This is a genomic window from Streptomyces sp. NBC_00820, assembly GCF_036347055.1.
Taxonomy (GTDB): domain Bacteria; phylum Actinomycetota; class Actinomycetes; order Streptomycetales; family Streptomycetaceae; genus Streptomyces.
Window position 1 is genome coordinate 1660265 of sequence record NZ_CP108882.1, and the last position, 113941, is coordinate 1774205.

General features: G+C 71.6%; 104 protein-coding genes and 1 pseudogene (1 of these 105 only partly in view). 33 read left to right on the forward strand and 72 right to left on the reverse strand.

Annotated elements, in window-relative coordinates:
• Positions 1–170, forward strand: the final stretch of a protein-coding gene (locus tag OIB37_RS07615) for a hypothetical protein (RefSeq protein WP_330456757.1). 250 nt of this gene lie to the left of the window's left edge; 170 of the gene's 420 nt are visible here — the last part of the coding sequence; its start codon lies off the left edge, out of view; the stop codon is at positions 168–170.
• A gap of 36 nt (positions 171–206) precedes the next feature.
• Here OIB37_RS07615 and OIB37_RS07620 read toward each other — a convergent pair whose 3' ends face one another.
• From OIB37_RS07620 to OIB37_RS07630, 3 genes are all read right to left on the reverse strand, one after another.
• A complete protein-coding gene (locus OIB37_RS07620; protein ID WP_330461788.1) occupies positions 207–704 on the reverse strand; it encodes a GNAT family N-acetyltransferase in 498 nt (165 codons plus the stop codon).
• Positions 705–749: 45 nt separating this feature from the next.
• Positions 750–1256, reverse strand: coding sequence for an RNA polymerase sigma factor (locus OIB37_RS07625; RefSeq protein WP_330456758.1), 507 nt, complete (start codon positions 1254–1256; stop codon positions 750–752).
• A 125-nt stretch (positions 1257–1381) separates the two neighbouring features.
• Positions 1382–2557: a glycerophosphodiester phosphodiesterase gene (locus OIB37_RS07630; protein ID WP_330456759.1), complete on the reverse strand. Its 1176-nt coding sequence runs from the start codon at positions 2555–2557 to the stop codon at positions 1382–1384.
• Between the two features lie 421 nt (positions 2558–2978).
• On the opposite strand from OIB37_RS07630, the gene OIB37_RS07635 reads away from it, so the two are divergent.
• On the forward strand, positions 2979–3608 hold the full coding sequence (locus OIB37_RS07635) for a lysophospholipid acyltransferase family protein (protein WP_443058257.1): 630 nt from the start codon (positions 2979–2981) through the stop codon (positions 3606–3608).
• 108 nt (positions 3609–3716) lie between these two features.
• Here OIB37_RS07635 and OIB37_RS07640 read toward each other — a convergent pair whose 3' ends face one another.
• The 5 genes from OIB37_RS07640 to OIB37_RS07660 form a co-directional block, all read right to left on the reverse strand.
• The gene (locus tag OIB37_RS07640) at positions 3717–5306 is read right to left on the reverse strand and encodes an MFS transporter (RefSeq protein WP_330456760.1); all 1590 of its coding nucleotides are present in this window, start codon (positions 5304–5306) and stop codon (positions 3717–3719) included.
• Positions 5303–5854 (reverse strand): TetR/AcrR family transcriptional regulator, encoded by a 552-nt coding sequence (locus OIB37_RS07645; RefSeq protein ID WP_330456761.1) that lies wholly within the window; start codon positions 5852–5854, stop codon positions 5303–5305. The genes OIB37_RS07640 and OIB37_RS07645 overlap by 4 nt, the downstream gene beginning before the upstream one ends.
• Before the next feature lie 221 nt (positions 5855–6075).
• Entirely contained in the window at positions 6076–7047 is a 972-nt protein-coding gene (locus tag OIB37_RS07650) for an aldo/keto reductase (RefSeq protein WP_330456762.1), read from the reverse strand.
• Positions 7048–7194: 147 nt separating this feature from the next.
• Positions 7195–8628, reverse strand: coding sequence for an argininosuccinate lyase (argH, locus tag OIB37_RS07655; RefSeq protein WP_330456763.1), 1434 nt, complete (start codon positions 8626–8628; stop codon positions 7195–7197).
• A 100-nt stretch (positions 8629–8728) separates the two neighbouring features.
• A complete protein-coding gene (locus tag OIB37_RS07660) occupies positions 8729–9931 on the reverse strand; it encodes an argininosuccinate synthase (protein ID WP_330456764.1) in 1203 nt (400 codons plus the stop codon).
• A 157-nt stretch (positions 9932–10088) separates the two neighbouring features.
• Here OIB37_RS07660 and OIB37_RS07665 point away from each other — a divergent pair, with 157 nt between their 5' ends.
• The 5 genes from OIB37_RS07665 (at position 10089) to OIB37_RS07685 (ending at position 14530) form a co-directional block, all read left to right on the forward strand.
• A complete protein-coding gene (locus tag OIB37_RS07665) occupies positions 10089–10676 on the forward strand; it encodes a pyridoxamine 5'-phosphate oxidase family protein (RefSeq protein WP_330456765.1) in 588 nt (195 codons plus the stop codon).
• Positions 10677–10679: 3 nt separating this feature from the next.
• Entirely contained in the window at positions 10680–11387 is a 708-nt protein-coding gene (locus OIB37_RS07670; RefSeq protein ID WP_330456766.1) for a L,D-transpeptidase family protein, read from the forward strand.
• Positions 11388–11457: 70 nt separating this feature from the next.
• Positions 11458–12840, forward strand: coding sequence for a ferredoxin reductase family protein (locus OIB37_RS07675; protein ID WP_330456767.1), 1383 nt, complete (start codon positions 11458–11460; stop codon positions 12838–12840).
• 42 nt (positions 12841–12882) lie between these two features.
• Entirely contained in the window at positions 12883–13734 is an 852-nt protein-coding gene (locus OIB37_RS07680; protein WP_330456768.1) for an FMN-binding protein, read from the forward strand.
• 55 nt (positions 13735–13789) lie between these two features.
• Positions 13790–14530: an FAD:protein FMN transferase gene (locus OIB37_RS07685; RefSeq protein ID WP_330456769.1), complete on the forward strand. Its 741-nt coding sequence runs from the start codon at positions 13790–13792 to the stop codon at positions 14528–14530.
• 240 nt (positions 14531–14770) lie between these two features.
• Here OIB37_RS07685 and OIB37_RS07690 read toward each other — a convergent pair whose 3' ends face one another.
• Positions 14771–14902 (reverse strand): hypothetical protein, encoded by a 132-nt coding sequence (locus OIB37_RS07690; protein WP_330456770.1) that lies wholly within the window; start codon positions 14900–14902, stop codon positions 14771–14773.
• Between the two features lie 89 nt (positions 14903–14991).
• Here OIB37_RS07690 and OIB37_RS07695 point away from each other — a divergent pair, with 89 nt between their 5' ends.
• Together OIB37_RS07695 and OIB37_RS07700 are read left to right on the forward strand one after the other, a co-directional pair.
• A complete protein-coding gene (locus OIB37_RS07695; RefSeq protein WP_330456771.1) occupies positions 14992–16860 on the forward strand; it encodes an ABC transporter ATP-binding protein in 1869 nt (622 codons plus the stop codon).
• A complete protein-coding gene (locus OIB37_RS07700; protein WP_330456772.1) occupies positions 16857–17924 on the forward strand; it encodes a serine/threonine-protein kinase in 1068 nt (355 codons plus the stop codon). Before OIB37_RS07695 ends, OIB37_RS07700 begins: the two co-directional genes overlap by 4 nt.
• A 79-nt stretch (positions 17925–18003) precedes the next feature.
• On the opposite strand, the gene OIB37_RS07705 is transcribed toward OIB37_RS07700, so the two are convergent.
• The 7 genes from OIB37_RS07705 to argC form a co-directional block, all read right to left on the reverse strand.
• Positions 18004–18780, reverse strand: a complete 777-nt coding sequence (locus tag OIB37_RS07705) for a hypothetical protein (RefSeq protein WP_330456773.1) — start codon at positions 18778–18780, stop codon at positions 18004–18006.
• The gene (locus OIB37_RS07710; RefSeq protein ID WP_330456774.1) at positions 18770–19357 is read right to left on the reverse strand and encodes an RNA polymerase sigma factor; all 588 of its coding nucleotides are present in this window, start codon (positions 19355–19357) and stop codon (positions 18770–18772) included. The genes OIB37_RS07705 and OIB37_RS07710 overlap by 11 nt, the downstream gene beginning before the upstream one ends.
• A 150-nt stretch (positions 19358–19507) precedes the next feature.
• Entirely contained in the window at positions 19508–20053 is a 546-nt protein-coding gene (locus OIB37_RS07715; protein ID WP_330456775.1) for an arginine repressor, read from the reverse strand.
• Positions 20054–20060: 7 nt separating this feature from the next.
• Positions 20061–21269 (reverse strand): acetylornithine transaminase, encoded by a 1209-nt coding sequence (locus tag OIB37_RS07720; protein WP_330456776.1) that lies wholly within the window; start codon positions 21267–21269, stop codon positions 20061–20063.
• On the reverse strand, positions 21266–22216 hold the full coding sequence (gene argB / locus OIB37_RS07725) for an acetylglutamate kinase (protein ID WP_330456777.1): 951 nt from the start codon (positions 22214–22216) through the stop codon (positions 21266–21268). The genes OIB37_RS07720 and argB overlap by 4 nt, the downstream gene beginning before the upstream one ends.
• Positions 22213–23364: a bifunctional glutamate N-acetyltransferase/amino-acid acetyltransferase ArgJ gene (gene argJ / locus OIB37_RS07730; RefSeq protein ID WP_330456778.1), complete on the reverse strand. Its 1152-nt coding sequence runs from the start codon at positions 23362–23364 to the stop codon at positions 22213–22215. The genes argB and argJ overlap by 4 nt, the downstream gene beginning before the upstream one ends.
• A 115-nt stretch (positions 23365–23479) precedes the next feature.
• On the reverse strand, positions 23480–24508 hold the full coding sequence (gene argC, locus OIB37_RS07735) for an N-acetyl-gamma-glutamyl-phosphate reductase (RefSeq protein ID WP_330456779.1): 1029 nt from the start codon (positions 24506–24508) through the stop codon (positions 23480–23482).
• Positions 24509–25264: 756 nt separating this feature from the next.
• On the opposite strand from argC, the gene OIB37_RS07740 reads away from it, so the two are divergent.
• The gene (locus OIB37_RS07740) at positions 25265–25708 is read left to right on the forward strand and encodes a DUF6314 family protein (protein ID WP_330461789.1); all 444 of its coding nucleotides are present in this window, start codon (positions 25265–25267) and stop codon (positions 25706–25708) included.
• Here the strand turns inward: OIB37_RS07740 and OIB37_RS07745 are convergent.
• From OIB37_RS07745 to OIB37_RS07755, 3 genes are all read right to left on the reverse strand, one after another.
• Positions 25690–26283 carry a histidine phosphatase family protein gene (locus OIB37_RS07745; RefSeq protein ID WP_330456780.1) on the reverse strand — a complete coding sequence of 198 codons (594 nt, stop codon included), beginning with the start codon at positions 26281–26283 and terminating at the stop codon, positions 25690–25692. The two genes, OIB37_RS07740 and OIB37_RS07745, sit on opposite strands and share 19 nt — an antisense overlap.
• Positions 26284–26390: 107 nt before the next feature.
• Positions 26391–26828 carry a GNAT family N-acetyltransferase gene (locus OIB37_RS07750; RefSeq protein WP_330456781.1) on the reverse strand — a complete coding sequence of 146 codons (438 nt, stop codon included), beginning with the start codon at positions 26826–26828 and terminating at the stop codon, positions 26391–26393.
• Between the two features lie 184 nt (positions 26829–27012).
• Positions 27013–28458 (reverse strand): aminotransferase-like domain-containing protein, encoded by a 1446-nt coding sequence (locus OIB37_RS07755; protein WP_330456782.1) that lies wholly within the window; start codon positions 28456–28458, stop codon positions 27013–27015.
• Here OIB37_RS07755 and OIB37_RS07760 point away from each other — a divergent pair.
• Both OIB37_RS07760 and OIB37_RS07765 read left to right on the forward strand, forming a co-directional pair.
• Positions 28457–29437: a DMT family transporter gene (locus OIB37_RS07760; RefSeq protein ID WP_330456783.1), complete on the forward strand. Its 981-nt coding sequence runs from the start codon at positions 28457–28459 to the stop codon at positions 29435–29437. The two genes, OIB37_RS07755 and OIB37_RS07760, sit on opposite strands and share 2 nt — an antisense overlap.
• Before the next feature lie 20 nt (positions 29438–29457).
• A complete protein-coding gene (locus OIB37_RS07765; protein WP_330456784.1) occupies positions 29458–29664 on the forward strand; it encodes a DUF1918 domain-containing protein in 207 nt (68 codons plus the stop codon).
• A gap of 25 nt (positions 29665–29689) precedes the next feature.
• Here OIB37_RS07765 and OIB37_RS07770 read toward each other — a convergent pair whose 3' ends face one another.
• Complete coding sequence (locus OIB37_RS07770) at positions 29690–30949, reverse strand: glycoside hydrolase family 10 protein (protein WP_330456785.1); 1260 nt, start codon at positions 30947–30949, stop codon at positions 29690–29692.
• Positions 30950–31116: 167 nt separating this feature from the next.
• Here OIB37_RS07770 and OIB37_RS07775 point away from each other — a divergent pair, with 167 nt between their 5' ends.
• Positions 31117–31986: a 3-hydroxybutyryl-CoA dehydrogenase gene (locus OIB37_RS07775; RefSeq protein WP_330456786.1), complete on the forward strand. Its 870-nt coding sequence runs from the start codon at positions 31117–31119 to the stop codon at positions 31984–31986.
• A gap of 219 nt (positions 31987–32205) precedes the next feature.
• Positions 32206–32463 carry a hypothetical protein gene (locus OIB37_RS07780; RefSeq protein ID WP_330456787.1) on the forward strand — a complete coding sequence of 86 codons (258 nt, stop codon included), beginning with the start codon at positions 32206–32208 and terminating at the stop codon, positions 32461–32463.
• A 250-nt stretch (positions 32464–32713) separates the two neighbouring features.
• Here the strand turns inward: OIB37_RS07780 and OIB37_RS07785 are convergent, their stop codons facing one another.
• The 10 genes and pseudogenes from OIB37_RS07785 to infC form a co-directional block, all read right to left on the reverse strand.
• A complete protein-coding gene (locus OIB37_RS07785; RefSeq protein ID WP_330456788.1) occupies positions 32714–33268 on the reverse strand; it encodes an NUDIX hydrolase in 555 nt (184 codons plus the stop codon).
• A gap of 57 nt (positions 33269–33325) precedes the next feature.
• Positions 33326–34684 carry a transcriptional regulator gene (locus OIB37_RS07790; RefSeq protein WP_330456789.1) on the reverse strand — a complete coding sequence of 453 codons (1359 nt, stop codon included), beginning with the start codon at positions 34682–34684 and terminating at the stop codon, positions 33326–33328.
• Between the two features lie 245 nt (positions 34685–34929).
• A complete protein-coding gene (locus OIB37_RS07795) occupies positions 34930–36039 on the reverse strand; it encodes a PP2C family protein-serine/threonine phosphatase (RefSeq protein WP_330456790.1) in 1110 nt (369 codons plus the stop codon).
• A 248-nt stretch (positions 36040–36287) separates the two neighbouring features.
• Entirely contained in the window at positions 36288–38801 is a 2514-nt protein-coding gene (pheT, locus tag OIB37_RS07800) for a phenylalanine--tRNA ligase subunit beta (RefSeq protein WP_330456791.1), read from the reverse strand.
• Positions 38801–39922 carry a phenylalanine--tRNA ligase subunit alpha gene (gene pheS, locus OIB37_RS07805; protein WP_330456792.1) on the reverse strand — a complete coding sequence of 374 codons (1122 nt, stop codon included), beginning with the start codon at positions 39920–39922 and terminating at the stop codon, positions 38801–38803. Before pheS ends, pheT begins: the two co-directional genes overlap by 1 nt.
• 158 nt (positions 39923–40080) lie before the next feature.
• On the reverse strand, positions 40081–41226 hold the full coding sequence (locus OIB37_RS07810) for a sensor histidine kinase (protein WP_330456793.1): 1146 nt from the start codon (positions 41224–41226) through the stop codon (positions 40081–40083).
• Between the two features lie 50 nt (positions 41227–41276).
• Entirely contained in the window at positions 41277–42137 is an 861-nt protein-coding gene (locus OIB37_RS07815) for a TrmH family RNA methyltransferase (protein WP_330456794.1), read from the reverse strand.
• Between the two features lie 260 nt (positions 42138–42397).
• Complete coding sequence (gene rplT, locus OIB37_RS07820; RefSeq protein WP_330456795.1) at positions 42398–42781, reverse strand: 50S ribosomal protein L20; 384 nt, start codon at positions 42779–42781, stop codon at positions 42398–42400.
• A 108-nt stretch (positions 42782–42889) separates the two neighbouring features.
• Positions 42890–43084, reverse strand: coding sequence for a 50S ribosomal protein L35 (gene rpmI, locus OIB37_RS07825; RefSeq protein WP_006374321.1), 195 nt, complete (start codon positions 43082–43084; stop codon positions 42890–42892).
• Between the two features lie 112 nt (positions 43085–43196).
• Positions 43197–43923: pseudogene (gene infC / locus OIB37_RS07830) on the reverse strand (translation initiation factor IF-3).
• Between the two features lie 363 nt (positions 43924–44286).
• Here infC and OIB37_RS07835 point away from each other — a divergent pair.
• Positions 44287–44643 carry a DUF1844 domain-containing protein gene (locus tag OIB37_RS07835; RefSeq protein WP_330456796.1) on the forward strand — a complete coding sequence of 119 codons (357 nt, stop codon included), beginning with the start codon at positions 44287–44289 and terminating at the stop codon, positions 44641–44643.
• Between the two features lie 97 nt (positions 44644–44740).
• Here OIB37_RS07835 and OIB37_RS07840 read toward each other — a convergent pair whose 3' ends face one another.
• Complete coding sequence (locus OIB37_RS07840) at positions 44741–45472, reverse strand: SseB family protein (protein ID WP_330456797.1); 732 nt, start codon at positions 45470–45472, stop codon at positions 44741–44743.
• A gap of 150 nt (positions 45473–45622) precedes the next feature.
• On the opposite strand from OIB37_RS07840, the gene OIB37_RS07845 reads away from it, so the two are divergent.
• Positions 45623–46633, forward strand: coding sequence for a hypothetical protein (locus OIB37_RS07845; RefSeq protein ID WP_330456798.1), 1011 nt, complete (start codon positions 45623–45625; stop codon positions 46631–46633).
• A gap of 14 nt (positions 46634–46647) precedes the next feature.
• On the opposite strand, the gene mycP is transcribed toward OIB37_RS07845, so the two are convergent.
• Both mycP and OIB37_RS07855 read right to left on the reverse strand, forming a co-directional pair.
• Positions 46648–47835, reverse strand: coding sequence for a type VII secretion-associated serine protease mycosin (gene mycP / locus OIB37_RS07850; RefSeq protein ID WP_330456799.1), 1188 nt, complete (start codon positions 47833–47835; stop codon positions 46648–46650).
• Positions 47832–49736, reverse strand: coding sequence for a hypothetical protein (locus OIB37_RS07855; RefSeq protein ID WP_330456800.1), 1905 nt, complete (start codon positions 49734–49736; stop codon positions 47832–47834). The genes mycP and OIB37_RS07855 overlap by 4 nt, the downstream gene beginning before the upstream one ends.
• Positions 49737–50005: 269 nt before the next feature.
• Between OIB37_RS07855 and OIB37_RS07860 the strand changes: the two genes are divergently transcribed.
• Positions 50006–51208 carry an amino acid deaminase/aldolase gene (locus OIB37_RS07860; protein WP_330456801.1) on the forward strand — a complete coding sequence of 401 codons (1203 nt, stop codon included), beginning with the start codon at positions 50006–50008 and terminating at the stop codon, positions 51206–51208.
• A gap of 19 nt (positions 51209–51227) precedes the next feature.
• On the opposite strand, the gene OIB37_RS07865 is transcribed toward OIB37_RS07860, so the two are convergent.
• From OIB37_RS07865 to OIB37_RS07880, 4 genes are read right to left on the reverse strand one after another with little or no spacing between them, the layout of a single operon-like run.
• Positions 51228–52475 carry a haloacid dehalogenase-like hydrolase gene (locus OIB37_RS07865; protein WP_330456802.1) on the reverse strand — a complete coding sequence of 416 codons (1248 nt, stop codon included), beginning with the start codon at positions 52473–52475 and terminating at the stop codon, positions 51228–51230.
• Between the two features lie 26 nt (positions 52476–52501).
• On the reverse strand, positions 52502–53284 hold the full coding sequence (locus OIB37_RS07870; RefSeq protein WP_330456803.1) for a 3-oxoacyl-ACP reductase: 783 nt from the start codon (positions 53282–53284) through the stop codon (positions 52502–52504).
• Entirely contained in the window at positions 53281–54654 is a 1374-nt protein-coding gene (locus OIB37_RS07875) for an aldehyde dehydrogenase family protein (protein ID WP_330456804.1), read from the reverse strand. Before OIB37_RS07875 ends, OIB37_RS07870 begins: the two co-directional genes overlap by 4 nt.
• An 11-nt stretch (positions 54655–54665) precedes the next feature.
• Complete coding sequence (locus OIB37_RS07880; protein WP_330456805.1) at positions 54666–56030, reverse strand: glutamine synthetase family protein; 1365 nt, start codon at positions 56028–56030, stop codon at positions 54666–54668.
• A 260-nt stretch (positions 56031–56290) separates the two neighbouring features.
• Between OIB37_RS07880 and OIB37_RS07885 the strand changes: the two genes are divergently transcribed.
• Positions 56291–57028, forward strand: a complete 738-nt coding sequence (locus OIB37_RS07885; protein WP_330456806.1) for a FadR/GntR family transcriptional regulator — start codon at positions 56291–56293, stop codon at positions 57026–57028.
• A 56-nt stretch (positions 57029–57084) separates the two neighbouring features.
• Positions 57085–57783: a gamma-glutamyl-gamma-aminobutyrate hydrolase family protein gene (locus tag OIB37_RS07890; protein ID WP_330456807.1), complete on the forward strand. Its 699-nt coding sequence runs from the start codon at positions 57085–57087 to the stop codon at positions 57781–57783.
• A gap of 114 nt (positions 57784–57897) precedes the next feature.
• Here the strand turns inward: OIB37_RS07890 and OIB37_RS07895 are convergent, their stop codons facing one another.
• Complete coding sequence (locus OIB37_RS07895) at positions 57898–58290, reverse strand: VOC family protein (RefSeq protein WP_330456808.1); 393 nt, start codon at positions 58288–58290, stop codon at positions 57898–57900.
• Between the two features lie 185 nt (positions 58291–58475).
• Between OIB37_RS07895 and OIB37_RS07900 the strand changes: the two genes are divergently transcribed.
• On the forward strand, positions 58476–59933 hold the full coding sequence (locus OIB37_RS07900) for an NF041680 family putative transposase (protein ID WP_330455968.1): 1458 nt from the start codon (positions 58476–58478) through the stop codon (positions 59931–59933).
• 21 nt (positions 59934–59954) lie between these two features.
• Here OIB37_RS07900 and OIB37_RS07905 read toward each other — a convergent pair whose 3' ends face one another.
• The 4 genes from OIB37_RS07905 to OIB37_RS07920 form a co-directional block, all read right to left on the reverse strand.
• Positions 59955–60686 carry a helical backbone metal receptor gene (locus OIB37_RS07905; RefSeq protein WP_330456809.1) on the reverse strand — a complete coding sequence of 244 codons (732 nt, stop codon included), beginning with the start codon at positions 60684–60686 and terminating at the stop codon, positions 59955–59957.
• The gene (locus OIB37_RS07910; protein ID WP_330456810.1) at positions 60686–61258 is read right to left on the reverse strand and encodes a helix-turn-helix domain-containing protein; all 573 of its coding nucleotides are present in this window, start codon (positions 61256–61258) and stop codon (positions 60686–60688) included. Before OIB37_RS07910 ends, OIB37_RS07905 begins: the two co-directional genes overlap by 1 nt.
• A gap of 434 nt (positions 61259–61692) precedes the next feature.
• Positions 61693–63507 carry an ABC transporter permease/substrate binding protein gene (locus tag OIB37_RS07915; RefSeq protein WP_330456811.1) on the reverse strand — a complete coding sequence of 605 codons (1815 nt, stop codon included), beginning with the start codon at positions 63505–63507 and terminating at the stop codon, positions 61693–61695.
• On the reverse strand, positions 63500–64585 hold the full coding sequence (locus OIB37_RS07920; protein ID WP_330456812.1) for a quaternary amine ABC transporter ATP-binding protein: 1086 nt from the start codon (positions 64583–64585) through the stop codon (positions 63500–63502). Before OIB37_RS07920 ends, OIB37_RS07915 begins: the two co-directional genes overlap by 8 nt.
• 259 nt (positions 64586–64844) lie before the next feature.
• Here OIB37_RS07920 and OIB37_RS07925 point away from each other — a divergent pair, with 259 nt between their 5' ends.
• Together OIB37_RS07925 and OIB37_RS07930 are read left to right on the forward strand one after the other, a co-directional pair.
• Positions 64845–65765: a 5'-3' exonuclease gene (locus tag OIB37_RS07925; RefSeq protein WP_330456813.1), complete on the forward strand. Its 921-nt coding sequence runs from the start codon at positions 64845–64847 to the stop codon at positions 65763–65765.
• A 110-nt stretch (positions 65766–65875) separates the two neighbouring features.
• Complete coding sequence (locus tag OIB37_RS07930) at positions 65876–66718, forward strand: siderophore-interacting protein (protein WP_330456814.1); 843 nt, start codon at positions 65876–65878, stop codon at positions 66716–66718.
• A 64-nt stretch (positions 66719–66782) separates the two neighbouring features.
• Here the strand turns inward: OIB37_RS07930 and OIB37_RS07935 are convergent, their stop codons facing one another.
• A complete protein-coding gene (locus OIB37_RS07935) occupies positions 66783–67364 on the reverse strand; it encodes a GNAT family N-acetyltransferase (RefSeq protein WP_330456815.1) in 582 nt (193 codons plus the stop codon).
• 106 nt (positions 67365–67470) lie between these two features.
• On the opposite strand from OIB37_RS07935, the gene OIB37_RS07940 reads away from it, so the two are divergent.
• Positions 67471–68421: a pseudouridine synthase gene (locus tag OIB37_RS07940; protein ID WP_330456816.1), complete on the forward strand. Its 951-nt coding sequence runs from the start codon at positions 67471–67473 to the stop codon at positions 68419–68421.
• A 12-nt stretch (positions 68422–68433) separates the two neighbouring features.
• Here the strand turns inward: OIB37_RS07940 and OIB37_RS07945 are convergent, their stop codons facing one another.
• The 16 genes from OIB37_RS07945 to OIB37_RS08020 all read right to left on the reverse strand — a co-directional run bounded on the left by OIB37_RS07945 (position 68434) and on the right by OIB37_RS08020 (position 85006).
• The gene (locus tag OIB37_RS07945) at positions 68434–69942 is read right to left on the reverse strand and encodes a cytochrome P450 (RefSeq protein ID WP_330456817.1); all 1509 of its coding nucleotides are present in this window, start codon (positions 69940–69942) and stop codon (positions 68434–68436) included.
• Positions 69943–70012: 70 nt separating this feature from the next.
• Positions 70013–70633 carry a GTP-binding protein gene (locus OIB37_RS07950; RefSeq protein WP_330456818.1) on the reverse strand — a complete coding sequence of 207 codons (621 nt, stop codon included), beginning with the start codon at positions 70631–70633 and terminating at the stop codon, positions 70013–70015.
• On the reverse strand, positions 70614–71027 hold the full coding sequence (locus OIB37_RS07955; RefSeq protein ID WP_330456819.1) for a DUF742 domain-containing protein: 414 nt from the start codon (positions 71025–71027) through the stop codon (positions 70614–70616). Before OIB37_RS07955 ends, OIB37_RS07950 begins: the two co-directional genes overlap by 20 nt.
• Positions 71024–71428, reverse strand: coding sequence for a roadblock/LC7 domain-containing protein (locus OIB37_RS07960; protein WP_330456820.1), 405 nt, complete (start codon positions 71426–71428; stop codon positions 71024–71026). The genes OIB37_RS07955 and OIB37_RS07960 overlap by 4 nt, the downstream gene beginning before the upstream one ends.
• A complete protein-coding gene (locus OIB37_RS07965; protein ID WP_330456821.1) occupies positions 71425–73071 on the reverse strand; it encodes an ATP-binding protein in 1647 nt (548 codons plus the stop codon). Before OIB37_RS07965 ends, OIB37_RS07960 begins: the two co-directional genes overlap by 4 nt.
• A 288-nt stretch (positions 73072–73359) precedes the next feature.
• Positions 73360–76215 (reverse strand): DEAD/DEAH box helicase, encoded by a 2856-nt coding sequence (locus OIB37_RS07970; RefSeq protein ID WP_330456822.1) that lies wholly within the window; start codon positions 76213–76215, stop codon positions 73360–73362.
• A 111-nt stretch (positions 76216–76326) separates the two neighbouring features.
• The gene (gene tatC, locus OIB37_RS07975; protein ID WP_330456823.1) at positions 76327–77274 is read right to left on the reverse strand and encodes a twin-arginine translocase subunit TatC; all 948 of its coding nucleotides are present in this window, start codon (positions 77272–77274) and stop codon (positions 76327–76329) included.
• 47 nt (positions 77275–77321) lie between these two features.
• Positions 77322–77600 carry a Sec-independent protein translocase subunit TatA gene (tatA, locus tag OIB37_RS07980; RefSeq protein WP_330456824.1) on the reverse strand — a complete coding sequence of 93 codons (279 nt, stop codon included), beginning with the start codon at positions 77598–77600 and terminating at the stop codon, positions 77322–77324.
• A gap of 255 nt (positions 77601–77855) precedes the next feature.
• Positions 77856–78050 (reverse strand): hypothetical protein, encoded by a 195-nt coding sequence (locus OIB37_RS07985; protein WP_330456825.1) that lies wholly within the window; start codon positions 78048–78050, stop codon positions 77856–77858.
• A gap of 183 nt (positions 78051–78233) precedes the next feature.
• A complete protein-coding gene (locus OIB37_RS07990) occupies positions 78234–78503 on the reverse strand; it encodes a hypothetical protein (protein ID WP_330461791.1) in 270 nt (89 codons plus the stop codon).
• A 47-nt stretch (positions 78504–78550) separates the two neighbouring features.
• Complete coding sequence (locus OIB37_RS07995; protein WP_330456826.1) at positions 78551–79591, reverse strand: helix-turn-helix transcriptional regulator; 1041 nt, start codon at positions 79589–79591, stop codon at positions 78551–78553.
• Positions 79592–79610: 19 nt separating this feature from the next.
• Positions 79611–80588 (reverse strand): helix-turn-helix transcriptional regulator, encoded by a 978-nt coding sequence (locus OIB37_RS08000; protein WP_330456827.1) that lies wholly within the window; start codon positions 80586–80588, stop codon positions 79611–79613.
• A gap of 161 nt (positions 80589–80749) precedes the next feature.
• Positions 80750–81130, reverse strand: coding sequence for an FKBP-type peptidyl-prolyl cis-trans isomerase (locus OIB37_RS08005; protein WP_330456828.1), 381 nt, complete (start codon positions 81128–81130; stop codon positions 80750–80752).
• A gap of 97 nt (positions 81131–81227) precedes the next feature.
• Entirely contained in the window at positions 81228–82232 is a 1005-nt protein-coding gene (locus OIB37_RS08010) for an FKBP-type peptidyl-prolyl cis-trans isomerase (protein ID WP_330456829.1), read from the reverse strand.
• A gap of 143 nt (positions 82233–82375) precedes the next feature.
• Positions 82376–83737 carry a Pup--protein ligase gene (gene pafA, locus OIB37_RS08015; protein ID WP_330456830.1) on the reverse strand — a complete coding sequence of 454 codons (1362 nt, stop codon included), beginning with the start codon at positions 83735–83737 and terminating at the stop codon, positions 82376–82378.
• Positions 83738–83746: 9 nt separating this feature from the next.
• Complete coding sequence (locus OIB37_RS08020; RefSeq protein ID WP_330456831.1) at positions 83747–85006, reverse strand: MFS transporter; 1260 nt, start codon at positions 85004–85006, stop codon at positions 83747–83749.
• Between the two features lie 120 nt (positions 85007–85126).
• Here OIB37_RS08020 and OIB37_RS08025 point away from each other — a divergent pair, with 120 nt between their 5' ends.
• Positions 85127–86143 (forward strand): LacI family DNA-binding transcriptional regulator, encoded by a 1017-nt coding sequence (locus tag OIB37_RS08025; RefSeq protein ID WP_330456832.1) that lies wholly within the window; start codon positions 85127–85129, stop codon positions 86141–86143.
• Between the two features lie 279 nt (positions 86144–86422).
• Here OIB37_RS08025 and prcA read toward each other — a convergent pair whose 3' ends face one another.
• The 6 genes from prcA to arc all read right to left on the reverse strand — a co-directional run bounded on the left by prcA (position 86423) and on the right by arc (position 92432).
• Positions 86423–87163, reverse strand: a complete 741-nt coding sequence (gene prcA / locus OIB37_RS08030; RefSeq protein WP_330456833.1) for a proteasome subunit alpha — start codon at positions 87161–87163, stop codon at positions 86423–86425.
• Positions 87164–87223: 60 nt separating this feature from the next.
• Complete coding sequence (gene prcB, locus OIB37_RS08035; protein ID WP_330456834.1) at positions 87224–88066, reverse strand: proteasome subunit beta; 843 nt, start codon at positions 88064–88066, stop codon at positions 87224–87226.
• Positions 88018–88341 (reverse strand): endonuclease domain-containing protein, encoded by a 324-nt coding sequence (locus OIB37_RS08040; protein ID WP_330456835.1) that lies wholly within the window; start codon positions 88339–88341, stop codon positions 88018–88020. The genes prcB and OIB37_RS08040 overlap by 49 nt, the downstream gene beginning before the upstream one ends.
• 165 nt (positions 88342–88506) lie before the next feature.
• Entirely contained in the window at positions 88507–88725 is a 219-nt protein-coding gene (locus OIB37_RS08045; protein WP_330456836.1) for a ubiquitin-like protein Pup, read from the reverse strand.
• Positions 88726–88923: 198 nt separating this feature from the next.
• Positions 88924–90435: a depupylase/deamidase Dop gene (dop, locus tag OIB37_RS08050; protein WP_443058126.1), complete on the reverse strand. Its 1512-nt coding sequence runs from the start codon at positions 90433–90435 to the stop codon at positions 88924–88926.
• A 230-nt stretch (positions 90436–90665) separates the two neighbouring features.
• On the reverse strand, positions 90666–92432 hold the full coding sequence (arc, locus tag OIB37_RS08055; protein ID WP_330456837.1) for a proteasome ATPase: 1767 nt from the start codon (positions 92430–92432) through the stop codon (positions 90666–90668).
• Positions 92433–92952: 520 nt separating this feature from the next.
• Here arc and OIB37_RS08060 point away from each other — a divergent pair.
• Positions 92953–93255, forward strand: a complete 303-nt coding sequence (locus OIB37_RS08060) for a ferredoxin (protein WP_330456838.1) — start codon at positions 92953–92955, stop codon at positions 93253–93255.
• Positions 93256–93496: 241 nt separating this feature from the next.
• On the opposite strand, the gene OIB37_RS08065 is transcribed toward OIB37_RS08060, so the two are convergent.
• The 3 genes from OIB37_RS08065 to OIB37_RS08075 all read right to left on the reverse strand — a co-directional run bounded on the left by OIB37_RS08065 (position 93497) and on the right by OIB37_RS08075 (position 96856).
• Positions 93497–94078 carry a hypothetical protein gene (locus OIB37_RS08065; protein ID WP_330456839.1) on the reverse strand — a complete coding sequence of 194 codons (582 nt, stop codon included), beginning with the start codon at positions 94076–94078 and terminating at the stop codon, positions 93497–93499.
• A 238-nt stretch (positions 94079–94316) separates the two neighbouring features.
• Complete coding sequence (locus tag OIB37_RS08070; protein WP_330456840.1) at positions 94317–95219, reverse strand: tRNA (adenine-N1)-methyltransferase; 903 nt, start codon at positions 95217–95219, stop codon at positions 94317–94319.
• A gap of 50 nt (positions 95220–95269) precedes the next feature.
• Positions 95270–96856: a site-2 protease family protein gene (locus OIB37_RS08075; protein WP_330456841.1), complete on the reverse strand. Its 1587-nt coding sequence runs from the start codon at positions 96854–96856 to the stop codon at positions 95270–95272.
• A 214-nt stretch (positions 96857–97070) separates the two neighbouring features.
• Here OIB37_RS08075 and OIB37_RS08080 point away from each other — a divergent pair, with 214 nt between their 5' ends.
• Both OIB37_RS08080 and OIB37_RS08085 read left to right on the forward strand, forming a co-directional pair.
• The gene (locus tag OIB37_RS08080; protein WP_330461793.1) at positions 97071–97988 is read left to right on the forward strand and encodes a RecB family exonuclease; all 918 of its coding nucleotides are present in this window, start codon (positions 97071–97073) and stop codon (positions 97986–97988) included.
• Between the two features lie 14 nt (positions 97989–98002).
• A complete protein-coding gene (locus OIB37_RS08085; RefSeq protein ID WP_330456842.1) occupies positions 98003–98674 on the forward strand; it encodes a response regulator transcription factor in 672 nt (223 codons plus the stop codon).
• 114 nt (positions 98675–98788) lie between these two features.
• Here OIB37_RS08085 and OIB37_RS08090 read toward each other — a convergent pair whose 3' ends face one another.
• The 4 genes from OIB37_RS08090 to metH form a co-directional block, all read right to left on the reverse strand.
• Positions 98789–100369: an ABC transporter substrate-binding protein gene (locus OIB37_RS08090; RefSeq protein ID WP_330456843.1), complete on the reverse strand. Its 1581-nt coding sequence runs from the start codon at positions 100367–100369 to the stop codon at positions 98789–98791.
• Between the two features lie 68 nt (positions 100370–100437).
• Positions 100438–102042, reverse strand: coding sequence for an ABC transporter substrate-binding protein (locus tag OIB37_RS08095; RefSeq protein WP_330456844.1), 1605 nt, complete (start codon positions 102040–102042; stop codon positions 100438–100440).
• A 430-nt stretch (positions 102043–102472) separates the two neighbouring features.
• Positions 102473–103213, reverse strand: a complete 741-nt coding sequence (locus OIB37_RS08100) for an HAD family hydrolase (protein WP_330456845.1) — start codon at positions 103211–103213, stop codon at positions 102473–102475.
• 194 nt (positions 103214–103407) lie between these two features.
• Positions 103408–106923 (reverse strand): methionine synthase, encoded by a 3516-nt coding sequence (gene metH / locus OIB37_RS08105; RefSeq protein WP_330456846.1) that lies wholly within the window; start codon positions 106921–106923, stop codon positions 103408–103410.
• A gap of 300 nt (positions 106924–107223) precedes the next feature.
• Here metH and OIB37_RS08110 point away from each other — a divergent pair, with 300 nt between their 5' ends.
• The 6 genes from OIB37_RS08110 to OIB37_RS08135 all read left to right on the forward strand — a co-directional run bounded on the left by OIB37_RS08110 (position 107224) and on the right by OIB37_RS08135 (position 113728).
• Positions 107224–107988 carry an IclR family transcriptional regulator gene (locus OIB37_RS08110; RefSeq protein ID WP_330456847.1) on the forward strand — a complete coding sequence of 255 codons (765 nt, stop codon included), beginning with the start codon at positions 107224–107226 and terminating at the stop codon, positions 107986–107988.
• Between the two features lie 370 nt (positions 107989–108358).
• Complete coding sequence (locus OIB37_RS08115) at positions 108359–109153, forward strand: MIP/aquaporin family protein (protein WP_330456848.1); 795 nt, start codon at positions 108359–108361, stop codon at positions 109151–109153.
• Positions 109154–109222: 69 nt separating this feature from the next.
• Positions 109223–110761, forward strand: a complete 1539-nt coding sequence (gene glpK / locus OIB37_RS08120) for a glycerol kinase GlpK (protein WP_330456849.1) — start codon at positions 109223–109225, stop codon at positions 110759–110761.
• A gap of 49 nt (positions 110762–110810) precedes the next feature.
• A complete protein-coding gene (locus OIB37_RS08125) occupies positions 110811–112427 on the forward strand; it encodes a glycerol-3-phosphate dehydrogenase/oxidase (RefSeq protein ID WP_330456850.1) in 1617 nt (538 codons plus the stop codon).
• Between the two features lie 91 nt (positions 112428–112518).
• Positions 112519–113079, forward strand: coding sequence for an SMI1/KNR4 family protein (locus OIB37_RS08130; protein ID WP_330456851.1), 561 nt, complete (start codon positions 112519–112521; stop codon positions 113077–113079).
• A 196-nt stretch (positions 113080–113275) separates the two neighbouring features.
• Entirely contained in the window at positions 113276–113728 is a 453-nt protein-coding gene (locus OIB37_RS08135; protein ID WP_330456852.1) for a phospholipase, read from the forward strand.
• The last annotated feature ends 213 nt before the right edge of the window (positions 113729–113941 follow it).

Sequence of the window (113941 nt, forward strand, 5' to 3'; positions counted from 1 at the left end):
AGCTGGCGGGCGTGCTGATCGTGGGGACGTGGACCGTGGTGGACCCCTCGGCGTTCCCCGACGCGACCGTCTGGTCGTACTACGGGAGGGACTACGTCCTCATCCCCGTGCTGCTGCCGCTCTCCGCCATGTACTGGCTGCGCAAGGCGCGGGACCGGCGAAGCGCCTGAGGCACGGGGCGGGTCCGCTCCCCCGGGGGCCGGGTGTCACGCCGTGGCGACGTACGTCCCCGCCTTCTTCTCCAGGACGATCATCTCCACGCCGTCGGCACCCTTGGACCTTCCGACCGCCTCGTAGCCGACCTTGCGGTAGAGGCGGAGGTTGCCCTCGCTGCGGTGGCCGGTGTGGAGGCGGAAGAGCGTGGCACCACACTCTTCGGTGAGGGCCGTCTCAGCCGCGCGGAGCAGCCGGGCGCCGATGCCGTGGCCCTGCAGGCGGGGGTGGACGCAGAGCCTGCCGATGGCAGCCGCGCCGTCCTCGGTCGCCCTGCCGCGCACGGAACCGACCACTTCGTCGCCGAGCCGCGCCACGAAGACGCAGTCGGCGGCGACTTCCCGGCGGACCGATTCGAGGCTCTGGACGAGCGGGTCGATGCGGTAGTTGCCGTACAGTGCCGCCTCGCTCTGGAAGCACAGGTACTGGAGTTTGAAGATCTGCTCCGCGTCCTGCTCGGTCGCCGCCGAGATGGTCACGCTCATGCCCATGTGCGCACGCCTCCCGCTCACCTGATCATCTGTCGTCCCACACTCCTATCCCCGCGCTTCGAGGGCCGCAACCTCCGGCGTGAGCAATCGCCGCAGACATCCCAGACATCTGGAACGTTCGGGACCGAGACTGCCCTGTGAGATACCCAACTCCCCCGCGATCTCCCGGTATGTGAGGTCTCTCGGGGACAGCAGCGCCTCCAGCAGGCGGGGGCAGCGGCCGGGCAGCCGGCGGACGGCGGCGCGCAGGACGCGGTGCCGGGCGGCGGCGAGGGCGAGCTGCTCGGGTCCGGGGCCGGTGCGGTCGGCCGGCTCGGTGTCGTAGGGCCGCTCGATCTCGCGCGTACGGCGGCTGCGGCGCGCCTCGGCGCGCACGGCCTCGCGCAGCCAGCGCTGCGGGTCCGCGGGCGGCCCTTCGGTCTCCATGCGCTCCAGCAGACGGAGCCAGACCGCCTGCTCCAGATCGCCCGGCTCACCCCCGCAGGCATATGCCTCGGCGGAGGCCTCGGCGGCGAGCAGGGGCCGCAGGGTGGCGACGAGTTCGGGGGTCATATGCGGAACGACGCACCGTCCCGGCGCAGGGTTTCCGGGACGGCGCGGAGTCACCCGGACCGGGGGTCCTACGACGCTCTCGTTGACGAGTGGGCCGCGAGCACCCCCGGCAAGGGTGACGCGGCTCAGCCGGCCAGGAAGTCGGCGCGGGCGAGCAGGCCGGTGTCTGCGTTGTCGGTGAAGACGCCGTCGATACCGGTGGCGAAGTACGTCCTGAACGCGCCGAAGGGGTCGCCGTAGGCGTCCGCCGCGCCGCCCTTGCGGTACTCGGCCGGGAGGAACGGGTTCTCGTTGCGCATGGTGTAGGGGTGCAGGATCAGGCCCACCTTGTGCGCGTCGCGGACCAGCGTGGTCGGCCGGCCCAGGGTGCCGTCGGCGTTCTTGGGGATGACGAGGTCCAGCGTCGGGCCGATGCCCTGCGCGTAGCCGGCGATCTCCCTGAGGCCCCTGGGAGTGACCAGATCGGCGACCGTGCGCGGGTCGCCCGCCGCGACGAAGTCGTAGGGGCGGCTGTCGGCCGTGGACAGCAGGACGACGAGCGGGTTGTCGACCAGCCGGTTCAGCCTCTGGATGCTGCTCGGCTCGAAGGACTGCAGGATGACCGGTGACTTCCGCCCGTCCTTGCCGTACTTGTGCAGCAGCTTCGCCACCCGCTCCTCCAGGCCGAGGCCCAGCCCCCGGAAGTAGGTGGGATGCTTGGTCTCGGGGTAGATCCAGACCTGCCGGCCGCGCTTGCGGGTCTCCTCGTCCTGCCACTTCAGGACCTCTTCGAAGGTGGGGATCTCCCACCGCCCGTTGTAGAGCGTGTTGTGCGGACGGTTGGCCGGGATGCGCTCGACCGCGCGGAGCGTCTTCAGCTCGGCGAGCGTGAAGTCCTCGGTGAACCAGCCGGTGGTGGAGACACCGTCGAGGACCTTGGTGGTCCTGCGGGCGGCGAACTCGGGGTGCGCGGCGACGTCCGTGGTGCCGCCGATCTCCGGCTCGTGCCGGCAGACGAGGTGCCCGTCCTTGGTGGGGACCAGGTCACCGGCCTCCACGATGTCCGCGCCGAGGTCGAGGGCCAGGTTGTACGAGCCGAAGGTGTGCTCGGGGCGGTAGCCGCTGGCACCCCGGTGGCCGATGATCGTCGGCACCGGCAGGCTCTTCAGGCCCCGCGCGCCGGGTGCGGCCGTCCGGGTGCCGGCCGCCCGGGCGGCGCCGGGCAGTCCGAGGACCGCTCCGCCCGCGCCGAGCATCGCGGCGCCGAAGAGCGCCCGCCGTCCGGTCCCCCGGGTCTGGCTGTCCGTCTGGTCGCTGTCCATGAGCACCCTTCCGCCGGTCTCTCTTCGATCTCTCTTCGATGCGCGCCGATCGTAGGGGCGTGCACATGACGGAAAGAAGGCCTCGGCACGAACACCCGGGTGACGCCGTACGGCCTGTGGGAGACGAGGGGTGACGGTCCGTCGGCCGGGACGGGTGCCGGCGGGCCGGCCGGACCGCCGGCGCGGTGCGCGACATACGTCACATTGCGGCCGTCGGGTGAACCACGCGAGGCGAATGCACCGCCGCAGGTAAACCCGCGTCAACAATGAGTAAGACCTCCGTGAACCGGTCGTACCCGATGTGCACTTCTCCCGTAGCCGCGAGTAATGTCCTCACCTGCACAGACTCATATCGCTCGCCTCGACACCGGAGGACCCGTTGTCCCGCTTCGCGCTCATCAAGGCAGTGCTCGGACCGATCATGCGTCTGATGTTCCGCCCACAGGTGGAGGGCGCGGAGCTGATCCCGGGGGACGGACCGGTCATTCTGGCCGGCAACCACCTCACGTTCATCGACTCGATCGTGCTGCCGGTGGTCTGCGACCGTCAGGTCTGCTTCATCGGCAAGGACGAGTACGTCACCGGCAAGGGCTTCAAGGGCCGGCTGATGGCGTGGTTCTTCACCGGGGTCGGCATGATCCCGGTGGACCGGGACGGCGCGAACGGCGGCGTGGCCGCGCTGATGACCGGGCGGCGGATCCTGGAGGAGGGGCGGATCTTCGGGATCTACCCCGAGGGCACCCGCTCCCCCGACGGCCGGCTGTACCGGGGCCGTACCGGCATCGCGCGCCTGACGCTGATGACCGGCGCGCCGGTGGTGCCGTTCGCGATGATCGGCACGGACAAGCTCCAGCCGGGCGGGGCGGGAATGCCGCGCCCCGGCCGGGTCACCGTGCGCTTCGGCGAGCCGATGGAGTTCTCCCGGTACGAGGGGATGGACCGGGACCGCTATGTGCTGCGGGCCGTGACCGACTCCGTGATGGCCGAGGTCATGCGGCTGTCGGGACAGGAGTACGTCGACATGTACGCGACCAAGGCGAAGGCCGCGTAGCGCCTCCGGCGGTTCGGCCGGTTTTCGGGTGCGGGTGCGTTGTGGCCTCTCGCGCCCGCGCGGCGGAGCCGCATATCGATACAGCCCCGCTCCCCTGGGCGGGCCCGCTCACCTCGTGTTCTTCAGGTTCTCAGGGTTCTCCAGGCTCTCCAGCCGCTGGTTCTTCAGCAGGAACCATGCGGCCACCGCCGTAGCCAGCAAGACCGCCGCTCCCGCGCCCGAGGCCAGATGCAGGCCGTGGACGAAGGACCCACGGGCCGCGTCCAGCAGGGCCTGCGCCGCGTGCGGGGGCATGTGGGCCGATGCGTCCACCGCCGCGCCCAGTGACTCGTGGGCCGCTGCGGGGGTTCCGGCCGGGCCGGTGAAGCCGCGGTAGACGCCGGTCACGATCGATCCGAGCAGGGCGATGCCGAGGGCCGCGCCGAGTTCGTAGGCCGTCTCGGAGACCGCCGAGGCGGCGCCCGCCTGGTCCTTGGGGACGCTGGAGAGGATGACGTCGGCGGTGACCGTGAAGGAGAAGCCGGCGCCGATGCCGACCAGCAGGAGCGCGGCGCCGAGGAACGGGTAGCCGGTCGACCGGCTCACCGTCGTCAGGACGGCCAGGGCCGCGCCGATCACGGCGAGGCCGCCGGAGACCACGACGCGGACCGAGTGACGGCGGGCCGCGCGGCCCGCGGCCAGGCCGGCCACCACCGCACCGACCGCGGCGGGCAGCTCCGCCAGGCCCGCCTCGAACGGGTGCCGGCCCTGCACGAGTTGCAGGAACTGGGACAGGAAGAACACCAGGCCCGACATGCCGAGCACGGTCAGCAGGTCGGCGAGCACGGCTCCGCTGAAGCCGCGGCGCCGGAACAGCCGCATGTCCAGCAGCGGGGTCGGCAGGGTGAGCTGGCGGCGCACGAACCCGTACAGGGCCGTCGCACCGAGCAGGGCCGCGGCGAGCGTCGGCAGGAGCGGGCCGTGGGTGGCCGCCTCCTTGACCGCGTAGACCACGGCGATCATGCCGACGAGCGACAGGACGACGCTGGCCAGGTCCCAGGGGCCGGGGCTCGGGTTGCGGGACTCGGGCAGGGTGCGGATGCCGACGAGGACCAGGACGGCCATCACCGGCAGGTTGATCAGGAAGACCGAGCCCCACCAGAAGTGCTCCAGCAGGAAGCCGCCCACGACGGGGCCCACGGCGGTGCCGGCGGAGGCGGCCGCGCCCCAGACGCCGACGGCGAGGCTGCGCTCGCGCGCGTCGGGGAAGATGTTGCGGATCAGGGCCAGGGTGGCGGGCATGAGGGTCGCGCCCGCGACGCCGAGCAGCGCCCTTGCCATGATCATCAGTTCGGGTGTGGTGGCGTAGGCGTTCAGGACGGATATCGCGCCGAACGCCGTGGCACCGCAGAGCAGGATCCGCTTGCGGCCGACGCGGTCGCCGAGGCTGCCCATGGAGACCAGCAGACCGGCGATGACGAAGGAGTAGACGTCGCCGATCCACAGCAGCTGGGTGCCGGAGGGGTGGAGGTCCTCGCTGATGTAGGGGGTCGCAAGGCCCAGGACGGTGGCGTCGACGGCCACCAGCAGCACGGCCAGGACGAGGACGCTGAGCGCGAGCCACCGGCCCTGGTGCTTCCCCGTCCCCGCCGGGCGCTCCCCCGGATTCCCGACCGCGTCCGGGCAGAGGGCACCCTCGTGGCGCAGGGCGCTGGTCATGATTCCTCTCTTCGCAGAGCGCCGCCGAGCAACAGCTCGGCGACCATCGTGGGAAAGTCCCGGGAGGCCACGCGGCCGTCCAGGGTGGCCCAGGCACAGGACGCGATCAGCCCGTACAGCGCCTCGGTGAGCCAGGCGGGCGTGAGGTCGATGCGCAGTTCGCCGTCGCGCTGTCCGCGCTGGAACACCGCTCCGATCCGGGTGTCCAGCGCCGGCCAGCCCTCGTTCTGGCGGTCGCCCTCCCACAGCTGGCTCTCGCCGTACAGGAAGGCGAGCAGTCCGGCCGCGGGCTGGATCTCGCGCACCAGTCTGCGGACGGCCTCGCTCGCGGGCCCCTCGTCCAGCCGGGCGCGGTCCAGCGCGGCCTCGCACTCCGCGATGCCGAGCGCCTCCAGCGCGCGTACCAGCGCGTCGCGACCGGCGAAGTGGCGGTGCAGCGTGGCGCGGCTGATCCCGGCGGCTCTGGCGACCTCGTCCATGGTCGCGGTGGACTTGCGGGTCAGCAGGGCGGCTGCGCTGCGCAGCACGTGGTCACGGTCCAGAGCCATGAGACAAGGTTAGCTTAAGTGAGACATCATTGTCTCATCGCGGGCATGCGTGCCTCATGGCAGGCATGTGCGGCTCATCATGGACATGCACGCCTCACCGCAGGCATGCACGGCTCACCATGGACATGTGTGACGCATGGTGGCCGTGCGTGACTCGTGGCCCGTGACTCGCGCCTGTCGGGCCGGCGGGGGGCGTCCGGTGTCGCCGGGGCGGCTCCCGGTCAGTGCCAGGGGAGCTGTCCGCGCCGTTCCCAGTACGTGTCCGGGTCCTCCGCGAGTGCGGCGAGCCTGGTCAGCTGGTCGTCGTCCAGGTCCACGACGGCGGCGTGGAGATTGGAGCCGAGCTGATCGACGGTCGCCGCACCCGAGAGGACGACTCCGGCCCACGGCCGGCGCAGGATCAGGGCGAGGGCCACGGCGTCGCAGCCGAGCGAGGTCTCCTGCGCCACGGCCCGCAGCGCCTCGGGGGCCTGGGGCCCGGCGAGCCGGCCGTTGGCCATGCCCTCCTTGACGATGACGGTCAGCCCGGCGTCGTGCGCCTCGGCGAGGGCCGGGCCGGCCGAGGTCTCCAGCGCGTTGTACGTCGACTGGACGGTACGGAAGAGAGGCTCGCCGTCGACCGTCACCTCCAGCGCGGCCCGGATCGCGTCGGCCTGGGCGGGTCCGCTGGTGGAGAAGCCGACGGTCAGTCCGCCTGCGGCGGCCTCGGCGAGCCTGGCGTGCAGTTCCTTGTCGGTGAGGGCGGGGCTGTCCGGGGTCACCGAGTGGATCTGGTAGAGGTCGAGCCGGTCGCCCAGGAGTGCGTCGGTCTCGGCGCGCTGTCGCTCGTAGGTGGCGAGGCCGTGGTCCTTGACCTCGTGCCGCTCGGCGTCGGTGGTCCAGCCGGCGGTGTACGTGTACCCCCACTTGCTGCCGACGACGACGTCCTCGACGTCCGGACGGGCGGTCAGCCAGTCCGCGAGGAACTCCTCCGCACGGCCGTAGGAGCGGGCGACGTCGAAGTAGCGCACGCCCTGGGCGTAGGCGGCGTCGAGGAGTTCGTGGGTACGCGTGCGCAGCGCCTCGACGCCGCGCTCCGGCGGAAGGTCCCGCTCGCGGCCGAGGTTGATGTAGCCGGGGCGGCCGACGGCGGCGAGCCCCAGGCCGAGATGGCAGGTCGGCGTCGTGGCGTTGGCGAGACGGGCGAAGGACATCGCGGACTCCGTTCGGTCGGCTGACTCCCGACTCAACCTAACCCGCGCGACGCGAACCAATCCGGTCGGCCCGCGAGGCTTGCGCGAACGGCCGCCGGCACGGAGTCCACGGATGCACCCGTGCCAGTGGCCGTTCGCCAGTGGCGGTTACCGCTTCCGGCCCGCGTCGGCCCACGCCCGCTGGCCCGCCAGGTCCGCCTTGACCTCGGTGAGCTGGACGGCGACCGCGCTGGGCGCGGTGCCGCCGCGGCCGTCGCGGGAGGCGAGGGCGCCGGGGACGTTGAGGACGGAGCGCACCTCGGGGGTGAGGTGGGCGGAGATCTTCGCGAACTGCTCGTCCGTGAGGTCGCCCAGTTCCTTGCCCTCGGCCTCGGCGGCCTTCACGCACTCCCCCGCGACCTCGTGCGCCACCCGGAACGGCACGCCCTGCCGGACCAGCCACTCGGCGATGTCGGTGGCGAGCGAGAATCCGGCGGGGGCCAGCTCCTCCATGCGCTCGCGGTGGACGGTGAGGGTGGCGATCATGCCGGTGAAGGCGGGAAGCAGCACCTCCAGCTGGTCGCAGGAGTCGAAGACCGGCTCCTTGTCCTCCTGGAGGTCGCGGTTGTAGGCCAGGGGCAGCGCCTTGAGCGTGGCCAGCAGGCCCGTGAGGTTGCCGATCAGGCGTCCCGACTTGCCGCGCGCCAGTTCCGCGATGTCCGGGTTCTTCTTCTGGGGCATGATCGACGAGCCGGTGGAGAAGGCGTCGTGCAGGGTCACGAAGGAGAACTCCTTCGTGTTCCAGATGATGATCTCCTCGGCGATGCGGGAGAGGTTCACGCCGATCATCGCGGTGATGAACGCGAACTCGGCGGCGAAGTCCCGGGAGGCCGTGCCGTCGATGGAGTTGCCGACGCTGCCGTGCTCGAAGCCCAGGTCCCGGGCGACCGCCTCCGGGTCCAGGCCGAGGGAGGAGCCGGCGAGGGCGCCGGAGCCGTACGGCGACACGGCGGTCCGCTCGTCCCACTGGCGCAGCCGCTCGGCGTCCCGGGACAGGGACTGCACATGGGCCAGCACATGGTGGGCGAAGAGCACCGGCTGGGCGTGCTGGAGGTGGGTGCGGCCGGGCATGGCCACGTCCGGGTGGGCCTCGGCGAGGCCGACCAGCGCGTCCTGGAGGTCGGCGATCAGGCCGCCGACGATCCGGGCGTGGTCCCGCAGGTACATCCGGAAGAGGGTGGCGACCTGGTCGTTCCTCGACCGGCCCGCGCGCAGCTTGCCGCCCAGGTCCGGGCCGAGGCGCTCCAGCAGGCCGCGCTCCAGCGCGGTGTGGACGTCCTCGTCGGCGATGGTGCCGGTGAAGGAGCCGTCCGCCACGTCCGCCTCCAGCCGGTCGAGCCCGGCGATCATGCGCTGGAGTTCGTCCTCGGTGAGCAGCCCCGCCTGACGCAGCACGCGCGCGTGGGCACGCGAGCCGGCGATGTCGTAGGGCGCGAGCCGCCAGTCGAAGTGGACGGACGCGGACAGCTTGGCCAGGGCCTCGGCGGGACCGTCGGCGAAACGGCCGCCCCAGAGCCGTACGTCACCGCTGTTGCTGCTCACTGCGTTGCTCCTCAAGCTCTTGTATGTACCTCCGCCTCCCCACCCTTCCAGGTGAGGAGGCGGCCGTACCGCTGACGACGCTGCTTGGGCGAGGTCTACGTCAGGCTCCGCCTGCCAGGTCACGCCGCGCGGCGATCTTCGACGACAGGCTGTAGATGTCGATGAAGCCCTTGGCCGCGGCCTGGTCGAAGCTGTCGCCGGTGTCGTAGGTGGCGAGGTTGAAGTCGTACAGGGACGACTCCGAGCGCCGGCCGGTGACGACCGCGCGGCCGCCGTGCAGGGTCATCCGGATGTCGCCGTTGACCTGCTGGCTGGCCTCGTCGATGAAGCCGTCCAGGGCGCGCTTGAGCGGCGAGAACCACTGGCCGTCGTAGACCAGTTCGCCCCAGCGCTGCTCGACCTGCCGCTTGTAGCGGGCGAGTTCGCGCTCGACGGTGACGTTCTCCAGCTCCTGGTGGGCGGTGATCAGGGCGATCGCGCCCGGAGCCTCGTACACCTCACGGGACTTGATGCCGACGAGGCGGTCCTCGACCATGTCGATCCGGCCGATGCCCTGGGCGCCGGCGCGCTCGTTGAGCTGCTGGATGGCCTGCAGGACGCTGACGGCCTTGCCGTCGATGGCGACCGGGACGCCGTGCTTGAAGGTGATGACCACCTCGTCGGGATCACGCACGAGCGCCGGGTTCTCGGTGTACTCGTAGATGTCCTCGATCGGGGCGTTCCAGATGTCCTCCAGGAAGCCCGTCTCGACCGCGCGCCCGAAGACGTTCTGGTCGATGGAGTACGGGGACTTCTTGGTGGTGGCGATCGGGAGGTTCTTCGCCTCGCAGAAGGCGATCGCCTTGTCCCGGGTCATCGCGTAGTCGCGGACGGGGGCGATGCACTTCAGGTCGGGGGCGAGGGCGACGATGCCGGCCTCGAAGCGGACCTGGTCGTTGCCCTTGCCGGTGCAGCCGTGGGCGACGGTGGTGGCGCCGTGCTTCTTCGCGGCGGCGACGAGGTGCTTGACGATCGTCGGCCGCGAGAGCGCGGAGACCAGCGGGTAGCGGTCCATGTACAGGGCGTTGGCCTTGATCGCCGGGAGGCAGTACTCGTCGGCGAACTCGTCCTTGGCATCGGCCACTTCGGCCTCGACCGCACCGCACGCGAGGGCGCGCTTGCGGATGACGTCCAGGTCCTCGCCGCCCTGGCCGACGTCGACCGCTACGGCGATGACCTCGGCGCCCGTCTCCTCGGCGATCCAGCCGATGGCGACGGAGGTGTCCAGACCGCCTGAGTAGGCGAGTACGACGCGCTCGGTCACGGGTTTTCTCCTCACGTGCATTCGCTGATATGCATGAGTATGCAGACTGCCGCATGATTCGTCAATCCATGCAGGCCGCGACACGCGGGCGGGACACGCGGGTGGCCGGGAAATCGGCATGGACAGGACGAACGTCGCCCGTCGACAATCGGCGGACATGGGAAAGATCTACGAACGCATGGACGGCAGGCTCCGCACGTTCATCGAGGAGCAGCCCCTCTTCTTCACCGCCACCGCTCCCCTCGCGGGCGACGGCACGGTCAACCTCTCCCCCAAGGGCCTCAAGGGCTCGTTCGCCGTGCTCGACGAACTCACCCTGGCCTACCTGGACTTCGCCGGCTCCAACGCGGAGACGATCGCGCACCTGCGGGAGAACGGGCGGATCACCCTGATGTGGTGCGCCTTCCAGGGCCCGCCGAACATCGTGCGCGTGCACGGCCGGGGCGAGCCCGTCTTCCGCGACGACCCGGGCTTCCCGGACCTGCTCGCCCGCTTCCCGGACATCGACCCCACGGCCCACGGACTGCGCGCGATCATCGTCGTCCACGCCACGCTCATCCGCGACAGCTGCGGGTACGCCGTCCCCCACATGGCCTACGAGGAGGACCGCGACCTGCACCGCAGGCGCTTCGCGCGCGAGGACGACGCCTCCCTGAGCGCCTACTTCGAGAAGAAGGAGTACATCGCGAGGAGCCTGGACGGCCTACCCGGGCTGCCGCTTCCGCTGCCGCCCTCTAGCGTCTGAGCCATGCGCCCCGGTGTCCTCGTCGCCCTCCTGTCCGCCTCAGCCTGCGCCCTCGGCCTCACGCCGGGTCCCGCGCCGGCGCCGGAGCCGTTGCCCGCGCGGATGGCGGACACCGGCGGCGGCACCCAGCTGATCACCGCCGAGGCACCCGGCACCGGCTCGACGTCCGGGACGGTCACCTGGTGGGACCTGCGGGGCGGCGAGTGGGTGGCGGCCGGGACGGCGCCGGCCCGGTTCGGTTCGAACGGCCTGGTCGAGGGCACCACCCGGACCCAGGACACGAACACCACACCGACCGGCCTGTACAACCTCCCCTTCGGCTTCGGGATCAAGCCGGCGCCGCCCGGCACCCGCGTGACGTACCGCCCGGTGCACGAGGACTCGTGGTGGTGCGAGGACAACGCCTCCACGTCGTACAACCGCTGGGTGGAGCCCCTCCCGGCCGACTGCCGCGCCTCGGAGTCCGAGCACCTGATCACCTACGACACCCAGTACACGTACGGCCTGGTCGTCGGCTTCAACTACGACCGTCCGGTGCACGGCCGGGGCGCCGGAATCTTCCTGCACGTCAACGGGAAGGCGGCGACGGCCGGTTGCGTGTCGGTGCCGGAGGACGCGATGCTGCGGATCCTGGCCTGGGCGGACCCCGGCGGGAACCCGCACATGGCCATCGGCACGACGGACGGCGCCACGGCCGTCACACGCTACTGAACTGCCGCTGAACACTCACCGCGTCCGGCACGTATCTGTGGGCCAAGGGTCAAATCCCGACGGAGGAACCGTGCCCACCACGCTCGCAGGCGGTCGTGCCGCCCGCCGCCAGACGATGCGCCGCATCCGTCCGCGCCGTTCCCCGGCCGTCCCGCTGCTGCTGGGGGTCTGGGCGGGCGCGGTCGCCGTGCTGTGGCTCTGGTGGCACAACACCCCGGCCATCGCCGACGACACCGGCAGAATCCTGAACGCGGGCCGGATCACCGGTCTGCTGGCCGGGTACCTCATGGCGCTGGTCGTGCTCCAGATGGCGCGCGTGCCGGCGCTGGAGCGGCGGGTCGGCTCCGACCGGGTGGCCCGCTGGCACGCGATGAGCGGCCGGTACACGCTCAGCCTGGTCCTCGCGCACGTCTTCCTCACCATGTGGGGGTACGCGCGGCAGGCGGGCAGGTCGCTGGGCGACATCGTCCAGCAGACCGTCGACTCCGTGAACCAGCTCCCGGACATGGGCAAGGCCGCGATCGGCACCGGCCTGTTCGTGCTCATCGGCCTGACGTCCGTCGGTGTGATCCGCCGCAGGCTGCCGTACGACAGCTGGTACCACGTCCACCTGCTGACGTACGCGGCGGTGTTCCTGACGTTCTGGCACCAGATCACCACCGGCAACGACTTCGCGGTCCAGCCGTCCGCCAAGACCTTCTGGTACGTGCTGTACGGCTCGGTCACCGCGCTGGTGCTCTGGTACCGCATCCTCACCCCGGTCCGGCTCAACCTGCGTCACCGGATGCGGGTGGAGGCGGTGATCGAGGAGGCGCCGGGCATCGTGTCGGTGCTGATCGGCGGGCGGAAGCTGCACCGGATGGGCGCGGAGGCGGGCCAGTTCTTCCGCTGGCGGTTCCTCGCGCCGGGGATGCGGTTCAGCTCGCACCCGTACTCGCTGTCGGCCGCGCCCCGCCCGGGCATGCTGCGGATCACGGTGAAGGCGATCGGCGACCACAGCACCCGGCTGCGCGAACTCACGCCCGGCACCCGGGTGTGGGCGGAGGGCCCGTACGGCGCGCTGACCGCGCAGCGGCGCAGCCGGGGCAAGGTACTGCTGGTCGCGGGCGGCGTCGGCATCACGCCGATGCGGGCGCTGTTCGAGACACTGCCCGGCGCGGCGGGTGACATCACCCTGCTCTACCGCGCGAACACCACCCAGGACCTGGCCCTGTGGGACGAGCTGTCCGCGATCGCCGAGGCGCGCGGCGCCCGGCTCATGTACGCGGTCAACAGCCCGGAGGGCGAGCGTCCCGACATCTCCGCCGAGAACCTTCAGCGGAAGATCCCCGACATCGACCGGCACGACGTCTTCATGTGCGGGCCGCCCGGATTCGCGCAGTCGGTGTTCGAGGCGCTGCGTGACGCGGGGGTTCCCGCGCGCCGCATCCATCACGAGTCGTTCGAGATGTGAGCACGGCCGCTGAGAGATGCGGAGCTACGGAGAGATGGAGAGATGACGAAGAGCCACCCCATACGGCGCGTCGTGCTGGCCACCGCCGCCACCGTGTCCGGTGTCGTGCTGCTGCTGTCGCTCAAGCCCGCGTCGGATCCGGCGTCGGCGGCGGGCGCGGCCCCACAGCAGCCGGCGGCGCAGGACGCGCCGCAGGGCGGCCGGCAGGGCGGGGCTCAGGCCGCCGCCGGCTCCGGCACCGTGACCGGCGACGTGGCGCAGACGCAGTACGGGGCCGTGCAGGTACGGCTGACCGTGAACGGCGGCAAAATCACCAAGGCGGAGGCCGTGCAGGCGCCCAAGGGCGGCGTCAGCGACCAGAAGACCGCCCTCGCCGTGCCCAGGCTCAACAAGGAGGCCGTGGCGGCGGGGAACGCGGACATCGACGCGGTGTCCGGGGCGACCTACACGAGTGACGGGTACAAGAAGTCGCTCCAGTCGGCGCTGGACAAGGTGAAGACCTCTTCGTCGGGATCATCCGGGTCGGGGGCCTCGTCCGGGTCCGGTTCTTCGTCCGGGTCCGGTTCCTCGTCCGGCTCCGGTTCCGGTTCGTCCGCCGGGTCCGCCCAGGCCGACGGCGGGTCCCGTACCGTCACCGGGAAGGCCGTGCGGACGCAGTACGGCACGGTCCAGGTCCGGGTCACGGTCCGCGACGGGAAGCTCGTCCAGGCGGCGGCCGTACAGGCGCCCCAGGGCGGGATCAGCGACCAGAAGACCGCCCTCGCGGTGCCGAGGCTCAACCAGGAGGCCGTGACCGCGGGGAACGCGGACATCGACGCGGTGTCCGGGGCGACCTACACCAGCACGGGCTACAAGCAGTCGCTGCAGTCCGCGCTGGACCAGGCCGGTGGCTGACCGGGTGGCGGAGCCGGCCGAAGCCCCTGCCGCGGTGCGTCACGCGGAGGATGTCATGGGGACGGTCTTCTCCTTCGACGTCCGCGGCGGGGAGCCCTCTGCGGTGCGGCGGGCCCTGGACGACGCGGTCGCGGGCCTGCACCGCGTCGACGCCCTGTTCAGCACCTACCGCGAGGACAGCGAGGTGTCACGGCTGGCCCGGGGCGAGCTGACGCCGGAGGGGTGCGCCCCCGAGGTGGCCGAGGTGCTCGAGCTGGCGGCGGAGGCCGAGCGGGTGAGCGAGGGATGGTTCAGCACGCGGTACCGGGGCGCGCTGGACCCGACCGGGATCGTCAAGGGCTGGTCCGCCGAGCGGGCCGCGCGGTCACTGGCCCGGGTCGAGGGAGTGTGCGGGGTCAGCGTGAACGGAGGCGGGGACGTCCAGTTGCTGGGCGTACCGGAGCCGCAGCGGGCGTGGCGGGTGGGCGTGGCCGACCCCCTGCGTCCGGGCGGACTGGCGGCCGTGATCTCGGCGGCGGGGCTCGACGGGCTGTCCGTGGCCACGTCCGGCACGGCGGAGCGGGGCGACCACATCGTCGATCCGCGCACCGGCAGGTCCGCGGTGACGGACCTGGTGGCGGTGACGGTGGTCGGTCCCCGGCTGACCTGGGTGGACTGCTGGGCCACGGCCGCGTTCGCGATGGGTTCGCGGGCGGGGCTGGCCTGGCTGGAGTCGCTGCCGGACGTGGAGGCGCTGCTGATCACGGCCGGGGACGAGGTGCGGTGCACCGGGGGGCTCGCGGCGCGACTGGGCTGACCGTCGGTCCCGTGCGTGGCCCTTCGCCCGCCGCCCTTCACCTTCGACCTCCGACCTTCACCGTTCGCCCTTCCGCCGGAAGGCACGGGCTTCGCCGCGAAGTGGGGGACTTTTTCCCCGGAACGCCATCCAAGTCCGCTCCTGAGACGTATCCCAGGTACAGCGAGTTTCGGGAGGAACACAATGGCGATCTTCAGCAGTCTCTTCCCCGCGAACCATCGCGACCGCGGGGACTTCACGTCACGTGACGGCGGCCACCACGGTCACGGCCACGGACACGGCGGCCACGGAAACGGTCACGGACACGGTCACGGGCACGGCGGCCACGGACACGGTCACGGCGGCCACGGACATGGCGGCCACGGCGGCCACGGCGGCTACTGACCACCCCCTAGGACTGAGCGGACCGGGGACCGGAGGACCCGGTCCGCCCGGCCACCGCTGCACGAGGAACCGATGCCATGGTGCAGGTCCTGCGGCGCCTTCTGTCGGTGCGCGGGGCATCCGACGCCGTAGTGGCCGCCGCTCCCGCGGTTTCCCCCCGTGAGGTGTTCCGGCGGTTCTGGCCCTACACCCGCGGTGGCCGGCGCTGGCTGGTGCCCGTCGTCGTGTTCAGCCTGATCGGGCCCGTCGTCGACGGCGCCGAGATCTGGCTGTTCAAGATCGTCGTGGACGACGTGCTCGTCCCCCGGGACCTGGGGCCGTTCCTCTGGATCGCCCCGGCCTATCTGGGGCTCTTCCTCTGCTCCGGCCTGGTCGGATTCGCCGACGACGTGACCGGCACCTGGGTCGGCGAACGCTTCCTGCTCTCGCTCCGCTCCGATGTCTACCGGCACGTCCAGGGCCTGTCGCTCGGCTTCTTCGAGCGCCGCCGGCTCGGGGACGTGCTGTCCCGTGTCACGGGGGACGTGGACGCGGTCGAGACGTTCCTGCTCTCCGGGGTGGCCGACGCGCTCTACTACGTGATCCGGCTGGGCGTCTTCCTCGGCCTGCTGTTCTGGCTGCGCTGGGACCTGACCCTGCTCACGCTCGTCGTCGTGCCGCTGTTCTGGGGGGCGGCACGGCACTTCTCGGGGCTGATCAAGGAGGCGTCGCGGGAGCGCCGGCGCCGCAGCGGCTCGATCAGCGCGATCGCCGAGGAGTCGCTCGGCAATGTCGCCCTGGTGCAGGCGTACAACCGGCAGGGGTGGGAGCAGCGCCGGTTCGACGAGGAGAACACCGGCCGGTTCCGGGCGGCGATGGCCTCGGCGCGGATCGGCGCCCTGTACGCACCCGTCGTCGAGTTCATCGAGGTGGCCGGGGCTCTCGCGGTGATGGGGATGGGCACCTGGGAACTGACGCGGGGCCGGCTCACGCTCGGCGGGCTGCTGGTCTTCCTGGCGCTGATCGGCAACCTCTACGGTCCCGTCCGCGACCTGTCCCACCTCGGCACCACGTTCTACGCGGCCTCCGCCTCGGCGGAACGCATCATCGAGCTGCTGGACCAGCGGCCCTCGGTGGCCGAGACCCCGGGCGCCCGGCGGACCGGCCGGGCGCGGGGCGACGTGCGGTTCGACGGCGTCTGGTTCCGCTATCCCGGCGGGGAGCCCGCGCGGGCGAAGCCGGGTGCGGTTCAGGCGCCCTGGGCGCTGTCGGACGTGTCGTTCCATGTGGCACCCGGCCAGACACTGGCGCTGGTCGGGGCCAGCGGCGCCGGCAAGTCGACCGTCGCGAAGCTGCAGCTGCGCTTCTACGACCCCGACCGGGGGGCGATCCTCCTCGACGGGACCGACCTGCGCGAGCTGCGCCTGGCCGACGTACGGGAGAACGTCGCGGTGGTGCTCCAGGAGACCCTGGTCTTCCACGGCACCGTGCGGGAGAACATCGCCTACGGCCGGCCGGAGGCGACCCAGGCGCAGATCGTCGCGGCGGCCCGCGCGGCGGACGCGCACGCGTTCGTCGAGCGGCTCCCGGACGGTTACGACACGCTGGTCGGCCAGCGCGGCCGTACGCTCTCCGGCGGGCAGTGCCAGCGCCTCGCGATCGCCCGGGCGATGGTCCGCGACGCGCCCGTGCTCCTGCTCGACGAGCCGACCACGGGGCTGGACGTGCGGTCGGGCAGGCGGATCATGGAGCCGCTGCGGCGGCTGATGGCCGGGCGGACGACCGTCGTGATCTCGCACAACCTGCTGACCGTGCGCGAGGCCTCCCGGATCGTGGTCCTCGACCGCGGCCGGGTCGTCGAGGACGGCACCCACGACGAACTGCTGGCGCGCGACGGGACGTACGCCCGCCTCCACCGCCTGAACGGCACCCCCGGTCCGAGGGCGCCGGGAAAGGTGCCGCCATGAGCGAGGCACCGCCCCTGCCGCCGGGCGCGCGACCGGTCCGCGGGTACGAGGTCCTGGTGCATCTGACGCGGACCGGCTGGCTGGACGTGTACGACACCTGGAGCGAGGAGCGCCGCTGCCGTTGTGTGCTCAAGGTGGTGCGTCCCGGCCGGCGCGGGGAGGCGCGGCTGGGCGAGCGACTGCTGCGGGAGGGCCGGTGGCTGCGGGAGTTCACGCATCCCCATCTGGTCCGCGCGTACGAGGTGTTCGAGGTGCCCGAGCCGTCGGTGGTCCTGGAGACGCTGACCGGTGAGACGCTGGCCCGTCTGATCGGCCGGCTCCGCCGCCGCCCGGCCGCGGCCGACGTGGCACTGCTCGGGGTCCAGCTGTGCTCGGCGGTCCACTACCTGCACCGCCGGGGCCTGCTGCACCTGGACCTCAAGCCGTCCAACGTGGTGGTGGAGCGCGGGCACGCGAAGGTGCTGGACCTGAGCGTCGCGCGGCCTCCGGGACCGGCGCCCGCGGGTGTCGGCACGTGGCGTTACCGGGCGCCGGAGCAGGAACGCGGCGCGACGCTCACGGCCGCCGCCGACGTCTGGGGCATCGGCGTCACCCTCTTCGAGTTCGCCTGTGGTGACACGCCGTTCGGGCGGGGCGCGGGCACGGCGGAATCGTGCGGGGCAGACGCGGCGGAATCGTGCAGGGGAGGCACCGTGGGTTCCTGCACCGGGGGCACTGAGGGTTCCTGCTGCACCGCGGGCAGTGCGGAGTCCCGCGCCCGTGACCCGAAGGGGACAGGCGCCGGCGGTACGGAGGAGTCCTGCGAGTCGTGCGAGTCGTGCGAGTCCTGCGAGTCGTGCGAGTCGTGCGAGTCCTGCGGCGGTGATCCGGGCGGCCGGTGGCCGTGTGCGGCGCTTCCCGCCCCGCCGGTCGCCTCCCGCAGACGTCTCGCGCCCGCCCTCGCCGCCGCCGTCGACAGCTGCCTGCGCGCCGACCCGTCCGACCGGCCGGCCGTCGCCGAGCTGGCCGCCGCCCTGGACGCGGCGCTGCCGGAGCCGTACCGCGCGTCCCAGGCCCACGCCTGAGCCGTACGCGAGTGGCCGGACGGCACAGGACCCGACCCGACCCGCGTCCGGCCGTTCGCGCCCGTGCCCCTCCCCCGGCTCACGCCTCCCGGGTCTGCACCTGTCCGATCTCCAGCTCGGCGGTGGCGAGGACGGTGCCCCCGGGGGACGTCAGGCGGACTCCGGTGACCGACGACGGGGCGACGGAGACCGCGACACCCCAGCTGCCGCGCCCGTCGCGCACGGCGAAGTCACCGGCCCGGACGGCCGTGCCGTCGGAGCGTTCGAGGTAGCACCTGACCTTGCCGGTGTACGAGGAGTGGGGACCGGTGAGGCCGACGGTCACGAACATCCAGCCGGGGTTCCCGGGGTGGGCGTAGACCTCGCCGACGGCCCGGGCTCCGCCGGAGGCCGGGGCCAGCAGGTCCCCGACCAGCACGGGCTCGGTCTCCACGGCGGGGGCCGGCGAGGCCGTGATCTCCTGGACCGCGGTGCTGATCCCCCAGCCGGCCAGCCCGCAGCCGATGGCGAACGCGGCCACGACGGACGCCAGCCGCACCCGGGCCCGGCGGACCCTGCCGTACGGGCTCCGGTGGGCCGCCGGGCGCGTCTGCGCACGGCCCTCGTGCGCGGTCGCGGTCGCCGTCCTGACCAGCCGGCGGGTCACCCGGGACTCGAACCCGGGCGGTGGCTCGCGGTCCGGGAGCAGGCCGATCAGCCGGTCGCCGGCCAGGGTCAGCTGCTCGACGTACTCCCGGCAGTCCGCGCACCGCTCCAGGTGTGCGACGGCTTCGGCCCGCTCCCGCCCGGGGAGCACGCCGAGCGCCAGTTCGGCGCCGTTCTCCCGCAGCTTCGCGCAGGTGACGTCATCGGCCATGGTCGCCTCGCTTCGGAGACGTGAGCGTGGCGCGCAGCTTGGCCATCGCGGTCCTGATGCGCGTCTTGGCGGTACCGAGCGGGATGTTCTCCCGGTCGGCGATCTGCTGGGCCGTCATGCCGTAGATGCCGGCCATCACCAGGGCCCGGCCCTGTTCCCGGGGCAGCCGGGCCACGGCTGCCCGTACCCGGGCGGAGGCCTCGTCGGCCAGCGCCCACTGCTCGGGGGTGTCGCTGACGGCGTCGAGGAGCGCGTCGAGTTCCTCCGGGGCGACCGGCTCGGTCCGCCGGGAGCGGAGGGCGTCGACGGCGAGGTTGTGCGCGATGGTCGTCAGCCAGGTCGCCACCGAACCGCGGCGCGGGTCGTAGACCTGGGCATGGCGCCACGCTCGCTCGAACGTCTGCTGGGCGATGTCCTCGGCGAGCTGCGGGTCTCCGGTGACGGCGATGGCGACACCGAAGACCTTGTGCTGGAACCTCCGTACGAAGCCTGCCGCGAGTTCCGGGTCGCCGGTGGCGAGTCCGGACAGCAGAGCCTCGTCCGGGAGGCGGCCCACCGGGAACCGGATCCCCTGCATACCTTCATATACGGTGCGCCCCCGCCCAGAGATTGCCCGGTCACCGCGGCGGAAGATCACCTTCCCATTGTCCGCCCGCCCGGCCGGCACCGCCCGTCAGTGGCCGTGCCGGGCCCAGTGGCCGTACCGGGACCAGTGGCCGTGCCGGGCTCAGTGGGTGTTCTGGGCCAGTCGCAGCAGGTGGTCGGCCAGCGCCTGGCCGCCGACCGGGTCCCGGCTGATCAGCAGCAGCGTGTCGTCGCCGGCGATCGTGCCGAGGATGTCGTGCAGTTCGGCCTGGTCGATGGCCGAGGCGAGGAACTGCGCGGCCCCGGGCGGAGTGCGCAGGACCACCAGGTTGGCGGAGGCCTCCGCGGAGATCAGCAGCTCCTGGGACAGGCGCCGCATCCGCTCCTCCTTCGCCGACCCCCCGAGCGGTGCGCGGGGCGTGCGGAAGCCGCCCTCGCTCGGCACCGCGTAGATCAGGTCGCCGTCGGTGTTGCGGATCTTGACCGCGTTCAGCTCGTCGAGGTCCCGGGAGAGCGTCGCCTGGGTGACGTTCAGCCCGTCGTCGGCGAGCAGCTTCGCCAGCTGGCTCTGCGACCGCACCGGCTGCCGGTTGAGGATGTCCACGATCCGCCGGTGGCGCGCGGTGCGGGTCTGCGGCACGGCGGGCCCGGCGCCCGCGGCCTGCTCATGGTCCTGCGCCTGGCTCATCGTCGTCTCATTCTCCGGCTCGTCCGTCCCCACCGCTTGTCTCGAGGATGCCGGGCAGCGCCTGGAGGAACGCACCGGCCTCGTCGTCGCGGAGGTTGAGCGGCGGCATGAGCCGTACGACGTCGGGGGCGGGCGCGTTCACCAGGAATCCGGCCTCCTGGGCCGCCTGCTGCACCTCGGCTGCGTGCGGTCCGGTAAGCACGATACCCAGCAGCAGGCCCGCGCCCCTGACGTGGTCGATCATCGGGTGGCCCAGAGCCTCGATTCCCTCGCGCAGCCGCTCGCTCTGCCGCTTGACGTTCTCGAGCAGCTGCTCGTCCGCGAGGGTGTCGAGGACGGCGAGGCCGGCCGCGCAGGCGACCGGGTTGCCGCCGAAGGTGGTGCCGTGCTGACCGGGCTCCAGCAGCTCGGCGGCGCGGCCGAAGGCGACGGTGGCGCCGAGCGGCAGACCGCCGCCGAGCCCCTTGGCGAGGGTGACGACGTCGGGCAGCACGCCTTCGTGGGCCTGGTACTCGAACCAGTTGCCGGTGCGGCCGACGCCGGTCTGCACCTCGTCCAGGACCAGCAGGGCACCGGTCGCGGCGGTGATCGCGCGGGCCGCCTTGAGATAGCCGGGCGGGGGAACGACGACGCCGTTCTCGCCCTGGATCGGCTCGATGATCACCATGGCCGTGTCGGGGGTGACCGCTGCGGCCAGCGCCTTGGCGTCGCCGTAGGGCACGTGGGTGACGTCGCCGGGCAGCGGCCGGAACGGCTCCTGCTTGCCGGGCTGGCCGGTGAGGGCGAGCGCGCCCATGGTCCGGCCGTGGAAGCCGCCGGTGGCCGCCACCATGTGGCCGCGCCCGGTCAGCCGGCCGATCTTGAAGGCGCCCTCGTTGGCCTCGGCGCCCGAGTTGCAGAAGTAGACCTTGCCGTCGCGGCCGAAGAGCTGGAGCAGCCGTTCGGCGAGGGCGACGGGGGGTTCGGCGATGAAGAGGTTGGAGACGTGGCCGAGGGAGGCGATCTGGGTGCTGACGGCCTCGACGATCGCCGGGTGGGCGTGGCCGAGGGCGTTGACCGCGATGCCGCCGACGAAGTCCAGGTACTCGTTGCCGTCGGCGTCCCACAGCCGGGCGCCCGCGCCGCGGACGAGGGGCAGGCGCGGGGTGCCGTAGTTGTTCATGAGGGCGCCCTGCCAGCGCGCGGTCAGCTCTGCGTTGGTCGCGGTCCCCGTCATGCCACGTTCCCCTTCTGCTCGTCGGGCTTCTGCTCGTCGGACTTCTGCTCGTCGGGCACGACCATCGTGCCGATGCCTTCGTCGGTGAAGATCTCCAGCAGGATCGAGTGCTGCACCCGGCCGTCGATGACGCGGGCGGTGCGCACGCCGTTGCGCACGGCGAACAGGCAGCCCTCCATCTTCGGCACCATGCCCGAGGACAGGTCCGGCAGCAGTTTCTCCAGCTGGGAGGCGGTGAGGCGGCTGATCACCTCGTCGCTGTGCGGCCAGTCCTCGTAGAGTCCCTCGACGTCGGTGAGGACCATGAGGGTCTCGGCGCCCAGCGCAGCAGCGAGTGCCGCAGCCGCCGTATCAGCATTGACGTTGTAGACATGCCCCGAATCACCCTCGTCCTTGCTCCGGGCGACGGAGGAGACGACCGGGATGCGGCCGTCGGCGAGCAGGGCCTCGATCGCGCCCGTGTCGATCTCGGTGATCTCGCCCACCCGCCCGATGTCGACGCGTTCGCCGTCGATCTCGGGCCGGTGCCTGGTGGCGGTGATGGTGTGCGCGTCCTCGCCGGTGAGGCCGACGGCGAGCGGGCCGTGCTGGTTGAGCAGCCCGACCAGCTCCCGCTGGACCTGTCCGGCGAGCACCATCCGTACGACGTTCATGGCGTCCTCGGTGGTGACGCGCAGGCCCGCCTTGAACTCGCTGACGATGCCGTACCGGTCGAGGGCCGCGCTGATCTGCGGGCCGCCGCCGTGCACGACGACCGGCTTGAGCCCGGCGTGCCGCAGGAAGACGACGTCCTGGGCGAAGGCTGCCTTGAGGTCCTCGTCCACCATGGCGTTGCCGCCGAACTTGATGACGACGGTCTTGCCGTGGTGGCGGGTCAGCCAGGGCAGCGCCTCGACGAGGATCTGCGCCTTGGGCAGCGCGGTGTGCTTCCGCGTCGGGGTGCTCATGAGCTGTACGCGCTGTTCTCGTGGACGTAGTCCGCGGTCAGGTCGTTGGTCCAGACGGTGGCGGTCTCGGCGCCGGCCGCGAGGTCGGCGACGACGTGCACCTCGCGGTAGCGCATGTCGACGAGGTCGCGGTCCTCGCCGACGCTGCCGTCCTTGCAGACCCACACACCGTTGATGGCCACGTTGAGCCGGTCGGGCTCGAAGACGGCGGACGTGGTGCCGATCGCGGACAGCACGCGGCCCCAGTTGGGGTCCTCGCCGTGGATCGCGCACTTGAGGAGGTTGTTGCGGGCGATGGAGCGGGCGACCTCGACGGCGTCCTCCTCGCTCGCGGCGTTGATCACCTCGACCTTGATGTCCTTGCTTGCGCCCTCGGCGTCGCCGATGATCTGCCGGCCGAGGTCGGCGCAGACCTCCCGCACGGCCTCGGCGAAGTCGTCGTGGACGGGCGTGACGCCGGAGGCGCCGGAGGCGAGCAGCAGGACGGTGTCGTTGGTGGACATGCAGCCGTCGGAGTCGACCCGGTCGAAGGTGACGCGGGTGGCGGCGCGCAGGGCCTTGTCCAGGTCCGCGTCGCCGAGGTCGGCGTCGGTGGTGAGCACGACCAGCATGGTGGCGAGGCCCGGTGCGAGCATGCCGGCGCCCTTGGCCATGCCGCCGACGGTCCAGCCGTCGCGGCTCACGACGGCCGTCTTGTGCACGGTGTCGGTGGTCATGATGGCGAGGGCGGCCTTCTCGCCGCCGTGCTCGGAGAGCAGACCCGCGGCCTTCTCCACGCCGGGGAGCAGCTTGTCCATGGGGAGGGTGACGCCGATGAGGCCGGTGGAGCAGACGGCGACCTCGATGGCGCCGCGCCCGAGGGCCTCGGCGGCCTTCTCGGCGGTGGCGTGGGTGTCCTGGAAGCCCTGGGGGCCCGTACAGGCGTTGGCACCGCCGGAGTTGAGGACGACCGCCGACACCTGGCCGCTCTTGAGGACCTGCTCGGACCAGAGCACGGGAGCGGCCTTGACGCGGTTGGTCGTGAAGACGCCCGCGGCGGCACGGCGCGGTCCGTTGTTGACCACGAGGGCCAGGTCGGGATTGCCGTTCTGCTTGATCCCGGCGGCGATGCCCGCCGCCGCGAATCCCTTGGCTGCCGTGACACTCACTGCGTCTCCTCGTTCGCTTCTCCGCCCGTGCAGCGCACCGGTGCGGCTTTCATGGTTGTCTGCGGCCCGGTGGCTGCACGTGCTCCCCCAGCTACCGCTGGGCGGTGCCCCCAGCTCACGGTGCGACTCCGATCGAGGAGAGCCCCAAGGTCTCATCGAGACCCAGGGCGATGTTCATGCTCTGCACGGCACCGCCGGCGGTGCCCTTGGCCAGGTTGTCGATGGCGCTGATCGCGACGATCCGGCCCGCCGCCTCGTCGTACGCCACCTGCACCTGGACGGCGTTGGAGCCGTACACGGACCCGGTCGCGGGCCACTGCCCCTCGGGGAGGAGGTGGACGAACGGCTCGTCGGCGTAGGCCTTCTCGTAGGCGGCGCGGACCGTCTCGGCCGTCGCCCCCGCACGCGCCCTGGCACTGCACGTGGCGAGGATGCCGCGGGGCATCGGCGCGAGGGTCGGGGTGAAGGAGACGGTGACCCGCTCCCCCGCCGCCGCGCTGAGGTTCTGGATCATCTCGGGGGTGTGCCGGTGGCCGCCGACGACGCCGTACGGCGTCATGGAGCCCATGACCTCGCTGCCCAGCAGGTGCGCCTTGGGCGCCTTGCCCGCCCCGGAGGTGCCGGACGCGGCGACGATCACCGCCTCGGGTTCGGCGAGCTGGGCGGCGTAGGCCGGGAACAGGGCCAGGGAGACGGCGGTGGGGTAGCAGCCGGGCACCGCGACGCGCTTGGACCCCTCCAGCGCGGCGCGGGCGCCCGGAAGTTCGGGGAGGCCGTAGGGCCAGGTGCCGGCGTGCGGGGAGCCGTAGAAGCGCTCCCAGTCGGCCGGGTCCCTCAGCCGGAAGTCGGCGCCCATGTCGACGACGAGGACGTCCGTGCCGAGTCGCTCGGCGACGGCGGCGGACTGCCCGTGCGGCAGCGCCAGGAAGACCACGTCGTGCCCGGCGAGGGCCTCGGCCGTGGTCTCGGCCAGCACACGGTCGGCCAGCGGCAGCAGGTGCGGCTGGAGCGCACCGAGCCGCTGACCGGCGTTGGAGTTCCCGGTCAGGGTCCCGATCTCGATCTCGGGGTGTGCCAGGAGCAGGCGCAGGACCTCTCCGCCCGCATACCCACTCGCTCCGGCAACCGCCGCGCGTACCGCCATGTCCACCCTCCTTCGGATGGCATGACTATACGTAGCCATGCACGTTTATGCAATGCCTGGTTGTGTGCCGCCCTGGACCGCGCCCCACCCGCACCCGGTTCCGGGGCGCCCCGGCGTCGTCGGCGCGCATGATCCGGCGGGGCGAGACGGCTCCCGGCGTGCGGCAGTCCGATGATCACCCGCACGCCCGCAGCGAGAACAGTGGTAATTCCGCAGGGTCTGTCGGCCGCGCCCGGCAGGCGAAGTGCGCGTTCAGGAAAAGGAGCCGGTCACGCGGAACTGAAAGGCGATGACATGGGCGGCAGGAGAAGGAAACCAGTTCAGTAGCAGCAGGTAAAGGGTGCCGCGACGGGCGCGGGCGAATTGCCACCAGACGCCGGCCACTGGCCACCAGCGGCGGCCCGTCCTGCCGCCGGGACACGGCGACCGCGGCGGAGGCGCCCCTCAAGCGGTGGCGTACGGTGCGCATGTTTCTCTGCTTCCATCGACCCTGCCGAAGCGCGTCGCGTTTCCGGTTCCGGATTCTGGAATCGGGCGATCGATTTTCCCCACCTCGGGAAACCCGGCATTTCCGGTGAGCGATTTCAAGGCGAAGCACTTCGCGGTGGCGTGGCCAAGGGGCGAGGCCGACAGGAGACCGCGGCCGCCCCCGTGCGTGCGAGGCCCGGGGCAGGGCACCTGCGCGACACGGGCCCCCGTAAGCTCGACGCCATGGATGCGCCGACCCCCTTTCCGGCGGTCCGGGAAGGGGCGGTGATGGGCGAGTTCTGGCCGGTGGCCGACGTGCTGGCCCATCTGGCCGGCCGATGGCGGGTGACCCGGGAGGTACGGGACCTGGCGGGCGACGACGCGGGGCGCTTCGAGGGCGTCACCGACTTCGTCCCGCTGCCCGACGGCGGACTGCTGCACGAGGAGTCCGGGACGTTCACCTGGCAGGGCGTGTCGCGGCCCGCGACCCGGACCCTTCGGTTCCTGCCCGGGGCGACGCCCGGCACGGCGGACGTACGGTTCGCGGACGGGCGGCCCTTCCACGACCTGGACCTGACCACGGGCCACTGCCTCGCCGGCCATCCGTGCGCGGCCGACTTCTACCGGGGCGAGTTCACCGTCCGGGACGCCGACCACTGGCGTACGGTCTGGCGGGTCGGCGGCCCGGCGAAGGACCTGGTGCTGACCACCGACTACGTGCGCGAGACCTGAGGGGACATCCCGTCGAGGCGGAGGCTCCAGCGGCCCGGGCGGCCCGTCACCGTGGTCGTCGACAGCGGGAGCACGTCTATGTTCCAGTAGCTGACGGGCGGCGCCTTCAGCGCGTACACCAGTGCCGCGCGGATCACCGAGGGCTCGGCGACCGCGACGATCCGGCCGCCGTCGCCCACCGGGCGGGTGTCGAGCCAGCCGCCGACCCGGGAGATGAAGGCCAGCAGCGGTTCACCGCCGTGCGGGCTGGAGCGCGGGTCGGCGAGCCAGGCGTCCACCGCCTCCGGCTCGCGGGCCATCGCCTCACCCAGCGTCAGACCGCGCCAGCGGCCCATGTCGCAGTCCCGCAGGGCGAGTTGGAGCAGCGGGGCGTAGCCGAGCGCGTCGCCGGTGGCGCGGCTGCGTGGCGTCGGGGAGCAGTAGCGCAGTTCGGCCGCCGCCAGTGGCAGCAGATACCCGGCGACGTACTGCACCTCGTCCCAGCCCGCCTGGTCCAGCGGCCGGTCGTCCTCGAAACGTTCCGCGAGCAGCGAGGAGCCGCGTGCGGCGGCGACGAACGTCACCCGAAGTGGCATGCCGTGATGGTGTGCCCCGGATGTGGGCGGGTCAAGAGCTGTTACCGGGCAGTTACTTGGGGTGTACGGACGCTCACTGTGGGCGCCCGGTCACCATCGGCGGGCCGTCACTGGAAGAGGTGCACCATCCACTGGTCAGGCCGCTCCAGCGGTGTGAAGCCCAGCTTCTCGTACACCCCGTGCGCGTCTTCCGTGGCGAGCAGGAAGCGCCGCAGCCCGTAGGGCCGCATGTGGTCCCGGACGAGGCCGACGAACGCCGTGCCGACGCCCTTGCCGCGCACCGAGGGGTCGACGTACACGTCGGCGAGCCAGGCGAACAGCGCCTGGTCGGTCACGACGCGCGCGTACGCCACCTGCTCGCCCGAGGCGGTGGCGTACACGCCGAAGTTCAGCGAGGACTCCATCGCCCGCTCATGTGTCTCGCGAGGGCGGTCGATCGCCCAGTACGCGCTGGTCGACAGCCAGCGGTGGACGCGGTCGACGTCGACGCGGGCGGTGTCGGCGGAGAACTCGTAGCCCTCGGGCAGGGCGGGCGCATCGCTCATGACGGGATCCTCGCAGGCGGGAGGGCCGCGGTCGAACCAATTCCCCCGCCGGTCACAGGCGTTGACGCGTCACCCGGTGCTGCCCGGCACGACTCGGTGCGGCACGGCCCGGCGCTGCCCCGCGCTGCCCGGCCTTGACACGTTTCCCACTCCGCCGTGTTGCCGACGTCGCCCGCGCCGGCCGTCAGCGCAGGTCCCGGAACACCTCGCCGCAGGCCGTCCGCAGCCGTCGTACCCCCTCCGCGATCTCTCCGGTGCCCGCCACCGCCGCGAAGCTCAACCGGATGTGGGCGGCGGGGGGTTCGGCGCTGAAGTAGGGGCGGCCGGGGGTGAGGGAGACGCCCGCGCGCAGCGCCGCGGCCGTCAGGGCCGTCTCGTCGGCGCCGTCGGGCAGGCGCAGCCAGAGGTGGTAGCCGCCGGACGGGATGTGCGGCAGGGCGAGTTCGGGCAGGTGTTGCGCGAGCGCGCCGGTCATGGCATCGCGGCGGGTCTTCAACTCCGACGACAGGGACCGCAGATGGCGTGGCCAGGCCGGGGAGCCGACGAGTTCGAGGGCGGCCTCCTGGAGCGGCCGGGGCACGAAGAAGGTGTCGACGATCTGAATGGCGCGCAGGCGTTCCAGCACCGGCCCGCGCGCGGCCAGCGCGCTCACCCGGAAACTGGGCGAGGTCGCCTTGGTCAGCGAGCCGACGTACACGACGACGCCGTCGGGGTCGTCGGCGGCCAGCGGGCGGGGCAGCGGGGCCGCGTCCGCGTGCACGAGATGGCGTACGAAGTCGTCCTCGACGACGAAGGCGCCCGCCGACCGTGCGATGCGCAGCACTTCGGCGCGGCGGCCGGGGGCCAGCACGGCACCGGTCGGGTTCTGGAACAGCGGCTGGCAGACGAACACCCTGGCGCCGCTGGCCCGGAAGGCGTCGGCGAGCAGGTCCGGGCGCACGCCGTCGGGGTCCACCGGGACCGGGACCGGGCGCAGGCCCGCCGCGCGGGCGATGGCCAGCATGCCCGGATAGGTGGGCGACTCGACCAGGACCGGGGCGCCGGGCGGGGCGAGCGCGCGCAGGGAGGTGGCGAGCGCGGACTGGCCGCCGGCCGCGATCAGCACCTCGGCGGCCGTGACGGCCCCGCCGATGCCGCGCGCGAACCACTCCCGCAGCTCCGGCAGCCCCTCCAGCGGGGGCCTGCCCCAGGCGCCCGGCCGCCGGCCGGCGCGGGCGAGCGCCGCGGCCATGGCCCGCTCGGGCTGCAGGGTGGGGTGCGGATAGCCGCCGTTGAACTCCAGGACGCCGGGCGGCGGCGCGGCGAGGCAGACGGTGACTCCGGAGGCGTCGACCGTACGCGGTACGAGGTCGGCGGTTCCGTCCGCGCTGAGGGCGACCTCCTGCCAGGAGGTGTCCCCGGCGGGCTCGGCGGTGGTGCGTGGCCGGGCCCGGAAGGCACCGGCCCCGGGCCGGGTCACCACCAGCCCCTCGGCGGCCAGCTGGGCGAGCGCCCGGGAGACCGTCACCGGACTCACCCGGAACCGCTCGACCAGGGCCCTGCTCGACGGCAGCTTTCCACCTGGCGAGTAGCGGTCCAGCTCTCTCCGCAGCTGTTCCGCCAACTCACCCACGCTGCTACGCTCTTGCATGAGAGCACAGAGTAGCGCTACTACGACCAGGCCGATAGCGGTCACCGCCGTCGAGCGCCGCGGTCTCGGTACCGCGCAGGCCGCCCTCGGCGTCGCCGCCTTCTCCCTCACCTTTCCCGCCACCGCCTGGGGCCTGGAGAGTTTCGGCCCCTGGTCGCTGGTGGCCCTCCGCAGCGTGCTCGCCGCGCTGGTCGCGGGCGGCTGTCTGCTGGCCGCGGGGACGTTACCGGCGGGCGGGTGCGGCCCCGGTCGGCGGGGGACGCTCCCCCGGCGCCGCGGGGCGGGGCTCCGGTCGGTACTGCCCGCCCGCCGGCATCTGCCGGGTCTCGCCGTCGTCGCGGCCGGGGTGGTGGTCGGCTTCCCGCTGCTGACCACGCTCGCGCTCCAGACGTCCACCACCGCGCACGCCGCGGTCGTGGTGGGCCTGCTGCCGCTGACCACCGCCGCCCTGTCCGCCCTGCGCATGGGCACCCGCCCCTCGCGCCGGTTCTGGACGGCGGCTCTGGCGGGCGCGGCTGCGGTGCTCGCCTTCACCGTCGCGCAGAGCGGCGGCGCCCTCACGGCCGCCGACGGCTACCTGTTCGGCGCGCTGCTGGTGTGCGCGGCCGGCTACACCGAGGGCGGCAGGCTCGCCAAGGTGATGCCCGGCTGGCAGGTCATCGGCTGGGCACTGGTGCTGTGCCTGCCGCTGAGCGTGCCGGGTGCCGTGCTGGCGCTGTCGTACGAGCCGGTGCGTCTGACGGGGTACGGGGTGGCCGGTCTGCTGTGGGTGGCGCTCGGCTCGCAGTTCCTCGGGCTGGTCGTCTGGTACCGGGGGATGGCGGCCGTCGGCATCCCCCGGGCCAGCCAGTTGCAGTTGGCTCAGCCGCTGCTCACACTGGTGTGGTCGGCGTTGCTATTGGGTGAGCACCTCACGGCGGCCGCTCCGCTGACCGCCGTCGCCGTGCTCGTCTGCATCGCCGTCACGCAACGGTCGTGACCGTGAGGAGGGCCTGACAGATGCGCGCATCCAAGGGCGATCACCTTGTTCAGCACGGCAGGGTGGTCGGCCAACACGACCAGGTCTCTGAAGTAGTCGAAGTGATGGGCACCGAGGGCAATCCGCCGTACCGCGTCCGTTTCGAGGACGGGCACGAGGCCGTGATGTCTCCCGGACCCGACTGTGAGGTCCGGCACGAGGAACATCACCAGGAAGACCAGAAGTAACCGACGGCGGGCAACCGACAGCGGTTCAGCGCGGTGGCCTCGCCGGCCTGCGGTAGTGGTCGGCGACCACCCGCGCCATCGCGCCGACGGGGTCCCTCGCCACGTCCCCGGCGGCGAAGAACACGTGCCCGCGCACCTGTGGATACCGGGCGGCGAGGGTGAGGTGCCGGGACAGCTCGGCCGGGTCCTGCCAGGCCGGCGGCTGCCCGGCGGCTCCCGCCTTGTACAGGGCCTCGCCGGCGTACAGGTGTGTCCGGGTCCCCTTGGCCACCGCCGCCCACCAGGCGAGGAGTACGGCGTAGTCGGCGGCGGCGAAGCCGATGTTCCAGTAGATCTGCGGGACGACGTAGTCGATCCAGTGCTCGCGGACCCACTTGCGGGTGTCCGCGTACAGGTCGTCGTACGTCTGCACGCCCGCCCGCGTGTCCGAGCCGCGGGGGTCGGTGACGGCGTTGCGCCACACCCCGAAGGGGCTGATCCCGAACCGGGTGCCGGGCCGGACCCGTCCGATGCCCGCAGCCATCTCCCTGACCAGCTTGTCGATGTTGTCGCGGCGCCACGCGGCCCGGCCGGCGAAGGCGCCGCCGTAGCGGTCGTAGGCGGCGTCGTCGTCGAAGGTCTGGCCGGCGACCGGGTAGGGGTAGAAGTAGTCGTCGAAGTGGACGGCGTCGACGGGGTACCGGGCGACCGCGTCGAGCATCGCCCGCCGTACGAAGGCGCGGACCTCGGGCAGGCCGGGGTTGTAGTAGAGCTTCCCGCCGTAGGTCACCACCCAGTCCGGGTGCCTGCGCGCGGGGTGCGCGGGGGTCAGGCGGCCAGGGTCGGCGTGGTTGGCGATCCGGTACGGGTTGAACCAGGCGTGCAATTCCAGGCCCCGGGCGTGGGCCTCCTCTACCGCGGTGCCGAGCGGGTCCCAGCCGGGGTCCTTGCCCTGCGTGCCGGTGAGGTACTCGGACCAGGGCTCGTACGGCGAGGGCCACAGGGCGTCCGCCGTGGGCCGCACCTGGAGGATCACCGTGTTGAGCCGGTCCCGGACCGCTCTGTCGAGGTGGTCGGTCAGTTCCCGGCGCTGCGCGGCGGCGTCGAGGCCCGGCCGCGACGGCCAGTCCCGGTTGTCCACCGTCGCCAGCCACACGCCCCGCATCCGCGCCGCCGCGCGCGGACGCGGGCCCCGCGGACCGTCCTGCGGTGCCGCCACCGCCTCCTGGGCCGCCACCGCCCCCTGGACCATCGCCGGCGTGGACAGCGCCGCCAGCGTGAACGCCCGCCGTGACATCCGCCTCATCGCACACCCCCATACGCTCCGGATCCGCGCCGTCACGGATCGTCCCGCGCATTAGGATGCCCCCCACCCGCCCGATCGATCATCGATACTTGGCGGTAACGTGCGAGCGGAGGCGGACGCCGAACCCGGTGTCCCGCCGATGCCGGAGAACCAGCGAAGGGAACGATGTGACGGGCAGCACGGACATTGCACGCGTCGGGGTCGTCGGCTGTGGTCAGATGGGCGCGGGCATCGCCGAGGTGTGCGCTCGTGCGGGGCTGGACGTGAAGGTCGCCGAGACCACCGGCGAGGCCCTGGAGATCGGCCGTACCCGGCTGTTCAACTCCCTGGCCAAGGCCGCCGAACGCGGCAAGATCAGCGAGGAGGAGCGGGACGCCTCGCAGGCGCGGCTGAGCTTCACCACCGACCTCGGCGAGTTCGCCGACCGCGACCTGGTCATCGAGGCCGTCGTGGAGAACGAGCAGGTGAAGACCGAGATCTTCCAGGTGCTCGACCAGGTGGTGACCCGCCCGGACGCGATCCTCGCCTCCAACACCTCCTCCATCCCGCTGGTGAAGCTGGCGGTCACGACCTCGCGCCCCGACCACGTCGTCGGCATCCACTTCTTCAACCCGGCCCCGGTGCAGAACCTGGTCGAGCTGATCCCGGCCCTCACCACCTCCGAGGGCACCCTGAGCCGGGCCCAGATCTTCGCCGAGAAGGTGCTGGGCAAGCACGCCATCCGCGCCCAGGACCGCTCCGGGTTCGTCGTCAACGCGCTGCTGGTGCCCTACCTGCTGTCCGCGATCCGCATGTTCGAGTCGGGCATCGCGAGCCGCGAGGACATCGACAACGGCATGGAGATGGGCTGCGCCCACCCGATGGGCCCGCTGCGGCTGGCCGACCTGATCGGCCTGGACACCATCGTCTCCATCGCCAACTCCATGTATACGGAGTACAAGGAGCCGCTGTACGCCGCTCCCCCGCTGCTCCAGCGCATGGTCGAGGCGGGACGGCTGGGCCGCAAGTCCGGCTCCGGGTTCTACAACTACGGCTGATGACAGGCTTTCGCGATCGCGGCTGACTACCGGCTGCGACGACTGCGGGCCCGGCACCGGACTTCGGTGCCGGGCCCGTCCGTTTCACACACCGTGTGCGCGCCGGGCCCGCATATGCCCCTCGCACACGCTCCCCACGCGCCCACCAGGCGAGTTGACTCTCCATGCACATGCAAGGGATGCGGAACCCGTGCATCCGACCATGGAAAGGAGTGGACCGTGACCATCGACCCGGAGCATCCCGTGGTTCACGGAGAACTCGCAGAGTTACGCCGCCGCCTCGACGTCGCCTACGCGCGTGTCGAGGGAGGGCTGGCCCTGCTCAGCCATCGCACCGAGGAGAGCGCCAAGGAACTGGACGAGCTGAACTCCCGCATGACGTCCCTGGAGCACACACGCTGGCCGCTCCCCTCGGTCGCCGCGCTCACCGCCTTGGGAGCGCTCGCCGTGGCCGTCTGGCAGGCCCTGGCCCGCTAGGGCCTCTCTTCCGGATCTTGCCGGGGTCGCGGGGTCTGGCACGCACTCCCCCAAGCTCTGCGAGCAGGGGGTACCCCCAGCGGCGTTGTCGTCACTCTCCCCCAAGCTCTCGGCTTCGCTCGAGCAGGGAGGGACCCCCATCGCGCCGCGTCGACTCCCTCCCCCGCCTTGCAGCCGCACGCACCAGACCCCGCTCGGGCCGGCCAGAAGGCACCGCAGACCGGAGCCGGCCTGATCCGGAAGAAAGACCCTAGCCCCGCGCGGGCCTGTCCTCTTCGGCGAGCCTGAGGTGGTGCAGCAGGAGTAACGCGGCCGCCATGTTGGCGGCCGGCACCTCCCCACGGGCGATCAGGTCGGGGACGACTTTGAGCGGGACCCATTCCCGGCGGTCCGACTCGAAGTCGTCCACGGGGTGACCGACGTACTCGCCGCGGTCCGACCAGTAGATGTGGTGCCGGGCGTCGGTGAGGCCGTTGGACGGCTCCACCGTCATCAGGTGGTGCAGGGGCCCCGGCCGCCAGCCGGTCTCCTCCTCCATCTCCCTGGCGGCCGCGCTCGCGATGTCCTCGCCGTCCTCCACGACCCCCGCGGCCAGTTCCCAGCCCCAGCTGTCGGTGATGAACCGGTGGCGCCACAGGAGCAGGACCTCGTCCGACTCGTTGACCACCGTGGCGACGGCGACCGGGCGCAGCCGGATGAGGAAGTGATCCAGGTGCCGGCCGTCCGGGAGCTCGACATCCGCGAGATTGACGCTGAACCAGCGGTTTGCGTACACAGTTTGTTCGTTCTGTTTCGTCCACTGCACGGTTCTGCCACCTTCCGACGAGTAAGTGGCAATATCGCAGCAGGGACTTCTTCGGGCCTACAGGGCGCGTGGACCTTGGAGGGGTACGCGCAGTGCTCCGTCGATGAGTTCGGCGGCTTCGGCGGTGCCGGCCGAGCCGCAGCGGGCCAGGTGCTCGCGTACCGCGCGGAGTCTGTCGCGCAGCCGCTGCGACTCCATCCCCCGGGCCTGCTCGGCCATCTGTACGGCCGTGGCCACCGCGTTCTCGGCGTTGCCCTGGCGCAGTTCGATCGTGCTGAGCATGGCGAGCCGGTGCACCCGGCCGCGGTCGTGCGCGGGGTTGTCGACCGCGGCGGCCGCGTGCTCCCGGGCCGCGGCGAGCTCCCCGAGGCTGAGTAGCGCCTCGGCCACCTGGACGTTGACCAGGCCCGGTTGGACGTATCCGGTTTCGTCGGGCTCGTGTCCGCGCCGGATGCGTTCGGCGGCCGTCTCCGCACGCCGGATGCAGGACAGCGCGCTGCCCGAATCGCCTAGGTGGGCGTACGCCTTGGCCTGCATCGCGTACAGGTCGGAGGCGAGGGCCGGGGTGATGTGCCGGCCGGCGGCGCGCAGCGCGGCCTCGGCGAAGGCGACGGCCTGCCGGTACTGCCGCATGAACAGCGACTGGTTGACCAGCAGGGCGATGACGTAGGCCCCCAGTCCCCTGTCCCCGCTGGCCTTTGCCAGTCTGAGCGCCTGGTGGAAGTAGCGCTGGGCGAGTCCGTGCGCGTCGGAGTCGTAGGCGCAGATGCCCGCGATGGCGACCAACCCGCCGGTGGCACGGTGCAGTTGACGGCCCGTCGCGTCGGTGTAGCTGCCGCGCAGCAGGGGGGCCGCCTCGGTGTTGAGGAAGCCGACGATCCGGGTGCGGGTCGCTATGCCGCCGGCCTTGCGGTACATCTGCTCGTAGTGGGCGCGGGCGGCGCGCAGCATCTCGATGTCGGCCGGGGTGACCCGGTTCCGGCCGCCGCGCGAGACGTCCACGTCCTCGGGCGGGTTCTCCCACTCCCACACCGGCATCACGGCGGGCGTGCCGGTCACGGCCGGCGCGCCGAGCACATGCGGGCGCTGCTGTTCGTCGGAACGCCACAGCGCGGTGGCCCGTTCCACGAAGCCGGACAGCGAACCGGCGAGCGCGGTGGCCGGCTCGCCGGGCACCCCCAGGCCGATGTCGTCCAGGGTGACCGGTCGTTGCAGGCGCGCGGCGAGCACCTCGCAGATCAGGTCGGGCACCTGGCCACGGGGCCGCTGGCCCTTCAACCAGCGGGCCACGGCGGTGTGTTCGTACCGGAGCGCGAGGCCGCGTCTGCGGCCCGCCTGGTTGACGTGGGCCGCGAGACCGGCGTGCGAGATCCCCGCCTCGTCCAGGATCGCGTCGAGCAGAGTGTTGGGCTGCATGAGTGGCCCCCGAGTGGCTTGGTGTCGCCAGCGTAGTGACTCCGGGTTCACACGGGGTGTGAACGGAATGCGCGCATCCGGAGCGTGCGCGCGCTGTCGCGGAACGTGGTGTGCCGGTTGACTGAGGTGCCTCGCGAGAGGACGGCCAAGCCGCCGGCTCCCCCTCCTGAAGCGGCGGCTTGGCCGGGCGCGGCTGCCCGATGTGACTGCCCGACATGGCTGCCCGGCGCGGCTGCCCGATGTGGTCAGCCGCGCGTCGCGGACCGGGGACCGGTGGGAGCCGGTCGTGCCCGCGCGGCGGAGTCGTACACGTCGCCGTCCCGTGCCTCCGGGCCCGGGGCCTGCCTTCGGTCGTTGCGCAGGACCAGGACGGCGACGTCGTCCGTGGGACGGCGGCCGCCCGTATGGCCCGACAGAGCCTCGAAGACCGCCCGGAGCACCGTCTGCGGCGTCTGCGGCGTCTGCGGTGTGGCCGGCTGCCCGCTTACGATCTCGCGCAGCGCTGCGGGCAGCGAGAAGAACCGCCCCCTGGAATCCCTCGCGTCCTCCGCGCCGTCCGTGAAGAGCACCAGCGACTCGCCGGGCAGCAGGTGACCGCAGCGGTCGGGCCGCAGATCCGCCGGCAGCGGGAACGGGCCCAGGGGCGGCAGCGGTTCGGCGTCGGTGAGGGGCTCCACGCGGGTGCCACTGAGCAGGTACGGCCAGGGGTGGCCGCAGTTGAGCGCGCGCACCTCGCCGTCGTGGGCGATCTCCAGGAGCAGGAGGGTGACGAACTCCTCGGCGACCGGCGGCCCGGGGTCCCGGCCGTTCGCCGGATGGTCGGCGCGGGATCGCTCGCGCAGATGGCGGGCGTGGGCCCGCTCCAACCGCCCCAGCACGCGCCCGAGTTCGGGCTCGTCGTGGGCGGCCTCGCGGAAGCTGCCCAGCACGGCGGCGACGGTACCGAGGGCCGCGAGTCCATGGCCGCGTACGTCACCCATGATCACGCGGACGCCGTACTCGGTGGCCACGGCCTCGTACAGATCACCGCCGATGCTCGCACCCCGCTCGGCCGACAACTGGGCGGCGGCCACGTGCAGTCCGTCGAGACGGGGCGGCGGGGGCCGCAGCAGCACGCTCTGGGCGGCGCCAGCGACCCTGCGGGCCTGCCGGAGTTCCCGCAGCAGGGCGCGGCGGACCTGGCATATGAGACCCGTACCGACCACGAAGAACACGGTGCTGGTGACGACGCGCGCACCGAGCCCCTGCTGCTGGGCGAGCGGGCAGCCCACCGGATAGGCGACCGCCACACCACCCCAGACCAGGGGCAGTACGGCGCTCCGTGCGGTGGGTGTCTGTGCCGTGATGCGGATCATGCCACTGGTCCCCCATGTGGACGCCGGCAATGCAGACGGACCGGCCCCGAAAGGCCGGTCCGATTCTGTTCACACGCGTGGCCGGAAAGAGCCGGATCACGCCCGACTCCCACCCGATCGAGTGATCTCCGGCGGGCCGGACCGCATTTATGCGGCGCACGGCGGCGGCAGCCCGCCGGAGGCCGGGAAACCGTGCGGCCGGCCGCGGAGAACCCGCGGCCGGCCGACGAACGCGAACCCGGGGGCGATCAGCCCCGGAGCACGGCCCCGGTCCGCTCACCCGCGAGCGCCACGGCGGCGTCCCGGGCGGCCGACGCCTCGTCGACGGTCAGCGTCCGGTCGGCCGCGCGGAAGCGCAGCGCGTACGCCAGCGACTTCTTCCCGTCGCCCAGCTGCGCGGCGTTCTCGTACACGTCGAACAGCCGGATGGACTCCAGGAGTTCACCCGCGCCCTCACGCAGCGCGGCCTCGACCTCCACGGCCGGCACCGGCTTGTCCACCACGAGGGCGACGTCCTGCGTCGCGACCGGGAAGGAGGAGATGGACGGCGCCTGCGGGGTGCCGTCACCGGCGACCTCCAGCGCGTCCAGGTCCAGCTCCATCGCGCAGGTGCGCTCGGGCAGGCCCAGCGCCTTGACGACCCGCGGGTGCAGCTCGCCGGCATGGCCGACGACCTTCTCCGCGCCGTCGGCGACGACCGCGAACTCGGCGCAGCGGCCCGGGTGCCAGGGACCGTACTGGCCCTTGCGCACGATCAGGTCGGCACCGGCCTCACGCGCGACGGCACGCGCCGCCTCGATCGCGTCGGCCCAGTCGGCCGGGCGGCCCTTGCCCCACCAGCCGGCCTGCTCGCGGGCGCCCGCGAGGACGGCCGCGACGTGGCGCGGCTGCTCGGGCAGCGCGGCGTTCAGCTCGGCGATCTCCTCGTCGGTGGGACGCCGGTCGACCGTGAGGTGCACGCCGGCACGCTGCTCCTCGCGGGGCTGGAAGACCAGGCCCGTCTCGAACAGTGCCAGGTCGTGCGAGCCGCGGCCGTCGTTGCGCCGCAGAGCGCCGAGCAGGCCCGGCAGCAGCGTCGTACGGAGCGCGGGCTCCTCGTCGTTGAGCGGGTTGGCCAGCTTGACGACACGCCGGGCGGGGTCGTCCTTCTCCAGGCCGAGCTGGTCGAAGACCTGCTCCCCGACGAACGGGTAGCTCGGCGCCTCGATGTAGCCCGCGCCGGCCAGCGCCCGGCCCACCCGGCGGTGCAGCCGCTGGTGGCGGGTCAGGCCACGCCCCGAGGGGAGCTTGGGCAGCGTGGAGGGCAGGTTCTCGTAGCCCTCCAGCCGGATGACCTCTTCGGCGAGGTCGTTCGGCTCGGTCAGGTCGGGCCGCCAGGACGGGACGGTGACGGTGAGCTCGTCCTGCCCGATGACGTCGCAGCCGATCTCCTGGAGGCGGCGGACGACGGTCTCACGGCCGTAGACGACGCCCGCGACCTGGTCCGGGTGACCGGCCGGCATGACGATCGTGCGGGGCGCGGAGGCCGCGAGGACCTCGGTGACGCCCGCCTCGGCCGTGCCGCCCGCGAGCAGGACCAGCAGGTCCACGGTCCGCTGGGCGGCGGCCGCGGCGGCCCGCGGGTCGACGCCGCGCTCGAAGCGGCGGGACGCCTCCGAGGACAGCTTGTGACGGCGGGCCGTACGGGCGATCGAGACGGCGTCGAAGTGGGCGGCCTCGATGACCACGTCCGTGGTCGAGTGCGCCTCGTCGTCGTGGTCGGCGATCTCCGTGTCGGCGCCGCCCATGACACCGGCGAGGCCGATCGGGCCGCGCTCGTCGGTGATGACCAGGTCCTCGGCGTGCAGCTTGCGCTCGACGCCGTCGAGGGTGACGAGCTTCTCGCCCTCCGCGGCCCGGCGCACGCCGATCGTGCCCTCGACCAGCTTGCGGTCGTAGGCGTGCAGGGGCTGGCCCAGCTCCATCATCACGTAGTTCGTGACGTCGACGGCGAGCGAGACCGGGCGCATGCCGACCTTCTGCAGCCGGCGCCGGAGCCAGATCGGGGAGCGTGCCTCGGGGCTCAGACCGGTGACGGTGCGCGCGGTGAAGCGGTCGCAGCCGACGGGGTCGGAGACCTGGACCGGGTGGCCGAAGGCGTTCGGGGCCGGTACGTCGATCAGGGCAGGGTCGCGCAGCGGCAGGCCGTAGGCGATGGCGAGCTCGCGGGCGACGCCGCGCAGGGACAGGCAGTCGCCGCGGTTGGCGGTGACGGCGATGTCCAGGACCTCGTCGACCAGCTCCAGCAGCTCGATGGCGTCGCGGCCGGTCTCGGTCTCCGGCGGCAGCACGATGATGCCGTGGCTGCCGTCGTCGCCCATGCCCAGCTCGTCGCCCGAGCAGATCATGCCGTGGGAGGTCCTGCCGTACGTCTTGCGCGCGGCGATCGCGAAGCCGCCGGGCAGCTCGGCGCCGGGGAGGACCACGACGACCTTGTCGCCGACGGAGAAGTTGCGGGCGCCGCAGACGATCTCCTGGGGCTCACCGGTGCCGTTGGCGGTGCCGACGTCGACGGTGCAGAAGCGGATCGGCTTCTTGAAGCCCTCCAGCTCCTCGATGGTCAGCACCTGGCCGACGACGAGCGGCCCCTTGAGGTCGGCGCCGAGCTGCTCGACGGTCTCGACCTCGAGGCCTGACGAAATGAGCTTGGCCTGGACGTCGCGCCCGGTCTCCGTCGCCGGCAGGTCGACGTACTCCCGCAGCCAAGAAAGCGGGACCCGCATCAGATCTCCATCCCGAACGGCCGGGTGAACCGGATGTCACCCTCGACCATGTCTCGCATGTCTTCGACGTTGTGGCGGAACATCAGCATCCGCTCGATGCCGAAACCGAAGGCGAACCCGCTGTACTTCTCCGGGTCGACGCCGCAGGCGGCCAGCACCTTGGGGTTGACCATGCCGCAGCCGCCCAGCTCGATCCAGCCCTCGCTGGAGCAGGTGCGGCAGGGGCGGTCGGGGTTGCCGACGGACTCGCCCTTGCAGACGTAGCAGAGCATGTCCATCTCGGCGGACGGCTCGGTGAAGGGGAAGAAGTTCGGCCGGAGCCGGGTCTTCATGCCCTCGCCGAACAGCGCCTGGACCATGTGGTCGAGGGTGCCCTTGAGGTCGGCCATGGTCAGGCCCTCGTCGATGGCGAGCAGCTCGACCTGGTGGAAGACCGGGGTGTGCGTGGCGTCCAGCTCGTCCGTGCGGTACACGCGGCCCGGGCAGATCACGTACACCGGCAGCTCACGGCTGAGCAGGGAGCGGATCTGGACGGGAGAGGTGTGGGTGCGCAGTACGACGCCGGACTCGGTGCCGCCGCGCTCGCCGCGCACGAAGAACGTGTCGGCCTCGCCACGGGCCGGGTGGTCCGGGCCGATGTTGAGGGCGTCGAAGTTGAACCACTCGGCCTCGACCTCGGGGCCCTCGGCGACCTCGTAGCCCATGGCCACGAAGACGTCCTCGATGCGCTCCGAGAACGTGGTCAGCGGGTGCCGGGCGCCGGCCGGGACGCGGTCGTACGGCAGCGTGACGTCGACGTCCTCCTCTACCAGCACGCGGGCGTCCCGCTCCGCCTCCAGCTCGGCCTGGCGGCCGCCGAGCGCCTTGTTCACGGCGCCGCGGGCCTGCCCCACCAGCTTGCCGGCGGCGGCCTTGGCGTGCGGGGGCAGCGCGCCGATCTCGCGGTTGGCGAGAGCCAGCGGCGAGGTGCCGCCGGTGTGGGCGACCTTGGCCTCCTGGAGCGCGTCGAGGGTGCCCGCGGCGGCGAAGGCGGCGAACGCCTCGTCCCGCATGCGCTCGATCTCTTCCGGTTTCAAGGCCTCGACCTCTACAGGGTCGTACGACTTATTCGGTGCCGACATCTCTTCCCGTGCTTCCGATTGGCTGGCTGAAGGTCCCCGTCACGGCTCGTGGGCGGAACCCGTCTGGTCCGTCCGGTCCGTCCGGCGTCAGTGGGACACAAAGGTGCCAAAGGCCGAGTCTAACGGGGTTGGAGAACGCGAATGCGCCCGCGAGCGCCTCAGGCCATGAAGGCAGGGACGCTCACGGGCAACGTAAATCGGAACTCGGCACCACCGCCCGCGGCGCGGCCGACCATGATGGTGCCGCCGTGGGCCTCGACGATGCCCTTGACGATGTACAGCCCGAGGCCGGTGCCGCCGCGCTTGCTGCCCCGCCAGAAGCGGGTGAAGACGCGGTTCATGGACTCCTCCGGGATGCCGGGCCCCTCGTCGCTCACCGTGACCGACGTGCCGGTTTCCTCTCCCTCACGGGGGGAAGCCGAGGGCGTGATGCCAATGGTGACGGTTCCCTCGCCGTGCCGCACGGCATTTTCCAGCAGGTTGCTCAGCACCTGGTCGACCTTGTCGGGGTCGGCCCACAGGACGGGCAGCGGCTGCTCGATGCGCAGCAGGAAGCGGTCGGCGGGCTGTCCCGCGGCCACGTAGGCCTGGATGTGCCGGCCGACGGCCGCGCCGATGTCGACGGGCTGGCGGCGTACCTCGAGGCGGCCGGAGTCGATCCGGGAGATGTCGAGCAGTTCGGCGATGAGCCGGGTGACGCGGTCGGCGTCGGCGTCCACGGTCTCCAGCATCAGCCGCTTCTGGTCGTCGGTGAACCGCTCCCACTTGGCGAGCAGCGTGGCGGTGAAGCCCTTCACGGAGGTCAGCGGGGAGCGCAGCTCGTGGGCGACGGTGGCGATCAGCTCGGCGTGGCTGCGCTCGGTGCGGCGGCGGGCCTCGGTGTCGCGGAGGGTGACGACGACGCGCCGCACGGGTCCGAGGGGTTCGGCGCGCACGTACCGGGCGCTGGCGAGCACCTCCCGGCCGCCGGGCAGCAGCAGGTTGCGCTCGGGCTGCCGTACCCGGATGGCGAGGCCGCCGTAGGGGTCGGTGAGCTGCCACCAGCGCCGGCCCTCCAGGTCCTCCAGGGGCAGGGCCTTCTCCAGAGGTTCACCGAGGGCGTCGGCGGCGGGGACGGCGGTGATGCGCGCGGCGGCGGAGTTGAAGCAGATCACCCGGCCGTGCTCGTCGGCGACGACGAGGCCGTCGGGCAGCTGGTCGGGGTCGACGCCGAGTCCGGCTCCGGTGGGGTCGTCGGGCCGGGGCGCGGGTGTGCGGCGCACGTCCCGCCCGTCCGGCGCAGTGCTCGTGCCGACCACACTCATCCCCGTACCCCACCTCTCAGCCGGCGCAGGGCCCCGAGTTCGTCACCCTACTAGCTCGCGGTGACGGAGCGGCACCCTCCGGAGGCGCGCTGTGCACGCGCCGACGCGTAGAGACATACGGCGGCGGCCGTGGCGAGGTTCAGGCTCTCGGCCTTCCCGTGGATGGGCACGCGTACGACGGAGTCGGCGAGGACGCGGGTCTCCTCGGGCAGCCCCCAGGCCTCGTTGCCGAACACCCAGGCGGTCGGGCCGCCCATCGTGCCCCGGTCCAGCTCCTCGTCGAGGTCGCGGTCGCCGGCCCCGTCGGCGGCGAGGATGCGCACCCCGGCCTTCCTGAGCTCGTCCACGGCCTCCTCGACGGGCACGCCCACGGCGACGGGCAGGTGGAAGAGGGAGCCCACGGAGGCGCGGACGGACTTGGGGTTGTACAGGTCGACGGAGGCGTCGGTGAGGATGACGGCCTCGGCGCCGGCGGCGTCGGCGCAGCGCAGCACGGTTCCGGCGTTGCCGGGGTCGCGGACGTTGGCGAGGACCGCGACGAGCTTGGGGCGGGCGGCGAGGATGGCCTCGAACGGGGTGTCCAGGAACCGGCAGACCCCGACGAGACCCTGCGGGGTGACGGTGGTGGAGATGTCCGCGATGACCTCTTCGGAGGCGAGGTGCACCCGGGCGCCGGCCTCACGGGCCGCGCCGATGATCTCGGCGTAGCGCTCGGCGGCCTCGACGGTGGAGAACAGCTCCACGAGCGTCGCCTGCCCGTCGGACCGGTGCGCGGCGGCCTCCCGCACGGCCTGCGGCCCCTCGGCCAGGAACAGCCGGTCCTTGCCCCGGAAGTTCCGCTTGGCGAGCCGCCGTGCGGCGCTCACGCGGACGGAGCGGGGGGAAATCAGCTCGGGGCTGACGGGGGGCATCTGAAAGTCACCTCAACTTCGGAACGCGCAGCGGGTCTCGGGCTGCGACACCAGTTTCGCTCACCGGCGCTCGCCGGGTGCCGTGAAGCCGACGGCGCCGCGGCTCCGTCAGGGGCGCGGGCCGGAATCCGCCGCGTGGGAGGAGCCGGCCCCCACCGGCCCGCGGGCCGGAAGGAAAGGCGAGGCCCCAACAGCAGGACCCGCAGGCCATGACAGCCTGCGGGTCCATACAGTCACATCGGCCTGGAGCCGGTGCGGCGTCAGGCAGCCTTGGGGGCGTTGACGTCCGCCGGCAGCGCCTTCTGCGCGGCCTCGACCAGCGCCGCGAAGGCGTTGATGTCGTTGACGGCCAGCTCGGCCAGGATCTTGCGGTCGACCTCGATGTTCGCGGCCTTCAGACCCTGGATGAAGCGGTTGTAGGTGATGCCGTTGGCGCGGGCAGCGGCGTTGATGCGCTGGATCCACAGCTGACGGAAGTCGCCCTTGCGCTTCTTGCGGTCGTTGTAGTTGTAGACCAGCGAGTGGGTGACCTGCTCCTTGGCCTTGCGGTACAGGCGCGAACGCTGACCACGGTAGCCGGAGGCCGCCTCGAGGATCGCCCGGCGCTTCTTGTGGGCGTTGACTGCCCGCTTGACGCGTGCCACTTTTTAACTCCTTGTAGCGGGGCCGTGGAGTGGACTCAGACTCGCACGACCCGGAAATGTTTGGGTCCCGGTGCTGACGTACGACGCTCGGTGTGAGCGCCGCTCACGTCACTTGCCGAGAAGCTTCTTGATCTTCGCGGCGTCGCCCGGGGCCATCTCGGCGGTGCCGGTGAGGCGGCGCGTCACGCGAGACGACTTGTGCTCGAGCAGGTGGCGCTTGCCGGCGCGCTCGCGGAGCACCTTGCCGGAGCCGGTGATCTTGAAGCGCTTGCTGGCACCGCTGTGCGACTTGTTCTTCGGCATAGCGCCGTTATCTCCTCGTCGGTGGCGCTCCGGTGCCCGGTCGTGAAACCGGGCACGGTGGAGCGTCGCTCTTGTATCGGTTACATCCTCTGGGGACTCGCGTCCCCCGGGATCACGCCTCGGCGGAAGCCTCGGCGGAAGCCTCGGCAGGGGCCTCGGTGGAAACCTCGGCAGGGGCCTCGGCGACCTCGGACTCCTCGACGTCGTCGGTGTCCGCGGCGTTCTGCGAGCGGCCGGGGTTGGCCTTCGCGTCAGCCTTGCGGGCTTCCTGCGCCTGACGAGCCTCGGCCATCGCCTCGGTCTTCTTCTTGTGCGGACCGAGGACCATGATCATGTTGCGGCCGTCCTGCTTCGGGTTCGACTCCACGAAACCGAGGTCCTGGACGTCCTCCGCGAGACGCTGCAGCAGTCGGTAGCCCAGCTCGGGGCGGGACTGCTCACGACCGCGGAACATGATCGTGATCTTGACCTTGTCGCCCTGCTTGAGGAACCGGACGACGTGACCCTTCTTGGTGTCATAGTCGTGCGGGTCGATCTTCGGCCGGAGCTTCATCTCCTTGATGACCGTGTGCGCCTGGTTCTTGCGCGCCTCACGGGCCTTCATGGCCGACTCGTACTTGAACTTCCCGTAGTCCATGAGCTTGCACACGGGCGGACGGGCTGTCGCCGCCACCTCGACCAGGTCAAGGTCGTACTCCTGCGCAAGCTCCAGTGCCTTGGCCAGGGGGACGATGCCCACCTGCTCGCCACTGGGACCGACAAGTCGCACCTCGGGAACGCGAATCCGGTCGTTGATGCGGGGCTCGGCGCTGATGGATCCTCCTCGGTTAGCACCACACGGCGGTCTGGCGGACAGCCGCGTAACGTCTGTGTTCGTAAGACCTAACCGCGCCGACGCATAAAAAATGCCCCGGACGATCACAGGCGGGGTTCCTCGAACTACCGGACCACCGCCGCGATGACCGCGGGGCGTACTTTCGGACGGATCTCCATCGCCTGAGGCGACGGATCCGTCTGACCGGTGACCCGCCGCCCCGGAAGGCAGTCAGGTGGGAGTTCGAAGCCTCCACTTGTGGGCCGGATCGCTCGCCGTGAGGCATACGTGTCCGGCCGGTCGTCACACAAGGTTAGCAGCTCCGGGCGGGAACGGCTAACCGAGGCCAACTGGGGCCCGGACCCGCTCGGCGCCTATCGTGTGGGGCATGAGTGAAACCCCTCCCGAGAACGCCGATTTCGACGCGATGACCCGGGACATCGCCGAGGTCCCCGCCGTCGAGGTGATCGTCACGGTCGCCGTCAACCTGATGAGCGCCGCCGCCGTGAAGCTCGGGCTGAGCGAGGAGGGCGAGAAGTACAAGGACCTGGACGAGGCCCGCAAGCTGATCACCGCGCTCGCCGGCCTGCTGGACGCGAGCACGACGGAGATCAGCTCCTTCCACGCGGCCCCGCTGCGCGACGGCCTGAAGTCGCTCCAGCTGGCCTTCCGCGAGGCCTCCCTCGTCCCCGACGACCCGGGCCACGGCCCCGGCGAGAAGTACACCGGCCCGGTCTACGGCTAGCGGGGCCCGCCTTCCGGGCGGGCGTGCCGGACCCCGTGACCCCGGCACCGTCCGGAAGGCACACCCTCGCCGGTTCCCACGGGTCACCGCGACAGCTTCACCCTCGTACGAACAAGGGCTCGCCCGGAGGCGTGGTCCCGGCCGGCAGCAGTGCCAGGTCGAGGCCGCGCACCAGGCGGGCCCTCAGCGTTTCGTCGGCGGCCAGCCGCTCGGCGACCGCGCGGGCGGCCTCGGCGGGCACGGTGGACGGATCGAGGACGAGGGCGAGGGTGCCGTCGGCCTGGCCGGGCCCGAGGTGGGCGCGCAGTACGGCGGGCTCGGCGGCCACGGCGGCACGGACCGCGGCCAGGACGGCCGGGTCGGTGAGCGGGTCGGTGCTGGTGCGGCCCTCGGCGAGCGCGAGCAGTGCCGGACCGGTCAGCTCGAAGGGCACCGGGCCCGCGAGGTCCAGCACCACGGTGTCCGCCTTCTCGTGCGCGGCGGCCTGCAGGGCCTGGTGCAGCGGAACGGCGACGGGCCGGGCCTCCGGGTCCCAGCGGGCCAGCGACTCGGTGGAGGTGAAAGCGGGCAGCGCGACGCGGCCGGCGGCCTTCAGCGTGGGTACGGCCATGTCGCTCGTCTTCTCGCGGCGCAGTCCGTTCTCGTCCTCCTCGACCTCGCCCAGGACGGCGACGACGGGGACGAGCAGCCGTGCGCCCTTCAGCGCCTCCAGGACGGGGCCCAGGGCGCCGCGGTCCTCGGCCCAGGCGGCGAGCGCGGCGCTCAGCCGGGGGTCGGCGGAGCCGTCGTCGTCGGAGAAGCCGGGGTCTGGAATGTTCTTGTTCGCCACGGTCACCGACCCTATAGGGGGGTGGCCACCGGGCTGGTCCGGGGCCGGGAACCCGGCGCTCACCGCCCTCACGGGAATCTCAGCATTCCCTGACGCGGATCTCACGCGGGACCGACGGTACGCACAGGCGGCGCCCCGAGCATCGCGGGCATGGAGCCCTCCGAGACCCTCCCCCGGCGCCGCGCCCGTCCCCACGCCCGCCCTGCCCGGTGCCGTCCCGTCCTGCGCGCCGCGCTCGCCGTCGCCGCCATGGGCGCGGTCACGGCCGGCGGCACGGTCTGCGTGAGGGCGCGGGCGCACTCCGACGCGGGCGCCGTATCGTCGGCGGCGTCACCGGCGGCCTCCTCCTCGGCCCCGGCGCGCGAGGAGGGGACGGTGGTACCCGTGAGCGAGCCCCCGGCGGTGGACCGGAAGGCGGTGCTGCGCCAGGCGGTGCGGTCGGTGCGGGTGCCGTCCGGTGCGCAGGTGTCGGCGGCGGTGCTGGACCTGGACTCCGGTGCCGGCGCGGTGTCCGGGGACACGGCCTTCGACACGGCGAGCATCGTCAAGGTCGACATCCTGGCGGCGCTGCTGCTCCAGGCCCAGGACGCGGGCCGGCGGCTGACGGCGGCCGAGCGGTCGTACGCCGCGAAGATGATCGAGAACAGCGACAACGCCTCCGCCACGGCGCTGTGGCACACGATCGGGCGGTCGGCGGGGCTGGACGCGGCGAACGCGCGGTTCGGACTGCGGGGGACCTCCGGCGGTCAGGGCGAGCTGTGGGGGCTGACGCAGACGACCGCCGCGGACCAGCTGACGCTGCTGCGGCAGGTGTTCGGCGAGAAGGAGCGGAGCGGGGGAAAGGGGCGGAAGGCCTGGCGGCCGGAGCTGAGTGCCGCGTCGCGGAAGTATGTGCGCGCCTTGATGGCGTCCGTCGAACCCGATCAGCGGTGGGGTGTCTCGGCCGCTGCCACGGGGGGCTCCCCGGCGCTGAAGAACGGATGGCTGCCGCGGAGTACGACCGGGCTGTGGGTGGTGAACAGCATCGGGCGGGTGCCGGTGGACGGGGGCGCCTACCTGGTGGCGGTGCTGTCCCGGGGAACATCGAGCCAGGCGGAGGGGGTCGCGCTGGTGGAGGCCACCGCGAAGGCGGCGGTGTCGGGGTTCACCTCGGGGTCGTAGCGGGCGGGGTGTCCCTAGGCGCGGGTTCTGCGGTTTCTCCAGAGGATCACCGCTGCCACCAGGAGCACGCCGCCGATGCCGCCGGCCAGGGGGCCCGCCCAGGCCGAGGCGCCGGTGCCGGGCTTGGCCGTGTCAGGGCCCGGTCCGAAGTAGCGGTCGCCGTACGCCGCCGGGCGCAGGTTCTCCGGTTCGAGGCGGCCGGCCGCCTCGAGGGCGGCCGCCGGGTCGATCATGCCGAAGCCCCGGGAGTCGTCGCGGCCGCCGACGGGGGCGTCGCGGGCCGTGTCCTCCAGGAGCGTCCTGACCTGGGCCGGGGCCAGATCGGGATGGGCCGCCTTGATCAGCGCCGCCGCTCCGGAGACGAAGGCGGCGGCGGCCGAGGTGCCCCAGCCCTCGTAGTACTTGTGGTCGGGGTCGGCGATGACGACGTCCACGCCGGGCGCGCTGACCGCGGAGTACCAGCGGCGGGTGGAGAAGGCGGCGTGGGTGCCGTACTTGTCCACGGCGGCGGCCGCGATGACGCCGGGGTACGCGGCCGGGAAGGAGACGTGGTCGCCCTTGTCGCCGCCGTTGCCCGCCGAGGCCACGACGACCACGCCCTTCTTCAGGGCGTACTGCACGGCCTCGTCCTCGCTGGGCTCGGGGTGCGCGGAGTCGGAGTCGTCGCCGAGGGAGAGGTTGATGACGTCGGCGCCGTGGTCGGCGGCCCAGCGGATGCCCTCGGCGAGGGCGTTGCCGCGGGTGGTGCGGGCCTTGGAGCGGGCGGGGTCGCCGTCCTCCAGGATGACCCGCACGGGCAGGATCTTCGCCTCGGGCGCGACACCCATGACGCCGGCGGTGTCGCCGGGTCCGTGGCCGTGTCCGGCGATGACGCTCGCCATGGCGGTGCCGTGCCGGGCCCAGGTGCGGTCTCCGGGCCGGGCGCCGAAGCCGATCATGTCGTGGGTGGGCAGCACGTTCCCGGCCAGGTCCGGGTGGTCGGCCTCGACTCCGGTGTCCAGGACGGCGACGGTGACGCCGCGCCCCTTGGTGGTGCGCCAGGCCTCGGTCAGGTGGAGCGCTGACAGGCCCCACTGCTGGGCGCGGATGCCGTCGGCGTGGGCGGCGGTGGACGGCAGCAGGACGAGGGCGCCGGTGAGCAGGAGGGTCACGGCCGAGCCGGTCGCGCCCACGCGGTGGTGGCCGCGCGTCGATGGCCTCATGGGGTCTTCTCCGTGGCCGAGCTGACGGTCTTGCGCAGGCGTCGTACGAAACGGTCCGCCAGGCCCTGGGCCTCGTTGCCGAGGCCGGCCTGGGCGGGTGCGGAGGTGGCGCCGGGGCCGGCGGCCTCCGCGGCGGGCTGGGGGGTGTCGACGGTACGGCCGTCGGCCCAGCCGGAGACGGCGTAGACGACGACGGGGGCGTCCACGAGGACCCTGACCGTCCAGGCGGCGCGCTGCTCGTCGCCGAAGCCGGCCGCCGCCGTGCCCTTGGCGGCGTACGGCCGGGGCATGAGGTCCGCCCGGCGGTCCAGGTGCTCGTCCCGGAAGCGGGCGGCGAGCGCCGCCGAGGCGGTGGCGTCGGCCTTGGTGAACAGCAGGCCGACGGTGGTGACGTAGGTCTGGGTGGCGTCGGTGTAGGTGGCGCGCAGGAGCCGGCGACAGCCGACGGGGGCGAGGGCCTCGCGCAGCAGCGGGTCGAACGCGTCGGCGCAGCCGCTGTCCGGGGCCACGGCGATCCTGGTCCAGGTCCGGTCGGCACCGCCGCGTCCGGCGCCGGTCCCCTGGACGGTGGGCGGGAACAGCTGGTCGACCGGCACGTTGTGCCACATCGGGCCGGCCGCGCCGAATCCGCTCGCGGCGACGCCCTCCCCGCCGTCCCCGGTGAGCCAACTGCCGGTCACCGCACCGCCGATGAGCCCGAGTCCGAGCACGAGACACGCGGCGGCGGCACCGGTACGGCTGCGCACCCACACCGCCACCGGCCACACCCGCGCCCGCTCGCCGTACGCCTCCGGGACCCCGAAGGACGCGACGGGCCGCTCGGTGGAGACCGCGGTCCAGGAGTGGGCGGGGTCAGGGGACGGACCGGAGTCGGCGACAGGGCCGGTGCGGCCGGTGGGACCAGGGGCGCCGGTGAGGCCGGTGGGACCAGTAGGGGCGGTGGGGCCGGCGGCGTGGCCGGGCTGCCAGGCCGTGGGCGTCTCCTGGGCGCCCGGCCGGGGCGCGGGCATGGAGCGTGCGGTGCCGGCGGCCGGTCGGCCGGGGGCGGGGAAGGCCGGTCTCGCGGGCGCGGGCGCCGGGCCGCCCGCGGTGGACGCCGACGGGGCACCGGGCGCCGGCGGGATCGGGCGGAGCCGGGTCGTGGTCTCGGACGCGGATTCCGCGGGGACACCGGGACGACGGGGCGGCGAGGAGGGCCCGTCCGCGCGGGGTCCCGGTGCCGCCGGGATCGGGCGGAGCCGGGTCGTCGTCTCCGACGGCGACTCCTCCGGGACTCCGGCGCGGCGGGGCTGCGCCGGCCGGGACTCCCCCGGCGCGGCGGGCCGGCGCGGCTGCGTCACCGAGCCGGGGGCCGGGCGCGACGGCACGGCCGTGCGCGTGCCGCCGGCGTCCGCGCGGGCGGCGCGGCCCGCGTTCGGCGGGGCGTCGGGGAAGCGGGCGGAGGCGGGGGGCGGGGGCGGGCCCACGGGGTCCGCGGGAGCCGCGGGCACGGCGGAGGAGGGCGCGTGTGAGGCACGGCCCACGGGGTCCGTGGGGGCGGCGCCACCGGGCCGCTCCGTTCCCGCGCTCTCGCTCGCGGGCAGGCCTGGCTCGCCTCGGGGGGCGCGCGGGGTGAACACGGAGGGCTCGTCCTCGAGGTGGTCGTCGGCCGCCGGGACCGCCGCTCCGGGCGGGGTGCGCCGCGGTCCCGGGTCGCTCCCGTGCGCGGCCGGGCCGGCCTCGGTCCCGTGTCCCGGCGCCGACGGCGCCCCCGGCTCGCGGCCGGTGCCGGACGCCGAGCCGGGCGGTGTCGCGGGGTGCGGTGCCGTCGGACCGGACGGAGTCGCGGGATGCGGTGCCGTCGGACCGGGCGGTGTCGTGGGGCGCGGAGGGACGGGGGCGCGGCGCGCTTCCGTGCTCATGCACCCCCCGTTTCCTCGTGCCCGGGCCGACTCGTACGTGGGCCGTGCTGCTCGCCGGCCGGGCCCGGTGCGAAAGGTCTGTCCGGGCACGCATACCCGTACGGCTGGACCGGCATCCCGGTTCAGATGAGTGCCCAGGTGTCTTCCGCCGTACGTGCGCGTCACTCTACGGGTTGTCCCTGAGCGGGGGAGAACCGGTCCGCGAGGGCGCGGTATCTGCCCGGAACGTCCCCCTACCCTGCGGTAATCGCGTCTGGCAGGCTGCCGTCATGACTGCGCGCGCCGCTGACCGTGCCCGCTACGACCGGGCCACCGCCCATCTCGACGCCCCTCTCGCGATCGTGGACCTGGCCGCCTTCGACGCCAACGCGGCCGATCTGGTCCGCCGGGCCGCCGGCAAGCCGGTCCGGGTCGCCAGCAAGTCGGTCCGCTGCCGGGCCCTGTTGGAGCGGGTGCTGGCCATGGACGGTTTCCAGGGGGTGATGTCGTTCACCCTGGCCGAGTCGCTGTGGCTCGCGCGCTCGGGGTTCGACGACGTGCTGCTCGCCTATCCGTCCGCCGACCGGGCGGGGTTCGCGGAGCTGGCCGCCGATCCCAAGCTCGCCGCCGCCGTCACCGTGCTGGTCGACGACGTCGCGCAGCTCGACCTCATCGACGCGGCCCGCGGCGGCGGGCGTGAAGTGGTGCGGGTGTGCCTGGAGTTGGACACCTCGCTGAAGCTGCTGGGCGGCCGGGTGCGGGTCGGCGCGCGCCGCTCCCCGCTGCACTCCCCCGGCCAACTGGCCTCGCTGGCGCGGGTGGTGGCCGAACGGCCCGGGTTCCGGCTGGTGGGGATCATGGCGTACGAGGGTCATGTCGCCGGTGTCGGGGACGCGGTGGCCGGGCGGCCGCTGCGGTCGCGGGCGATCCGGCTGATGCAGGCCGCCGCCCGCCGGGAACTGGCCGAGCGGCGCGGTGCGGCGGTGCGGGCCGTACGGGCCGTGGCGCCCGGCCTGGAGTTCGTCAACGGCGGTGGCACGGGGAGTGTGCAGCACACGGCCGCCGAGGACGCGGTCACCGAGATCGCGGCCGGTTCGGGGTTGTACGTGCCCCGGCTCTTCGACAACTACACGTCCTTCAGCGGCCGTCCGGCCGCCCTGTTCGCGCAGCCGGTGGTGCGGCGGCCGGGCGTGGGGGTCGTCACGGTGCTGGGCGGCGGCTATCCGGCCTCGGGTGCGGCGGGCCCGGACAGGCTGCCGGTGCCGTACCTGCCGGAGGGGCTGGTGTACGACCCGCAGGAGGGCGCCGGCGAGGTGCAGACCCCGCTGCTCGGCTCGCCCGCCGACGACCTGCTGATCGGCGACCGGGTGTGGTTCCGGCACGCCAAGGCGGGCGAGCTGTGCGAGCGGTTCGACGCGCTGCACCTGGTGGAGGTGGGCACGGTCACGGCGACCGTGCCCACCTACCGGGGCGAGGGGCGCACGTTCCTCTGACGACTCCTCGGCAAAGGCTTCAGTACACGGTGTCGGCCTGGTCCGGCACCACCGAGCCGTCCGGCCGGCGCACCGGGGCGCGGCTGCCGTCGGGGGCGTTGTAGGCGGTGGTGGAGCAGGGGTACGGCTCGGGCTTGCGGGGCAGGGGCTCGATGAACATCGGGTTGATCAGCCAGCGGCCGTCCGCGTCGTCGTGGGCCCGGCACATCAGCTCGGCCTTGTTGCGGTCGAGGACCAGGTGGGCGCCGGTGGCGTCGGAGACGAAGGTGACGTCGGTGTCCGCGTCGCCGCCGCCGACGGCGATCCGATTCCTCCAGGGCTGCTTCCGCCAGGCCGCGGGGCCGCGAATCCCGTAGATGTCCTGGTTGATCCAGCACCGCTTGCCGTCGATGTACGGGATCACCTCGCCCTTGTTCTCCCCGACGCCGCCGCAGCCCTCGTTGCGGGTGGTGATGCGGCCTTGGTGGTCGAGGACCGAGCGGATGGCGATGGTGTGCGCGGCGTCGACGCCGACCCCGCGCGACCAGACCTCGGTGACCGGCTCGGAGCCGGCCGAGACGATGTAGACCCGGAATCCGGCCCGCTGGAGGGTGCGGATGAGGTCGCGCTGCTGGTCGTAGTAGCGGACGTAGGCGGGGACGGTGTGGGTGCCCAGGGTGCGGGTGGCGCCGACGGGGGCGGCCAGCGCCTCGGTGCGGGCGGCGGCCGCGTAGGAGGAGAGCCGGGCCGGGGTGCGGCCCGCGAAGAGCTGGGGCACCCAGGCGTACTGCGGGACGGTGTGCCGGTGGTTCCAGGTGCCCGCGAAGGCGGCGGCGCCGCTCGTCGTGGTGCCCTTCTCCCGGATCTCCACGATCTCGTCCGTGCAGCGGGGCCGGTCGGAGGTGCGCAGGGAGCCGCCCGCGCCGGTGCCGCCCGCGCCGGTGCCGCAGGCGGCGGTGAGCGCGCGGTCCCCGGCGTCGGTGAGCCAGGCGCTGGTGTCCTTCCAGCGGGCCGGGCGCGGGAGGACGTCGTGGCGCAGGGCCCAGGAGAGGGTCGCGTCGGTGACGTCGTTCTTGGTGACGGTGTTGTCCCAGTCGAAGGCGGCGACCGCGCCGCGGTGCCCGGAGCAGGTGCCGTAGGTGTCGATGACGTGTTGCAGGCGATCGCGGTTGTCACCGTGCCAACGGGACGTCAGCCGGGGGCAGTCGGGCTCGGTCGCCGTCGGTGCGGCGGGTGCGGCCGCCAGGGCGGCGGCCGCTGCCAGGGTCCACGCGAGAAGCTGTCGCATACGCGCGGACCGTACACCTTTCGTCCCTACAGGGGCGTGACGTACGCGCCCGAGATGCCGCCGTCCACCAGGAAGTCGGTGGCGTTGACGAAGGAGGAGTCGTCGCTGGCGAGGAAGGCGACGGCGGCGGCGATCTCGTCCGCGTCGGCGAACCGGCCCACCGGGATGTGCACGAGCCGGCGCGCGGCCCGCTCCGGGTCCTTGGCGAACAGCTCCCGCAGCAGCGGGGTGTCGACCGGGCCCGGGCACAGGGCGTTGACCCGGATCCCCTCCCGGGCGAACTGCACGCCCAGCTCACGGGACATGGCGAGCACGCCGCCCTTGGACGCGGTGTACGAGATCTGGGACGTGGCCGCTCCCATCCTCGCCACGAAGGACGCGGTGTTGATGACGGAGCCCTTGCCCTGACGGCGCATGTAGGGGATGGCGGCCTTGCAGCACAGGTAGACGGAGGTGAGGTTGACCTCCTGGACGCGCTTCCAGGCCTCCAGTCCCGTCTCCAGGATGGAGTCGTCCTCGGGCGGGGAGATGCCGGCGTTGTTGAAGGCGACGTCGACGCTGCCGTAGGTGTCGTACGCCGTCTTGAACAGCGCCTCGACCTGCTCGGGGTCGGTGACGTCGACCTTGACGAAGAGTCCGCCGACCGCGTCGGCGGCGGCCTTCCCGGCCCTCTCGTCGATGTCGGCGCAGACGACGTTCGCGCCCTCGGAGGCGAGGCGGCGCGCGGTGGCGAGGCCGATGCCGCTGCCGGCTCCGGTGACGACGGCGGTACGGCCGACCAGGCGGCGGCAAACGGTGGTGTCGGTCACTGTGCTGGGCCCTCCGTGCTGATGAAGACGTTCTTGGTCTCGGTGAAGGCGGTCAGGGCGTCGGGGCCGAGTTCACGGCCGAGGCCGGACTGCTTGAAGCCGCCGAACGGGGTCCAGTAGCGGACGCTGGAGTGGGAGTTGACGGACAGGTTGCCGGCGCGGACGGCCTGGGAGACGCGCAGGGCGCGGCCGATGTCCCGGGTCCACAGGGAGCCGGACAGGCCGTAGGGGGTGTCGTTGGCGAGGCGGATCGCGTCCGCCTCGTCGGTGAAGGGCAGCAGGACGGCGACCGGGCCGAAGATCTCCTCGCGGGCCGCCGGGCTGTCCGGCCGCTCGCCGGTGAGCACGGTCGGCGGGAACCAGAAGCCGGGCCCGTCGGGGGCGGCGCCGCTCAGGGCCTGGGCGTCCTCGGGGACGTACGACCGTACGCGGTCCAGCTGCCGGCGGGAGATCAGCGGCCCCATCTGCGTCTTCTCGTCGGCCGGGTCGCCGACCACGACGGCGGCCAGCGCGTCCGCGAGGAACGCGCGGGCCTCCTCGAACAGCGGCTCCTGGACCAGGATCCGGGTGCGGGCGCAGCAGTCCTGGCCGGCGTTGTCGAGGAAGGAGAAGGGGTCGAGGGCGGCCTTGAGGTCGGCGTCGGCGAAGACGATGTTGGGGCTCTTGCCGCCGAGTTCGAGGGTGACGGGCTTGACCTGCCGGGCGCAGCGCTCCATGACCTCGCGGCCGGTGCGGGTGGCGCCCGTGAACACGATCTTGGCGACGTCGGGATGGTCGACCAGCGCGCGGCCCGCGATGTCGCCGTAGCCGGGGAGCACCTGGAAGAGGTGCTCGGGCAGGCCGGCCTCCAGGGCGAGTTCGGCCAGGCGCAGGGCGGTGAGCGGGGTGGTCTCGGCGGGCTTGAGGACGACGGCGTTGCCCGCGGCGAGCGCCGGGAAGGAGCCCCAGGCGGCGATCGGCATGGGGAAGTTCCAGGGGGCGATCACGCCCACGACGCCCAGGGGTTCGTGGAAGGTGACGTCCCAGCCGCCGGGGACGGGGATCTGCCGGCCGAGGAGGCGTTCGGCGCCGCCGGCCGCGTAGAGGAGGAGGTCGCGGGCGTTGCCTGCCTCCCAGCGGGCGTTGCCGAGGGTGTGGCCGGCCTCGCGGACCTCCAGCAGGGCCAGTTCCTCCACGTGGGCGTCGACGGTGTCGGCGAAGCGGCGCAGCAGCCGGGCGCGGTCGGCGGGCGGGAGCGCGGCCCAGGCGGTCCGGGCCCGCGTGGCCCGTACGACGGCGGCGTCCACATCGGCCGCGTCGGCGGCGGGGACGGTGGCGACGACCTGCTCGGTGGCGGGGTTGAGGACCTTCAGCTCGTGCGGGTCGGACACGTGATGACCTTTCACAGGCGTTCGAAGGAGCGGCGCAGCTCCCAGTCGGTGACCGCGGCGTCGAAGGCCTCCAGTTCGACGCGCGCCATGTTGCGGTAGTGGGCCACCACCTCGTCGCCGAAGGCTGCCTTGGCCAGGGGGCTGTCCTCCCAGAGCGCGGCGGCCTCCCGCAGGGTGGCCGGGACGTGCGCGAAGCCCGCGGCGTAGGCGTTGCCGGGGCAGGGTTCGGGCAGTTCCAGCTTCTGCTCGATGCCGTACAGGCCGGCCGCGACCAGTCCGGCGACGGCGAGGTAGGGGTTGACGTCGCCGCCGGGCAGGCGGTTCTCGAAGCGCAGGGAGCGGCCGTGGCCGACGACGCGCAGGGCGCAGGTGCGGTTGTCGTGGCCCCAGGCGACGGCGGTGGGGGCGAAGGAGCCGGGCTGGAACCGCTTGTAGGAGTTGATGTTCGGGGCGTAGAGCAGGGAGAAGTCGCGCAGGGCCGCGAGCTGTCCGGCGAGGAAGTGCCGCATGACCTCGGACATGCCGTCCGGGCCGTCCCCGGCCATGGCGTTGGTGCCGTCCGCGTCGGCGAGCGAGAGGTGGATGTGGCAGGAGTTGCCCTCGCGCTCGTTGTACTTGGCCATGAAGGTGAGCGAGACGCCCTCCTGGGCGGCGATCTCCTTGGCGCCTGTCTTGTACAGGGCGTGCTGGTCGCAGGTGACGAGGGCCTCGTCGTAGCGGAAGGCGATCTCGTGCTGGCCGGGGTTGCACTCGCCCTTGGCGGACTCGACGGTGAGGCCGGCGCCGGCCATCTCGTTGCGGATGCGGCGCAGCAGGGGCTCGACGCGGCCGGTGCCGAGGACGGAGTAGTCGATGTTGTACTGGTTGGCCGGGGTCAGGCCCCGGTAGTTCGCGTCCCAGGCCTGCTCGTAGCTGTCCTTGAAGACGATGAACTCCAGCTCGGTGCCGACCTGGGCGGTGTAGCCGAGCGCGGCGAGGCGCTCCAGCTGGCGGCGCAGGATCTGGCGCGGGGCGGCGGCGACCGGGGAGCCGTCGTCCCAGGCGAGGTCGGCGACGAGCAGGGCGGTGCCTGGGTGCCAGGGGACGTGGCGCAGGGTGGACAGGTCGGGGCGCATGGCGAAGTCGCCGTAGCCGCGGTCCCAGGAGGACATGGCGTAGCCGTCGACGGTGTTCATCTCGGTGTCGACGGCGAGGAGGTAGTTGCAGCCCTCGGTGCCGTGCTGGAGGACCTCGTCGAGGAAGAAGCGGGCGGCGAACCGCTTGCCCTGCAGCCGCCCTTGCATGTCGGGGAAGGCCAGGACGACAGTGTCGATCTCACCGTCGGCGACGAGGGCGCGCAGTTCCTCGACGCTCAGCGGGGGCGTGCGGTCTGCCACGGGAGGGCCTCCTTCGGCGTCTTCGCTTTTTTCGGCCGGGCCGAGGGGGCGTCTCCCCGATCTTCGTGGATCAGGCCGCGGCGTCCGGTGCGGTGCCTCGGCGTGCGGCCGGATCGCCCTCGTACTGGGCGTACGTGGGCGATTCGGCCGTGCGGCGAGGTGCCGTGCCGGGCGTCGCGGACCCACGAAGATCGGGGAGACGCCCCCTAGGGCCATAAGGTATTGCGGAGAACCATTGCTTGGGAAGGGGATACGTCCGGATGTCGCGGGACGAGGGTCCGAACGGGCCGGACGAGCGGCTCACCGCGGTGTTGCGGCCGGTGCGGGCCGGCAACGGCTTCGAGGAGGCGCTGGAGCAGATCCTCCAGGTCGTACGGCTCGGCCTGGTGCCGGGCGGCGAGCGGCTGCCCGCCGAGCGGGAGCTGGCGGACCGGCTCGGGATCAGCCGGGTCACGCTGCGCGAGGTGCTGAAGGTCCTCCAGGACCAGGGCCTGGTGGAGTCGCGGCGCGGGCGGTACGGCGGAACGTTCGTGCTGGCGCGCGCGGACGCGGGCGGCGAGGACGAGCTGCGCCGGCGGGTCGCCGAGGTCGACATCGAGGACGTGCTGCGCTTCCGGGAGGTGCTGGAGGTGGGGGCGGCCGGGCTGTGCGCGGCGCACCGGCTCACGGCGGAGCAGGGCGACCGGCTGCGGGAGGCGCTGCACCGCACCCGCGAGGCCCCGCTCGCCGACTACCGGCGGCTCGACACGCTGCTTCATCTGACCCTGGCCGAGCTGTGCGGCTCGCCGTCGCTGACCGCCCAGTACGCGGCGGTGCGGGCGCGGGTCAACGACCTCCTCGACTGCATCCCGCTGCTGGTGCGCAACCTGGAGCACTCGCAGCGCCAGCACACCGCGCTGGTGGAGGCGGTGCTGGACGGGGATGCCGACGGGGCGCGGGAGATGATGCGGGAGCACTGCGCGGGCACGGCGGCGCTGCTGCGGGGCTTCCTGGCGTGAGCGCGCTCTGCAAAGGTATGCACGGACACCTTTGAGGGCACTGGGAGAGTGACGGCGTGGGCGACGGCGCGAGCGGACGACCGCTGATCGGTGTGAGCACGTACCTGGAGAGCAGCGCGCGCTGGGGCGTGTGGGACATGGCGGCGGTCCTGCTGCCCGCCGCGTATCCGCGCCATGTGCAGCGCGCGGGCGGGGTGGCCGCCCTGCTGCCGCCGGACGAGCCGGAGCGGGCCGCCGCCGCGGTGGCCCGGCTGGACGGGCTGGTCGTCGCGGGCGGACCCGACGTCGATCCGGGACGGTACGGCGCCGAGCGCTCCGCGCTGACCGGACCGCCCGCGCCGGAGCGGGACGCGTGGGAGCTGGCGCTGATCGGGGCGGCGCTGGCGGCCCGGGTGCCGCTGCTGGGGGTCTGCCGGGGGATGCAGCTGCTGAACGTCGCCCTCGGGGGGACGCTGGTGCAGCACCTGGACGGCCACGCGGAGATCGTCGGCGCGTACGGCCGGCATCCGGTGAAGCCGGTGCCGGGGACCCTGTACGCCGCGATCGCGCCGGAGGAGACGTCGGTGCCGACCTATCACCACCAGGCGGTGGAGCGGCTCGGGGAGGGACTGGTGCCGAGCGCGTACGCGGTGGACGGGACCGTGGAGGCGGTGGAGCTGCCGCCGGAGCGGGGATGGGTGCTCGGGGTGCAGTGGCATCCGGAGCTGGGTGAGGATCTGCGAGTGATGCGGGCGCTGGTCACGGCGGCGTCCTGAAACCGGGCTGCGGCCTCCTGGCTCCCCGGCTCCCCGACTCCGGCCCACCGGCTCTCCGGCCCCCGGCTACGGCTCCTCGGCCGGGCGGGGCTACGGCTCCACGGCCGGGCCGGGCTACGGCTCCTCGTGGTCGCCGTACGGCCGGGTGAGGATCTCCATGGCGTGACCGACCGGGTCCTGGAAGTACAGGCCGCGTCCTCCGTAGCGGTGGTTGATCTCTCCGGCCTGTTTCATGTGGGGATCGGCGTAGTAGGTGATCCCGTCCTGCTGGATGCGCCCGAAGGCCGCGTCGAACTCGTCGTCGGAGACGAGGAAGGCGTAGTGCTCGGAGACGATCGACTCGGCGGGGACGGTGGCGAAGTCGAGGGTGACCCCGTTGCTGGTGGCCATCGGTATGAACGGGCCCCACTCGTCCCCGGGCTCGAGCCCCAGTACGCGGCCCAGGAACTCGGCCGATTCCCGCTTGTCCCGGGCGTGGACGATGGTGTGGTTCAACTGGACGGACATGTGCGAACCCTTCCGTAAGACAACCTCACGGACATCTCCATGCTAGCTTGATCTTTAACGTGCCGCGTCGAATGGCGCGTCGAACTTGATCACTCGGTCCGGTAATCGCCGTACGTCAAAGCGGCCTTCGTCTGAACATGTGCTCCGACCAAGGAACACACACGTCCAGCACGAAGGCCGTGAAGATGAGTCTGCTGCATCGTGGTGCCCGACAAGAACCGCTGACGCAACTGTCATGCTTCCGGGGCGAGTTCTACTCCTGCCTGACCGCTCGTTCGGATGCGCTGTTCGAGCTGGCCGACGCTGTTCTGTGCGGTGACGGACCGGTGAGGTCGCTGGCCGAGCTGTCACTGGTGGGCGAACACCGCCGCGGACACGGAGGGCTCTATGCAGCAGTTTCCCGGGGAGGCATCGATGCCGACCGGCTGCGGCAGGCGCTGGCCGCGGTGCCGCTGCCGCGTGCTGCCGACGGCCGGCTCGTCCTGGCTGTCGATGTCACCTGCTGGCTGCGGCCCGATGCCCACACCTCACCGCAGCGGATCCTGTGTCACACCTATGGCCGGGGCAAGGACCAGCACATCCCGATCCCCGGCTGGCCGTACTCGATCATCTGCGCGCTCGAGCCCGGCCGCAGCTCATGGACTGCACCCCTGGACGCGTTGCGACTGGCACCCGGCGACGACACCGCCACCGTCACCGCCCGACAACTGCGTGACCTGGTCCAGCGACTGATCACAGCCGGGCAGTGGCACGCGGGCTCGCCGGACATCCTCATCGTCGCGGACGCCGGATACGACGCGCCCCGCCTGGCCTTCCTGCTGAGAGACCTGCCGGTCCAGGTGCTGGCCCGGATGCGCTCGGACCGGGTTCTGCGCCGGGCCGTCCCGCAGCGCCAGCCTCACATCCTGGGCCGCCCGCCCCGACACGGCAGCGAGTTCGTCTTCGGCCAGCCCGACACCTGGGGCACCCCGGACACCAAAACCGTCACCGACACACGCCTCTACGGCCAGGCCACCGCCCGCTCCTGGGACCGACTGCACCCCAAGCTGACTCACCGTTCCTCCTGGGCCGCAGCCGACGGCACGCTCCCCATCGTCGAGGGCAGCGTGATCCGCCTGGACATCGACCAACTGCCCAGCGGCGCAACTCCCAAGCCGGTCTGGCTCTGGTGGTCAGGCACCGACGCCACCCCGGCGGACACCGACCGTCTCTGGCAGACCTACCTGCGGCGATTCGATATCGAGCACACGTTCCGCCTGTTCAAGCAGACTCTCGGCTGGACCTGTCCGAAGATCCGCACCCCCGAGGCGGCGGACCGATGGACCTGGTTGATCCTCGCCGCCTACGCGCAACTCCGTCTCGCTCGCCCGCTCGCAGCCGACCTGCGTCGTCCCTGGGAGAAACCCAGTTCTCCAGACCGACTCACACCCGCCCGCGTCCGCCGCGACTTCCGGCACATCCGCCCACAAGCCGCCTGCCCAGCCCAAGCACCGAAATCCTCCCGACCCGGTCCCGGACGACCACCGGGCCGAAAGAACACCCGGCCCACACCCCGCCACGACGTGCACACACCCCGCAAAACACAGCCAGCGAAACGGCAAACGAAGAAGTTAACCACCCCACGACCACGCCGCACAGGTTAAAGATCAAGCTAGGGCCTGTCGTCAAAGTCCCGTCGTCCGCCCGGAGGGCCGCAGCGCCTCGCCCAGCACCCGGGGCGCTTCGGCCAGCGACGGGCCGTACCAGGTCAGGTGCCGTCCGCCGACCAGGGCGCAGGGCAGGCCGGGGAAGGCCTCCGGGCCGTCGTCGGCGGTGAAGCGGTAGGGCTCGTCGGGGAGGACGACCAGGTCCGGGGCGGCCGCGCGCAGTTCGTCCAGGGGGACGCGGGGGTAGCGGTCGGGGTGGGCGGCGTAGAGGTGGTGGACGCCGAGGCGGGCCAGGACGTCGCCCGCGAAGGTGTCCCGGCCGAGCACCATCCAGGGGCGGCGCCAGACGGGCACGACGGCCGTGACGGGTTCCGCGGGGGCCGGGAGCGCCGTCCAGGCCGCCTGCGCCTCGTCCAGCCAGCGGGGCCGTGTCCTCGCGCCGGACGCGGTCAGTACCCGGTCCAGTTCCAAGAAGGCCTGCGGGAGGGTGCGCACCTCGGTGACCAGCACCTCCAGGCCGGCGGCCCGCAGGGCGTCCAGGTCGGGGGCGCGGTTCTCCTCCTCGTTGGCGATCACCAGGTCGGGGGCGAGGGCGATGATCCGGTCGGTGTCCGGGTTCTTGGTGCCACCGACGCGGGTGACGTCGAGGCCCGCCGGATGGGTGCACCAGTCCGTGGCACCCACGAGGGCACCCGGCAGGGTGACGGCCACGGCCTCCGTCAGGGACGGGACGAGCGAGACGACCCGCACTAACGGGACCGGTCCTGGACCGCCTCGATGTGCTCGGCGACCGCGACCACGATCACCCGGGTGTCCGGGACCGTGGCCCGCCAGCGGTGGCGCACCCCGCCGGTCAGGTAGAGGGTGTCGCCCCGGCCGAGGCGGTAGGCGCGGCCCTCGGCCTCGATCTCCACCGCGCCGTCGGCGACGTACATCAGCTCGTCGTTGCGGTGACGGAACTCGCGGCCGGCGTCGTGGTCGCCGGTGAACTCGGAGGCGTGCAGCTGGTGATGGCCGCGCACCAGGGAGCGGGTGCGCGGGTCGAAGTCGCCGTCGGCGACGGGCGCGGCGCGTACGACGTCCACACTGCACGCGGGGTCGGCGGCGGCGAGGAGCTCCACGGCCGTGGTGCGCAGCGCGTCGGCCAGTTTCTCCAGGGAGGTGGGGCTCGGGCGGGCCTTGTCGTTCTCGACCTGGCTGAGGAAGGGCACGGAGAGTCCGCTGCGCTCGGCGACGACCGCGAGGGTGAGTTCCAGCGTGCGACGGCGCCGCCGCACGGCCGCGCCCACCCGCACGGACTGCTGCTCCTTGTGGTCGCCCATCGCTCCGGCTCCCTCCTTCGCGCGTTCGTGCCGCTGCTGTCCGGGTGCCCCTCGGCGGGCGCACCTCCTCTGATGAGTTGTGTGCACCCTACGCATGTTCGGCAAACCGCCGCATGCGCCTGTCACATCCCTGCCACGCCCGCGGCCCGTACCCTCACGGTTCACGCCAGGGCACCGGGCCGCCGGGTGAAGGACGTGTCTCCTGCTTCAAGGCGCGAACGTGCTCAGGTGTTCCCCCGGGGCCGCTCTCGTCGCGCTCTGTGGTTGGCCGGATCCCTCCTGTCGCGAGGAGGCCGCCGGATCCCGTCCTTCTCGGCGGCCCCGCCGGGTCCCGCTCCGACGGGGACACCACGAGGGGCGGGCGGCGGCGACGCGTCCGGTCGGACGTGCGGCCGCGGCCCGCCCCTCGTGGCGGCCGTCCGGACGGGGTCAGGTCACCCGGAAGCCTGGCTCTTTCCCTGCGTGCGGGCGACGGGCGCCCACTTGTCGGCGAGGCCCGGGTTCTCGCGCAGCCAGGCGCGGACGGCGCCCTGCTCGTTGCCCTTGCCCGCCTTCTGGATCCGCGCCTCCAGGCCGGTGAGCTGCTTCTCGGTCATGGAGAAGTTCTCGAGCCACCTGCCGACCCGGGGGTTGTCGGCGGCGAAGCCCTTGCGGGCCAGGGTGTGCACTCCGTCGCCGCTGCCCCAGGCGCCCTTGGGGTCCTTCAGCTTCTTCAGGCCGTAGTCGCTGTACGCCCAGTGCGGCGACCACAGGGTGACGACGACCGGCTGCTTCTTGGCGTAGGCGCGCTTCAGCTCGGCGAGCATGGCCGGGGTGGAGCCGTCGACGACGTCGTACGAGCCCTTGAGGCCGTACGCGTCGAGGACCTTGTCCTTGAGCAGGCCCATCATGCCGGCGCTGGGCTCGATGCCGACGATCCTGCCGTCGAACTCGGAGGCGTGGGCCTTCAGGTCCGCCAGGGAGTCGACGCCCTTGACGTACGAGGGGACGCTCAGCTCCAGGGAGGTGGGGCCGTACCACTTGCCGATGTCGTCCAGCCGGTCGCCGAACTTCTTCCAGTACTCGGCGTGCGTGGTGGGCAGCCAGGAGTCGGTCTCGAAGTCGAGCTGGCCGGTGGCGAGGCCGGTGTAGAGGGGGCCGGCGGCGTACTGGGTGACGGTCACCTTGAAGCCGCGTTCCTCCAGCAGTTCCTTCCACAGGAAGGTGGAGGCGATGCCCTCGTCCCAGGGGATGTAGCCGATCCTGATCTCCTTGCCCTTGCCGACGTCGGTGCCGGAGGCCGCGGAGGTCTCGGAGGGGGAGCCGAAGATCCCGATGCCGCCGGCGGCCAGCGCGAGGACGACCACGCCGATGACGGCGACGCGCGGGCGCGGCCGGTACGACCAGACGCTCGGCCGGGTCTTCGCGGCGGCCCTGCGGCCCAGCGGGGAGAGCTGGGTGCCGAGCGCGCTGGTCATCCGGTCCAGGTAGATGGCGAGGACGACGATGCCGACGCCGGCCTCGAAGCCGAAGCCGATGTCGAGCTGTCCGATGGCCTCGTTGACGGCGCCGCCGAGTCCGCCGGTGCCGACCATGCCGGCGATGACGACCATGGACAGGCCGAGCATGATCACCTGGTTGACGCCGGCCATGATGGTCGGCAGGGCGAGCGGCAGCTGCACCCGCAGCAGGGTGGCGCGCGGAGTGGTGCCGAACGCGTCGGCGGCCTCGACCAGTTCGGGGTCGACCTGACGGATGCCCAGCTCGGTCATGCGGACGCCGGGGGCGAGCGCGAAGATCAGGGTGGCGATGACGCCGGCCGCGGTGCCCAGCCCGAAGAAGAGGATGGCCGGGATCAGCAGGACCATCGACGGCATGGTCTGGAGCAGGTCGAGCACGGGCCGCACGGCGGCGCTGACCGCCTTGGAGCGGGCCGCCCAGATGCCGAGCGGGATCGAGATCACCAGGGCGATGACGGTGGCGACGAGGACCAGGGACAGCGTCGACATGGCCCGGTCCCACAGGTCGAGCGAGTCGACGAGGGCGAACCCGGCGAAGGCGAGGACACCCGCGACCAGGCCGCGCAGCCACCAGGCGAGCACGGCGAGGATGCCGGCCAGCAGCAGCGGCGCGGGCGCGGTGAGGACGGCGTCGATGCCGTCGTACATGCCCTCCACGACCGCGCGGATCGCGTCGAAGAGCCAGGCCAGATGGGCGACGAGCCAGTCGACGCCGGAGTCGACCCAGTCGCCGAGGTGCAGCCTAGGCACGGGCGGTCACCTTCTTCCCGCCGTCGCGGTCGTTGTCGCAGGCCCTGGGCTCGCCCGTCTCGTCGCCGAGGAAGCCGACCAGACGCCTGCGGGGTACGACGCCCACGAGCGCGCGGTCGCCGTCGAGGACGGCCACGGGGTGGCTGAGCCGGGCGCTGAGGGCGCACAGGTCGGTGAACGGCGTGTCCGGGGCCGCGGTCTCGCAGGCGCAGTCGGCCTCGTCGCCGCGCACGTCGGTGTCCATGACGGCGGCGGCGGTCAGGACGCGGGAGCGGTCGACGTCCTGGATGAAGGAGGCGACGTAGTCGTTCGCCGGGCGCAGCAGGATGTCCTCGGCGGTGCCGTTCTGGACGATGCGGCCGTCGCGCATGACGGCGATGCGGTCGCCCAGGCGCATGGCCTCGTTGAGGTCGTGGGTGATGAACACGATGGTCTTCTTCAGGGACTTCTGCAGTTCCAGGAGCTGGTCCTGCATGTCGCGGCGGATCAGCGGATCCAGGGCGCTGAAGGACTCGTCCATCAGCAGCAGCTCGGCGTCGGTGGCGAGGGCGCGGGCGAGGCCGACGCGCTGCTGCATGCCGCCGGACAGCTCGTCGGGCCAGGAGTCCTCCCAGCCGGCCAGGCCGCACAGGGCGAGCGCCTCGTCGGCGCGGCGTTCGCGCTCGGCGCGGGGCACGCCCTGCACGGCGAGGCCGTAGGCGGCGTTGTCGCGGACACTGCGGTGCGGGAAGAGCGCGAAGTGCTGGAAGACCATGCTGATCTTCCTGGCGCGGACCTCGCGCAGCTCGCGGTCGGTGAGCGCGGTCAGCTCCTGGCCGTCGAACAGCACCCGGCCGGCCGTCGGTTCCAGCAGGCCGTTGAGCATGCGCAGCAGGGTGGACTTGCCGGAGCCGGACAGGCCCATGACCACGAAGATCTGGCCCGGTTCGACGGTGAAGGACGCGTCGATCACGGCCGCGGTGCTGCCGTCGGCCCGCAGCTCGTCCCGCTCGGCCCCCTGCCGCAGCCGCTCCACCGCCTGGTCCGGTCGTCTGCCGAACACCTTGAACAGGTGCTCGGCCTCAAGGCTGGATGACACGCGTACCTCTCGTCTCGGCCGGCAGAAACGGAGCGGCGGGCCGGTGGCCCAGGAACAGTTGAACGGGCAACCGGCAGCGCTCCGAGGCCGCGTCTGCCCTCCTTCCACAAGGGCAAACGCACAAGTGGCCCGCTTCACGGCGATGCGCACACCGCAACGCGTTCCGCCACGGGAACGGGCGCTCCGGCGCGACGGCCCGGTGCCGGTGCCATGCGGCGCGACGCGACCCGGTGTCGGTGCCGTACGGCATGATGCGAGCGTGACCGGACGACTCATGCTTCTCGACACCGCCTCGCTCTACTTCCGCGCCTACTTCGGCGTGCCGGACTCGGTGCGAGCACCGGACGGCACGCCGGTGAACGCCGTGCGCGGGCTGCTGGACTTCATCGACCGGCTGGTCAAGGACCACCGGCCGGACCGGCTCGTGGCCTGTATGGACGCCGACTGGCGGCCCCAGTGGCGGGTGGACCTCATCCCGTCCTACAAGGCGCACCGGGTCGCCGAGGAGCACGAGAGCGGGCCGGACGCGGAGGAGGTCCCGGACACCCTGGCCCCGCAGGTCCCGGTCATCGAGGACGTGCTGGACGCGGTCGGCATCGCCCGGGTCGGGGTCGCGGGGTACGAGGCGGACGACGTGATCGGCACGTTCACGGCGCGCGCGGACGGCCCGGTGGACATCGTCACCGGCGACCGCGACCTGTACCAACTGGTGGACGACCGGCGCGGGATCCGCGTGCTGTACCCGCTGAAGGGCGTCGGCACGCTGCAGCTGACCGACGAGGCGGTGCTGCGCGAGAAGTACGGGGTCGGCGGGCCGGGGTACGCGGATCTGGCGCTGCTGCGCGGCGACCCGAGCGACGGTCTGCCGGGGGTGCCCGGCGTCGGCGAGAAGACGGCCGCCAAGCTGCTGGCGGAGTTCGGTGACCTGGCCGGGATCATCGCGGCCGTCGACGACCCGAAGGCGAAGCTCACGCCGACGCAGCGCAAGCGGCTCACGGAGGCGGCGCCGTATCTCGCGGTCGCGCCGAAGGTGGTCCGGGTGGCCGGTGACGTACCCCTGCCCGACGTCGACACCGCGCTGCCGCACGCCCCGCGCGACCCCGCCGGGCTGGACGCGCTGGCGGCCCGCTGGGGGCTGGGCGGCTCCCTGCACCGCCTGCTGACGACGCTCGCGCAGTGATTCCAAGGGAATTTTCCGGCAAAGGGATCACCGGCGATCCCCGGAAAGAGGTGCCACTCGGGGCAGGATGCTAACTTAGGTATACCTAACCAGTGTTGCAGGAGGTCGTCATGGCGGAGCGTCCGGCACGAAAGCCGCGCAAGCCTCATACCGCCCAGGTCGTGCGCACCGAGCGGCTCACCCCGCACATGCAGCGTGTGGTGCTCGGCGGCGACGGCCTCGCCGGCTTCACGGCGGACACCTGCACCGACCACTACGTGAAACTGCTCTTCGGCCCCGAGGGCGTGACCTACCCGGAACCCTTCGACCTGGACCGGATCCGCGCCGAGTTCCCCCGTGACCAGTGGCCGGTGACCCGGACCTACACGGTCCGCGGCTGGGATCCCCAACACCGCGAACTGACCCTGGACTTCGTCCTCCACGGCGACGCGGGCCTGGCCGGGCCCTGGGCCACCCGGGTCAGGCCCGGCGAGAGCGTGCGCTTCATGGGCCCCGGCGGCGCCTACGCGCCCGATCCGGACGCCGACTGGCATCTGCTCGTCGGCGACGAGAGCGCGCTGCCCGCGATCGCCCGCGCCCTGGAGACCCTGCCGGCCGGCGCCCGCGCGCACGCCTTCCTGGAGGTCTCCGGACCCGAGGAGGAGCAGAAGATCGACTCCGACGTGGAGGTCGTCTGGCTGCACCGCGGCGACCGTCCGGTCGGCGCGGCCCTGCTCGACGCCGTACGTTCCCTGGAGTTCCCCGAGGGCCGGCTGCACGCCTTCGTGCACGGCGAGGCGGGCTTCGTGAAGGAGCTGCGCCGCATGCTCCGCGTCGACCTCCAGATCCCGCGCGAGGACCTCTCCGTCTCCGGCTACTGGCGCCTCGGCCACGACGAGGACGGCTGGCAGGCCTCCAAGCGCGACTGGAACGCCCGTATCGAGGCCGAGCAGGAGGGCGACGCGGCCGCGTGAGGGGCCGGGGGCCCACGCGCCGAGCGTGTGGCCGCCGACCGGCTTGGCGAGTGTGCGGGGTGGTTCAGTCGCTCCGGAGGCGGGCGTGGAAGTGCATGTCGTGCCAGCCGTCCGGATGCTGCAGAGCGCTGCGCTTGGTGCCCTCCAGTGCGAAGCCGGTCTTCGCCGCGACACGGCAGGACGCCGGGTTGGCGGTGGAGTGGAAGAGTTCGAGGCGGTGCAGACCGACCTCCTCGAACGCCCACCGCGTCACGGCGGTGGTGGAACGGGCGGCGACCCCCTGACCCCGGGCGCGGGCCACCGTCCAGTACGCGACCTCGGCCACGCCCTCGCCGAGCAGCATCTCCCGCAGCGCGACCCGGCCCCGCAGCTCGTCCGTGTCCTCGTCGACCACGGCCCACTGGGCGCCCCGTTCCTCCCTCCACATCGTGTGCCATTCCTCGATCCAGCCGGCGACCTCCTCCTCGGAGTCGGCGGACTTGATGTGCCACTGAAGGATGACCGGGTCCTGGAAGGCCGCGTGGATGGCGGACGCGTCCTCGGCCCGCCAGGGGCGGAGCAGCAGACCGTCACCGGTCGGGAGGGCGGGCTGCGGGTTGCGGGCGACGGTTCCGGCGGCCACCACCGGGCGGGTGAGAACAGGCATGCCGGAATCCTGCCAAGGCATCGGCCCGCGCCCCAGCCGTTTTCCGCGAACGGCTCCCCCGCTCACCCGTCAGGGCGCCGACAGGCCGCCGTACCCTTGGGTCCTGATGAGACGCCGTACGCCACCCCCGCCCGCCCCACTCCCCCAGCGCGACGGGGTCGACCCGGTGCGGGTGCGGCTGCCGTTCGACGGGACGTGGGCCACGGTGCGCGAGCACCTCGTGGAGCGGCTGACGGGGGCGGGCCCCGGCGTGATCGAGTCGATGCTCGGCGCGGGGCTGATCGTGGACGCCGACGGGCGCGCGGTGGCACCGGATGCGCCGTACGAGCCGGGGATGTTCGTGTGGTTCCACCGGGACCCGCCGCCGGAGGTCCCGGTGCCGTTCCCGGTCGAGGTGGTGTACCGCGACGCCCACATCGTCGTCGCCGACAAACCGCACTTCCTCGCCACCACCCCGCGCGGCAGCCATGTCACCCAGACCGCGCTGGCCCGGCTGCGGCACGGACTGGACCTCCCGGAGCTGACCGCCGCGCACCGCCTGGACCGGCTCACCGCCGGACTGGTGCTGTTCATCGTGCGGCCCGGGGAACGGGGCACCTATCAGACGCTGTTCCGTGACCGCCGGGTGCGCAAGGAGTACGAGGCCCTCGCGCCGTACGACCCCACGCTCCCCCTGCCCACGACCGTACGCAGCCGGATCGTGAAGGAACGCGGGGTGCACGCCGCGCGGGAGGTCGAGGGCGAGCCGAACGCGGTGACCCGGGTGGAACTGGTCGAGCGCCGCGAGGGGCTGGGCCGGTACCGGCTGACCCCGGAGACCGGCCAGACCCATCAGCTCCGGGTGCACCTCACCACGCTCGGCATTCCCATCCTCGGTGACCCCCTGTATCCGCAGGAACTCGCGCCCGCGCCGGTGAACGACTTCCGGCGCCCGCTGCAACTACTGGCCCGGAGGCTGGAGTTCACCGACCCGGTCACCGGGGCGGAGCACGCCTTCGTCAGCGCGCGCACGCTCGAGGCGTGGTCCGCCCCGGACCGGTGGGCCGACGGGGAGTAGCCCCCTCCCGGCTCACTCCCCCCACCACCACCGCAACATCCGCCGCCACACGCTCTCCCGCGGGGACGGCTCCGGGACCTGCGAAGTCACCGGCGGCCCCCCGGCAGCCGGCGGGTACGGGGGCCGGGGCAGCGGACGGGGCTCCGCCCCGGGCGCGGGAGGCGTCCGCAGGGCGCCGGTCTGCTGCCACGTGCCGCGCGGGGGCGGGACCGGCGAGGAACTCGGCGCCAGCTTCACGTCCTGCTGGGGCTTGGGATCGAAGCGCACCGGAAGGGCCACCAGGTGCCGGGAGGCGATCGACGAACGCCAGGCCAGCTCCGACTCCGCGCAGGCCAGCTGGACATCCGGCAGCCTGGTCAGCAGGGCGTCCACACCGACGTCGGCGACGGCACGGCCGATGTCCTGACCCGGGCACTCGTGCGGGCCGCCGCCGAAGGCGAGGTGGGAGCGGTTGCCCATCATGTTGGCCCGGGGTTCGGGCCGGACGCGCGGGTCGGCGTTGCCCGGGGCGGGCGCGAAGAGCAGCCCGTCGCCCTTGCGGATGCGCTGGCCTCCCAGCTCCGCGTCCTGCTTGGCGTAGTAGCCGAGGACGGTGCTGAACGGCGGTTCGTCCCACAGGGACTGCTCGATCGCCTCCGGCACGGTCATCTGCCCGCCGTTGAGCTGGGCGCGGAAGCCCGGCTCGGTGAGCACCATGCGCAGCGCGTTGGCGAGCAGGTTGGCGGTGGCCTCGTACGCCGCGAAGAGGACGAGGCGCAGGTGTTCGCGGACCTCGTCGTCACTGAGGCCGGCCGGGTGGGTGACGAGGTGCGAGGTGAAGTCGTCCTCGGGCCGGGCGCGGCGGCGGGTGGTGAGCCGGCTCAGCGCGTCCATCACGTACGCGTGGCTCTCGATGGCGGTCTCGGTGCCCTTGAGCGCGTCGCGGGCGGCCTGCACCATCCGGTCGTTGTACTCCTCGGGCATGCCGAGGATCTCGCACATGACCGCCATCGGCAGGTGCTCGGCGAACTGGGAGACCAGATCGGCCCGGCCCTGCTCGCAGAAGCCGTTGACCAGCCCCTGGGTGTAGCGGCCGATGTGCCGGCGCAGGCCCCGGTGGTCGATGGTCGCCATGGCGGCGGTGACCGCCGCGCGCAGCCGCTGGTGCTCGTCGCCCTCGGCGTGCGAGCAGATGGGCTGCCAGGCGATGTGCGGCATCAGCGGGTGGTCGGGCTTGACCATGCCCTCCAGCAGCGGTGTCCAGACCCTGCTGTCGCGCGTGTACTGGGAGGGGCTGCGGACGAGCTGGAGGTTCTCGGCGTGCCCGAGGACGACCCACATCGGTACGTCGTCGTGCAGGAGCACGGGCGCCACCGGGCCGTACCGCTCGCGCAGCCGCTCGTAGAGGTCGCCCAGGTCCTCCGCCTCGGCGCCGTAGAGCCGGTGGAGTCCGCCGGGGCCGAGGCCGTGCGCCGGGCAGCCCGGCGGCGGTCCGGGCGCGGGGTCGTGGGTTCCGGTCAGGGAGGGAGATTCAGGCGTCACAGTGGTCGCTCCGGAACGAAGGAACGGATGGGACGGACGGGATGGACGGCATCGACGTCATGGACGGGGCTCAGGTGAGGGCGCCGGACAGCGCGAGCGAGTGCAGAAAGTGCATGAGGGTCATCAGCGCCTCCTTGCTGGAGGCGCGCCGCCGTACGTCGCACTCGACGATCGGGATCTCCGGGGCCAGGTCCAGCGCGGTACGCAGTTCCTCGACCGGGTAACGGGGCGCGTCCGGGAAGGAGTTGGTGGCGACGATGAAGGGCACGCCGCGTTCCTCCAGGCGGCCCATGACGTCGAAGCTCACCTCCAGGCGCCGGGTGTCCACCAGGACCACCGCACCGAGCGCGCCCTCGAACAGGCCGTTCCACAGGAACCAGAAGCGCTCCTGGCCCGGGGTGCCGAACAGGTAGAGCACCAGCTTGTCGGTGATGCCGATGCGGCCGAAGTCCATGGCGACGGTGGTGGCCGTCTTGGATTCGGAGCCGTAGTTGTCGTCGACCCCGATGCCGGCCTGGGTCATGGTCTCCTCGGTGGTCAGCGGTCTGATGTCGCTGACGGACCCGACCATGGTGGTCTTGCCGACGCCGAAGCCGCCCACGATCACGATCTTCACGGCGGCCTGGGCCGTGTGCGGGAGCTGGTCCTCGGTGCGTGGGCCGGGGATGGTGTCAGAGCCGTTGAAGTCCATGCATCACCGCTTCGAGGAGAGAACGGTCGGGGAGCGTCTGCCGCACGATCGGCGCGCGCGCCTGCACCAGTTCGGCCGTGATCAGCTCGGTGATCAGTACGGTCATCGCACTGAAGGGCAGGTTCAGATAGGCCGACAGCTCGGCCACGGACAGCGGGGCGGCGCAGAGCCGGAGCACGGCCGCCTGCTCGGGGGTGCCGGACGGCGGCGGCGTGGAGCGCGCCACGATCAGGGTCACCAGGTCGAGTTCCGCCCGTGCGCCGTCGGCGAGGCCCGTGATGGCGTACAGCCGCTCGGGGTTCCTGGGTTCCGGGTCGCCGTCGCCCTGCCGGAGGGCCGGTGGTGGCGGTGCCGGCTCCTTCGGCGGGCGCCGTTTGCGTCGGGGCGGGGTCATACGGTCTGCCCGTTCCGCCGGGGCGGACTGGTGAGGTGGGCGCCGATCCGGACGACGAGGTCGCGCATCATGCCGCTCATCCGGCCCGGTTCGCACGTCACGTCGGCGAGCACCGCCAGGTAGGCGTTGGCGCCGGCGGACATGAGGTAGAAGTAGCCGCCGTCGATCTCGATGACGACGAGTTTCATCTCCCCGGTGCCCGGGATCTCCTGGGCGACCGCGCCGGCCAGGCTCTGCACGCCCGCGCAGGCGGCGGCCACCCGGTCGGCGGCGTCGGGGTCGCCGCCGTAGCGGGCGATGCGCAGCCCGTCGGCGGACAGGACCACGATCATCTGGATACCCGGCACTCCGTCGTTGAGCTGCTTGAGCATCCAGTCGAAGTTGCCTCGCTGCTGGATCACTTGAGATCCCCCTCGTCGCCGGCCTCCGTGTCGGCCGAGTCGTTGATCAGGTGCAGGTACGCTGTCGGGTTGCGGGTGAAGTCGGTCGGTGAGACGTCCTCGGGCATGCCCTTCTTCAGGCCCTCCCAGAACGCGTCGACCCACAGTCCCGGCTCCCGGTCCATCAGCTTCTGGCGCTCGGGGTCGACCTCGGGCTCCGGCTCGGGTTCCGGCTTGTACTGGGACCAGACGGTCGGGTTGCCCTCGCGTTCGGCGCGCTCGATGGCGGCCTGTTCGGCGTAGCGCTGGCTGAGCGGGGTCTTCACCCGGCTGCGGCGCTGCGGCAGACCTCCGGCCGTCCACTCGGTGACCTCGGGGACGTCGTCCTCCATGGAGATCCCGGCTGGGATGCGGGGGCTGGTGGGGCGGCGCTTCTTGGGCGGGCGCTTGGGGCCTTCCACCGCGCCGAGTTCGGGGATCGGCACGGCGGTGGCACCGATGCCGTGGGCGGCGCCGACACCCGGCTCGGTGGTGGTCATGACGCGCGGCACGATGAGGATCGCGCGCACGCCGCCGTAGGCGGAGGCGCGCAGCGAGACCTCCATGTCGAAGGAGGAGCACAGCCGGCCGACGACGGCGAGGCCGAGGCGCGGGTTCTCACCGAGGTTCTGCGCGTCGTCGCCCGCCTTGGCGTCCTCGATCATCTTCTCGATGCGGGCGCGGGACTCCTCGTTGAGGCTGACGCCGGCGTCCTCGATCTCGATGGCGATGCCGGTCTGCACCTCGACGGCGGTGACGTGCACCTTGGTCGAGGGCGGGGAGTAGCGCGTGGCGTTGTCGAGGAGTTCGGCCGCCGCGTGGATGACCGGTTCGACGGCGGTGCCCTTGATGTTGATGTTGACGATGGAGCTGAGGTCGATGCGCCGGTACTCCAGGATCCGGGACATCGCGCCGCGCAGCACGCTGTACAGGGAGACGGGCAGCGGCCACTGACGGCCGGGGCGGCCGCCGCCGAGGACGGAGATGGAGTCGGCGAGGCGGCCGATCAGCGCGGTGCCGTGGTCGATGCGCAGCAGGTCGTCGAAGACCTCGGGGTTGCGCCCGTGGTCCTCCTCCATCTCGCGGAGTTCCTTGGCCTGCTGGTGGACGATGGCCTGGACGCGGCGGGCGATGCTGACGAAGGACCGCTCGGTGGCGTCGCGCATCGAGATCTCGTGGTCCACACCGCGCAGCGCGGTGCGCAGCAGGTCACGCTGGGAGTCGGGGAGATGGCACAGCTCGGGGTCCCGGTCGAGGACGTTCAGCATCACCTCTCTGAGCGATTCCCCGGCGCGCAGCCGGAACAGCGCGGTGGGCAGGATCTCGGTGCCGAGACGGACGATCTCCGCATCGTGGGCAGCGAGGCGGTGCTCCAGATACGCGGTGTGCCGGGCGTGCTCGGTCCGGACCTCGCGCAGCCGGCGGCCGCGGCGGGCGGTCTCGGCCGCCGTGACGAGGACCAGCAGCGTGGCGACGGCCCCGCAGCAGCCGACGGCGACCCGGGCGGGCCCCGCCACGAGGGCGACGGCCACCCCGGTCGCCGCGGCCATCAATATGGCAGGGGGCAACAACACACGCGCATAGGGACGTTCACGGCCACCGGGAGGCTTTTGAACACTCACCATGGATGCCTTCTGAGACGAAATCGGCTGGGTGTCGGCGGATCTTCCGCCCGTTTGGGAACAGACGCACGAATTCACCTCAACTCGGTGCGTCGCGGGCGAGCTTAGTCCGACCGGATCAACGTCATGTCACATTCGGCAACCCTCTGAAATCGCCCCAACAACAGGAGTACCCTCAACTCCATTTACACGCAGGGCACTTGCTCGAACACGTCAAGTAGCGACGAGCGGGCAGACGAAAGACCGACGGCCCTCCCCCGACAAGGAGAAGGGCCGCCGGTCCTGAAACCGTCACCCCACCGACGAGTAGGCGACAACACCCCGCAGCAACTGGGCAACAGCCTTACGGGCGTTCTTCGCCACGGTCGAACCCTCCGTGACCGGCGCCGCCGCCGCGATCTGCCCGAGTACGTCGATCACCTGCTTGGTCCACCGCACGAAGTCGCCCGCGGGCATCTCCGCCTCGCGCAGCACCTCGTCGAGCCCCTTGCCGGAGGCCCACTCGTACGCGGCCCAGGCGAACCCGAGATCCGGCTCCCGCTGACCCACGCCCTCGGTCTGGTTGATACGGAAGTCCTCCTCCAGGGCGTCGAGACGACCCCAGATCCGCACCATCTCGCCGAGCGCCGCCTTCGCGTTGCCCGAGGGCAGCTTGGGCGCCATCGCGTCGTCGCTGACCCGGGCCTCGTACACCAGCGCCGAGACACAGGCGGCGAGTTCGGCCGGGCCGAGTCCCTCCCAGACACCCTCGCGCAGGCATTCGCTGGCGAGCAGGTCGAGTTCGCCGTAGAGCCGGGCGAGCCGCTTGCCGTGCTCGGTGACCTCGTCGCCGCGCAGGTAGTCCAGCTCGGTCAGCAGGGCGACGATACGGTCGAAGGTCCGCGCGATGGTGTTGGTACGGCCCTCGATCCGCCGCTCCAGCTGCGAGGTGTCGCGCATCAGCCGGTGGTAGCGCTCGGCCCAGCGGGCGTGGTCCTCGCGGTCGTCGCAGCCGTGGCAGGGGTGGGCGCGGATCTCGGTGCGCAGCCGGGAGATCTCGCGGTCGTCGGCCGCCTGCGACCGCTTCTTGCGGGCCCGCTCGGGCGGGATGTGCCCGGCCTTGGTGCGCAGCGCGGAGGCGAGGTCCCGGCGGGACTGCGGCGAGCGCGGGTTGAAGGCCTTCGGGATCCGCATCCGGTCCAGCGGCTCGACCGGGACGGGGAAGTCGATGGCCGCCAGCCGCTTGACCTGCCGGTCGGCGGTGAGCACCAGGGGGCGCGGCCCGTCGTGGTGGTCGAAGCCGCGGTGGCCGTCGGAACGGCCGGCGGACAGCCCGGGGTCGAGGACGAGGGCGAGGCCCGCGTACTTGCCGGCCGGCACGTGGATGACGTCGCCCGGCTTGAGCTTCTCCAGCGCGACGGCGGACTCCGCGCGGCGCTCGGAGGCGCCCTGCCGGGCCAGCTCGGTCTCCCGGTCCTTCAGCTCGCGGCGCAGCCGCGCGTACTCCTCGAAATCGCCGAGGTGGCAGGTCATGGAGGCCTTGTAGCCCTCCAGGCCCTCCTCGTTGCGCTGCACCTGCCGGGAGATCCCGACGACCGACTTGTCGGCCTGGAACTGCGCGAAGGAGGTCTCCAGCAGCTCGCGCGAGCGGTGCCGCCCGAACTGCTCGGTCAGGTTGACCGCCATGTTGTACGACGGCTTGAAGCTGGAGCGCAGCGGATACGTGCGCGTACCCGCCAGTCCGGCCAGGTGCTCCGGGCTCATGCCCCGCTGCCACAGCACGACCGCGTGGCCCTCGACGTCGATGCCGCGCCGCCCCGCACGGCCGGTGAGCTGCGTGTACTCGCCGGGGGTGACGTCGGCGTGCTGCTCGCCGTTCCACTTGACGAGCTTTTCCATCACGACCGAGCGGGCGGGCATGTTGATGCCGAGCGCGAGCGTCTCGGTGGCGAAGACGGCCTTCACCAGGCCGCGCACGAACAGCTCCTCGACGACCTCCTTGAAGGTGGGGAGCATGCCGGCGTGGTGGGAGGCGATGCCGCGCTCCAGGCCCTCCAGCCACTCGTAGTAACCGAGGACGTGCAGGTCCTCGGTCGGGATGGAGGCGGTGCGCTCCTCGACCAGGGCGCGGACCTGCTCGCGCTCGTCCTCGTCGTTGAGCCGCAGGCCCGCGTACATGCACTGCTGGACGGCGGCCTCGCAGCCGGCGCGGCTGAAGATGAAGGTGATCGCGGGCAGCAGGCCCTCGGCGTCGAGGCGCTCGATGACCTCGGGCCGGCTGGGCGTCCACACGCGCGAGCGCTGCCGGCGCTCACGCTCACGGTCGGCCTCACGCATGGCGCGGCCGCGCCGGCGGTCCTGGTACGACGGCCGGGTGGCCTCCATGCGGGCGAGCCGGGCGAGGTCGGGGTTGACGGCCTTCTTGTGGCCCTCGCCCTCCTCGAACAGGTCGTACATCCGGCGCCCGGCGAGCACGTGCTGGAACAGCGGCACGGGCCGGTGCTCGGAGACGATCACCTCGGTGTCACCGCGGACGGTGTCCAGCCAGTCGCCGAACTCCTCGGCGTTGGACACGGTCGCGGACAGTGACACCAGGGTCACCGACTCGGGCAGATGGATGATCACTTCCTCCCAGACCGCGCCCCGGAAGCGGTCGGAGAGGTAGTGCACCTCGTCCATGACCACGTAGCCGAGGCCGAGGAGGGTCTGGGAACCGGCGTAGAGCATGTTCCGCAGCACCTCGGTGGTCATCACGACCACCGGGGCGTCGGCGTTCACACTGTTGTCGCCGGTGAGGAGGCCGACCTTGTCGGCGCCGTAGCGGCGGCACAGGTCGGCGTACTTCTGGTTCGACAGCGCCTTGATGGGTGTCGTGTAGAAGCACTTCTTGCCCTGTTCCAGGGCCAGGTGGACGGCGAACTCGCCCACGATCGTCTTGCCGGAACCGGTGGGGGCGGCCACCAGCACGCCCTTCCCGCCCTCGAGTGCCTTACAGGCTTCGACCTGGAAGTCGTCGAGGCCGAAGTCGTACATCTCGCGGAAGGGCGCGAGCGCCGTGGCCTGCTCGGCTGCCCGCGCACGGGACGCCGCGTACCGCTCGGCCGGTGAGAGGTCCTCTGTCATCGTGCTTTCGAGACTACCGGGCCTCGCCGACATCGGGACGATCATTATCGGGAAGTCGGCTGATCGGGGAACACGGATGCCCCCTCCCGGGCGGGAGGGGGGCATCGTGCGCTTTCGGGTGGACCGCGTGCCGACCGGGTGAACGGTCAGGCCGGGTCAGGTCACGTCGTCGAAGTCGTCGACCCGGTCCCCGCTCGCCTGCCCGGGCAGGGCCCGGCTCGCCGAGACGGGCTCGACAGCCCCGACGCCCTCGGGAGTGAGGTCAAGCTCGGAGGCCTCGTCGTCGTCCAGGGCCGCGTCGTCGCGGCGGCGCCGGCGCTTGTCGTTCAGCAGCGAGAAGGCGACCGCGCCGAAGTACAGCACCCAGATCGGTCCGGCGAGCGCCAGCATGGACAGCGGGTCCGTGCTCGGCGTGGCGACGGCCGCGAAGACCGTGATGCCGAGGATCATGCCGCGCCACCAGCCGAGCATCCGCCTGCCGGTCAGCACCCCGGTGAGATTGAGCATGACCAGGAGCAGGGGCAGCTCGAAGGAGAGGCCGAAGACGATCACCATGCGGGTGACCAGCTGGAGCAGGTCGTCGAGCGGCAGCAGGTTCTTGATGTCGCCGTTCGGCGTGAAGTCGATCAGCACCTTCGCGGTGGTGGGCAGCACCTTGTACGCGAAGAAGGCACCGGCGAAGAACAGCGGAGCGCCCGTGAAGACGAAGGCGTAGGCGTACTTCTTCTCGTGCCGGTGCAGACCGGGCGCGACGAAGGCCCACAGCTGGTACAGCCAGATCGGCGACGCGATCACGACGCCCGCCATCAGCGAGACCTGGAGAGCCAGCGTGAACGGGGCGAGGAGACCATTGATCGTGATCTCCGCGCACTGCTTCTGGTTCGATGACTTCGCCAGCTGCGCGAAGGTCTGCTGGCAACCGACCGAGTCGAGGATCGGCTTGGTCAGGAAGTTGATGATGTCGTTGTAGAAGAAGGCGGCGACGACCGTCACGACGACGATCGCCAGCATGGCCTTCGCGAGCCGGTTGCGGAGCTCACGAAGGTGATCCGCGAGGGGCATCCGCCCCTCGGGATCTCTCTCCTGGCGGGCAGGCTTCGGCAACCCACGTCCTCATCTCATGCGGCAGGCCGGGTCTTCCCGGCCCTGCGTCAGCGCTGGGTGGTGTCCGTCGGCTCGTTGACCGGCCGCGAGCTGGTCACGTCGCCGGGGGCCGCCTGGATGGTGCGCTGGGCCCCGGGCTGCTCGTTGGAGCTGGGGGGCTGGGCGGAGGAATTGCCCTCTTCCTTCATCGCCTTGGCCTCGCTCTTGAGGATGCGCGCGGACTTGCCGAGCGAGCGGGCCATGTCCGGAAGCTTCTTCGCGCCGAACAGCAGGATGATGACGACGAGGATGAGAATGATCTCGGGGGCTCCGAGCCTTCCGAACATAAGTCTTTACCTTCTCACCGAAGCGGCTGGGGTGGGGTGCTGTCCGACCAGTCGGAATGAGGTCCGCCGGTCTTGGTGACTGCGATCGTAACGCTCAGGGGTAAACGTGAGGCAATCCCCTTGCCTACTCCCGGTCTGGCACGGGCCGCATTCTCCGCGCCGACCAGCAGCGTACCTGGCCAGGCAGGCAGCATGACAGGGCGAAGTGACGCAAACCGCTTGCATCACGAACCCGCAGCGGCCGCACCCCCTCGGTCACAACGTGTCCACGGCCCGAGCCGCGCTCACCGCCGCCCGCTCCAGATCCTCGGCCGCCCTGTTGATACGGCTCGCGGAGTCCGCGACCTGCTGCCCCAGGCGCCGCGCCTCCAGGAACACCCGGACGGCGAGCACCCCCAGGACGGCGAGACCCAGAAAACCCACAGCTACCGCGAACATCGGCCAGAACATGACGCCGAGCCTAGACGGTCCCAGGGGGTGTCGTTTGGATCAGCTCGGGTCCGCGGCGTCCGGTCGGCACCTCGCCGCGTTGTCGGATCAGCCGAGTACGTCCAGTACGCGGCAGATCCTCCGCCTTGCGAGGCACCGCACCGGACGCCGCGGCCTGATCCGACCTGATCCGAACGACACCCCCTAGACCGTGGAGTGCAGCCGCAGGGTCCGGACACCGCCGCCGGTGAGCAGCTCGACCATGCGTTCCCCCGCGGGCTTGCGCACCGCGATCCCGCACGCGGGGCAGGTGAACGAGTAGAACGTCGTCCGGCTGCTGGCGCCGATGGCAAGCCGCAGCGCGCTCGCGGCGAGTTCGAAACGGCCCCGGCAGTCCGGGCAGCCCGCCCTGAACATCACGGGGACCACTCTCCGCATCCCCGCGAAGGCGGCCGCCACCGTCATCTCCCGCATCCCGGACACCGACGAACCGCTCCTCGCACCGGACACCGGACTCTCGTTCAAAGCCCTCGCTCCCGCCTGTCGTACGGCCCTTGCGGCTCACCGTGCACCGCCGCGGTGTGGCTGTCGTAGGCGGCCAGCGCCTCGCGGGCCGCCTTACGGGCGCTGTCGGCCAGCTCGGGCGGCGAGACGATCCGGCCGTCGCCGCCCAGCCGCAGCGCCAGCCGGCGCAGGGACGCCGGATCGGGGGTGCGCAGAGTGATACGCAGCCCGCCGTCGGGAAGCTCATCGGCGCTGTCGTGGGGGTAGTACTCGGCCACCCACCGACCGCCCGGACCGACCTCGATCACGACCTCCGGATCCTCGGCGGCCGGCTGAACCAGCGCCTCGGAGAGGTCGCGCAGCTCTATCTCGGGCGGCGCGGCCGGCTCGTCCAGGACCCTGATCTCGGCGACCCGGTCGAGCCGGAAGGTGCGACGGGCCTCGGAGCGGCGGCACCAGGCCTCCACATAGGTGTGCCCGACGCTGACCAGCCGGATCGGGTCGATCTCCCGCTCGGTGACCTCGTCGCGGGCCGGGGAGTAGTAGCGGATCCACAGCCGGCGGCGCTCGGAGATGGCCCGGTCGACGTCGGCGAAGACCCCGCCCTCGGACTCGAAGGTCACCGACAGCCGGGAACTCGCGCCGGCCGCCTCGCCGGCCGCGGTCTCCACCTTCGCCGTCGCCCGCAGCAGGGCCTGGCGGTCGCTCTCCCGCAGACCGGGCAGCGTCGAGACCGCGCGGGCCGCCACCAGCAGCGCGGTCGCCTCGTCCGCGGCGAGCCGCAGCGGCTCGGCCGCCTCCTCGCCGAGCGCGGCCGGGTTGTGCCACCAGATGCGCTCGCCGTCGGTGTCGATGTCCAGCAGGTCACCGCCCCGGAAGCTGGTCCCGCACATGGGCAGCAGATCGAGGTCGGCGACCAGCTCGTCCTCGGTGATCCCGAAGGCACGCGCGACGTCCGCGATCCGGGCGCCGGGGCGCTCTCGCAGATAGGTCACCAGGGAGAGCATCCGCCGGGTCTGGTCGATGGCGTTCACGGGCCTGACCGGTTTGCCTGCCATAGTCGTACTCCGCTCCCCCTCAGCCCTTGGCCACGGCACGCAGCCGGTCCACCACGTCCGCGCGCAGCTCCGCCGGCTCCAGCACCACCACGTCCGGGCCGAACTCCACCAGCCAGGCGTCCAGGCCGTGCCCGTACGGAATCTCCAACTCGTCCCAGCCGTTCCCGAGTTCCCGGACCTTGCCGGCCTTCGCCCGAAGGGGGTAACCGGCACCGGAACGCAAGCGGATCAGCGCCGACCGGTCGGCGATCTCGCCCGCCCAGCCGGCGACCGTCTCGCGCACGGTGACCACGTCCGGGACGGGCACGGTGAAGCCCGTACCGCGTGAGCGGACCCGGCCGGTGATCCGCGAAAGCCGGAAGACGCGCTCGGCGCCCCGGTCCCGGTCCCAGCCGGCCAGGTACCAGTGGCCGCGCCAGCACTCCAGCGCCCACGGCTCGACGGTGCGGGTCTCGGGGCGGGCGGCGGAGGCCTTGCGGTAGTCGAAGACGACCGGACGGCGATCGCGGCAGGCCAGCATCAGCGGCTCGAACGCGGCCTCGTGCACCGGGATGCGCGGCTCCAGCGCGCCGTGGGCCTCGTACGGGTCGACGTCCTCGGGCAGACCCGCGGCACGCAGCTTCTGCAGGGCGCCGCTGGCCGCACCGGCCAGGCGCGCCTGCTGCCACACCTTGGCGGCCAGGCCCAGGGCGGCGGCCTCCTCGGCGTCCAGGGTGATCGCGGGCAGCCGGTTGCTGTCGCGGCGCGCGAGATAGCCGACCTCGCCGTCGAGGTTCTCCACGGTCTCGATGACCAGACCCAGCTCGCGCAGGTCGTCCTTGTCGCGCTCGAACATCCGGTTGAAGGAGTCGTCCGAGCCGGCCGCGCCCTTCTCCGGCCTGGTGCTCTCGACGTACGCCTCGATGGAATCGCGCAGCTCCCGCTTGCTGAGCGGCCGCCGTGTGCCGAGCAGACACAGCGCGAGGTTCATCAGCCGCTCAGCCTTGGCAATGGCCATCGACGCCCTTCGCCTTCCGTCCGTGCTTCCGACCGTCGACCGTACCCCTCCGGAGTGTCCGGACAAAAGTCGAAGCAAGGAAGGAGGGCCCGTGCGAACAGCACAGGCCCTCCTCCGACCAGGTTCGATCAGCCCTGGCAGCGCTCCTCGACCGGGAACGGTCAGCGCTTGGTGACGCCCACCAGGTCACAGACGAAGATCAGCGTCTCGCCCGGGGCGATGGCACGACCCGCGCCACGGTCGCCGTAGGCGAGGTCCGCCGGGATGATCAGCTGGCGGCGGCCGCCGACCTTCATGCCCTGCACGCCCTGGTCCCAGCCCTTGATGACCTGGCTGACACCGAGCTGGAAGTCCAGCGGGGTACCCCGGTTCCAGGAGGCGTCGAACTCCTCGCCGCTGGAGAACGCGACACCCACGTAGTGGACCTTGACGAAGTCGCCGGCCTCGGCGACCGCGCCGTCACCCTCCCAGATGTCCTTGATCTCGAGGTCCGCCGGGGGCTCTCCGCCCGGGAAGTCGATCTCGGGCTTGTCGATGTTCACGTCAAAAGCTCCTGCTTGTGTACGACTCGAATCACGGACAGTCTTTCATCCCCGCCGGCCCGCCGCCCGAGGCGGGCCGCATCACCGCGGGAAAGCCCTACATCGCCGCGAGGATGTCCACCGTGAACACCAGCGTGGACCCCTTCTTGATGACATCGCCGCTCGGCGGGTTGTCGCCGTAGGCCAGGTCCGGCGGTACGACGACCAGGACGCGGCTGCCCACCTTCTTGCCCGTCACCCCCTGGGCCAGACCCTTCACGACCTGCTGCATCTGCTCGACCGAGAACTGGCTGAGCCGCCCCGAGCCGTAGGTCTGCTCGAACGTCTTGCCGCCGTCCCAGACGAGACCCTGGAACTGGCACAGGAGCGTCTGGTCCGCCTTGACCTCGGCGCCGTCGCCCTCCAGGACGTAGTTCGACACCAGCTGCTTCGGCGGGTCCGTCTTGGGGACGGTGACCTTGGGAGCGGCGCCGTCGGTGTTGGTGCCCACCGTCGGCAGGGCGGCGTCCGACTGCGGAACCGCCTTGCCCTTCGCGGAGCTCTTGGAGTTGAACGAGTCGATCACGTCGATGACGAACACCAGCGTGTCGGTGCCCTTGATCCCCGCCCGCGCGTTGCCCGACGTGCCGTAGCCCCACTGCGGCGGAACGGCCATCTCCACCCGGCTGCCGGTCTTCTTCCCCGTCAGGCCGTAGCGCCAGCCGTCGATGATGCTGCCCTGGGCCAGCTGCATCACCAGCGGCCGGTGCCGGTCGAAGGAGTTGTCGAAGACCTTCCCCGTGCTCCAGATCTGCCCCAGGTAGTTCGCCTGGATGAAGTCGTTCTCCGCGACGGCCCGCCCACCGCCCGCGATCACCGTCCGGACCGCGAGGTCCTTCGAGGGCTCCCCCGACCCCTTCGCCACCGTCGGCTTCTCACCGAACTTCGTCCCCGCCGTGATCGCCGGCAGCGGCCCGTCCACGATCTTCGGCGGCGGCGGGGCCGACGCCGAAGGCGACGCCGAGACGCTGGCCTTGCTGGAGGGGGACTTGTCGTCGCCGCACGCGGAGAGCGTGACCAGACCTGCGGGTACGGCGGCTAGGAGCAGTGAGCGTCGGCGCACGGAGATGCCTCGTAATCGGTCGATCTTGTGGATTGGCGTGCGCGCAACTCTACGACGTGAACAGGGCGCCGTACGGGAAACGTACGGCGCCCGTGTGGCGTTCCGGTATTCCGCGCCCAGCCGCCCGGCGCGGAAACCCCCGGCTACATTCCGGCGATCAGCTTCTCCACCCGGTCGTCCACCGAACGGAACGGGTCCTTGCACAACACCGTCCGCTGCGCCTGGTCGTTCAGCTTCAGATGGACCCAGTCCACGGTGAAGTCCCGGCGCTGCTCCTGCGCCCGCCGGATGAAGTCACCGCGCAACCGCGCCCGAGTGGTCTGCGGCGGAACCGACTTGCCTTCGAAGATCTTCAAGTCATTGCAGATCCGCGCCGCTTGCCCCTTCCTCTCCAGCAGGTAGTACAGGCCACGACGACGGTGGATGTCGTGGTAGGCGAGGTCTATCTGAGCGACCCGCGGATGCGACATCGTCATGTTGTGCTTGGCCCGGTACCGCTCGATGAGCTTGTACTTCATCACCCAGTCGATCTCGGTACCGATCCGGTCCAGCTCCTCGGTCTCGATCGCGTCCAGCGTGCGGCCCCACAGCTCCAGCACCTGCGCGACCGTGCCCGTGCGGATACCCCGGCGGTCGCAGAAGTCCACGGCCTTGTCGAAGTACTCCCGCTGAACCTCGAGCGCCGAGGCCTCACGGCCACTGGCCAGACGCACCTTGCGCCGGCCCGTGATGTCGTGGCTGACCTCGCGGATCGCCCGGATCGGGTTCTCCAGGGTCAGGTCACGCATCACCGTGCCCGCCTCGATCATGCGCAGCACCAGGTCGGTCGCGCCGACCTTGAGCAGCATCGTCGTCTCGGACATGTTCGAGTCGCCCACGATGACATGCAGCCGCCGGTACCGCTCGGCGTCCGCGTGCGGCTCGTCGCGCGTGTTGATGATGGGCCGCGAACGGGTCGTCGCCGAGGAGACGCCCTCCCAGATGTGCTCCGCGCGCTGACTGACGCAGTAGACCGCGCCACGCGGGGTCTGGAGCACCTTGCCCGCACCGCACAGCAACTGCCTCGTCACCAGGAACGGGATCAGGATGTCCGCGAGCCGCGAGAACTCCCCGTGCCGTGCCACCAGATAGTTCTCGTGGCAGCCGTAGGAGTTGCCGGCGGAATCGGTGTTGTTCTTGAAGAGGTAGACGTCGCCCGCGATTCCCTCCTCGTGCAGGCGTCGTTCCGCGTCCACCAGAAGACCCTCGAGAATGCGCTCGCCGGCCTTGTCGTGGGTGACCAGCTCGGTCACGTTGTCACATTCGGGTGTCGCGTATTCCGGATGTGAGCCCACGTCGAGATAGAGCCGGGCGCCGTTTCGCAGAAAGACATTGCTGCTGCGGCCCCATGACACGACACGGCGGAAGAGGTACCGCGCCACCTCGTCAGGAGACAGGCGCCGCTGTCCCCTGAACGTGCACGTGACGCCGTACTCGTTCTCCAGCCCGAAAATGCGGCGGTCCATGACTGAACATTACGCCCGATCCCCTGAGCTGAAACGGGGTTCGGCAGCACGATTTGGATCATTTTCCGATGAAGCCGCAACGACGCCGCCCTGCACGGGAGCTGTGAGGACCCTTCCCGTGGCCAGCAGGACCAGCAACGACACCGCTCCCGCCACCGCCGGAAGAGCGAATCCCCACAGCGCGCCACCCGTCTGGACGACAGGGCCGGCCAGGCCCGTTCCCACCGACGCACCCACGGTGAACGTGGTCACGAGCCAGGAGAAGGCCTCCGTGACCGTGCCGCTCGGCGCGTGCCGGTCCACGATGATGAAGGCGCACGCGATGCACGGCGCGAGGAACACTCCGGCGACCACCGCGAGCAGCGTCATGGCCACCGCGCCCGGCATCAGCGTCAGCGGCACGTAACACACCGCCAGAAGCGCCACCAGCACCCGCAGTCGCCGCTCCGGCGTCCCGGACCACTGCCGCGCCCCGTACACCGTGCCACCGATCAGCGCCCCGAGACCGATGGCGGCCATCAGCCAGCCGTACACCACGTCACCACCGTGCGTGTCGGCGTACGGCACCGACGCCACCGCGATGGACCCCAGCGCCATCCCCACGAACAGGAACGCGCCCAGCAGCGCCAGCAGCCCCGGCGAACGCAGCGCGCCCAGCCAGTGCGCCTCGCGCGGCGCCGAACGCCACGCGCGCGAGGGCGGCGAGACCACCACCGACAGCGCGCCCAGCACCCCCAGGACGCTCAGCACCAGCAGGGCCACCCGCTCCGACCACAGCGACGCGCACAGCGTCACCAGCAACGGGCCGACGGTGAACATGACTTCCTGCGCCACGGCGTCCATGGCGTACGCCGTGTGCACCTGTTCCTCCCGGCGCAGCACCGACGGCCACAGGGCCCGCAGGCCGCCCTCCAGGGGCGGGGTGAAGAGACCGGCGGCCGCGACCGCGCCGTACGCCAGGGGAAGCGGATCCGTGCCGCAGAAGGCGAACGACGTCATGGCGAGGGCCGACAGGACGGCCGCGGGCAGCTGGACACGCGGCTGCCCGTACAGGTCCACGAGCCGGCCCAGGACGGGCTGGCCGACCGCGTTGGCGACGCCGTACACGGCCGCGAGCGCGCCGGCCAGGCTGTACGTGCCGTCCTGCGCGCGGACGAACAGCACCAGCGCGATCGCCGCGGTGGCGTTGGGCAGCCGCCCCACCAGAGTTCCGGTGAGCAGCCTGAGCGCGTGCCGCGCCCTGAGGATCTCGAGGTAGCCCGTGGCCATGTCCTGCCTTCCAGCGGCCGCTCCGGATCGCCTCGACGTCCCGAAGTGTTACGTATAACTTCTCTTTCCATACGTACCATGTGCGCTGTTCACACGTCCAGACGAAGGAGCATGCCCGCGGTGGCACGCAGCAGCACGCGCCCGACCAGCCGTGACGTCGCCCAGGCGGCCGGCGTCTCCCAGGCGGCCGTCTCCCTCGTCCTGGGCGACAAATGGCGCGGCCGCGTCTCCGAACCCACCGCCGAACGCGTACGGCAGGCCGCACGCGAACTCGGCTACCGCCCCAACCTCGCCGCCCGCAACCTCCGCCTCGGCCGCACCCGCACCGTCCTGCTCGTCGTGCCGGCCCTCACCACGGAGTTCTTCGCCGGCGTCTACACCGGCGCCGCCCGCGTGGCCGCCCAGCACGGCTTCGGAGTCGTCCTCTACCCCTCCCCCGAAGGCGTCGGCCCCGCCCGCGACCCCTTCGCCTCCGCGCAGGCCGCCCTGGACGGCGTGATCGCCTCGTCCATGGCCGCCGACGCCCTCACCGCCATCCTCGGCGACCAGCTCCCCCTCGTCATGCTCGACAGCGACCCCGCGGGCAGCCTCGGCGCCGCCACCGTCAACCTCGACATCGCCGACGGCGTCCGCCAGGTGGCCGAACACCTGCTCGGCCTCGGCCACCGCCGCATCCTCCACCTCGCCGCCGACGTGCCCTCCTGGACCTTCCGGGTCCGCGCCCGCGAACTCACCACGCGCATGGCCGCCGTACCCGGCACCGAGATCCGCACCACCGCCGCACCGATCTCCATCGACGGAGCCCGCGCCGCCGTCGAAGCCGCCCTCGCCGTCCCGGGCCCCCGCCCCACCGCCGTCGTCTGCGACGACGACAAACTCGCCGCCGGCGCCTACAAGGCCCTGCGCCGCCTCGGGCTCAGGATCCCCGACGACATCTCCGTCACCGGCCTCGACGACCTCGCCCTGGGCACCGCCATCGACCCGGAACTCACCACCGTGCGCCTGGACGCCGAACTCTTCGGAGAGCGCGGTATGCGCGCCCTCCTCGCCGTCCTGGACGGCCGCGAACCGGAGGGCGGGGACATCCCCGTCGAACTGGTCGTCCGAGGCTCCACAGCGCCACCGCGCACGGCCTAGGGGGTGTCGTTTGGATCAGGTCGGATCAGGCCGCGGCGTCCGGTGCGGTGCCTCGCAAGGCGGAGGATCTGCCGCGTACCGGACGTACTCGGCTGATCCGACAACGCGGCGAGGTGCCGCGCCGGGCGCCGCGGACCCGAGCTGATCCAAACGACACCCCCTAGCGGCCACCGGGCCCCTTGCGGGCCCTGCTCCGGAGGCCGGCCCTGCCCCGCGGGGCAGGAACGACGGATGCCCCGGACCGGAGAACCGGCCGGGGCATCCCTGAGCGGGGAGGGATCACTCCTCGTCGTCGGAGGTCTCCGCCTCCGTCTTCGCACCGTCGGCCTCCAGCAGCCGGGACAGCTGACGCCCGACGATGCGCTTGAACTTCCGCTTCTGCGGACGCGTGCGGTCCAGCACCGCCACCTCCAGCCGCTCCGCGGGAATCTCCCGCTCACCGCCGTTGGTGTCCCGGGACAGAGCCTGAACCGCCAGCTTGAGCGCCTCCGCCAGGCTCATCCCGTCCTGGTGACGCTGGTCCAGGAAGGTGCTGATCTGCTCCGCGTTGCCGCCCACCGCCACCGAGCCGTGCTCGTCCACGATGGAACCGTCATGCGGCAGCCGGTAGATCTGGTCACCCTCCGGAGTCTCACCGACCTCCGCCACGACCAGCTCCACCTCGTACGGCTTCTCGGCCGCCGAGGAGAAGATCGTGCCCAGCGTCTGCGCGTAGACGTTCGCCAGGCCCCGGGCCGTCACATCGTCCCGGTCGTAGGTGTAACCACGCAGGTCCGCGTACCGCACACCGCCGATGCGCAGATTCTCGTACTCGTTGTACTTGCCGGCGGCCGCGAACCCGATCCGGTCGTAGATCTCACTGAACTTGTGCAGCGCGCGGGACGGGTTCTCTCCGACGAACACGATGCCGTCGGCGTACTGCATGACCGCCAGGCTGCGGCCACGCGCGATGCCCTTGCGGGCGTACTCCGCCCGGTCGGCCATCGCCTGCTGGGGTGAGACATAGAACGGCGTCGACACCGGTTATCCGTCCCTTTCTGTCATGGTCACTGGATCACCTTCAAAAAACCGGGCCCGCGCTCAGAGCAGGGCGGCCTTCGGACCGTCGGGCTCCTCCAGGCGGCGCTGCAGCACCGCCCGGGAGACCTCGGAGGCCTCCTCCTCGGTCAGCCGGCGGAAACCGTCCTCGGTGATCACGGTGATGATCGGGTAGATCCGGCGGGCGACATCGGGACCACCGGTCGCCGAGTCGTCGTCAGCCGCGTCGTACAGGGCCTGGACCAACAGGGTGGTGGCCTGCTCCTCGGTCAGGTCGTCACGGAACAGCTTCTTCATCGCACCCCGCGCGAACAGCGAGCCGGAACCCGTGGCCGCGTAGTTGTGCTCCTCGGAACGGCCGCCCGTCACGTCGTACGAGAAGATGCGCCCCTTCTCCCGGTCCACGTCGTAACCGGCGAACAGCGGCACCACGGCCAGACCCTGCATCGCCATGCCGAGGTTGGAACGGATCATGGTCGACAGGCGGTTCGCCTTGCCCTCCAGAGACAGCTGGGCGCCCTCGACCTTCTCGAAGTGCTCCAGCTCCAGCTGGAAGAGCTTGACCATCTCCACGGCGAGACCGGCGGTGCCGGCGATGCCGACGGCCGAGTACTCGTCCGCCGGGAACACCTTCTCGATGTCCCGCTGCGCGATGACGTTGCCCATGGTGGCCCGGCGGTCACCGGCGAGCACCACGCCACCGGGGAACGTGGCGGCCACGATGGTCGTGCCGTGCGGCGCCTGGACCGTCCCCTCGACGGGCAGCCGCCGCTTGCCGGGGAGCATCTCCGGCTGGTGCTCCGACAGGAAGTCGATGAACGAAGAGGACCCCGGCGTCAGGAAGGCAGCCGGTAGACGCCCGGTGCTACGAGTGTTGGCTTCCACGCGATTCCTTCCACGTATGCGGCAGCCCGCCTGATGACGTCGGGCCGATCTTTGAACTGCCCCAGAGCGGCGTTGCAGCTGAAGCACAGTACGCAACGGACCCTACCCGTCTGACGGCAGTGATCCACGTGTGCGGGCGATGCGGAAAGACTTGTGCGCCGGATCCCGCCCCGGGAGGCGGTCGACGCGTCACGCTCGGCTTCGGTGAGGCCGTACCGGCGCCGCGGACGGTCCTGCCGGGGGCGCCGGCAGTGCGCGGCGCCGTACTCCGCCACGCACTCCCGGCAGCAGGCCTGAAGGCCGTCCCGGCGATTCCCGTCCCGTGCGAATACGGAGAGGGCAGGTCACGCTCGCGTTTCCCGCACCGCTTCGCGTTCGACTCCTCAGCCACCCGATCCCCCCGTTACCTTCGACTCGAAGGTGCAGCGGCCAGGCGCTCTTTACTCTCCGCCCTTTTGCACGAATCCGCGCACGAAGTCCTCGGCGTTCTCCTCGAGCACGTCGTCGATCTCGTCCAGCACGGAGTCCACGTCGTCGCTCAGCTTCTCGTGCCGCTCCTTGAGGTCCTCGGAGCCCTGCGCCTCCTGCGCCTGCTCCTCGACTTCCTCGGTGGAACGCGTGGCCTTCTGCTGGCCGCCGCCGGTGTCCTTGGTCGCCATAAACCTCACCCCGCTCATTTCGCCCGACATGGTCGACGGGTCGGCATTCCTGCCGTTCGGTGATGATCAGACCCTACAAGCCGGGTCCGACATCGGCCCCGCAGTTTCGACAACGTACGGGAGCCATCTCGATGATTCCCGGGCGGTGGGATTTCCACCCTGCCCGCCCGGCCCGCTCCATGGACCCGCCGGCCCCGCTCAGCTGCCGGAAAGGACCCTGACCAGGTCTTCCGCGGTGCGGCAGCGGTCCAGCAGCTCCTTGACGTGATTTCGCGTTCCGCGTAGCGGTTCCAGGGTTGGAACGCGCTGGAGGGAGTCCCGGCCCGGAAGGTCGAAGATGACCGAGTCCCAGGACGCCGCGGCCACGTCGTCCGCGTACTGCTCCAGGCAGCGCCCGCGGAAGTAGGCGCGGGTGTCCTCCGGCGGCTTCGTACGGGCCCTCTCGACCTCGGTCTCGTCCAGCAGGCGCTTCATGCGGCCGCGGGCCACCAGGCGGTTGTAGAGGCCCTTCTCGGGGCGTACGTCGGCGTACTGGAGGTCGACGAGGTGCAGCCGGGCGGCGTCCCAGTCCAGGGAGTCGCGGCGGCGGTAGCCCTCCATGAGCTCCCGCTTGGCGACCCAGTCCAGCTCGCCGGCCAGGCTCATGGGGTCGTTCTCGAGGCGGTTGAGGGTGTCCTCCCAGCGCACGAGGACGTCCTTGGTCTGGTCGTCGGCGTCGGCCCCGAAGCGTTCCTCGACGTACTTGCGGGACAGCTCGAAGTACTCCATCTGCAGCTGGACGGCGGTGAGTGTCCGGCCGCTGCGCAGGGTGACCAGGCGCGTGAGGGAGGGGTCGTGGGAGACCTGGTGGAGGGTGCGTACGGGCTGGTCGACGGCGAGGTCCACGGCGATGAAGCCGTCCTCGATCATGGACAGGACCAGGGCGGTCGTGCCCAGCTTGAGGTAGGTGGAGATCTCCGACAGGTTCGCGTCGCCGATGATCACGTGCAGGCGGCGGTACTTCTCGGCGTCGGCGTGGGGTTCGTCGCGGGTGTTGATGATGGGGCGCTTGAGGGTGGTCTCCAGGCCGACCTCGACCTCGAAGTAGTCGGCGCGCTGGCTGAGCTGGAAGCCGTGCTCATGGCCGTCCTGGCCGATGCCGACGCGGCCGGCTCCGGTGAAGACCTGGCGGGAGACGAAGAAGGGCGTGAGGTGGCGCACGATGTCGGAGAAGGGGGTTTCCCGCTTCATCAGGTAGTTCTCGTGCGTGCCGTAGGAGGCGCCCTTGTTGTCGGTGTTGTTCTTGTAGAGGTGGATGGGCTGGGCGCCGGGGAGCTGGGCGGCCCGCTCGGCGGCTTCGGCCATGATGCGTTCGCCGGCCTTGTCCCACAGGACGGCGTCGCGGGGGTTGGTGACCTCGGGGGCGCTGTACTCGGGGTGGGCGTGGTCGACGTAGAGCCGGGCGCCGTTGGTGAGGATCACGTTGGCGAGGCCGATGTCCTCGTCGGTGAGCTGGCTGGAGTCGGCGGCCTCCCGGGCGAGGTCGAAGCCGCGCGCGTCCCGCAGCGGGTTCTCCTCCTCGAAGTCCCAGCGGGCCCGGCGGGCCCGGTGCATCGCCGCCGCGTAGGCGTTGACGATCTGGGATGAGGTGAGCATGGCATTGGCGTTGGGGTGGCCGGGGACGGAGATGCCGTACTCCGTCTCGATGCCCATTACTCGCCGTACGGTCATGCGGCCCTCCTTGCCCGGCGGCGCCCTCGGTCGTGGGTGCCGCTCACTACCGCTGGCGCTCCGGTGCGTGTGCGGTGCCCGTCCCCGCACTGCGCGACTCGGCGGTAGGAAAGAGCCTAGAACGCCTTTGCGCCGGTGGGGAGATCATTTGCGTCATTGCCTGTTCCGGCCTGGCCTGAAAAGCAGGCGGCTGCGGGGGCCCGCCGGGGCCACCCGCAGCCGCCCTGCGATTACAGGTACTGGCCGGTATTCGCCACCGTGTCGATGGAACGTCCGGTGTCCGCTCCCTGCTTTCCGGTGATGAGCGTACGGATGTAGACGATCCGTTCGCCCTTCTTTCCGGAGATGCGGGCCCAGTCGTCCGGGTTGGTGGTGTTGGGGAGGTCCTCGTTCTCCTTGAACTCGTCCACGCAGGCCTGGAGGAGGTGGGAGACGCGGAGGCCCTTCTGGCTCTTCTCCAGGAAGTCCTTGATCGCCATTTTCTTGGCGCGGCCCACGATGTTCTCGATCATGGCGCCGGAATTGAAGTCCTTGAAGTACAGGACTTCCTTGTCGCCATTGGCGTAGGTGACTTCCAGGAAGCGGTTCTCCTCGGATTCGGCGTACATCTGCTCGACCGCGGTCTGGATCATGCTCTGGACCGTGGTCGTCCTGTCGCCGCCGTGCTCCCCGAGGTCGTCCGCGTGCAGCGGGAGGCGTTCGGTGAGGTACTTGCCGAAGATGTCCTTGGCCGCTTCGGCGTCCGGGCGCTCGATCTTGATCTTCACGTCGAGGCGGCCGGGACGCAGGATGGCGGGGTCGATCATGTCCTCGCGGTTGGAGGCACCGATGACCACGACGTTCTGCAGGCCTTCCACACCGTCGATCTCGGCGAGGAGCTGCGGGACGATGGTGTTCTCCACGTCCGAGCTGACGCCGGATCCGCGGGTGCGGAAGAGGGACTCCATCTCGTCGAAGAAGACGATGACGGGGGTGCCCTCGCTGGCCTTCTCCCGGGCACGCTGGAAGACGAGACGGATCTGCCGCTCGGTCTCACCGACGTACTTGTTGAGGAGCTCGGGACCCTTGATGTTGAGGAAGAAGCTCTTGCCGGAGGCCTGGCCGGTGACCTCGGCGACCTTCTTGGCCAGCGAGTTGGCGACCGCCTTGGCGATGAGCGTCTTGCCGCATCCGGGGGGCCCGTAGAGCAGGACGCCCTTGGGCGGGCGCAGCTCGTGCTCCTTGAACAGGTCGGGGTAGAGGTACGGCAGCTCGACCGCGTCGCGGATGGCCTCGATCTGGTTGCCGAGGCCGCCGATCTGCTCGTAGCCGATGTCGGGGACCTCTTCGAGGACCAGTTCCTCGACCTCGCTCTTGGGCACGACCTCGTAGACGTAGCCGGAGCGGGGTTCGAGCAGGAGGGCGTCACCGGGGCGGATGGTGACGTCCAGCAGTGGTTCGGCGAGCCGTACCACCCGCTCCTCGTCGGTGTGCCCGAGCACCAGGGCTCGTTCGCCGTCCTCGAGGATCTCCTTGAGGGTGACGATGTCGCCGACGCTCTCGTACTCCATGGCGTCGACCACGTTGAGCGCTTCGTTGAGCATGACCTCCTGGCCGCGCCTGAGGTCGTCGAGTTCGACGCTGGGGCTGACGTTGACGCGGAGCTTGCGACCGCCGGTGAAGATGTCGGCGGTGCCGTCCTCGTTCGCCTGCAGGAAAACGCCGAAGCCTGCCGGGGGCTGGGCGAGCCGGTCGACCTCCTCCTTGAGGGCCACGATCTGGTCGCGGGCCTCCCGGAGGGTGTTGGCCAGTCGTTCGTTCTGCGCGGAGACGCCGGCCAGATTGGTCTGCAGCTCGACGATCCGCTCCTCGAGAATCCTCGTGTGCCGCGGAGAGTCGGCGAGCTTACGTCGCAGGACGGCGATCTCCTGCTCAAGGTAGGCGATCTGCCCGGCCGGGTCGTCGGACCCTCGTCCCGGGCGGATGCCGCGGTTCATGTCGTCGTCGTGGGCTGCCACGGTCCTCACCTCCTCCAAGGGGAGCTGGACGCTTCCAGACCCTACCTGGGTGGGTGTCGATTGAAACCCCTAGATCACAAAGACTGTCAAGGTGTGTCGTCGGTCACCCGGTGCGCTCCCTCTTGCACGGAGGGGATACCCACTCAACGTGATTCAGAAGCGGCTTGTTCCGGGCCGGGAAGAGTCAAAACCCTTCAGGAGTGGCCTGAGTTGTCTGCTCCGGGCCGGTTGGCCGGTTCGCGGGCATGCGCGAGGGCGCTCGCACGATCATCACGCAGAGCGACGGTCGAGCCGATGGATGTCACCTGCGGGGCGGCTTGAACTGTGCCCCGCGGCCTTCGGGGCTCCCTTCCCCGGTGTGCCGCCTGTACCCGAGGGGGTGCGGGAGGAAACCCCTCACCCTGTCGCACACGAGGGGAAAGCGGGCGGAGGTAGGGTCGGGATGTCCAACAGCCGCTGGAGCGGACCCGGCTGGCCTGTGCCCGCCGGACGACCGCCCGGCGAACCGACGGCAGGAGAGATGAGCGTGCAGCAGGAGGCCCCGGACAGCGAGGCGCTGGAGGTCTGGATCGACCAGGACCTGTGTACCGGTGACGGGATCTGCGTCCAGTACGCGCCGGAGGTGTTCGAGCTGGACATCGACGGGCTGGCCTATGTGAAGGGCGCGGACGACGAGCTGCTCCAGCACGCGGGGGCGACCACCCCGGTGCCGCTGCCGCTCCTGACGGACGTGGTGGACTCGGCGCGTGAGTGTCCGGGCGACTGCATCCACGTGCGCCGGGTTTCGGACAGGGTCGAGGTGTACGGGCCGGAAGCGGAGTGAGCGCCGGCCGGCGTCCGCGGGGGCGTACGCGCGAAGTCCTGTGCGCGTGTGTCCCACGGACGCCGGCCGTTGCCGTATGCGGGTGAGTCCCGTCGGGCCCGCCGTGGGCGGGCCTTCGGCCCCGCGGACCGCAGGGCCCCGGACCCGACGCCGGTGACCGCGGGCCCCGGGCCGGACGCCGGGGGCCGGCAGGCCCGTACCGGACGTCCTGGGCCGGGAGCTCCCGGGCCGGCGCCCCGGGTCAGACGCTGTGGGTCTCGGCGGGCGTGGAGCGGATGAACGCGTGGCCGTTCCACTGCCACTTGACGGGGGTCTTCACGTCGGGGCAGCAACGGGGTACGTCGACGGTCGAGTAGCCGAGCAGCGTGGCGGTGATCGTTCCCGCGCGCAGGGCGAAGTCGGTGACGGTGATCCGGTCCTTGGGATCGACGAGGGTGGCGACCACGCGGGGCTTGGCGTCGTCGGCGCCCCGGGTCACGACGTAGACGGCGTCCGGCGGGGTGCCCATGGGGGCGTCGCAGTGCACGACGGCGACGGTTTCCGCTCTGCCGTCCCCGTCCAGGTCGCCGTCGGCCTTCTTCACCACCAGCGCCTTCACGGGCCCGCACTGGAGGGGGAAGGTGACGCCGGTCGTGCCGGGGGGCGCGACGTGGGTGGGGGCGGGTCTGGCCGGAGCACCGGCGGACGGCTGGGCTGCCGTGGCCGATGCGGGTTGTATGGCGGAGGACAGGGCTATCACGCCGGCGACCGCCGTGGCGGTGCCGACCCAGTGGATGGGCCGGGTGTGCGTGTGGGCAAGCTCCGGGACGGCGGATTGCTGCACGAGGAGTGTCTCCTGTGAGGGCTGTGCCGGTGAGGGGGTGGCCTGCATGGTGCCACACGTCACAGTGCGGGGGAACGGCGGGGTCGGTCCGGGGTTCCCGAGCGGGCGGGACCGTCCGCGCGCGTGGCGCCGCACGCACCGGCACGTCGGGGCAACGCAGGGGCGCCGTGGCCGAGTTCCCGGTGGAGGTGGGGAACTCGGCCACGGCGCCCTGGCGTTGTGGCCGGTGTGGGGCCGGTCAGCGGCCGGCGCCGCCGTCGGCGTTGGGTCCGGAGTAGTCCTCGCCGTAGGCGCCCTTGGCGGGGCGGCGGCGGCGCATGGGCGGCTCGACGCCGTCCGCGAGGCGGCGGGCGGTGAGCAGGAAGCCGGTGTGGCCGATCATGCGGTGGTCGGGCCGGACGGCCAGGCCCTCGACGTGCCAGTTGCGGATCATGCTCTCCCAGGCGGTCGGCTCGTTGAAGCAGCCGATCTCCCGGATGGACTCGACGGTCCGGGCGAGCTGGGTGGTGGTGGCCACGTAGCAGCACAGGATGCCGCCGGGGACGAGGGCCTTGGAGACGGCCTCCAGGCACTCCCAGGGGGCGAGCATGTCGAGGATGACGCGGTCGACGTCGGTGTCGGACAGGTTGTCCTGGAGGTCGCCGACGGTGAGCTGCCAGGCGGGGTGGGAGCTGCCGAAGTAGCGCTCGACGTTCTGCTTGGCGATCTCGGCGAAGTCCTCGCGGCGCTCGTAGGAGTGCAGCATGCCCTCATCGCCGATGGCGCGCAGCAGGAAGCTGCTGAGCGAGCCGGAGCCGACGCCGGCCTCGACGACGCGGGCGCCGGGGAAGATGTCGGCGAAGGCGAGGATCTGCCCCGCGTCCTTCGGGTAGACGACAGCTGCCCCTCGGGGCATGGACAGGACGTAGTCGGGGAGCAGGGGGCGCAGCGCGAGGTAGGCCACGTTGCCGGTGGTGCGGACAACGCTGCCCTCGGGAGCACCGATCAGTTCGTCGTGCGGGAAGGAGCCCTTGTGGGTGTGGAAATTCTTCCCGGCTTCGAGCGTGAACGTGTAGTGGCGGCCCTTGGGGTCGGTCAGCTGAACCTGGTCCCCGACCTTGAAGGGCCCGCGCCTGCGGGCGGCACCGGTCGGTTCGGACATGTGACCAGCCTACCGGCACCCGAGGAGGGTGCCGACCACACGCGGGTGGGTCAGCTGGGGCGGGCCATGGCCTTGACGAAGGCGCGCTCGACGTCGGCGGCGGACAGGACGCCGTAGATCTCGCCGGTCTGCTCGACGACGAGGTACTCGGTGGCCGGGGTGGCCCGCAGGGTGTCGAGGAGTTCCTCGCCGGACAGTTCGGCGGAGACGCGCATGCCGTCGGTGAGGTCCTGGGCGAGGCCGCTGACGGCGACCCAGGGGCGGCGGTGTTCGGGTACGCCGACGATGGCGGCCTCGCGGACCAGGGAGAGGGGGTTGCCGTCGGCGTCGACGACGACGAGGGCGCGGGCGCCGGCGGCGTTGGCGCGGCGCAGGGCCTCGGACAGGGGGGTGTCGGTCTCGACGGGGACGGCTCGGCGGGTGAGGGTGCGGGCCCTGAGTTCCGGGAGGTGTTCGCGCAGGCGGGCCATGCGCAGGCTGTTGCCGGCGCCGGTCCAGATGATGGCGGCGAGGATGGCGGCGAGCAGGGCGTCGGTGACGGTGTCCATGCCGCTGACGTCCTCGCCGTCGCCGCCGAGGACGCCGGACTGGTTGAGCAGGGGCAGGCCGACGAGGACGGCGAGGGCGAGGGCGCGGCCGACCCAGGCGGCGGCGACGGTGCCGCTCATGGGCTTTCCGGTGATCTTCCAGACGACGGCGCGGAGCATGCGGCCGCCGTCGAGGGGGAGGCCGGGGAGCAGGTTGAAGATGGCGACGAAGAGGTTGGAGATCATCAGGCCGGCCAGCAGGACGCCGGGGACGCTGGCGGGTTCGACGGGTTTCATCGCCAGGTAGAAGATTCCGGCGAGGACGAGGGAGAGCAGTGGTCCGACGAAGGCCAGGACGAACTCCCGTCCCGGGGTCTCGGCCTCCTTCTCGATCTCGGAGACGCCGCCGAAGAACTGGAGCTGGATGCGGCGGACGGGGAGTTTGAAGCGGAGCGCGGCGACGGTGTGGGCCAGCTCGTGGACGAGGACGGAGGCGTAGAAGGCGACCGCGAAGAACAGGGAGACCAGGTAGCGGGCGGCGCCGAGCTCGGGCAGCACGCGGTCGAGCTGGCCGCCGAAGACCCAGGTGATCAGGGCGGCGACGAGGAACCAGCTGGGCGCTACGTACACGGGTACGCCGAAGAGCCGTCCCATGAGCAGGCCGCCTCCGGGTTCCTCGGGCCTGGGTCGCGGCGGCTCGCCCTTGGCGATCCCGGAGTGGGCGAGCGAGCGGTGTTCGCTCTCGACTTCACCGGTTCCGGTTCCTGTCCCGGTATGGGTCCCTGTATGGGTGCCCGTGTCCCGGGTGTCCCCGCCGGAGTCCGGCTCCGGGCTCGTCTGTGGGGTTCGCGCGTCCGTGCCGGGTTCGGGGCTCGTGGCGTCCGTGCCCGGTTCGGCGTGCGTGTCGTGCGCGTCGTGCGTCTCGTCGCCGGGTGCCGGCTTCCCGGGGGTGGCCCGGGGGTCCTCGGCCGGTTCCGGACGTTCGGGGCCGGAGCGCCGGGAGGAGTGGAGTGCGGTCTCCTCGGGTGCCGGGGTCGTAGGAGTCGCGGGGTGCTGGGTCGGCTCGTCGTTGCCGGACCGCGGCTGCCCGCTCCCGCCGCTCACGTCCACGGTGTCCCCTCGTTCGAAGCGTCTTCCGCTCCTGCCGGGCGGAAGGGTCTCGGGTCGATGGTATGCGGCCGGGGTGGCGCGTTCCGCCCCGGCACCCCCTGTCTTCGCCCCGTGGACGCGAGGCCGGTGCGGTCCGCGGCTGGGTGACTGTCAGTGGTGGGCCGTATGGTCTGTGGACATGGACAGCAGGAGCGAGGAATCGGGGGCGGCCGGCATGGGCGAAGGGACGGAGGAGCCGGTGGTGGTCGCGCGTGCCGTCGTGGCTCCGGCCTCGTTGTCTCCGTCGCGGGCCAGTGACTTCATGCAGTGCCCGCTGCTGTACCGGTTCCGGGTGATCGACCGGCTGCCGGAGAAGCCGAGCGAGGCGGCGACGCGGGGCACCCTGGTGCACGCGGTGCTGGAGCGGTTGTTCGACGCGCCCGCCGCGGAGCGGACGGCGCCGCGGGCGAAGTCGCTGATTCCGGGGCAGTGGGACCGACTGCGGGAGAGCAGGCCGGAGGTCACGGAGCTGTTCGCGGACGACGCCGAGGGCGAGCGGCTGGCGCGCTGGCTCGGTGAGGCGGAGCGGCTCGTGGAGCGCTGGTTCACGCTGGAGGACCCCACGCGGCTGGAGCCGGCCGAGCGGGAGCTGTTCGTGGAGACGGAGCTGGAGTCGGGGCTGCGGCTGCGCGGGATCATCGACCGGGTGGACGTGGCGCCGACGGGTGAGGTGCGCATCGTCGACTACAAGACGGGCAAGGCGCCGCGCGCGGAGTACGCCGAGGGCGCGCTGTTCCAGATGAAGTTCTACGCCCTGGTGGTGTGGCGGCTGAAGAACGTGATTCCGCGGCGGCTGCAGCTGGTGTACCTGGGCAGTGGGGACGTGCTGACCTACGACCCGGTGGTGGCCGACCTGGAGCGGGTGGAGCGCAAGCTGCTCGCGTTGTGGGAGGCGATCCGTGAGGCGACGGAGTCCGGGGACTGGCGGCCGCGGCCGACGAAGCTGTGCGGCTGGTGCGACCACCAGGCGCACTGTCCGGAGTTCGGGGGCACTCCCCCGCCGTATCCGCTGCCGGTCGGGGAGGCCGGGACGCCGTCGGTGAGGGCGGCCGAGTCCGGTGGCGGTGCGCAGGGCACAATGAGCGCGGACTAGCGAAGGAGTGTCACGTGGCCATCCGCGTCCTACTGGTCGACGACCAGCCGCTGCTGCGTACCGGGTTCCGGATGATTCTGGAGGCGGAGCAGGACCTCGCGGTCGTCGGCGAGGCCGGTGACGGTCTGCAGGCCCTCGATCAGGTGCGTGCGCTGCAGCCGGATGTCGTGCTGATGGACATCCGCATGCCCCGGATGGACGGGGTGGAGGCGACCCGGCAGATCACCGGGCCCGAGCGGAACGGTCCGGCGAAGGTGCTCGTGCTGACCACGTTCGATCTGGACGAGTACGTGGTGGAGGCGCTCCGCGCGGGGGCCAGCGGTTTCCTGCTGAAGGACGCCCCGGCCCATGAGCTGGTGCAGGCGATCCGGGTGGTGGCGGCCGGTGAGGCGCTGCTGGCGCCGAGCATCACGCGCCGTCTGCTGGACAAGTACGCCACGCACCTGCCGTCGGGTGAGGAGCCGGCGCCGGACACCCTGCACACTCTGACGGACCGTGAGGTGGAGGTGCTGAAGCTGGTGGCGCGCGGCCTGTCGAACGCGGAGATCGCCGCCGATCTGTTCGTCAGCGAGACCACGGTGAAGACGCATGTGGGTCATGTGCTGACCAAGCTGGGTCTCCGGGACCGGGTGCAGGCCGCGGTGTACGCGTACGAGAGCGGTCTGGTGCGTCCCGGCGGGCAGTAGCCGCCGAGGTTTCCGGGCCGGTCTCCGGGCCGGTCCGGGGTGCGACGGCGAAGGGCGCCCTCCCTGCGTGGGAGGGCGCCCTTCGCCGTCGGTGCGTCCGGGGCCGGGGGGCCGTCAGGCCTTGTTGAGTTCCCAGAAGCGGAACACGGTCGAGGCGTCCAGGCAGTACTCCAGGCCGTAGACGCCGTCACGGACGACGGCGTACTGCTTGGCCTGCCAGACCGGCAGGACGGGCAGCTCGTCGGCGACGATGTCCTGGAGCCGGCCGAATTCCCGGTCGGTGGCGGCGCGGTCGCTCTGGGCGGCGGTGCCGGGGATGAGGGTGCCGGTGATCAGACTGTTGGTGTAGTTGTTGCCCAGCACGTTGCCCCGGCCGAAGAACGGCGCGGTGAAGTTGTCGGCGTCGGGGTAGTCGGGGACCCAGCCCTTGACGTAGACGCCGTACTTGCCCTGCTCGATGTCCTTCTCGTACTGCGCGAAGGCGACGGACTTCACGTCGGCCTCGAACAGGCCGCTGGCGTTGAGCTGGGCGGCGAAGGCCCGCAGCTCGGCGTCGGTGGCGGGACCGTAGCGGGACGGGGTGGACCACAGGGTCAGCTTGACCTTGCCGGTGATGCCGTCGGCGCGGAGTGCCTCGGCGGCCTTGGCCTTGGAGGGGCGGGCGCCGTAGGTGTCGAAGAAGGCCGTGTTGTGGCCCGCTATGCCGGCGGGGACGATCGAGTAGAGCGGGGTGGCGGTGCCCTGGTAGACGTCGCTGATGAGGGCGTCGCGGTCGATGAGGTAGGCCATGGCCTTGCGGACGCCGAGCTTGCCGGCGACCGGGTCCTTCATGTTGAAGACCAGGTGCTGGACCTCGGCGCTGCTGCCCTCGACGACGTCGACGCCCTTGGTGCCGCCCTGCTGGTCGATGCCGGAGACGTCGGCGGCGGTCAGTCCTCGGTAGGCGATGTCGACGTCGCCGGCGAGGAGGGCCTTCTTCAGCGCGGCCCGGTCGCTGTGGAAGAGCTTCAGGGTGACGCCGGAGTTCCTGGTCTTGGCGGTGCCCTCGTAGTGGGGGTTGACCGAGAAGACGGCGGCGTCCTTGCCGAAGGAGTCCAGCTGGTAGGGACCGGAGCCGACGGCCTTGTCGTCCTTGCGCAGGCCGGCCGCGTCGTACTGCCGGTGGTCGACGATGGAGCCGGCACCGGAGGCGATCTTGCTGGGGAAGGTGGCGTCGGGGACCTTGAGCCGGAAGACGACGGTCCTGGCGTCCGGTGTCTCGACCTTGCCGAGCGAGGGGAACATGACCGCGGGCCCGGCGGGGTCGTTGATCTTCAGCATGCGGTCGAAGGAGAACTTGACGTCCTCGGAGGTGAGGTCGTCGCCGTTGCTGAACTTCAGGCCGGGCCGCAGCTCGCACTGGTAGACGGTGGCCCGGTCGTTGCCGAAGGAGCAGTCCTTGGCGGCTTCGGGTACGGGCTGGGTGCCGCCCCGGGGGAAGGTGAGCAGCGACTGGAAGACATTGTCGAACAACAGCCAGGAGCCGGGGTCGTAGCCGGATGCCGGGTCCGTGGCCAGGACGTCGTCGGACATCCCCACCACCACGGAGGAGCCGGTTCCCCCGGAGTCACCGGTGTCGGAGCCGCAGCCGGTCAACAGGCCGGAGGCCAGCCCCGCCACGATGGGCAGGACCGGCCACTGGTTGCGCATGTTCACAGCATGTGCCTTCTTGTCGGTTCGTCACCCCGGGGCCACGGTCCCGGGCCCCGGGCACACGAGAGACGTCAGCCGCTCACACCACGGCCGAGCTCCCACAGCTGAAGCGTCGAGGTGGAGTTGAGCGCGTAGGAGATGCCGGTGATGTCGTCCCGCGCGGCGACGTACTGCTTGCCCTGCCACAGGGGGAGGACGGGGACCTCGTCGGCGACGGTGTCCTGGATCTCCGTCAGGCTCTTGGCGGCGTCGAGCCGGTCCGCCTCACGACGGGACTCGGGGATCAGCGCGCGCTGGATGGTGCTGTTCGTGTAGGGCGACTTGAGGACGTTGTCCTTGTCGAGGAAGGGCGCGAGGAAGTTGTCCGCGTCGGGGAAGTCGGGGAACCAACCCATGCCGAAGACGTCGTACTGGCCCTTGAGCTCGGCGGGACGGAACGTCGCCCAGGGGTGGCCCTGGATGGAGACGTCGAACAGGCCGCTGCCGTTCAGCTGCTGCTGCAGGATCTGGAACTCCTGCTTGGTGGCCGAACCGTAGTGGTCGCTGGTGTAGTGCATGGTCAGCTTCACCGGGGTGGTGATGCCGGCGCGCGCCAGCAGCTCCTTGGCCTTGGCGGCGCTGGGGTTGCCGTACTTGTTGAAGAACGAGTTGGAGTGGCCGGTCAGGGTGGCCGGGACGAGCGAGTACAGGGGCTCGGCCTGGGAGCCGTAGACCTTGGAGACGAGTTCGCCGCGGTCGATCAGCTGGGCCATGGCCTGGCGGACGGCCTTGTCCTTGACGGTGGGCGCGTCGGTGTTGAAGGCCAGGTAGCGGATTTCCATACCCGGCATGTCGACGATCTCGGCGTTCTTGTCGGAGCCGGAGTCGAGCTTCTGGATCTGCGTCGGCGACATGTTGCGGGTCATGACGTCGATGTCGCCCTTGTCGATCGCGGCGCCCATCTCGTCCGCGTCCTTGTAGGAGCGCAGCACGACCTTCTGGTTGTTCAGCGGCACGCTGCCCTTGTAGGAGGGGTTCTTGGTGAACGTGGCGCTGACCATCGAGTCACCGGAGACGGTGGCCTGGAAGGTGTAGGGGCCGGAGCCGTCGACGTCGAAGCCCTTGCGCAGCGAGTCCTTGGGGTAGAACTTCGGGTCGACGATGTCGGCGACCGGCGTGGACAGCTTGAACGGGAAGGTGGCGTCCGCGGTCTTGAGGTGGAAGACGACGTCCCGCTCGCCCTGGGTCTCGACGGTGTCGATGGTGTTGAGCAGGGCGGCGACGCCGGTGTCGGCGTTGATGCGCAGCACGCGCTCGATGGAGTACTTGACGTCGGCGGCCGTGATCTGGTCGCCGTTGGCGAACTTCAGGTCGTCGCGCAGCTTGCAGGCGTAGCGCTCGTTGCCGCTGTCGGTGAAGCCGCAGCTCTCGGCGGCTTCGGGGACCGGCTGGCCCTCGCCCTTGGGCTGGGTCATCAGGGTCTGCTGCGTCTGACGCAGGACGTTCCAGGAGCCGACGTCGTAGGCGAAGGCCGGGTCGAGGGGCGCGGGTGCGTCGCTGGTGGCCACGAACCGGTCCGTGGTGCCGACGGTGATGGCGTCACCGCTCTTGCCCCCGTCGTCGGATCCGCCGCAGGCAGCGAGAACCGGCGTCAGCAGTCCGGCCACTGCCGGCAGCACCAAAGTCTTGCGGTTCATGCGGACTTTCTCCAGAGCTGTTCGTTTCCGTGTACCCGTCACGCATGAGTGGTGCGGCGGTTCACGGGGGGTTGTGCGATGTTCTCGCGATGAGATTAGTCCGCGCTCGCAGGAGCGTTCGCAGTCGCGTGAGTTGAGTACCCATCACGCAGTGGAACCGGGTGTGGACGCACTGAAAACCATGCCGCGGAAGGATTGGTGCAGTGATCCACCAATCGGGACACAAGGGCGCGCCGAGCGGCCACGGATCGGGCCGTTCAGCACATGTGGACAACGATGTCGAGACCGCCCGGAGTGGGGAAGGTCACAATTCCGACCCCGATGGCCAATAGCTGAATTCGGCCAGGTGAACGGCCCCGAATTCGGTCCGGGTGTACGTCGGGGGAATTTTGCCCAGCGCCTCAATGGGATTTGCACGCTGGGTGAACGGCTAGCGCATTTGCGTCATCAAGCCGCGCAGAAATGTCAGGTCGACCTCTTCCAGGGAGGTGACGACCGTGCGCCGCTCGGCCGGGGCGATGGGGGCGATCGAGGGTACGGCGATGACCTGGCAGCCCGCCGCCTCGGCGGCGGCGACGCCGGTCGCTGTGTCCTCCACGACGGCGCACCGGGCCGGGTTCACACCCAGTCCGGCGGCGGCGAGCAGGTAGGGGTCCGGGTAGGGCTTGGTGCGGGAGACCTCGTCGCCGGCGATGGAGAGGGCGAAGTGGTGCGGGCCCAGGACGCTCAGGACGCGGTCGATGATGCGCCGGTGGGAGGCGGAGACCAGGGCGGTGGGGATGGCGTGCTCGTGGAGTTCGGCGAGCAGCCGGGCGGCGCCGGGCATCAGGGGCAGGCTCCGGCCGATGCGGTCCTCGAAGCCGTCGTTGAGCAGGACGCAGAGTTCGGCGACGGTGATGTCGGCGCCGGTGGCCTCGATGAGGAAGCCGGCGCTGCGGGTCATGGGGCCGCCGACCACGACGTGCCGCCAGGACTCGTCGAGGGTGCGGCCGAGGGCCGAGAACACCTCGGCCTCGACGTCCCACCAGAAGCCTTCGGTGTCCACCAGGGTGCCGTCCATGTCGAGGAGCACCGCCTGCAGGGTGAGACCTTCGGCCGTGGGGGTCTGCCCCGCCCGTGCGGGGCCGTGGGCGTGGGAAAGGGTTCCGGGCGCGGGGACCGTACCGGTCATCCGGGCGCACCTCCTTGAGGGACGGCCAGGCCGGTTCCCGGACAGGGAACCGGCCTGCAGTGGACCGACCAGTGTACGTCGCCGGCGGGCGAAGCGCCTCGTTTATCCGGCCCGCGTCGGGGTATCCCTTGCAACACCTCCGGCGCAGGTCAGAGGGGGGGTTCGGTGTGCCCGCGGCCGAATCCCCCGAGGGCTCAGCGGGCGTTGAAGTACTTCGCCTCGGGGTGGTGGATCACGATGGCGTCCGTGGACTGCTCGGGGTGCAGCTGGAACTCCTCGGACAGGTGGACGCCGATGCGTTCCGGCCGCAGCAGGTCGGCGATCTTGGCGCGGTCCGCCAGGTCGGGGCAGGCGCCGTAGCCGAGGGAGAAGCGGGCGCCGCGGTACTTCAGGGCGAACATGTCGTCGATGCCGGCGGGGTCCTCACCGGCGAAGCCGAGTTCGGAACGCACCCGGGCGTGCCAGTACTCGGCGAGCGCCTCGGCCAACTGCACGGACAGGCCGTGCAGTTCGAGGTAGTCGCGGTAGGAGTCGGAGGCGAAGAGCCGGGCGGTCTCCTCGCCGATCCGGGAGCCGACGGTGACGACCTGGAGGCCGACGACGTCGGTCTCCCCCGACTCCTCCGGGCGGAAGAAGTCGGCCAGGCACAGCCGGCGGCCGCGGCGCTGGCGCGGGAAGGTGAAGCGGGTGCGTTCGTTGCCCGCCTCGTCCAGGATGATCAGGTCGTCGTCCTTGGACACGCAGGGGAAGTAGCCGTAGACCACGGCCGCTTCGAGCAGGTTGTCGGTCTGGAGCTTGTCGAGCAGGCCGCGCAGACGGGGCCTGCCCTCGCTCTCCACGAGTTCCTCGTACGACGGACCGTCCCCGGCGCGGGCCTGCTTCAGGCCCCACTGGCCCTTGAACAGCGCGCCCTCGTCGAGCCAGCTCGCGTACTCCTTGAGCTGGATGCCCTTGATGACGCGGGTGCCCCAGAAGGGCGGGGTGGGCACGGGGTTGTCGATGGCGATGTCGGAGCGGACGTGGCCCTCCTCGGGGCGCTCCACGGTCTCGACGGTGGCCGCGGGGCGGACACGGCGCTGCTTCAGCTCGGGCAGCCGCGCTCCGGGAACGCCGCGCTTGACGCCGATCAGGGCGTCCATCAGGCGCAGGCCCTCGAAGGCGTCGCGGGCGTAGCGGACCTCGCCCTCGTAGATCTCGTGGAGGTCCTGTTCGACGTAGGCGCGGGTGAGGGCCGCGCCGCCGAGGATGACGGGGAACCGGGCGCCGAGGCCGCGCTGGTTCAGCTCCTCCAGGTTCTCCTTCATGATCACCGTGGACTTGACCAGGAGGCCGGACATGCCGATGACGTCGGCGCCGTGTTCCTCGGCGGCGTCCAGGATCGCGGAGACGGGCTGCTTGATGCCGAGGTTGACGACGTTGTAGCCGTTGTTGGACAGGATGATGTCGACGAGGTTCTTGCCGATGTCGTGGACGTCGCCGCGCACGGTGGCCAGCACGATGGTGCCCTTGCCCTCGGCATCGGACTTCTCCATGTGCGGTTCGAGGTGGGCGACGGCCGTCTTCATCACCTCGGCGGACTGCAGGACGAACGGCAGCTGCATCTGGCCGGAGCCGAAGAGCTCGCCGACGACCTTCATGCCGTCCAGGAGGGTCTCGTTGACGATGTCGAGCGCGGGCCGCTCCGCCAGGGCCTCGTCGAGGTCGGCCTCCAGACCGTTGCGCTCGCCGTCGATGATGCGGCGCTTGAGGCGTTCGTCCAGCGGGAGCGCGGCCAGTTCCTCGGCCTTGCCCGCCCTCAGGGACTTGGCGGTGGCGCCCTCGAAGAGCTGCATGAGCTTCTGCAGGGGGTCGTAGCCCTCGGCGCGGCGGTCGTGGATCAGGTCGAGGGCCGTACGGACCTGCTCCTCGTCGAAGCGAGCGATGGGCAGGATCTTGGAGGCGTGCACGATCGCCGAGTCCAGGCCGGCCTTGACGCACTCGTCGAGGAAGACGGAGTTGAGCAGGATCCGGGCGGCGGGGTTGAGGCCGAAGGAGATGTTCGACAGGCCCAGCGTGGTCTGCACGTCCGGGTGCCGCTTCTTCAGTTCGCGGATCGCCTCGATGGTGGCGATGCCGTCCCCCCGGGACTCCTCCTGACCGGTGCAGATGGTGAAGGTCAGGGTGTCGATGAGGATGTCCTCCTCGCGGATGCCCCAGTTCCCGGTGAGGTCGGCGATGAGCCGTTCGGCGATCTCGACCTTCTTCTCGGGGGTGCGGGCCTGGCCCTCCTCGTCGATGGTGAGGGCGATCAGGGCTGCGCCGTGCTCCTTGGCGAGCCGGGTGACCCGGGTGAAGCGGGAGTCGGGGCCGTCGCCGTCCTCGTAGTTGACGGAGTTGATCACCGCGCGGCCGCCGAGCTTCTCCAGGCCGGCCCGGATGACGTCGATCTCGGTGGAGTCGAGGACGATCGGCAGGGTGGAGGCGGTGGCGAAGCGGCCGGCGAGTTCCTCCATGTCGGCGACGCCGTCGCGGCCGACGTAGTCGACGCACAGGTCGAGCAGGTGCGCGCCCTCGCGGATCTGCTCGCGGGCCATCTCCACGCAGTCGTCCCAGCGGGCCTCCAGCATGGCCTCGCGGAACTTCTTGGAGCCGTTGGCGTTGGTGCGCTCGCCGATGGCCAGGTAGGAGGTGTCCTGGCGGAAGGGTACGGACTGGTAGAGGGAGGCGGCGCCCGCTTCGGGGCGCGGGTCGCGGGCGGGCGGGGTCAGGCCCTGGACGCGTTCGACGACCTGGCGCAGGTGCTCGGGGGTGGTGCCGCAGCAGCCGCCGACGAGGGAGAGGCCGTACTCGCGGACGAAGGTCTCCTGCGCGTCGGCGAGTTCCGGTGCGGTCAGCGGGTAGTGGGCGCCGTCCTTGCCGAGGACGGGCAGTCCGGCGTTGGGCATGCAGGACAGCGGGATGCGGGCGTTGCGCGCGAGGTAGCGCAGGTGCTCGCTCATCTCGGCGGGACCGGTGGCGCAGTTCAGGCCGATCATGTCGATGCCGAGCGGCTCCAGCGCGGTCAGGGCGGCGCCGATCTCGGAGCCGAGCAGCATGGTGCCGGTGGTCTCGACGGTCACGGACACGATGAGCGGCAGGTCGAGGCCGGCGACCTCCAGGGCGCGGCGGGCGCCGAGGACGGCCGACTTGGTCTGGAGCAGGTCCTGGGTGGTCTCGACGAGCAGCGCGTCGGCGCCGCCCTCGATCATGCCCTCGGCGTTGCGCTGGTAGGCGTCTCGCAGGGTGGTGTAGGGGGCGTGGCCGAGGGTGGGCAGTTTGGTGCCGGGGCCCATGGAGCCCAGTACCCAGCGGTGGCGGCCGTCCTTGGCGGTGTACTCGTCGGCGACCTCGCGGGCGATGCGGGCGCCGGCCTCGGACAGCTCGTGGACGCGGTCCGCGATGTCGTACTCGCCGAGTGCGGAGTGGTTGGCGCCGAAGGTGTTGGTCTCGACGCAGTCGACACCCACGGCGAAGTACGCCTCGTGGACGGAGCGGACGATGTCCGGGCGGGTGAGGTTGAGGATCTCGTTGCAGCCCTCGAGGTCCTGGAAGTCCTCCAGGGTGGGCTCCTGGTCCTGGAGCATCGTGCCCATCGCTCCGTCGGCGACCACCACGCGGGTGGCGAGCGCCTCGCGGAGTGCGGACGCACGGGTCCGGCTGTCGGTGGAAGGGGTCGTTGGCAACGAGGCCATGAAGGGGCTCCCTTAGGTGCGACGGCTGTCGGCTATGCGGCTTCCCCGGCGGACCGGGTGAGGGCACGGCGTCAGCGTAACCGGGAGTGGGCTTGGATGGGCACCGGCGTCCACGAGGCGGACGCGGATGGCGGAGCCGGGTGGCCGGGACGCCCCGCGCCGGCCCGGGGGACGCGCAGGCAGACGAGGGGAGTCGTCCGACCGTTGGCGGGAGGTCGACATGGACCGGTAGTGTTCGACATTGCCGAACGGTGCGTTTGACGGCACGTCGGCGGTCGAAGGGACGGAGGCAGGACGGCGATGGCACGGAACATCCAGTCGCTCGAACGGGCGGCCGCGATGCTGCGGCTGCTCGCGGGCGGCGAGCGGCGACTCGGCCTCTCGGACATCGCCTCGTCACTGGGCCTGGCCAAGGGCACGGCCCACGGCATCCTGCGCACCCTGCAGCACGAGGGTTTCGTGGAGCAGGACGACGCCTCCGGGCGCTACCAGCTGGGCGCGGAGCTGCTGCGTCTGGGCACCACCTATCTGGACGTGCACGAGCTGCGCGCGCGGGCCCTGGTATGGACCGACGACCTGGCCCGTTCCAGCGGCGAGAGCGTCTACCTGGGGGTGCTGCACCAGCAGGGGGTGCTGATCGTGCACCACGTCTTCCGACCGGACGACAGCCGGCAGGTGCTGGAGATCGGGGCCATGCAGCCGCTGCACTCCACGGCGCTGGGCAAGGTGCTCGCCGCGTACGACCCGGTGGCGCACAGCGAGGCCCTGGAGAGTTCCCGGACCCCTTTCACCGACCGTACGGTGTGCGGCCCGGCGGACTTCGAGCACCTTCTCGACCTCACGCGCGCGCGGGGGTACGCGGCCGACGTGGAGGAGACCTGGGAGGGCGTGGCGTCGATCGCGGCGCCCATCCACGACCGGCGGCGGATGCCGGTGGGCGCGGTCGGCATCACGGGCGCGGTGGAGCGGCTGCGTCCGGACGGCGACCTTCGGTCCGAGCTGATCGCGGCGGTGCGGGACTGCGCCCGCGCGGTGTCGCGGGATCTGGGCATGGGGCGGTTCTGAGGGCCGGTACGTCCGTGCCCTGAGCGGTGAGTGAGCCATCGGTGAAACGACCGGGACGCGAGACGGCGTTCCGGTGCTCGCCATGTCCTGAAATGGACATATAACTCATAAAAGTGCGTCCGTATGCGAAGAGCAATAGGCGGCTGCGATCAATAACGATCGTGCTTTCGATAACAGAACCCTTGACGCATGCGCGACGCCGAAGCGAGACTCCCGTCCATCGGTCGGCATTGTCGAACAACTACCGGTAATACGCGCTAGAGTGTGACAACGCCAAGGGCCGGCATCGCTCTCATCCCATGAGGGCGGGCAGAACCCCCGGAGGGATCCGGGGTTCGGCTTCCCTGGACGAAGGACAAAGGAGTCGCGGGTGTCCAGCTCCGACATCTTCATCGGCGAGACCATCGGTACCGCCATACTCATCCTGCTCGGCGGTGGCGTCTGCGCCGCCGTCACGCTGAAGGCCTCCAAGGCCCGTAACGCCGGTTGGCTCGCCATCACCTTCGGGTGGGGTTTCGCCGTTCTGACGGCCGTTTACACCTCGGCGCCCCTGTCCGGCGCACATCTGAACCCGGCCGTGACGCTCGCGCTCGCGATCAAGGACAACGACTTCAGCAACCTCCCCGTCTACTGGGGTGGCCAGCTTCTCGGTGCCATGATCGGCGCGTCCCTGGTGTGGCTCGCCTACTACGGCCAGTTCCACGCGCACCTCACCGACAAGGAGATCGTCGGCGGTCCCGGTGCCCAGGCCACGGCGGCCAAGGCCGTCGAGGCCGAGGAGACGGGCGCCGGTCCGGTGCTCGGCATCTTCTCCACCGGTCCCGAGATCCGCAACGCGCTGCAGAACCTCGCCACGGAGATCATCGGCACCGTGGTGCTGGTGCTCGCGGTCCTCACCCAGGGCCTGAACGACAAGGGCAATGGCCTCGGCACCCTGGGTGCCCTGATCACCGCGCTGGTGGTCGTCTCCATCGGCCTCTCGCTCGGCGGCCCCACGGGCTACGCGATCAACCCGGCCCGTGACCTCGGTCCGCGCATCGTGCACGCCCTGCTGCCGCTGCCCAACAAGGGCGGCTCCGACTGGAGCTACGCCTGGATCCCGGTGGCCGGTCCGCTGATCGGCGGCGCCATCGCTGCAGGCATATACAACGTCGCCTTTGCTTAAAGAAGTGACCAGCTTCGAGCACGCGCCGTACCTACAGCCCTCTCCCCCAGGATCTTTCAGGAGCACACAGTGACCGACGCCCACACCGCAGGCCCCTTCATCGCGGCGATCGACCAGGGCACCACCTCCTCGCGCTGCATCGTCTTCGACCGGGACGGCCGCATCGTCTCCGTCGACCAGAAGGAGCACGAGCAGATCTTCCCCAAGCCGGGCTGGGTGGAGCACGACGCCAACGAGATCTGGACCAACGTCCAGGAGGTCGTCGCCGGCGCCATCGAGAAGGCGAACATCACCCGCGACGACATCAAGGCCATCGGCATCACCAACCAGCGCGAGACCACCGTGCTGTGGGACAAGAACACCGGTGAGCCCGTCCACAACGCCATCGTCTGGCAGGACACCCGCACCGACTCCCTGTGCAAGGAGCTGGGCCGCAACGTCGGCCAGGACCGCTTCCGCCGCGAGACCGGCCTGCCGCTGGCCTCCTACTTCGCCGGCCCCAAGGCCCGCTGGCTGCTCGACAACGTCGAGGGCCTGCGCGAGCGCGCCGAGGCGGGCGACATCCTCTTCGGCACCATGGACTCCTGGGTCATCTGGAACCTGACCGGCGGTGTGAACGGCGGCAAGCACGTCACCGACGTCACCAACGCCTCCCGCACCATGCTGATGAACCTGCACACCACGCAGTGGGACGAGAAGATCGCCGAGTCCATGGGCGTGCCGCTGCGGATCCTGCCCGAGATCCGGTCCTCCGCCGAGGTGTACGGCGAGGTCACCGGCGGCAGCCTGGGCGACCTGCTCGGCGGCATCCCGGTCGCCTCCGCGCTGGGCGACCAGCAGGCTGCCCTGTTCGGTCAGACCTGCTTCTCCGAGGGTGAGACCAAGTCCACCTACGGCACCGGCACCTTCATGGTGATGAACACCGGTGACAAGATCATCAACTCCTACGCGGGCCTGCTGACCACGGTCGGCTACAAGATCGGCGACCAGCCGACCGTGTACGCCCTCGAAGGCTCGATCGCCGTCACCGGCTCCCTGGTGCAGTGGATGCGCGACCAGATGGGCCTGATCTCCACCGCCGCCGAGATCGAGACGCTCGCGCTCTCGGTCGAGGACAACGGCGGCGCCTACTTCGTGCCGGCCTTCTCGGGCCTGTTCGCCCCGCACTGGCGCTCCGACGCCCGCGGTGTGATCTCCGGCCTGACCCGGTACGTCACCAAGGCGCACCTGGCCCGCGCCGTCCTGGAGGCCACCGCCTGGCAGACCCGCGAGATCGCCGACGCCATGACCAAGGACTCCGGCGACGAGCTGGTGACCCTCAAGGTCGACGGCGGCATGACCGCCAACAACCTGCTGATGCAGACGCTCTCCGACGTCCTGGACGCGCCCGTGGTGCGCCCGATGGTCGCGGAGACCACCTGTCTCGGCGCCGCCTACGCCGCCGGCCTCGCCGTCGGCTTCTGGTCCAGCACCGACGAACTGCGCGCCAACTGGCGCCGGGCCGCCGAGTGGACCCCCCGCATGGACGCGGAGACCCGCGACCGTGAGTACAAGAACTGGCTCAAGGCCGTCGACCGGACCATGGGCTGGCTCGAAGACGAGAGCTGAGCGGCCTCACCGCCACTCAGCCGGCTCTGACGAGGAGTAAGTACCCGACATGACCAGTCCCACCATCCTGAAGTCCGTGCCTGCCCTGGGGACGCACCCGGCCTCCGGCTCCAACCCGAGCCGCGCCGAGACCAGGGAGCAACTCTCCAAGGCGTCGTACGACCTTCTTGTGATCGGCGGCGGCATCCTGGGCATCTCCACCGCCTGGCACGCCGCGCAGTCCGGACTCAGGGTGGCACTGGTCGACGCCGGCGACTTCGCCGGTGCCACGTCCTCCGCCTCCTCCAAGCTGCTCCACGGCGGTCTGCGCTACCTGCAGACCGGCGCGGTGAAGCTGGTGGCGGAGAACCACTTCGAGCGCCGTGCGGTCTCCCGCCAGGTGGCCCCCCACCTGGCGAACCCGCTCACCTTCTACCTCCCCGTGTACAAGGGGGGCCCGCACGGCGCGGCGAAGCTCGGCGCGGGCGTCTTCGCCTACTCCGCGCTGTCCGCGTTCGGCGACGGCGTGGGCCACCTGCTCTCCCCCGCCAAGGCGGCGCAGGACGTGCCCGAGCTGCGCACCGAGAACCTCAAGGCCGTGGCCGTGTACGGCGACGACCAGATGAACGACGCCCGTATGGCGCTGATGACGGTCCGCGCGGCCGTCGAGGCGGGCGCGGTCGTCCTCAACCACGCCGAGGTGACAGGTCTGCGCTTCACCCGGGGCCGGGTCACCGGCGCCGACCTCAGGGACCGGGTGTCCGGCGAGGAGTTCGGCGTGGGCGCCCGCCTGGTGCTGAACGCGACCGGCCCCTGGGTGGACCACCTGCGCCGGATGGAGGACCCGCACGCGGCCCCGTCCATCCGCCTGTCCAAGGGCGCGCACCTGGTGCTCAAGCGCACCTCGCCCTGGAAGGCGGCGCTCGCGACCCCGATCGACAAGTACCGCATCACCTTCGCCCTCCCCTGGGAGGACATGCTGCTGCTCGGCACGACCGACGAGGAGTACGAGGGCGACCCGGCCGACGTCACGGTCGACGACAAGGACATAGCCCAGATACTCGACGAGGCCGCGTTCTCCGTCCGGGACCAGCAGCTGAAGCGGGACCTGATCACCTACGCCTTCGCCGGGCTGCGCGTGCTGCCCGGCGGTCCGGGCGACACCTCCAAGGCCAAGCGCGAGACCGTGGTCACCGAGGGCCGCAGCGGCATGCTGTCCGTCGCGGGCGGCAAGTGGACCACGTTCCGGCACATCGGCCGCACGATCATGAAGAAGCTGGAGGAGCTGCCGGGCCGGCCGCTGGGCGAGGACTTCGAGCCGATCTCCTCGCTGCCGAAGCGGCTCCCGCTGCCCGGCGTCGCCAACCCGCGCGCGGTCGCCCACCGCCTCCTGGTGGACCACCCGGCGCCCGGCCCGCGGATGGCCGCCGACACCGCCCGGCACCTGGCCACCCACTACGGCTCCCTGGCCTTCGACATCGCCCGCCTGGCGAACGAGAACCCGGAGCTGGCCACGCGCGTCCACCCAGACGCCCCCGAGATCTGGGCCCAGGTCGTCTGGGCCCGCGACCACGAGTGGGCGCAGACGGCGGACGACGTCCTGCGCCGCCGGACGACGCTGACCATCCGCGGTCTCGCCACGGACGAGGTCCGCGCCAAGGTCCAGGGCGTGCTCGACGCGAAGTAACCGCACCGCACGCGGCAGGGGCGGCCCCGCACCGACGGGGCCGCCCCTGTCGTGTGTCCGGTTGTCAGTGGCGGCTGATATCCATGTCCCCATGCACATCGACAACGCGGACCCCGGTGAGATCGCGGCATTGCGCGAGGCGTTCGGCGTCGACGACGGCGGCGCGTCGGCCCTCGGCTGGGCGGCGGTGCGCGCCTTCGAGGCGGAACACGGGATCGTGCTGCCCGAGCCGTACCGGACGTTCGTGGCGGAGGTGACCGACGGGTCGCACCAAGGACCGCCGTCCTGCGGGCTGGTGGGACTCGCCGCGCTTCCCTCGGACTGGCCCGACGACGGCGCGAAGCGGGATCCGGGCAAGCCGTTCCCGCTCACCGAGACCTGGGTGTGGGAGGCCGACGAGGACGCGTTCGACGACCCGGAAGCCGTCATCGAGCAGGTCATCGACCACGGTTCCGTCGTCCTGGGGACCGACGGGTGTGCGATGAACTGGCATCTCGTCGTCACCGGTCCGATGCGCGGGCACATCTGGCAGGTCACGGACGTCGGCGCGCTGCCGTTCGGGGCACCCTTCGGTCACACCACGGCGGAACCCGGCTTCGCCGGCTGGGTGCGGCACTGGGCGGCGGGCAAGGAGTGGTTCGACGCCGGGTGACTGGGCCTCGGTCTCTCGCCACCGCCCGCCGCGGCCGTGAATTCGCCACGTTTTCGCCGCAACTCCGTAAGTTTTCCGTGAAGTTACTGCTGATGCGGCAGTGATTGAAGGAATGAAAGGTGAGTTGTGTTGGGCATCGTCATTGTCATGAACCTGCTGCCCGACGGGCGGGCGGCAGTCCTCATGGAGGTGTGGGATGCACCGCAGACTCGCCACCGGCCTCGCCGCCTCGGCGCTGGCCCTCGTCACCGTCACCACCACCGCGACGGCGGCCACCGCCGCTCCGGCCGACAAGCCGCAGGTGCTGTCCAGTTGGACCCAGACCAGCGCGTCCAGCTACAACGCGTGGGCCGCCGCCCGCTCCAACCAGTCGGCCTGGGCCGCCTACGGGTTCGACTGGTCCACCGACTACTGCTCCGACTCCCCCGACAACCCGTTCGGCTTCCCCTTCGCCACCTCCTGCGCCCGGCACGACTTCGGCTACCGCAACTACAAGGCGGCCGGCACGTTCAGCACCAACAAGTCACGCCTCGACGACGCCCTTTACGCGGACCTCGAACGCGTCTGCGCCGGCTACAGCGGCGCCACCAAGTCCGCCTGCGACGGCACGGCATGGACCTACTACCAGGCCGTCAAGGCGTTCGGCTGACGGGTCGCCGCCCGGGTGCGGGGCCGGGTGCGGGGCATCGCCGCCGCCCGGCCCGCGCGCCGCGCCCTGGCGCCCGGCTGCCCAGAGAGAGCGAACTCGCCGCACCGGACCGGCTGCCGGCCCAGCCGGACGTGCCGCCCGCACCCCTCGCGAGCACCGAACGATCCTCGCCGCACTGCGCGGCCGGGACGCGGAGACTGAGGCAAGGGCGGA

Excerpts from the sequence above, each read along its gene's own strand:
- OIB37_RS07620 (WP_330461788.1), bottom strand. The coding sequence starts at position 704 with ATGGGCATGAGCGTGACCATCTCGGCGGCGACCGAGCAGGACGCGGAG.
- OIB37_RS07625 (WP_330456758.1), bottom strand. The coding sequence starts at position 1,256 with ATGACCCCCGAACTCGTCGCCACCCTGCGGCCCCTGCTCGCCGCCGAG.
- OIB37_RS07630 (WP_330456759.1), bottom strand. The coding sequence starts at position 2,557 with ATGGACAGCGACCAGACGGACAGCCAGACCCGGGGGACCGGACGGCGG.
- OIB37_RS07635 (WP_443058257.1), top strand. The coding sequence starts at position 2,979 with ATGCGTCTGATGTTCCGCCCACAGGTGGAGGGCGCGGAGCTGATCCCG.
- OIB37_RS07640 (WP_330456760.1), bottom strand. The coding sequence starts at position 5,306 with ATGACCAGCGCCCTGCGCCACGAGGGTGCCCTCTGCCCGGACGCGGTC.
- OIB37_RS07645 (WP_330456761.1), bottom strand. The coding sequence starts at position 5,854 with ATGGCTCTGGACCGTGACCACGTGCTGCGCAGCGCAGCCGCCCTGCTG.
- OIB37_RS07650 (WP_330456762.1), bottom strand. The coding sequence starts at position 7,047 with ATGTCCTTCGCCCGTCTCGCCAACGCCACGACGCCGACCTGCCATCTC.
- OIB37_RS07665 (WP_330456765.1), top strand. The coding sequence starts at position 10,089 with ATGGGAAAGATCTACGAACGCATGGACGGCAGGCTCCGCACGTTCATC.
- OIB37_RS07670 (WP_330456766.1), top strand. The coding sequence starts at position 10,680 with ATGCGCCCCGGTGTCCTCGTCGCCCTCCTGTCCGCCTCAGCCTGCGCC.
- OIB37_RS07680 (WP_330456768.1), top strand. The coding sequence starts at position 12,883 with ATGACGAAGAGCCACCCCATACGGCGCGTCGTGCTGGCCACCGCCGCC.
- OIB37_RS07685 (WP_330456769.1), top strand. The coding sequence starts at position 13,790 with ATGGGGACGGTCTTCTCCTTCGACGTCCGCGGCGGGGAGCCCTCTGCG.
- OIB37_RS07695 (WP_330456771.1), top strand. The coding sequence starts at position 14,992 with ATGGTGCAGGTCCTGCGGCGCCTTCTGTCGGTGCGCGGGGCATCCGAC.
- OIB37_RS07700 (WP_330456772.1), top strand. The coding sequence starts at position 16,857 with ATGAGCGAGGCACCGCCCCTGCCGCCGGGCGCGCGACCGGTCCGCGGG.
- OIB37_RS07705 (WP_330456773.1), bottom strand. The coding sequence starts at position 18,780 with ATGGCCGATGACGTCACCTGCGCGAAGCTGCGGGAGAACGGCGCCGAA.
- OIB37_RS07710 (WP_330456774.1), bottom strand. The coding sequence starts at position 19,357 with ATGCAGGGGATCCGGTTCCCGGTGGGCCGCCTCCCGGACGAGGCTCTG.
- OIB37_RS07715 (WP_330456775.1), bottom strand. The coding sequence starts at position 20,053 with ATGAGCCAGGCGCAGGACCATGAGCAGGCCGCGGGCGCCGGGCCCGCC.
- OIB37_RS07720 (WP_330456776.1), bottom strand. The coding sequence starts at position 21,269 with ATGACGGGGACCGCGACCAACGCAGAGCTGACCGCGCGCTGGCAGGGC.
- argB (WP_330456777.1), bottom strand. The coding sequence starts at position 22,216 with ATGAGCACCCCGACGCGGAAGCACACCGCGCTGCCCAAGGCGCAGATC.
- argC (WP_330456779.1), bottom strand. The coding sequence starts at position 24,508 with ATGGCGGTACGCGCGGCGGTTGCCGGAGCGAGTGGGTATGCGGGCGGA.
- OIB37_RS07740 (WP_330461789.1), top strand. The coding sequence starts at position 25,265 with ATGGGCGAGTTCTGGCCGGTGGCCGACGTGCTGGCCCATCTGGCCGGC.
- OIB37_RS07745 (WP_330456780.1), bottom strand. The coding sequence starts at position 26,283 with ATGCCACTTCGGGTGACGTTCGTCGCCGCCGCACGCGGCTCCTCGCTG.
- OIB37_RS07750 (WP_330456781.1), bottom strand. The coding sequence starts at position 26,828 with ATGAGCGATGCGCCCGCCCTGCCCGAGGGCTACGAGTTCTCCGCCGAC.
- OIB37_RS07760 (WP_330456783.1), top strand. The coding sequence starts at position 28,457 with ATGAGAGCACAGAGTAGCGCTACTACGACCAGGCCGATAGCGGTCACC.
- OIB37_RS07755 (WP_330456782.1), bottom strand. The coding sequence starts at position 28,458 with ATGCAAGAGCGTAGCAGCGTGGGTGAGTTGGCGGAACAGCTGCGGAGA.
- OIB37_RS07765 (WP_330456784.1), top strand. The coding sequence starts at position 29,458 with ATGCGCGCATCCAAGGGCGATCACCTTGTTCAGCACGGCAGGGTGGTC.
- OIB37_RS07770 (WP_330456785.1), bottom strand. The coding sequence starts at position 30,949 with ATGAGGCGGATGTCACGGCGGGCGTTCACGCTGGCGGCGCTGTCCACG.
- OIB37_RS07790 (WP_330456789.1), bottom strand. The coding sequence starts at position 34,684 with ATGCAGCCCAACACTCTGCTCGACGCGATCCTGGACGAGGCGGGGATC.
- OIB37_RS07795 (WP_330456790.1), bottom strand. The coding sequence starts at position 36,039 with ATGATCCGCATCACGGCACAGACACCCACCGCACGGAGCGCCGTACTG.
- pheT (WP_330456791.1), bottom strand. The coding sequence starts at position 38,801 with ATGCGGGTCCCGCTTTCTTGGCTGCGGGAGTACGTCGACCTGCCGGCG.
- pheS (WP_330456792.1), bottom strand. The coding sequence starts at position 39,922 with ATGTCGGCACCGAATAAGTCGTACGACCCTGTAGAGGTCGAGGCCTTG.
- OIB37_RS07810 (WP_330456793.1), bottom strand. The coding sequence starts at position 41,226 with ATGAGTGTGGTCGGCACGAGCACTGCGCCGGACGGGCGGGACGTGCGC.
- OIB37_RS07815 (WP_330456794.1), bottom strand. The coding sequence starts at position 42,137 with ATGCCCCCCGTCAGCCCCGAGCTGATTTCCCCCCGCTCCGTCCGCGTG.
- rpmI (WP_006374321.1), bottom strand. The coding sequence starts at position 43,084 with ATGCCGAAGAACAAGTCGCACAGCGGTGCCAGCAAGCGCTTCAAGATC.
- OIB37_RS07835 (WP_330456796.1), top strand. The coding sequence starts at position 44,287 with ATGAGTGAAACCCCTCCCGAGAACGCCGATTTCGACGCGATGACCCGG.
- OIB37_RS07845 (WP_330456798.1), top strand. The coding sequence starts at position 45,623 with ATGGAGCCCTCCGAGACCCTCCCCCGGCGCCGCGCCCGTCCCCACGCC.
- mycP (WP_330456799.1), bottom strand. The coding sequence starts at position 47,835 with ATGAGGCCATCGACGCGCGGCCACCACCGCGTGGGCGCGACCGGCTCG.
- OIB37_RS07855 (WP_330456800.1), bottom strand. The coding sequence starts at position 49,736 with ATGAGCACGGAAGCGCGCCGCGCCCCCGTCCCTCCGCGCCCCACGACA.
- OIB37_RS07860 (WP_330456801.1), top strand. The coding sequence starts at position 50,006 with ATGACTGCGCGCGCCGCTGACCGTGCCCGCTACGACCGGGCCACCGCC.
- OIB37_RS07865 (WP_330456802.1), bottom strand. The coding sequence starts at position 52,475 with ATGCGACAGCTTCTCGCGTGGACCCTGGCAGCGGCCGCCGCCCTGGCG.
- OIB37_RS07885 (WP_330456806.1), top strand. The coding sequence starts at position 56,291 with ATGTCGCGGGACGAGGGTCCGAACGGGCCGGACGAGCGGCTCACCGCG.
- OIB37_RS07895 (WP_330456808.1), bottom strand. The coding sequence starts at position 58,290 with ATGTCCGTCCAGTTGAACCACACCATCGTCCACGCCCGGGACAAGCGG.
- OIB37_RS07900 (WP_330455968.1), top strand. The coding sequence starts at position 58,476 with ATGAGTCTGCTGCATCGTGGTGCCCGACAAGAACCGCTGACGCAACTG.
- OIB37_RS07910 (WP_330456810.1), bottom strand. The coding sequence starts at position 61,258 with ATGGGCGACCACAAGGAGCAGCAGTCCGTGCGGGTGGGCGCGGCCGTG.
- OIB37_RS07930 (WP_330456814.1), top strand. The coding sequence starts at position 65,876 with ATGGCGGAGCGTCCGGCACGAAAGCCGCGCAAGCCTCATACCGCCCAG.
- OIB37_RS07935 (WP_330456815.1), bottom strand. The coding sequence starts at position 67,364 with ATGCCTGTTCTCACCCGCCCGGTGGTGGCCGCCGGAACCGTCGCCCGC.
- OIB37_RS07940 (WP_330456816.1), top strand. The coding sequence starts at position 67,471 with ATGAGACGCCGTACGCCACCCCCGCCCGCCCCACTCCCCCAGCGCGAC.
- OIB37_RS07950 (WP_330456818.1), bottom strand. The coding sequence starts at position 70,633 with ATGGACTTCAACGGCTCTGACACCATCCCCGGCCCACGCACCGAGGAC.
- OIB37_RS07955 (WP_330456819.1), bottom strand. The coding sequence starts at position 71,027 with ATGACCCCGCCCCGACGCAAACGGCGCCCGCCGAAGGAGCCGGCACCG.
- OIB37_RS07965 (WP_330456821.1), bottom strand. The coding sequence starts at position 73,071 with ATGGTGAGTGTTCAAAAGCCTCCCGGTGGCCGTGAACGTCCCTATGCG.
- OIB37_RS07970 (WP_330456822.1), bottom strand. The coding sequence starts at position 76,215 with ATGATCGTCCCGATGTCGGCGAGGCCCGGTAGTCTCGAAAGCACGATG.
- tatA (WP_330456824.1), bottom strand. The coding sequence starts at position 77,600 with ATGTTCGGAAGGCTCGGAGCCCCCGAGATCATTCTCATCCTCGTCGTC.
- OIB37_RS07985 (WP_330456825.1), bottom strand. The coding sequence starts at position 78,050 with ATGTTCTGGCCGATGTTCGCGGTAGCTGTGGGTTTTCTGGGTCTCGCC.
- OIB37_RS07990 (WP_330461791.1), bottom strand. The coding sequence starts at position 78,503 with ATGCGGGAGATGACGGTGGCGGCCGCCTTCGCGGGGATGCGGAGAGTG.
- OIB37_RS07995 (WP_330456826.1), bottom strand. The coding sequence starts at position 79,591 with ATGGCAGGCAAACCGGTCAGGCCCGTGAACGCCATCGACCAGACCCGG.
- OIB37_RS08000 (WP_330456827.1), bottom strand. The coding sequence starts at position 80,588 with ATGGCCATTGCCAAGGCTGAGCGGCTGATGAACCTCGCGCTGTGTCTG.
- pafA (WP_330456830.1), bottom strand. The coding sequence starts at position 83,737 with ATGGACCGCCGCATTTTCGGGCTGGAGAACGAGTACGGCGTCACGTGC.
- OIB37_RS08020 (WP_330456831.1), bottom strand. The coding sequence starts at position 85,006 with ATGGCCACGGGCTACCTCGAGATCCTCAGGGCGCGGCACGCGCTCAGG.
- OIB37_RS08045 (WP_330456836.1), bottom strand. The coding sequence starts at position 88,725 with ATGGCGACCAAGGACACCGGCGGCGGCCAGCAGAAGGCCACGCGTTCC.
- dop (WP_443058126.1), bottom strand. The coding sequence starts at position 90,435 with ATGACCGTACGGCGAGTAATGGGCATCGAGACGGAGTACGGCATCTCC.
- OIB37_RS08060 (WP_330456838.1), top strand. The coding sequence starts at position 92,953 with ATGAGCGTGCAGCAGGAGGCCCCGGACAGCGAGGCGCTGGAGGTCTGG.
- OIB37_RS08070 (WP_330456840.1), bottom strand. The coding sequence starts at position 95,219 with ATGTCCGAACCGACCGGTGCCGCCCGCAGGCGCGGGCCCTTCAAGGTC.
- OIB37_RS08080 (WP_330461793.1), top strand. The coding sequence starts at position 97,071 with ATGGGCGAAGGGACGGAGGAGCCGGTGGTGGTCGCGCGTGCCGTCGTG.
- OIB37_RS08095 (WP_330456844.1), bottom strand. The coding sequence starts at position 102,042 with ATGAACCGCAAGACTTTGGTGCTGCCGGCAGTGGCCGGACTGCTGACG.
- OIB37_RS08100 (WP_330456845.1), bottom strand. The coding sequence starts at position 103,213 with ATGACCGGTACGGTCCCCGCGCCCGGAACCCTTTCCCACGCCCACGGC.
- metH (WP_330456846.1), bottom strand. The coding sequence starts at position 106,923 with ATGGCCTCGTTGCCAACGACCCCTTCCACCGACAGCCGGACCCGTGCG.
- OIB37_RS08110 (WP_330456847.1), top strand. The coding sequence starts at position 107,224 with ATGGCACGGAACATCCAGTCGCTCGAACGGGCGGCCGCGATGCTGCGG.
- OIB37_RS08125 (WP_330456850.1), top strand. The coding sequence starts at position 110,811 with ATGACCAGTCCCACCATCCTGAAGTCCGTGCCTGCCCTGGGGACGCAC.
- OIB37_RS08130 (WP_330456851.1), top strand. The coding sequence starts at position 112,519 with ATGCACATCGACAACGCGGACCCCGGTGAGATCGCGGCATTGCGCGAG.
- OIB37_RS08135 (WP_330456852.1), top strand. The coding sequence starts at position 113,276 with ATGCACCGCAGACTCGCCACCGGCCTCGCCGCCTCGGCGCTGGCCCTC.